Annotated in this window: 89 protein-coding genes; 45 read left to right on the forward strand and 44 right to left on the reverse strand. The window is 71.1% G+C overall.

Annotation, left to right across the window (positions count from 1 at the left end; all coding sequences use genetic code 11):
• Together HHX31_RS24275 and HHX31_RS24280 are read right to left on the reverse strand one after the other, a co-directional pair.
• A partial coding sequence (locus HHX31_RS24275) for an ATP-binding cassette domain-containing protein (protein ID WP_169950818.1) occupies positions 1-306 on the reverse strand: 306 nt, incomplete at its 3' end.
• A 385-nt stretch (positions 307-691) separates the two neighbouring features.
• Positions 692-1993 (reverse strand): ROK family transcriptional regulator, encoded by a 1302-nt coding sequence (locus tag HHX31_RS24280; RefSeq protein WP_311932211.1) that lies wholly within the window; start codon positions 1991-1993, stop codon positions 692-694.
• A 245-nt stretch (positions 1994-2238) separates the two neighbouring features.
• Between HHX31_RS24280 and HHX31_RS24285 the strand changes: the two genes are divergently transcribed.
• From HHX31_RS24285 to HHX31_RS24310, 6 genes are all read left to right on the forward strand, one after another.
• Positions 2239-3519 carry an ROK family transcriptional regulator gene (locus tag HHX31_RS24285; RefSeq protein ID WP_169950670.1) on the forward strand — a complete coding sequence of 427 codons (1281 nt, stop codon included), beginning with the start codon at positions 2239-2241 and terminating at the stop codon, positions 3517-3519.
• A gap of 211 nt (positions 3520-3730) precedes the next feature.
• A complete protein-coding gene (locus HHX31_RS24290; protein WP_211590268.1) occupies positions 3731-8947 on the forward strand; it encodes a ThuA domain-containing protein in 5217 nt (1738 codons plus the stop codon).
• 114 nt (positions 8948-9061) lie between these two features.
• Positions 9062-9691 carry a hypothetical protein gene (locus HHX31_RS24295; protein ID WP_169950672.1) on the forward strand — a complete coding sequence of 210 codons (630 nt, stop codon included), beginning with the start codon at positions 9062-9064 and terminating at the stop codon, positions 9689-9691.
• 102 nt (positions 9692-9793) lie between these two features.
• A complete protein-coding gene (locus HHX31_RS24300) occupies positions 9794-10819 on the forward strand; it encodes a WxL protein peptidoglycan domain-containing protein (protein WP_169950673.1) in 1026 nt (341 codons plus the stop codon).
• 92 nt (positions 10820-10911) lie between these two features.
• Complete coding sequence (locus HHX31_RS24305) at positions 10912-11583, forward strand: hypothetical protein (protein ID WP_169950674.1); 672 nt, start codon at positions 10912-10914, stop codon at positions 11581-11583.
• The gene (locus tag HHX31_RS24310; RefSeq protein ID WP_169950675.1) at positions 11580-12158 is read left to right on the forward strand and encodes a hypothetical protein; all 579 of its coding nucleotides are present in this window, start codon (positions 11580-11582) and stop codon (positions 12156-12158) included. The genes HHX31_RS24305 and HHX31_RS24310 overlap by 4 nt, the downstream gene beginning before the upstream one ends.
• 363 nt (positions 12159-12521) lie before the next feature.
• On the opposite strand, the gene HHX31_RS24315 is transcribed toward HHX31_RS24310, so the two are convergent.
• The 3 genes from HHX31_RS24315 to HHX31_RS24325 form a co-directional block, all read right to left on the reverse strand.
• Positions 12522-13235, reverse strand: coding sequence for a YafY family protein (locus HHX31_RS24315; protein ID WP_311932212.1), 714 nt, complete (start codon positions 13233-13235; stop codon positions 12522-12524).
• 142 nt (positions 13236-13377) lie between these two features.
• The gene (locus HHX31_RS24320; RefSeq protein ID WP_169950677.1) at positions 13378-13836 is read right to left on the reverse strand and encodes a YafY family protein; all 459 of its coding nucleotides are present in this window, start codon (positions 13834-13836) and stop codon (positions 13378-13380) included.
• A 69-nt stretch (positions 13837-13905) separates the two neighbouring features.
• The gene (locus HHX31_RS24325) at positions 13906-14922 is read right to left on the reverse strand and encodes a PHP domain-containing protein (protein ID WP_169950678.1); all 1017 of its coding nucleotides are present in this window, start codon (positions 14920-14922) and stop codon (positions 13906-13908) included.
• Positions 14923-15057: 135 nt separating this feature from the next.
• Between HHX31_RS24325 and HHX31_RS24330 the strand changes: the two genes are divergently transcribed.
• The 10 genes from HHX31_RS24330 (at position 15058) to HHX31_RS24375 (ending at position 25595) form a co-directional block, all read left to right on the forward strand.
• Positions 15058-15543, forward strand: coding sequence for a hypothetical protein (locus HHX31_RS24330; protein WP_249346475.1), 486 nt, complete (start codon positions 15058-15060; stop codon positions 15541-15543).
• 13 nt (positions 15544-15556) lie between these two features.
• Positions 15557-16720, forward strand: coding sequence for a glutathionylspermidine synthase family protein (locus HHX31_RS24335; RefSeq protein ID WP_169950679.1), 1164 nt, complete (start codon positions 15557-15559; stop codon positions 16718-16720).
• Between the two features lie 15 nt (positions 16721-16735).
• Entirely contained in the window at positions 16736-17179 is a 444-nt protein-coding gene (locus tag HHX31_RS24340) for a DUF350 domain-containing protein (RefSeq protein ID WP_169950680.1), read from the forward strand.
• A 146-nt stretch (positions 17180-17325) separates the two neighbouring features.
• Complete coding sequence (locus HHX31_RS24345; RefSeq protein WP_311932213.1) at positions 17326-18963, forward strand: DUF2079 domain-containing protein; 1638 nt, start codon at positions 17326-17328, stop codon at positions 18961-18963.
• A 165-nt stretch (positions 18964-19128) separates the two neighbouring features.
• A complete protein-coding gene (locus HHX31_RS24350) occupies positions 19129-20277 on the forward strand; it encodes a CdaR family transcriptional regulator (protein WP_249346499.1) in 1149 nt (382 codons plus the stop codon).
• A 117-nt stretch (positions 20278-20394) separates the two neighbouring features.
• The gene (locus HHX31_RS24355) at positions 20395-21291 is read left to right on the forward strand and encodes an ACP S-malonyltransferase (RefSeq protein ID WP_169950681.1); all 897 of its coding nucleotides are present in this window, start codon (positions 20395-20397) and stop codon (positions 21289-21291) included.
• A complete protein-coding gene (locus HHX31_RS24360) occupies positions 21288-22244 on the forward strand; it encodes a beta-ketoacyl-ACP synthase III (protein WP_169950682.1) in 957 nt (318 codons plus the stop codon). The genes HHX31_RS24355 and HHX31_RS24360 overlap by 4 nt, the downstream gene beginning before the upstream one ends.
• 79 nt (positions 22245-22323) lie before the next feature.
• Entirely contained in the window at positions 22324-22563 is a 240-nt protein-coding gene (locus HHX31_RS24365) for an acyl carrier protein (RefSeq protein ID WP_169950683.1), read from the forward strand.
• 363 nt (positions 22564-22926) lie between these two features.
• Positions 22927-24159 carry a beta-ketoacyl-ACP synthase II gene (gene fabF, locus HHX31_RS24370; RefSeq protein ID WP_169950684.1) on the forward strand — a complete coding sequence of 411 codons (1233 nt, stop codon included), beginning with the start codon at positions 22927-22929 and terminating at the stop codon, positions 24157-24159.
• Between the two features lie 14 nt (positions 24160-24173).
• The gene (locus HHX31_RS24375; RefSeq protein WP_169950685.1) at positions 24174-25595 is read left to right on the forward strand and encodes an acyl-CoA carboxylase subunit beta; all 1422 of its coding nucleotides are present in this window, start codon (positions 24174-24176) and stop codon (positions 25593-25595) included.
• Positions 25596-25737: 142 nt separating this feature from the next.
• Here the strand turns inward: HHX31_RS24375 and HHX31_RS24380 are convergent, their stop codons facing one another.
• The gene (locus HHX31_RS24380; RefSeq protein WP_036404524.1) at positions 25738-26235 is read right to left on the reverse strand and encodes a DUF3145 domain-containing protein; all 498 of its coding nucleotides are present in this window, start codon (positions 26233-26235) and stop codon (positions 25738-25740) included.
• Between the two features lie 191 nt (positions 26236-26426).
• On the opposite strand from HHX31_RS24380, the gene HHX31_RS24385 reads away from it, so the two are divergent.
• The 4 genes from HHX31_RS24385 to HHX31_RS24400 are packed head-to-tail and all read left to right on the forward strand — an operon-like array spanning position 26427 to position 31005.
• A complete protein-coding gene (locus HHX31_RS24385; protein WP_169950687.1) occupies positions 26427-27446 on the forward strand; it encodes a S8/S53 family peptidase in 1020 nt (339 codons plus the stop codon).
• A gap of 45 nt (positions 27447-27491) precedes the next feature.
• Positions 27492-28016: an RNA polymerase sigma factor gene (locus HHX31_RS24390; RefSeq protein ID WP_169950688.1), complete on the forward strand. Its 525-nt coding sequence runs from the start codon at positions 27492-27494 to the stop codon at positions 28014-28016.
• Positions 28013-28489 (forward strand): hypothetical protein, encoded by a 477-nt coding sequence (locus tag HHX31_RS24395; RefSeq protein WP_169950689.1) that lies wholly within the window; start codon positions 28013-28015, stop codon positions 28487-28489. The genes HHX31_RS24390 and HHX31_RS24395 overlap by 4 nt, the downstream gene beginning before the upstream one ends.
• A gap of 11 nt (positions 28490-28500) precedes the next feature.
• Positions 28501-31005, forward strand: coding sequence for a CHAT domain-containing protein (locus HHX31_RS24400; protein ID WP_169950690.1), 2505 nt, complete (start codon positions 28501-28503; stop codon positions 31003-31005).
• Positions 31006-31034: 29 nt separating this feature from the next.
• Here HHX31_RS24400 and HHX31_RS24405 read toward each other — a convergent pair whose 3' ends face one another.
• The 4 genes from HHX31_RS24405 to HHX31_RS24420 form a co-directional block, all read right to left on the reverse strand.
• Positions 31035-31850: a sulfurtransferase gene (locus HHX31_RS24405; protein ID WP_169950691.1), complete on the reverse strand. Its 816-nt coding sequence runs from the start codon at positions 31848-31850 to the stop codon at positions 31035-31037.
• 117 nt (positions 31851-31967) lie between these two features.
• On the reverse strand, positions 31968-33104 hold the full coding sequence (locus HHX31_RS24410) for an alkaline phosphatase family protein (RefSeq protein WP_311932214.1): 1137 nt from the start codon (positions 33102-33104) through the stop codon (positions 31968-31970).
• 143 nt (positions 33105-33247) lie between these two features.
• Complete coding sequence (locus HHX31_RS24415) at positions 33248-33838, reverse strand: DUF5998 family protein (protein WP_169950692.1); 591 nt, start codon at positions 33836-33838, stop codon at positions 33248-33250.
• 82 nt (positions 33839-33920) lie between these two features.
• The gene (locus HHX31_RS24420; RefSeq protein WP_169950693.1) at positions 33921-36587 is read right to left on the reverse strand and encodes a bifunctional GNAT family N-acetyltransferase/acetate--CoA ligase family protein; all 2667 of its coding nucleotides are present in this window, start codon (positions 36585-36587) and stop codon (positions 33921-33923) included.
• 276 nt (positions 36588-36863) lie between these two features.
• Between HHX31_RS24420 and HHX31_RS24425 the strand changes: the two genes are divergently transcribed.
• Positions 36864-37757 carry a carbohydrate kinase family protein gene (locus HHX31_RS24425; protein ID WP_169950694.1) on the forward strand — a complete coding sequence of 298 codons (894 nt, stop codon included), beginning with the start codon at positions 36864-36866 and terminating at the stop codon, positions 37755-37757.
• Between the two features lie 182 nt (positions 37758-37939).
• Here HHX31_RS24425 and HHX31_RS24430 read toward each other — a convergent pair whose 3' ends face one another.
• Entirely contained in the window at positions 37940-38476 is a 537-nt protein-coding gene (locus tag HHX31_RS24430) for an RNA polymerase sigma factor (protein WP_169950695.1), read from the reverse strand.
• Positions 38477-38743: 267 nt separating this feature from the next.
• Here HHX31_RS24430 and HHX31_RS33780 point away from each other — a divergent pair, with 267 nt between their 5' ends.
• The 3 genes from HHX31_RS33780 (at position 38744) to HHX31_RS24445 (ending at position 41149) form a co-directional block, all read left to right on the forward strand.
• Positions 38744-39436: a hypothetical protein gene (locus HHX31_RS33780; protein ID WP_211590269.1), complete on the forward strand. Its 693-nt coding sequence runs from the start codon at positions 38744-38746 to the stop codon at positions 39434-39436.
• Between the two features lie 101 nt (positions 39437-39537).
• Complete coding sequence (locus HHX31_RS24440; protein ID WP_169950696.1) at positions 39538-40044, forward strand: hypothetical protein; 507 nt, start codon at positions 39538-39540, stop codon at positions 40042-40044.
• A gap of 337 nt (positions 40045-40381) precedes the next feature.
• Positions 40382-41149, forward strand: a complete 768-nt coding sequence (locus tag HHX31_RS24445; protein ID WP_169950697.1) for a nucleotide exchange factor GrpE — start codon at positions 40382-40384, stop codon at positions 41147-41149.
• A gap of 112 nt (positions 41150-41261) precedes the next feature.
• On the opposite strand, the gene HHX31_RS24450 is transcribed toward HHX31_RS24445, so the two are convergent.
• Together HHX31_RS24450 and HHX31_RS24455 are read right to left on the reverse strand one after the other, a co-directional pair.
• The gene (locus HHX31_RS24450) at positions 41262-43565 is read right to left on the reverse strand and encodes an Hsp70 family protein (protein WP_169950698.1); all 2304 of its coding nucleotides are present in this window, start codon (positions 43563-43565) and stop codon (positions 41262-41264) included.
• A 224-nt stretch (positions 43566-43789) separates the two neighbouring features.
• A complete protein-coding gene (locus HHX31_RS24455; protein ID WP_169950699.1) occupies positions 43790-44419 on the reverse strand; it encodes a hypothetical protein in 630 nt (209 codons plus the stop codon).
• A gap of 1005 nt (positions 44420-45424) precedes the next feature.
• Between HHX31_RS24455 and HHX31_RS24460 the strand changes: the two genes are divergently transcribed.
• The 4 genes from HHX31_RS24460 to HHX31_RS24475 all read left to right on the forward strand — a co-directional run bounded on the left by HHX31_RS24460 (position 45425) and on the right by HHX31_RS24475 (position 50769).
• Positions 45425-46420 carry a hypothetical protein gene (locus HHX31_RS24460; RefSeq protein ID WP_169950700.1) on the forward strand — a complete coding sequence of 332 codons (996 nt, stop codon included), beginning with the start codon at positions 45425-45427 and terminating at the stop codon, positions 46418-46420.
• Between the two features lie 272 nt (positions 46421-46692).
• The gene (locus HHX31_RS24465; RefSeq protein ID WP_169950701.1) at positions 46693-47028 is read left to right on the forward strand and encodes a hypothetical protein; all 336 of its coding nucleotides are present in this window, start codon (positions 46693-46695) and stop codon (positions 47026-47028) included.
• Positions 47025-48893 carry a dynamin family protein gene (locus HHX31_RS24470; RefSeq protein ID WP_169950702.1) on the forward strand — a complete coding sequence of 623 codons (1869 nt, stop codon included), beginning with the start codon at positions 47025-47027 and terminating at the stop codon, positions 48891-48893. Before HHX31_RS24465 ends, HHX31_RS24470 begins: the two co-directional genes overlap by 4 nt.
• Positions 48877-50769 (forward strand): dynamin family protein, encoded by a 1893-nt coding sequence (locus HHX31_RS24475; protein WP_169950703.1) that lies wholly within the window; start codon positions 48877-48879, stop codon positions 50767-50769. The genes HHX31_RS24470 and HHX31_RS24475 overlap by 17 nt, the downstream gene beginning before the upstream one ends.
• Positions 50770-50797: 28 nt before the next feature.
• On the opposite strand, the gene HHX31_RS24480 is transcribed toward HHX31_RS24475, so the two are convergent.
• The gene (locus HHX31_RS24480; RefSeq protein ID WP_169950704.1) at positions 50798-52909 is read right to left on the reverse strand and encodes an ATP-dependent DNA helicase RecQ; all 2112 of its coding nucleotides are present in this window, start codon (positions 52907-52909) and stop codon (positions 50798-50800) included.
• Positions 52910-52984: 75 nt separating this feature from the next.
• Positions 52985-53434, reverse strand: a complete 450-nt coding sequence (locus tag HHX31_RS24485; RefSeq protein WP_169950705.1) for an ester cyclase — start codon at positions 53432-53434, stop codon at positions 52985-52987.
• 171 nt (positions 53435-53605) lie between these two features.
• Between HHX31_RS24485 and HHX31_RS24490 the strand changes: the two genes are divergently transcribed.
• Both HHX31_RS24490 and HHX31_RS24495 read left to right on the forward strand, forming a co-directional pair.
• Positions 53606-54181 (forward strand): GNAT family N-acetyltransferase, encoded by a 576-nt coding sequence (locus HHX31_RS24490; protein ID WP_169950706.1) that lies wholly within the window; start codon positions 53606-53608, stop codon positions 54179-54181.
• A gap of 186 nt (positions 54182-54367) precedes the next feature.
• Positions 54368-56896 (forward strand): DNA topoisomerase (ATP-hydrolyzing) subunit A, encoded by a 2529-nt coding sequence (locus HHX31_RS24495; RefSeq protein ID WP_169950707.1) that lies wholly within the window; start codon positions 54368-54370, stop codon positions 56894-56896.
• 173 nt (positions 56897-57069) lie between these two features.
• On the opposite strand, the gene HHX31_RS24500 is transcribed toward HHX31_RS24495, so the two are convergent.
• A complete protein-coding gene (locus HHX31_RS24500; protein WP_169950708.1) occupies positions 57070-57444 on the reverse strand; it encodes a VOC family protein in 375 nt (124 codons plus the stop codon).
• Positions 57445-57581: 137 nt separating this feature from the next.
• Here HHX31_RS24500 and HHX31_RS24505 point away from each other — a divergent pair, with 137 nt between their 5' ends.
• From HHX31_RS24505 to HHX31_RS24515, 3 genes are all read left to right on the forward strand, one after another.
• Positions 57582-58082: a carbonic anhydrase gene (locus HHX31_RS24505; protein WP_169950709.1), complete on the forward strand. Its 501-nt coding sequence runs from the start codon at positions 57582-57584 to the stop codon at positions 58080-58082.
• A 194-nt stretch (positions 58083-58276) separates the two neighbouring features.
• On the forward strand, positions 58277-59284 hold the full coding sequence (locus HHX31_RS24510) for an SPFH domain-containing protein (RefSeq protein WP_169950710.1): 1008 nt from the start codon (positions 58277-58279) through the stop codon (positions 59282-59284).
• A 15-nt stretch (positions 59285-59299) separates the two neighbouring features.
• Entirely contained in the window at positions 59300-59623 is a 324-nt protein-coding gene (locus tag HHX31_RS24515) for a hypothetical protein (protein WP_169950711.1), read from the forward strand.
• Positions 59624-59689: 66 nt separating this feature from the next.
• Here HHX31_RS24515 and HHX31_RS24520 read toward each other — a convergent pair whose 3' ends face one another.
• The gene (locus tag HHX31_RS24520) at positions 59690-61762 is read right to left on the reverse strand and encodes a type IIA DNA topoisomerase subunit B (protein WP_169950712.1); all 2073 of its coding nucleotides are present in this window, start codon (positions 61760-61762) and stop codon (positions 59690-59692) included.
• A 245-nt stretch (positions 61763-62007) separates the two neighbouring features.
• On the opposite strand from HHX31_RS24520, the gene HHX31_RS24525 reads away from it, so the two are divergent.
• Positions 62008-62238 (forward strand): hypothetical protein, encoded by a 231-nt coding sequence (locus tag HHX31_RS24525; RefSeq protein ID WP_169950713.1) that lies wholly within the window; start codon positions 62008-62010, stop codon positions 62236-62238.
• 239 nt (positions 62239-62477) lie between these two features.
• Here the strand turns inward: HHX31_RS24525 and HHX31_RS24530 are convergent, their stop codons facing one another.
• Both HHX31_RS24530 and HHX31_RS24535 read right to left on the reverse strand, forming a co-directional pair.
• Complete coding sequence (locus HHX31_RS24530) at positions 62478-63209, reverse strand: N-acetyltransferase (RefSeq protein WP_169950714.1); 732 nt, start codon at positions 63207-63209, stop codon at positions 62478-62480.
• 80 nt (positions 63210-63289) lie between these two features.
• Positions 63290-63961, reverse strand: coding sequence for a GntR family transcriptional regulator (locus HHX31_RS24535; protein WP_396711586.1), 672 nt, complete (start codon positions 63959-63961; stop codon positions 63290-63292).
• A gap of 19 nt (positions 63962-63980) precedes the next feature.
• On the opposite strand from HHX31_RS24535, the gene aceE reads away from it, so the two are divergent.
• Complete coding sequence (gene aceE, locus HHX31_RS24540; protein ID WP_169950715.1) at positions 63981-66437, forward strand: pyruvate dehydrogenase (acetyl-transferring), homodimeric type; 2457 nt, start codon at positions 63981-63983, stop codon at positions 66435-66437.
• A 74-nt stretch (positions 66438-66511) separates the two neighbouring features.
• Complete coding sequence (locus tag HHX31_RS24545; RefSeq protein WP_169950716.1) at positions 66512-67261, forward strand: YaaA family protein; 750 nt, start codon at positions 66512-66514, stop codon at positions 67259-67261.
• 1 nt (position 67262) lies between these two features.
• Here HHX31_RS24545 and HHX31_RS24550 read toward each other — a convergent pair whose 3' ends face one another.
• The 4 genes from HHX31_RS24550 to HHX31_RS24565 form a co-directional block, all read right to left on the reverse strand.
• Positions 67263-68183: a hypothetical protein gene (locus HHX31_RS24550; protein WP_311932216.1), complete on the reverse strand. Its 921-nt coding sequence runs from the start codon at positions 68181-68183 to the stop codon at positions 67263-67265.
• 160 nt (positions 68184-68343) lie between these two features.
• Entirely contained in the window at positions 68344-70032 is a 1689-nt protein-coding gene (locus HHX31_RS24555) for an RNA polymerase sigma factor (RefSeq protein ID WP_311932217.1), read from the reverse strand.
• A 219-nt stretch (positions 70033-70251) separates the two neighbouring features.
• Complete coding sequence (locus HHX31_RS24560; protein ID WP_169950719.1) at positions 70252-72333, reverse strand: SpoIIE family protein phosphatase; 2082 nt, start codon at positions 72331-72333, stop codon at positions 70252-70254.
• Positions 72334-72509: 176 nt separating this feature from the next.
• The gene (locus HHX31_RS24565; protein ID WP_169950720.1) at positions 72510-73076 is read right to left on the reverse strand and encodes an HhH-GPD-type base excision DNA repair protein; all 567 of its coding nucleotides are present in this window, start codon (positions 73074-73076) and stop codon (positions 72510-72512) included.
• 173 nt (positions 73077-73249) lie between these two features.
• On the opposite strand from HHX31_RS24565, the gene HHX31_RS24570 reads away from it, so the two are divergent.
• Positions 73250-73432, forward strand: a complete 183-nt coding sequence (locus HHX31_RS24570; protein WP_396711589.1) for a hypothetical protein — start codon at positions 73250-73252, stop codon at positions 73430-73432.
• Between the two features lie 221 nt (positions 73433-73653).
• Entirely contained in the window at positions 73654-75156 is a 1503-nt protein-coding gene (locus tag HHX31_RS24575; protein WP_169950825.1) for a hypothetical protein, read from the forward strand.
• A gap of 30 nt (positions 75157-75186) precedes the next feature.
• On the opposite strand, the gene HHX31_RS24580 is transcribed toward HHX31_RS24575, so the two are convergent.
• Both HHX31_RS24580 and HHX31_RS24585 read right to left on the reverse strand, forming a co-directional pair.
• Positions 75187-76890: an ABC transporter family substrate-binding protein gene (locus tag HHX31_RS24580; protein ID WP_169950722.1), complete on the reverse strand. Its 1704-nt coding sequence runs from the start codon at positions 76888-76890 to the stop codon at positions 75187-75189.
• Between the two features lie 102 nt (positions 76891-76992).
• On the reverse strand, positions 76993-79341 hold the full coding sequence (locus tag HHX31_RS24585) for an AAA family ATPase (RefSeq protein WP_169950723.1): 2349 nt from the start codon (positions 79339-79341) through the stop codon (positions 76993-76995).
• A gap of 236 nt (positions 79342-79577) precedes the next feature.
• Between HHX31_RS24585 and HHX31_RS24590 the strand changes: the two genes are divergently transcribed.
• Positions 79578-81182: an MFS transporter gene (locus tag HHX31_RS24590; protein ID WP_169950724.1), complete on the forward strand. Its 1605-nt coding sequence runs from the start codon at positions 79578-79580 to the stop codon at positions 81180-81182.
• A gap of 60 nt (positions 81183-81242) precedes the next feature.
• Positions 81243-82061, forward strand: a complete 819-nt coding sequence (locus HHX31_RS24595) for a DoxX family protein (RefSeq protein ID WP_169950725.1) — start codon at positions 81243-81245, stop codon at positions 82059-82061.
• A gap of 28 nt (positions 82062-82089) precedes the next feature.
• Here the strand turns inward: HHX31_RS24595 and HHX31_RS24600 are convergent, their stop codons facing one another.
• Both HHX31_RS24600 and HHX31_RS24605 read right to left on the reverse strand, forming a co-directional pair.
• Positions 82090-83082 carry a DMT family transporter gene (locus HHX31_RS24600; protein WP_169950726.1) on the reverse strand — a complete coding sequence of 331 codons (993 nt, stop codon included), beginning with the start codon at positions 83080-83082 and terminating at the stop codon, positions 82090-82092.
• 86 nt (positions 83083-83168) lie between these two features.
• Positions 83169-84560 (reverse strand): ATP-binding protein, encoded by a 1392-nt coding sequence (locus tag HHX31_RS24605; RefSeq protein WP_311932218.1) that lies wholly within the window; start codon positions 84558-84560, stop codon positions 83169-83171.
• 196 nt (positions 84561-84756) lie between these two features.
• Here HHX31_RS24605 and HHX31_RS24610 point away from each other — a divergent pair, with 196 nt between their 5' ends.
• The gene (locus HHX31_RS24610; protein ID WP_169950727.1) at positions 84757-85758 is read left to right on the forward strand and encodes an isopenicillin N synthase family oxygenase; all 1002 of its coding nucleotides are present in this window, start codon (positions 84757-84759) and stop codon (positions 85756-85758) included.
• A gap of 51 nt (positions 85759-85809) precedes the next feature.
• Here HHX31_RS24610 and HHX31_RS24615 read toward each other — a convergent pair whose 3' ends face one another.
• From HHX31_RS24615 to HHX31_RS24640, 6 genes are all read right to left on the reverse strand, one after another.
• Positions 85810-87093, reverse strand: coding sequence for a GH1 family beta-glucosidase (locus tag HHX31_RS24615; RefSeq protein ID WP_169950728.1), 1284 nt, complete (start codon positions 87091-87093; stop codon positions 85810-85812).
• Positions 87090-88091, reverse strand: coding sequence for a LacI family DNA-binding transcriptional regulator (locus HHX31_RS24620; RefSeq protein WP_169950729.1), 1002 nt, complete (start codon positions 88089-88091; stop codon positions 87090-87092). The genes HHX31_RS24615 and HHX31_RS24620 overlap by 4 nt, the downstream gene beginning before the upstream one ends.
• The gene (locus HHX31_RS24625; RefSeq protein WP_169950730.1) at positions 88088-90946 is read right to left on the reverse strand and encodes a glycoside hydrolase family 3 protein; all 2859 of its coding nucleotides are present in this window, start codon (positions 90944-90946) and stop codon (positions 88088-88090) included. The genes HHX31_RS24620 and HHX31_RS24625 overlap by 4 nt, the downstream gene beginning before the upstream one ends.
• 246 nt (positions 90947-91192) lie before the next feature.
• Positions 91193-94348: an NACHT domain-containing NTPase gene (locus HHX31_RS24630; protein WP_169950731.1), complete on the reverse strand. Its 3156-nt coding sequence runs from the start codon at positions 94346-94348 to the stop codon at positions 91193-91195.
• Between the two features lie 207 nt (positions 94349-94555).
• Positions 94556-95518, reverse strand: a complete 963-nt coding sequence (locus HHX31_RS24635; RefSeq protein ID WP_169950732.1) for a PD40 domain-containing protein — start codon at positions 95516-95518, stop codon at positions 94556-94558.
• Between the two features lie 104 nt (positions 95519-95622).
• Complete coding sequence (locus HHX31_RS24640; protein WP_169950733.1) at positions 95623-96834, reverse strand: ROK family transcriptional regulator; 1212 nt, start codon at positions 96832-96834, stop codon at positions 95623-95625.
• 358 nt (positions 96835-97192) lie between these two features.
• Here HHX31_RS24640 and HHX31_RS24645 point away from each other — a divergent pair, with 358 nt between their 5' ends.
• A complete protein-coding gene (locus HHX31_RS24645; RefSeq protein WP_169950734.1) occupies positions 97193-97540 on the forward strand; it encodes a hypothetical protein in 348 nt (115 codons plus the stop codon).
• Between the two features lie 22 nt (positions 97541-97562).
• On the opposite strand, the gene HHX31_RS24650 is transcribed toward HHX31_RS24645, so the two are convergent.
• The 9 genes from HHX31_RS24650 to HHX31_RS24685 all read right to left on the reverse strand — a co-directional run bounded on the left by HHX31_RS24650 (position 97563) and on the right by HHX31_RS24685 (position 111382).
• Entirely contained in the window at positions 97563-97817 is a 255-nt protein-coding gene (locus tag HHX31_RS24650; protein WP_169950735.1) for a hypothetical protein, read from the reverse strand.
• A 64-nt stretch (positions 97818-97881) separates the two neighbouring features.
• Positions 97882-99933 (reverse strand): hypothetical protein, encoded by a 2052-nt coding sequence (locus HHX31_RS24655; RefSeq protein WP_169950736.1) that lies wholly within the window; start codon positions 99931-99933, stop codon positions 97882-97884.
• A gap of 22 nt (positions 99934-99955) precedes the next feature.
• Positions 99956-101356 carry a serine/threonine-protein kinase gene (locus HHX31_RS33785; protein WP_211590271.1) on the reverse strand — a complete coding sequence of 467 codons (1401 nt, stop codon included), beginning with the start codon at positions 101354-101356 and terminating at the stop codon, positions 99956-99958.
• Positions 101357-101358: 2 nt separating this feature from the next.
• Positions 101359-102870 carry a serine/threonine-protein kinase gene (locus HHX31_RS33790; protein ID WP_211590272.1) on the reverse strand — a complete coding sequence of 504 codons (1512 nt, stop codon included), beginning with the start codon at positions 102868-102870 and terminating at the stop codon, positions 101359-101361.
• A gap of 109 nt (positions 102871-102979) precedes the next feature.
• The gene (locus tag HHX31_RS24665; protein WP_169950737.1) at positions 102980-105910 is read right to left on the reverse strand and encodes a glycoside hydrolase family 3 protein; all 2931 of its coding nucleotides are present in this window, start codon (positions 105908-105910) and stop codon (positions 102980-102982) included.
• Positions 105911-105951: 41 nt separating this feature from the next.
• The gene (locus HHX31_RS24670; RefSeq protein ID WP_311932219.1) at positions 105952-106791 is read right to left on the reverse strand and encodes a carbohydrate ABC transporter permease; all 840 of its coding nucleotides are present in this window, start codon (positions 106789-106791) and stop codon (positions 105952-105954) included.
• Positions 106788-107690, reverse strand: a complete 903-nt coding sequence (locus HHX31_RS24675; RefSeq protein WP_169950738.1) for a carbohydrate ABC transporter permease — start codon at positions 107688-107690, stop codon at positions 106788-106790. The genes HHX31_RS24670 and HHX31_RS24675 overlap by 4 nt, the downstream gene beginning before the upstream one ends.
• A gap of 72 nt (positions 107691-107762) precedes the next feature.
• Entirely contained in the window at positions 107763-109076 is a 1314-nt protein-coding gene (locus tag HHX31_RS24680; protein WP_169950739.1) for an ABC transporter substrate-binding protein, read from the reverse strand.
• A 23-nt stretch (positions 109077-109099) separates the two neighbouring features.
• Entirely contained in the window at positions 109100-111382 is a 2283-nt protein-coding gene (locus HHX31_RS24685) for a TIM-barrel domain-containing protein (protein ID WP_169950740.1), read from the reverse strand.
• Positions 111383-111540: 158 nt separating this feature from the next.
• Here HHX31_RS24685 and HHX31_RS24690 point away from each other — a divergent pair, with 158 nt between their 5' ends.
• From HHX31_RS24690 to HHX31_RS24700, 3 genes are all read left to right on the forward strand, one after another.
• Positions 111541-111777, forward strand: a complete 237-nt coding sequence (locus HHX31_RS24690) for a hypothetical protein (protein WP_169950668.1) — start codon at positions 111541-111543, stop codon at positions 111775-111777.
• A gap of 91 nt (positions 111778-111868) precedes the next feature.
• Positions 111869-112744: a hypothetical protein gene (locus tag HHX31_RS24695; RefSeq protein ID WP_169950741.1), complete on the forward strand. Its 876-nt coding sequence runs from the start codon at positions 111869-111871 to the stop codon at positions 112742-112744.
• Positions 112745-112798: 54 nt separating this feature from the next.
• On the forward strand, positions 112799-113059 hold the full coding sequence (locus tag HHX31_RS24700) for a hypothetical protein (protein ID WP_311932221.1): 261 nt from the start codon (positions 112799-112801) through the stop codon (positions 113057-113059).
• 495 nt (positions 113060-113554) lie between these two features.
• On the opposite strand, the gene HHX31_RS24705 is transcribed toward HHX31_RS24700, so the two are convergent.
• Positions 113555-113869, reverse strand: a complete 315-nt coding sequence (locus tag HHX31_RS24705; RefSeq protein WP_169950669.1) for a hypothetical protein — start codon at positions 113867-113869, stop codon at positions 113555-113557.
• A gap of 276 nt (positions 113870-114145) precedes the next feature.
• The gene (locus tag HHX31_RS24710; RefSeq protein ID WP_169950742.1) at positions 114146-115237 is read right to left on the reverse strand and encodes a glycosyl hydrolase 53 family protein; all 1092 of its coding nucleotides are present in this window, start codon (positions 115235-115237) and stop codon (positions 114146-114148) included.
• Positions 115238-115343 lie beyond the last annotated feature (106 nt).

Here is a 115343-nt window from a genome sequence, read left to right on the forward strand (position 1 = left end):
CGACGACGGCTCATGACCCAAGAAGATGTTCTCCGCCACGCTCAACCCGTCCACCAGGTCAAGCTCCTGATAGATCGTCGCGATCCCCAAACCCATCGCCGCCGTCGGCGGCGCCAGCCGCACCGGCGCCCCGTCCAGCAACACCTCACCCTCATCCGGCGCATGCGCACCCGACAAGATCTTGATCAGCGTCGACTTCCCGGCACCGTTCTGGCCGAGCAGACAATGCACTTCCCCGGCCCTGACCTCAAGGTCCACACCATCCAGCGCACGCACGCCGGGGAACTGCTTGACGATTCCTCGCATCACGAGCAGGGACGCCGAGTCTGATGATGACTTCGGCACAGGAGCCTCCTAATAGGGGGTGATGACACGGCCTTGGCCCCGCCCGCCTGACGGCGCCGGGATTGGCACCACCGCTACGACACCGAGGTCGGCGTCAACGGTGCCGCTGCGGTTTCGGACAACCGGTCAGGCGGGCGGGACGTTCTTTGGGAAGGGAAGTCAGGTGGTGTTCCCGTCCGCCTGATCGCATGCGCCATCACCGCGGCACGCGGGATGGGCGGGAGTGCCGGCGGATCGGGCGGGAACGGTCAGGCGGACGGGAAGTCTGCGGTTACGTGGTGGTCGTGGGGAGCGGAGCGGTGGGCACGCCGGCCCACCTCGGGTGGGGCGATGAGTCTTGGAGTGCTCACGCCCCTCGATGGCTGGGATGTCGGATCGCGATGGCGGTCGGATCCGACAACGCGCGTTCGACGACGACGCCTGCCGCGCCCCGCGAGGCGGCGCCGAAGCCGAGGTCCGACGCGACGAACCGGCAGCGGTCGGTGGCGCCGGCGATGCTCAGGCGGACCAGTTCCTCCTGGGCCGCGGGAATGAGCCGGTCGGCGAGCCTGGCGAAGTAGCCGCCCAGCACGATCACCCGTGGGTTGAACAGGTTGACCAGCATGGCGGCGCCGAGCCCGAGCCACCGGCCCACCTCGGCCAGGGCCGCGTCGACGCGAGGGTCTCCCTCGGCCTGCCGCTGCTCCACTTCGGCCAGCCGCTCCTCCGGGTCCCGGACGACCTGCCGGCCTGTGCCGTACGCGCGGTCGGGCGTGGCCATGCGCACCAGCGCGGCCAGTCCGACCTTGGTCTCCCAGCAGCCGGTCCGGCCGCAGCGGCACGGCTCTCCGGACGGGTCGACCATGACATGGCCGACCTCACCCGCGAACCCGTCCGCTCCGCTCAGCAACCGGCCGCCGGAGATGACGCCGCCGCCGACCCCCACCTCGCCGGTGAGGTAGACCAGGTCGGGCGTGCCCGCCGCGATCCCCGAGGTGAACTCGGCCAGCGCGGCGAGGTTGGCGTCGTTGTCCACGGCGATGGGGATGTCCGCCCTGATCTCGGCCTGTGACAGCCTCTGGGCCACCGCCACCCCGCGCCAGCCGAGGTTCGGGGCGACCATCACGGTCCCGGTGGTCGTGTCGATCAGGCCGGGAACCGCCACGACGACCCCGGCCGGCACGACCCCGATCCGTTCGAGGTCGGTGACGGTCCTCTCGATGACCCGGGCCAGCTCGTCCAGTGAGCGTTCCGGGCCTGAGCCCATGGCGTCGAAGCCGATGCGCCGGTCGGCGAGCACCCTGCCGGCCAGGTCGGTGGCGAAGGCGGCGATGTAGTCGACGTTGACCTCCACGCCGAGCGCGCCGACACCCGAACCGTCCAGGACGAGCGCGACGCTCGGGCGGCCGACGGAGCCGGCGTGCTGCGGCCCGGTCTCCTTGACCAGCCCTCGTGCCTGCAACTCGTTCACCAGACTGGTGACGGTCGTCTTGTTCAGGCCGGTCGCGACCGCGACCGCCGACCTGGAGCACGGGCCGTTCACGCTCACGTGCCGCAGCACGAGAGCGAGATTGGAACGGCGCACGGTGGCCTGGTCCGCGGGAACGCCCGCGGACCCGCCCCGACTCGGCGAGTCGGTCGTACGGCCGTCGGCCCTGGTGTGGTCCACCGCACTCCTTAATTAGTTCGCATGGCTCGCCGAATTAAAGGCAGCGATCTCCGCACCGCACAAGGGGAAACCGGTTGCAGTTTCCGTAACGTTCCGATAACCAGGTCACGAATCGACGCTGACCTGCGGTGAAACGGAGCGATGCCAACTCGTTACGCGACACGGGGGTGCATGTCCGGACATCTGCGTGTTACAACCCTGATTAATTGATCTCAGAGACAAACAAAGGGACAGGTGAGGCACAGGTGTCGTACGAACCGCACCTCACCCGTCCCCTGGGCGGCTCTCCCCCGGCGGGTCCCGCCGCGCTGCGCCGCGCGAACCTCTCGATGGTGCTGCGCGAACTGCGCGACCACGCCTCCCTGTCCCGTGCCGACATCGCCGACGCGACGGGACTGCACCGGGCCACCGTCTCCAGCCTCATGTCCGAGCTCCTCGAACGGCGGCTGGTGCGGGAGCTCGGGGTGGAGCACGTGGGCGCCGTAGGGCGTCCCAGGCGGGCGGTCGCGCTGCACGGCGCGCACGTCGGCGCGCTGGGCATGGAGATCAACGTGGACTACATCGCGGTCCACGGCACCGACCTCAGCGGCCGGGTCCTGGTCGAGCGCCGCGTGGTCTTCGACACGATGGGCAGCCGACCTGACAGCGCGGTGCGACGGCTCGGGCTGGTGGCCAAGGAGTCCGTGGAGGCGATGGCGCGGGCCGGCGCCGTCCCCGCGGGCATCGTGGTCGCCGTTCCCGGCCTCGTGGACGTGGCGCGCGGCGTCGTGACGCTCGCGCCGAATCTCTACTGGCAGGACCTGCCGTTGGCGGAGCAACTGTCGGCGATGCTCGGCACGCTGCGCGTGCCGGTGCGCGTGGACAACGACGCCAACCTCGCCGCGGTCGCCGAGTTCACCTCGGGGATCGCGGCGGGCACGCCCGACCTGGTCTACCTCACCGGCGAGGTGGGGGTCGGCGGCGGCATCATCTCCGGCGGCAAGCTCCTGCGCGGCGCGGACGGCTTCTCCGGCGAGGTCGGGCACCTGCGGGTCGACCCGAACGGCGACCAGTGCGGCTGCGGCCGCATCGGCTGCTGGGAGACCAAGGTCGGGCTGGCCGCGCTCGTCCGCTCCGCCATGCCCGAGCAGGCGTACGGTCTGCCCGGCATGCCGGTCCCCGACCCGGGTGAGCGAGTGGCCGACATCGCCAGGGGCCTGGCCTCGGGCGACCGGCGCATGACGCAGGCGGTGGCACAGGTCGGTCAGTGGCTCGGGCTCGGCGGCTCGATCCTGGCCAACCTGTTCAACCCCCGCGTGATCGTCATCGGGGGCTACTTCGCCTCACTGGCCGAGTGGCTGCTGCCGCACGCGCAGGACCAGTTGCAGCGGCTCGTGATGGCCGCCCCTGCCGCGCAGTGCCGGTTCGTCGCCTCGACTCTGGGTTTCGGCGCCGCGTCCCGCGGCGCCGCGAGCATGGTGGTGAACCAGATCATCGACGACCCGACAACGATCATGGATTCATTACCCAGGCCGGCGGTTCGCTGACGGCCTCCACAGACCTGGAGACGGCACCCTCCAGTAACCGAAATATCCGCTACGACCAAGTGGCAACAAGCGCGGCGGCGCGCGCCTTGCCTGACGTCCCCCCGGTCAGGAAGGGTTTTCCATGACACCACGTTCTCGAACGTGGGCCTGGCCGCTTAACGCGGCTCAGCCAAACAGCGGACGGCGTCCGAGACGTCTGACCGCTGCGGCGATGGCACTCGCCATCGCCGCCCCCGCCCTCACGCTCCTGTCGGCGCCGGTGAGCGCCGAGGCCGCCACCGCGGCCGCGGAGCCCGACTTCAAGGTTCTGGTCTTCTCGAAGACCACCGGCTTCCGGCACGACTCGATCCCCGAGGGCATCGCGGCCGTCCAGCAGCTCGGTCAGCAGAACAACTTCGCGGTCGACACGACCGAGGACAGCACCCAGTTCACCGACGAGAACCTGGCTCAGTACCAGGCCGTGGTCTTCATGTCCACGACCGGTGACCCGCTGAACACGCAGGACCAGAAGGACGCGTTCCAGCGTTACATCCAGAAGGGCGGCGGCTACGTGGGTGTCCACGCCGCCGCCGACAGCGGATACAACTGGGCCTGGTACGGCAAGCTCGTCGGTGCGTACTTCAAGCAGCACCCGGCGATCCAGCAGGCCACGGTGAAGGTCGAGGACCCGGCGCACCCGTCGACCAAGGGCCTGCCGACGACCTGGAGCCGTACCGACGAGTGGTACGACTACCAGACCAACCCGCGGGGCACGGTCCACGTCCTGACGTCGCTGGACGAGAAGTCCTACACCGGCGGCACGATGGGCGCCGACCACCCGAACACGTGGTGTCAGGACTACGACGGCGGTCGTTCCTGGTACACGGGCCTCGGCCACCAGAAGGCCAACTACAGCGAGGCCAACTTCCTGAAGCTGCTGCTGGGCGGTATCAAGACCGCCGCCGGCGCGGAGAAGGCCGACTGCTCGGCCTCGCAGAGCAGCAGTTTCGAGAAGGTCACCCTCGACGACAACACGTCGAACCCGATGATGATGGACATCGCCAACGACGGCCGCGTCTTCTACGTGGACCGTCTGGGCGAGGTCAAGGTCATCAAGCCCGCCGGTGGCACGGTCACGGCCGCGAAGCTGAACGTCTTCACGGCCAACGAGAGCGGTCTGCTCGGGATCACCCTCGACCGCGACTTCGACACCAACAAGTGGGTGTACCTCTACTACTCGCCCGCCGGGGAGAACGTCGACCGGCTGAGCCGGTTCACGGTCACCGGTGACACGCTGGACATGGCGTCCGAGAAGAAGATTCTCGACGTCCCGGTGCAGCGGGCCGAGTGCTGCCACCACGGCGGCGGCATGCTCATGGACCACAAGACCGGCGACCTGTGGCTGGCGACGGGTGACAACACCAACCCGTTCGCGTCCGACAGCTACACGCCGATCGACGAGCAGTCTGGCCGGTCCTCCTGGGACGCGCAGCGTTCCTCGGCCAACACCAACAGCCTGAGCGGCAAGCTGCTGCGGATCCACCCCGAGACCGACGGCACCTACAGCATCCCGTCCGGGAACCTGTTCGCGCCCGGCACCGCGAAGACCAAGCCGGAGATCTACGGCATGGGCTTCCGTAACCCGTTCCGGATGGGCATCGACCCCGAGACCGGCAACATCATGCTCGGCGAGTACGGCCCCGACGCCAACTCCGCGAACGCCAACCGGGGTCCGCAGAACACGGTCGAGTGGAACCTGATCACCAAGCCGGGCAACTACGGCTGGCCGTACTGCATCGGCAACAACACGCCGTACATCGACTACAACTTCAGCACCAGGCAGTCGGGACAGGCCTTCAACTGCGCGGCGCCGGTCAACGAGTCGCCGAACAACGACGGTCTGACCAACCTGCCCCCGGTGATTCCGGCGACGGTGTGGTACCACTACCAGGCCAACTCGACCTTCCCCGAGCTCAGCGGCGGCGCGCCGATGGGCGGCCCGGTCTACCGCTACAACGCCGACCTCAAGTCGAACGTCAAGTGGCCGGCCTACTGGGACGGCAAGGCCGTCTTCGGTGAGTGGAACAACAACCAGGTGTGGTCGTTCCAGCTCGACGAGACCGGCACCAAGCTCGTCGAGATGAACCGGATCCTCTCGTCCCTCAGCTTCAAGAAGCCGATGGACATGAAGTTCGGCCCCGACGGCGCGCTCTACATGATCGAATGGGGCTCCGGCTTCGGCGGCGACAACGCCGACTCGGGCATCTACCGCATCAACTACATCAAGGGCAACCCGCTGCCGGTCGCCCACGCCACGTCGGACAAGACCGACGGCCCGCTCCCGCTGACCGTCCAGTTCTCCAGCGAGGGCAGCCGCGACCCCGACGACCAGACGCTCACCTACGCCTGGGACCTCGACGGTGACGGCGAGACCGACTCCACCGAGGCCAACCCCAGCTTCACCTACGAGGAGGCGGGTGAGTACAGCGCGGTCCTGACCATCAAGAACGAGGAAGGCGAGACCGCGACGGCCACCGTCGTCATCGTCGCCGGCAACAACCGGCCGACCGTCAAGGTGAACGTCCCGCCGAACGGCGCGTTCTTCGAGTTCGGCGACCAGGTGAAGTTCACCGTCACGGTCACCGACCCCGAGGACGGCGAGGTCGACTGTGACGATGTCAAGATCCAGGCCATCCTGGGCCACGACAGCCACGGCCACCCGCTCGACCAGCTCACGGGCTGCGAAGGCACCCTGCAGACCCAGCAGGCGGGCCACGGCGAGACCGACAACCTGTTCTACGTCATCGAGGCCAGCTACGCCGACAAGGGCAACGACGGCGCTCCGTCGCTGACCGGGCGTGGCGAGGTGCTCCTGCAGCCCAAGCGCAAGCAGGCCGAGCACTTCAGCCAGACCGGCCGGGTGACCGGCGGGGTGGGCACGGACGCCGCTGGTGTCCAGACCGAGAGCACCTCCGACACCGCGGGCGGCGCCCAGCACATCGGCTTCATCCAGGACGGCGACTGGTGGTCGTTCGACCCGGTCAACCTGGCGAACCTCTCCTCCATCCGGTTGCGTGCGTCCTCCGGCGGCGCCGGCGGCACCGTGCAGATCCGGGCGGGCAACCCCGAGAACGGCACGCTGATCGGTGAGGCCACCGTGGCTCCCACCGGCGACTGGCAGACGTTCACCGACGTCTCGGTCGACCTGACCAGTGTGCCGAGCGAGAGCGGTCCGCTGTACTTCGTCGCGCGCAAGCCGGCGAGCGCGGCGAACGACGCCTACCTGCTCAACGTCAACTGGGTCGACTTCGTCGGCAAGGGCGCGACGGAGAACGAGCGTCCGATCGTCACCGCGACGGCGAACCCGGTCACGGGCATCGCTCCGCTGAAGGTCGACTTCACGGCGACGGCCACCGACGCCGAGGGCGACCCGATCACCTACAAGTGGGACTTCGGCGTCAACGGCTCGCCGCAGCCCACCACCGCCGCGGCGAGCTACACCTACACCGCGCCGGGCACCTTCACCGCCGTGGTGACCGCGTCCGACGACAAGGGTGCCTCGTCCACCGCCAAGGTGCAGATCAAGGTGAACGCGCCGGACACGGTGTGCTTCTCCGGACGCTCCGACGACTTCCTGGGCAACCAGCTCGACCGGGACCGCTGGTCGGTCATCCGGGAGAACCAGGACCTCAGGGTCTCGGACGGGAGTCTCATCATCCCGACGTCGGCCACCGACATCTACACGTCGACCAATGACACGCCGAACATCGTCGTGCAGCCGGCTCCCTCGGGCGCCTGGACGGCCACGGCCAAGCTGACGCTGGACGCGCGTGACGCGTACCAGCAGGCGGGCCTGGTCATCTACGGCGACGACGACAACTACGCCAAGATGGTGCTCCAGGCACGGTCGACCTCCGGGTCGAACCACGCCAGCCGTATCTTCCAGTTCATCCGGGAGGAGAACGGCCAGCCGAACGAGGTGAACGAGAGCAACACCGCGAACCTCGGGGACAGCTACCCCGACACGGTGTACGTGCGTTTCATCAGCGACGGCACCAACATCACCGCTCACTACTCGTCGGACGGCAGCAACTTCACGGCCATGCCGCAGACGAAGTCGCTCGCCGGGATCACGAACCCGAAGATCGGCCTGCTCTCGCTGGCCGGGGCCAACCACCCGGTCGTGGACGCGGCCTTCGACTGGTTCCACATCACGCCGGACGACAAGGCGACCGGGCCGAACCCGAACGACGAGTTCGACGGCACCTCGCTCGACAACTGCCGCTGGGACTCGATCGTCCGTCCCGAGCCCACGGCGATGCGCGTGAGCAACGGCGTCCTCGAGCTCGACACCACCACGGGTGACATCTACGGGACCACCAACAGCGGCCCGAAGAACTTCATCCTGCAGAAGGCTCCGAGCGGCGACTGGACGCTCGAGACCAAGCTCGACGGTTCGGCTCTGAGCGAGCAGTACCAGCAGGGCGGTCTGATCGTCTACGGCGACGACGACAACTACGTGAAGTTCGACTTCCTCACCACCAACACCGCAGGGTCGACGGTGGCGCGGACGATCGAGCTGCGCAGCGAGGTCGGCGGCACCGTGCAGAACCCGCAGCCGCAGGTCAACAACCGCACCACCGGTGTGTGGTGGCTGCGCCTGAAGAAGGTGGGCGACAGCTTCACCGGCGCCTACTCCTCCGACGGCACCACCTGGACCGACCTGGCCACCAACGGCACGACCACCGCGGTGAAGAACAGCGCCGTGGCGAACGCGTCGAAGGTCGGCGTCTACACCATCGGCACCAACCAGGGCGCGTCCAAGACGGTCAAGTTCGACTACTTCAAGCTGACCAAGGCTGGAAGTGAGGACAAGACCGCTCCGGTGACGACGGCGACGACCGACCCGGCGCAGCCGGAGGGCGGCTCGTTCACCGGCCCGGTCACGGTCACCCTGCAGGCGGCCGACGAGGCCGGCGGCAGCGGGGTCGCCAAGACCGAGTACTCGCTGGACGGCGGCGACTGGGCGGCCTACACCGCTCCGGTGACCGTCTCCGGTGACGGCGAGCACCAGCTGCGCTACCGCTCGACCGACAAGGCCGGGAACACCGAGGAGATCAAGACGCTCACGCTGACGATCTCCGCGGCTCCCGAGCAGGAGGTCGAGCTGACCGTGACGGCCTCCTCCCGGTGCATCGGCACCTCGGCGTACCTCGCCGTGACCGCCGTGAACGCCGGCGAGGTTCCCGCGACGGTCACCCTCACCACCCCGTACGGCTCCAAGACCGTGGCCGACGTGGCCCCGGGCAAGCAGGCGTACCAGTCCTTCAACACCCGGGCCGGGCAGATCGAGGCGGGCACGGTGACCGTCACCGGCACCGCGACGATCGACGGCAAGCAGGTCACCTCGTCCTACGAGGCGGCCTACGCCGCGGCCAGCTGCCGCTGACCGCACCGGCGGTGACCCCGGTCCCCACGACGAGGACACCGCCCTAGCACAACCGGGGCCGGCCGGCCGAACAGCCGGCCGGCCCCGCCCCTCATAAATGGAGCGAATGATCACATGAGAATCAACAGGACCACGCAGGTGGTCGCCGCGTCGGTGCTCGGCCTCGCGCTCGCCGGCGCCGGCCTGGCCGGCCCCGCGATGGCCGACGACGACCCCGGTATCAACGTGTCGGTGAACATCGAGCCCACCACCACTCCCGGTCAGCTGTCGATGACCGTGGCCGACAACAACGGGGTGTCCCTGCAGGAGAACGGCTCCGACGCCGCCGCCCGCCAGTTCACCGGGACCCTGCCGACGGTCACGGTGACCGACACCCGCAGCCCCGAGGAGATCCCCGACGGCGAGTACTGGGCGGTCGTGGGCCAGGCGAGCCAGTTCGTCGCGACCGACGACCCGGCCAAGACCATCGGCCCGGAGTTCCTGGGCTGGAAGCCGCGTCTGCTGAGCGACTCCTCCACCGGCGCGGTGTCGGCCGGTGAGCCGGTCTCCAGTGTCATCTCCGACGGCACCGGAGCCCCCGAGGTGGGTCTGGAGGGCCAGGAGCTGCTGGTCTCGACCGCCAACTCCGCCGACGAGATCGGCACCTCGCAGGTGAACGCCGACCTCGCCCTGCGCACCCCGGTGGACGTCGCCGCCGGCGAGTACCACTCCACCCTGACCCTTTCCCTGTTCAACCAGTCCTGAGCCGGAGGCTGAACGCCCCCACCCGATGTGGGCGTCCGGGCCGCTCAACCATCCCCCCGGAACACGGCCCGGACGCCCACGACGAGACAGGAGAGACCTTCGTTGACCAAGAGCCGTACGCGAGGCGCCCTCGTCCTCCTCGCCGTGCTTCACGCCGTCGGCGCGACCGTCATGGTCGCCTTGGTCGCGCTCGCCCCGCCCTCCAGCGCCGACGTCACCTGGTCCGTCGTACCGGCCGACGCCAACGGTCCCGACGGCCGCCGCGCCATCGACATCGAACTCGCCGGTGGGCAGCAGGTGACCGAGCACATCGCCGTCATCAACCGCTCCACCCAGCAGGTCGACTTCGCGATCGACGCCAACGACGGCTATCTGACGGCCAAGGGCCTCTTCGACATGCGCCCGTCGGACGCCAAGCCGACCGATGGCGGCGCCTGGGTCGAAGTCCCCGACAAGGTGACCATCCCCGCCGGAGCCACCTCCGTCGTGCCCGTGAAGGTCTCGATACCGCAGAACGCGACCCCCGGGGATCACCCCGCGGGCGTGACCGCCTCGGTGGACACGGTCTCCGGTCAGGTGCGGGTGCAGAACCGGGTGGGCGTCCGGCTGAACATCCGCGTGAGCGGCAGCTATGTGGCGAAGGTCGCCGTCAGCGACGTGAAGGCCGAATACACCTGGTCGTGGAACCCCTTCTCCGCGGGATCCGTCGAGGTGACCTACACCGTCGCCAACGTCGGCAACGTGCGGCTGGCCCCGGACTCCCGCGTCCTCGCGTCCTCGCTCCTGGGCGACAGCGGCTGGGACGACACCTCCGACGCCAAGTCCAGGGAGATCATGCCGGGGGGCAGCAGGACGTTCACCGCACGGGTGACCGGTGCCTGGCCGATGGGCGTGATCGACACGAAGGTGATGGCGATCCCCTCGCCCGCGGGTCAGCCGCTCCCCGGCGTCACCGCCGAGCGCGTGTCGATCGACACCTCGGTGTGGGCGTTGCCGTGGCCGCAGCTCGCCCTCCTCGCCCTTCTGGTCCTGCTCGCCTTCGCCCTCCGGATAAGCAGCACCCGGCGCCGCAGGCGCATGGAGAGGCTGATCCTCCTCAACAGCCCAGGCAGACCTCTCGGGGCGTGAGCGACATGAGCGCCAGCAGGCGGGCGGCCCCGGCGACACGCGTCCCGGGGCCCACCCGGCCCATCCGGAAAGCGACATCCGCCCCCAAGGAGGTGGCGATCATCAACCGAGCACCCCGGCAGCCCGCTCCGGTCCGGAGCCGGGTGCCCGGCCTCGTGGCCGCGTTCCTCATCGGCGCGCTCGTCGCCGGCGGCCTGGTGTTCTGGACGACCCGGCCGAGCTCGATCGAGCAGGTGGCCGACCAGATCCGCGCCGAGTCCGCCCTCCGCGACAAGACCCAGATCACGACCCTTACCGAGCTGGCCCGCACCACGCGCGACCGGCTCGTCCCCGTGACCGAGGGCCTGAGCCGCGCCATGCCGGTCGACGGCACGGCCGGCCCTGCCGTCGTGAGCGACGCCGACGTCGAGAGCTGGCGGAAGGCCGCCACCGCCGCCGTCGACGGCTTCGCCGACCCGCCGTCCGGCGAGACCGCCACCAACGTGGCGCGGTCCACTCTCGCCTCCGCCGTACGGCAGCTCGCCACGACCGTCGACACCTACGCGTCCGCGCGGGCACTCGAAGGAACGGCCCGCACGACCGCTCTGGACCTGGCCGTACGGCAGCGCACCAACGCGCTCTTCGCCTGGTCGGTCGCAGCCACCGCCCTCGACGCCCTGAACGTCGACGCGGGCAACGGACACCAGCACGTGTTCCTGCCGACATCACCCGGTGAGGGAGAGCTCACCCCCGACACAGAACCCGAGGGGAGTCACGAATCGTGACCAAGGCACTGAAATACGTCCTCACCGCCCTGTTGGCCGGCATCGCGCTGACGCTCGGCGCACCGGCGGCCTCCGCCCACGGCGGGGCGATCAAGCTGGAGGTGACCGGGGACGGCGACCACAACGTCAACGTCGTCGCGACGTGGAAGAAGGACGGTCATCCCGTCACCGAGACCGTCATCGCGACGCTGACGGCGACCTCCGCCGACGGCCGCACCTTCGGTCCCGTGCCGCTGATGTCGGCGCCCGAGGGCCAGAGCCTCTACCACTCCGCGGAGCCGCTGCCGAGCGGCGAGTGGAAGGTCACGGTCAAGGCGACCGAGCCCGCCAAGGCGTCCAAGACGGTGACGGTGAAGGCCGGTGTGGTCGACACCCCGCCCGAGGCGGCGGCGACCACGCTCGCGCCGGAGAAGGCCGCGGCGACCGGTCCCCTGGCCACCCGCGCGAACGCGCAGGACGCCGACGACTCGGCGGGCATGCCGCTCAAGATCGGGATTATCGTCCTCGTGGTGGCGGCCGCCGGAGCCGCCCTGGTCTTCGTCGCCCGCCGCAGGAACCTGTACGCCCGGCGCTGACCCGTACGCCCGGTCTCCACATCCGCGGGACAGACGCCGAACGCCCTCGGGAGGGCCGGTCACGCCGACCGGCCCTCCCGAGGCGTTTCCGGCCGATGGGAAGGGCCGCCCGAACGCCCTGACGGCCCGGAGGGGAAGGGCCCGGGGGAAAGGCGCCGCAGGGGAAGCACGGGAGAGGGGATCCCGGCGGGCGCTCGGACGGCTCGGCAGGCCCCGGACGGCCGGAGACCGGCCGGAGCGGGGAAGCGCCGGTCAGGAAGATCTGATTTCCGGGGCTCCCGATGAGATAGAGCCTCCCGCCCTCCGGCGACACCGCCCTGTCGGTGTTTCCGGAATCTCACGAACATTTTTTCGAATCCCTGGTTAGTCGAGCACCGGCGTCCGGGCGATCATGTGCGGCATGTCCGCGTCGAACGCCTCCAGGGGCCGGGCGGGCACCGGCTCGTCGGTGAGGACCGCCTCGGCGATCCTGTCGAGCCGGAACACGCGGACGGCGTCGCGCAGCCGGCACCAGGCCACCAGATACCACCACCCGCTCCGGCCGCCGACGAACGCTCCCGGCTCCACCTCCCTGGTCGTGAGCACGCCCTGGGCGTCGCCGTACCGGATGCGCAGGACGAGGCTCCGGAGCAGGGCCTCCTCGATGACCCGGCCGATGGAGCCGATGTATCGGGACTCCGGCTCGTCCTCGGTGAGGATCTGCACGCGGGCGGCCAGTTGGCGGGCCCGCTCCCCCTGCGGGCCCGGCATGGCGGCGACGAGCTTGCGCAGCGCGTTGCGCGCCTCGTCCGCGAACGGCTGCTGCTCCGTGCGGCTGAGCGCGATCGCCACCGCCACGGCCTCCGCCGGGGTGAAGTTGAGCGGGGGCAGGGACATGCTCTTGTCCAGCGCATAGCCTCCCCTCCGCCCGGCCTCCGCGTAGATGGGCACGCCGGCCTGCTGCAGCGCGGAGATGTCCCGCTCGATGGTCCGCGAACTGACCTCGAAGCGCAGGGCGAGCTCACGCGCGGACCGGCAGCGCGGGGAGATCGCCCGCAGGTCCTCGACGATCGCGTAGAGCCGGTCGGTACGGTTCACCCGGCAGACAGTAGGCCATGCCGCCGACATTTCTCGCTGACCCGTTCGAGTGCCCCGCGTTCGCCCAGGCCACGGCTTGGGACCGGCGGAATCCGGGCCGCCATGCCGCTGGTGCCGCCCATCAGCCGCCATCAGCCGCCCGTCAGCCGCCCGCGGCCTCGGCGAGTTCGGCCAGGCGGTCGCGGCCCGGCTCGGGGAACCGCTCGTCCAGTGCCTCGGCCCAGGAGATCCGGTCGAGCCGGAAGACGCGCACGTCGTCGCGCAGCCGGCACCAGGCCACCAGATACCAGTGCCCGCCCCGGCCGCCGAGGCAGATGCTCGGCTCGACGTCCCTGACGGTTGGCGTGCCCTTGCTGTTGACGTACTCCAGGCGCAGCACGCGCCGCCCGCGCAGCGCCCCGTCGATGGCGCGCTTGACCGAGTCGGGGCCCGCGAGCGCGTACCCGCCTTGGTCGAGCCGGATCGGGACGCCGGCCTCTCTGAGCCTCGCCACGTCGCGCACCACGGTGCTCCTGCTGACCCCGAGGCGCGAGGCTAGTTCGCGCGCCGACAGGCACCGGCCGGATTCCAGCTCCTTCACCAGCGCGTCGCGGCGTTCCATGATTCGACGCTACGTCGATCAGTCGGGCTGAACCCGCCCAACACACCTAACTCGGACGCCACAGCACTATCACCCCAAGTGCGCAGGAGTCCCCCAGGGGCGGGTGTTGCGGATGCGCTCCGGCGGTATCCCGCACAGGGCCGCGCGCTCGCACCCGAACCGCTGCCAGTCGAGCTGGCCGGGCGCGTGGGCGTCGGAGTCGACGGCGAACTCGCAGCCCATCTCGTACGCCAGCCTCATCAGGCGCTTGGGCGGGTCGAGCCGGTCGGGCCGCGAGTTGATCTCCACCGCGACCCCGAACCTCCGGCACGCCTCGAACACGATCTCGGCGTCGAACCGGGACTCCGGCCGCCCTCGTCCGCGCACCACCCGGCCGGTGCAGTGCCCGAGGACGTCCACGTTGGGGTCGGCCACCGCCGCGACCATCCGCCTGGTCATCTCCGCGGCGTCCATCCGCAGCAGCGAGTGGACGCTCGCCACCACGACGTCCAGCCGTTCGAGCAGCTCGGGCTCCTGGTCGAGCGAGCCGTCGGCGTTGATGTCCACCTCGATGCCGGTCAGGATCCGGAACGGCGGGCCGCCGTCCCCGGCGTACCGCTCGTTGAGCCCGGCGACCACGTCGAGCTGCCGCCGCAGCCGGTCGGCGGACAGGCCGTGCGCGACGGTCAGCCGGGGCGAGTGGTCGGTCAGCGCGAGGTACTCGTGCCCGAGCGCGCGGGCGGCGTCGGCCATCTCCTCGATCGGCGAGCCGCCGTCCGACCAGTCGGAGTGGCTGTGGAAGTCGCCGCGCAGCGCCGACCGCAGGGCCCGCGCCGCCTCGTCCAGGTCGACGTCCTTGGTGTCCTCCAGGCGGCGCAGGTAGGTCGGCACCGCGCCGTCCAGCGCCTCGGTGACGGCCAGGGCCGTCACCTTGCCGACGCCCTTCAGGCCGGTCAGTCCGCCGGTGCGCGCGAGCCGTACGAGCTCCTCCGCGGGCAGGGCCTCGATCGCGGCGGCGGCGCCGCGGAAGGCCCGCACCCGGTACGTCGGCTCGCCGGCCCGCTCCAGCAGGAAGGCGATGCGCTTGAGTGCCTCGACGGGGTCCACATCCGGCACGCTACCCCGGCGTACGGACCACCGGCGGGATGGGACATAACAGACTGATCAGGAACCTCACGTCGGCCTGTCCCGTTCGTCCAGCCAGACGATAATGTGTGCCGATCTCGATGAGCAGGAGCCCGATTGGCAGAGCGCGGGGAGAACCCCCTACCCAAGAACACCCCGCCCGGCATCCCCTCCTTGCCCGTCCATCCGATGTCCATGGGCGGCGCGCCGCGACCTCCCGCGCCCGCGCGCTCGGGCGGCGCCAAGTCCTCGACCCTGATCAAGCTCGGCACCCTTGGCCTCCTGTCCGTCCTCGTCGTCGGCTTCTGCGCGGCCCAGGACGACGACTACGAGGAGGTCGCCGCGGACTGCGTGGACACCTCGACGAAGAACCTGGACGGGTCGTACCTCGTCGTCGACGACGACTACTGCGACGACGACAGCGGCAGCAGGTCTTACTACGGCTCGCACGGCGCGTACCACTGGTACTACGGCGGCGTCCGCAACGGCGGCCGGGTCTACCAGGGCACGACGATCCGCCCGGCCGACGCGCAGATCACGACGCGGGCGGGGCGGGTCGTGCAGCGCGGCGGCTTCGGTTTCCACTCCGGCGGCGGCAGCTGAGCGGGGCCGGCACGTGCGCAGACTGACCTCGGCGCCCAGGGACGGCTGGGCCGCCATCATCGAGTCGCAGGGGCTCGCCTTCCACCGCTCCGCCCATCCCGGCGGGCTCACCCGGCCGTACTGGGACGAGAGCGCCCACTACGTCTTCACCATGGACGAGGTCCTGTCCCTGGAGGAGCAGGTCGAGGAGCTGCACCGGATGTGCCTGGCCGCGGCCGACCACATCGTGGCCTCCGGCCGGCTCGCCGACCTCGGCATCCCGCCGCACTGCCACGCGGCCGTCGCGGAGTCGTGGCGCCGCCGCGACCCGCACGTCTTCGGCCGGTTCGACCTGCGCCACGACGGCACGGGACCGGCCAAGCTGCTCGAGTACAACGCCGACACCCCGACCAGCCTCGTCGAGAGCTCCGTCGTGCAGTGGTTCTGGCTCAAGGACGTGTATCCGGACGACGACCAGTGGAACTCGATCCACGAGCGCCTGGTCGACCGATGGAAGACGCTCACGCTCCCCACGGGCCCGGCCCACTTCGCGTGGACCAGCGCCGACGAGACGGGCGAGGAGGCGATGACCATCGGCTACCTCCAGGAGACCGCGCAGCAGGCCGGGCTCGTCACGGCGGCCATCGCCATGGAGGACATCGGCTGGGACCCGCTCAACCACCGGTTCCTCGACATGGAGCACCGGGTCATCCGCACGCTGTGCAAGCTGTACCCCTGGGAGTGGATCGTCGGCGAACCGTTCGCGCCGCAGGCGCTCGCGCAGCAGGTCTCGATGACGTGGATCGAGCCGCTGTGGAAGATGCTGCTGTCCAACAAGGCCCTGCTCGCGATCCTCTGGGAGCTGTACCCGGGCCACCCCAACCTGCTGCCCGCCTACCTCGACGGTCCCCGCGAGCTGGCCGCGGGCCCCGGCTACGTGCGCAAGCCGCTGCTCGGCCGCGAGGGCGCCTCGATGCGGATCGCCGCTCCCGGGGTCGAGATGGAGACCGCGGGCGCGTACGGCGCCGAGGGCTTCGTCTACCAGGAGTTCGCGCCGTTGCCCGAGTTCGACGGCTGGCGCCCCGTGCTCGGCGCCTGGATGGTCGACGACGAGTCGGCCGGGCTCGGCATCCGGGAGACCTCCGGCCTCGTCACCGACGACACGTCCTCTTTCGTCCCCCACCGCATTCACGGCTGAAAGCGAAGGCCCCCCGTGGACACCAAGACCCCCATCGCCGACGCGCTCGCGCACGGCTCCCTGGCGATCCTCTCGTACGCCATCCTCGGCGTGCTGCTGCTCGTCGCCGGGTTCTACGTCGTGGACCTGGCGACGCCCGGCAGGCTCAGCAAGATCATTCGCCACGACCGCAACCCCAACGCCACGGTGCTGGCCGCCTCCAGCGTCGCCGGCGTCGGGCTCATCGTGGCGGCGTCCATCTGGTCGTCGGGCGGCGCCCTGCAGGAGGGGCTGCTCGCGACGCTCGTGTTCGGCCTCGTGGGCATCGCCGTGCAGACCCTCGGCATGGTCGCCTTCGACAAGGTCGCCGGCATCTCGGTGCGCGAACTCGTCCGCGAGACCGCACTGCAGCCCGCCGCCGTCCTCCTCGGGGTGACGCACTTCTTCATCGGCCTCATCACGGCCGTCGCCGTCATCTGACCGTACGGACGCGGTCCCGCCCGTCGTGAAACGTTCATCGGCCGGCGGGAGGACGCCCAGGTGGGACCGGCGGACGTCCCGAGCGGAGATTCGCGCGGGTACGCCCGTATAGACCGTTCCCGCCCGCAGGGCCTACTCTCCTCCTCGTGTTCAGGGGGACCGCGACGCCCGGGCGACCGGCCGAGGAACCGCCCCGGAAAGCCAGCGACCCCGACGACATCATGGAGGCAGCCGCCGTGGACGGAACGGCCGTCGCGGAACCGGAGGACACGGCAGGGCCCGCCGCGAACGGCGCGACCGAAGCCGCCGCCGAACCGGAGCAGCAGCGGGACGGCGAGGCCGGTGAGTCCGCGCAGGAGAGCGCCCCAGCGGGATGGTTCTCCAGAGTCAACCGGCACCTGGTCGCGCTGGCCGCGCTGTGCGGGCTCTCCGCGGCGCTCAACTGCACCCTGTCGCTGTTCAGGTTCGCCCACTTCCAGGTGGCCACCTACGACCTCGTCATCTTCGACCAGGCGGTGCGGGGATACTCGCGCTTCTCCGCGCCCACGGTGCCGCTGCGCGGGGTCACGGGCGGCTTCGGCATGGACTACGTCCAACTCGCCGACCACTTCTCGCCGATCCTTGCCCTGCTCGCGCCTTTCTACTGGCTCCACGACGGGCCCCAGACGCTCCTCGTGGCGCAGGCCGTGCTGTTCGCGCTGGCCATCCCGTTCATCTGGAAGTTCACCCGCCGCGTGCTCGGCACCCCCCACGCCTACCTCGTCGCCGTCGCGTACGCGATCTCCTGGCCGATCGCGCAGGCGACGGCGGTGGAGTTCCACGAGGTCGCCTTCGTGCCGCTGCTGAGCGCCATCGCCATCGAGCGGCTGCACGCCGGGCGGTGGCTGCCCGGACTGCTCGCGGTGGCCGGCCTGCTGCTCACCAAGGAGGACATGGGCCTCCTGGTGGCGGGTATCGGCGTGTGGCTGTTCGTCACCGGGCAGCGCAGGCTCGGCACCGGGCTGGTCTTCGCCGGAGTGGCCGCCTTCGAGGTGGTGCGCAAGTTCCTGATCCCGCTGGCGGGCGGCAACCCGGCCTACTACACGCGCTACTCCAAGCTCGGCGAGGACCTGCCGCAGATGCTGTGGAGCGCCGTCACCCGGCCGCACGAGTTCGTGGCCATGCTCTTCGACGCCCACCCGAAGTGGGACACCTGGGGCCTGCTGCTGTGGCCGTCGCTGTTCCTGTGCCTGCTGTCCCCGCTGGTCCTGGCGGCGCTGCCGCTGATCCTGGAGCGGCTGCTGGCCGACTCGGACAACTGGTGGTCGACCGGCTGGCACTACGACGCGTTCGTGATCGTGATCCTGCTGATGGCCGGGGTGGACGGCGCCGCCCGGCTGATCCGGTGGCTGGAGCGGCGCGGGGTGCCGCGCCCCGGGCACGGCCTGCGCCTGGCCTACGCCGCCGCGGTCCTCGCGGTCGCGGTCACCACGGTCCCCTACCGGCCGTTCGACAACCTGATGAACCCCGACTTCTACCGGCCGGACCCGCGTACGCCCGCCAGGGAGGAGGCCATGAGCCTGGTCCCCGACGGCGTCGTGGTGGAGGCGACCGACGACTTCGGCGCGCGGCTGTCCGGCCGGACGACCGTGCTGTGGTGGGACTACCAGAAGCGGGGCACGCCCTGGATCGTGGCCTCGATCAACGACGATCTGCGCGGTCTGGTCGACAGCTACCTGGCCGAGGGCTACGAAATGCGCCTCGACCGCGACAACATCGTCGTCCTGCACCGCATCGGCGCCTGACGCCGTCGCGACGTGCGGCGACGCCGTCCACACCCCCGTGCAACACGAACGCCCCGATGACCTGGCACGCTAGAGGGCGTGAGCGAGCGGGGTGCGGGTAGCGGCGGACAGGTGCGTACGAACGGGTGGAGCGACGTCCTCCGGGTGACCGGGGACGGCGTTCCGATGAGCGACAAGATCCGGGAGGACACCGCGCGGCGGCTCGACCGGGCCATGGGCAGCCTGGGAACGGCCGCGATGGCCCGGATGGAGGAGCGGCTGTCCTGGTACCGCGCGCTGTCGGCGGAGGACAGGTCGTGGGTCGGCCTGGTGGCCCAGGCGGGCATCGCGGCGTTCGTGGAGTGGTTCGGCCACGCGGGCGAGGGACGGCCGACGCCGAGCATCGAGTTCTTCGGCACCGCGCCGCGCGAGCTCAAGCGCAGCGTGTCGCTCCAGCAGACGGTCGACCTCGTCCGCATCGTCGTCGAGGTCGTCGAGGCCCAGGTCGAGGAGCTGGCCGCGCCCGGCGGCGCGGAACTGCTGCGGCACGCGATGCTGCGCTACACGCGCGACGTCGCCTTCGCCGCCGCCCAGGTGTACGCCAGGGAGGCCGAGGCGCGCGGCTCGTGGGACGCGCGGCTTGAGGCGCTGATCGTGGACGCGCTGGTGCGCGGCCAGGTCGACGACGGGCTGCACTCGTGGGCCGCCGCGCTCGGCTGGACCTCCGTGCCGGTCGTGGTCTTCGCCGGGTACGCCCCGGACGAGGACCCGCAGAGCGTGATCGACGGGCTGCGCGACAAGGGCCGCCGTCTCGGCCACGAACTGCTCGCCGGGGTGCAGGGCGACCGGCTCATCGTCATCGTGGGCGGCGCGGACGGCGTCAAGGACGCGGCGCGCGGCGTCGTGGCGCGCTTCGGTCCCGGGCCCATCGTCATCGGGCCCGAGGTGCCCGACCTGCACGCGGCGGCCAGGTCGGCCCGCGCCGCCATCGCGGGCCTGCGCGCCGCGGCGGGCTGGCCCGACGCCCCGCGCCCGGTGCTCGCCGAGGACCTGCTGGCCGAGCGGGCGCTGGACGGCGACGAGGACGCCCGGGCTCAACTGGTCGAGAACGTCTACAAACCGCTCGCCGGGACCCCCCTGCTCGACACGCTCGCCACGTACCTGGAGCAGGGGACCTCGCTGGAGGCGACCGCCCGGCTGCTGTTCGTCCATCCCAACACCGTGCGGTACCGTCTACGTAAGATCACGGAACTGACCGGGTACCAGCCCACCGAGGGACGGTCCGCATTCACCCTCCAGGTAGGGCTCATACTCGGGCGCCTGTCCGTAACCTGAGCCGGGTGCCTTAATCTTTCCGACACCGAAACTGTAGGTACCCCACAAGGCGGCGGCCACAAAGTTCGTTCGGATCTCCATCAGTGTGGTGAACCTCTACAGGGCAGGGTTGAGTACGTGCTCGTCATCGTCGCTCCGGGCCAAGGCGCCCAAACCCCAGGATTCCTCAGTCCGTGGCTCGAGATCCCCGAGTTCCGCGAGCGGATCTCCGCGTGGTCGGAGATCGTGCGGCTCGATCTCGTGTCGTACGGGACGACCGCCGGCGCCGACGAAATCCGCGACACCGCCGTGGCCCAGCCCCTGCTGGTGGCGGCCGCCCTGGCGTCGTACGAGATCCTCGGTGTCCGGCCGGACATGGTCGCCGGCCACAGCGTGGGCGAGCTCGCCGCCGCCGCGATCGCCGGGGTGCTGACCGCCGAGCAGGCCCTCGCCCTGGTGCGCGAGCGCGGCCAGGCCATGGCCAAGGCCGCGGCCATCACCGAGACCGGCATGAGCGCGGTGCTCGGGGGCGCGGAGGAGGACGTGCTCACCATGATCTCCAAGCACGGGCTGACCCCCGCCAACATGAACGGCGCGGGACAGATCGTCGCGGGCGGCACGCTGGCGCAGCTTGAGGCCTTCGCGGCCGAGCCGCCGGAGAAGGCGCGGGTGCGCCCCCTGGCGGTCGCCGGAGCCTTCCACACCGTCCACATGGCTCCCGCGGTCGACCACCTGCGTGCCGAGGCCGCGGGCCTCACCCCCATGGAGCCGTCGGTCACGCTGCTGTCCAACGCGGACGGCGCGGCCGTCTCCCGAGGCGGCGATTTCCTGGAGCGGCTGGTGAACCAGGTGGCCAACCCGGTCCGGTGGGACGCCTGCATGGCGACGATGGCCGGGCACGGCGTCACCGCCATGATCGAACTGCTGCCCGGCGGCACGCTGACGGGCTTGGCCAGGCGGGCTCTGCCCGGCGTGAAGACCGTGGCGCTCAAGACCCCCGCCGACCTCGACTCCGCCAGGGAGGTGCTGAAGTGAAGCTCCGCGAAGGCGCTCCCGCGGCGAGGGTGCTCGCCTTCGGCGGCTACCAGCCCGCCCAGGTCGTCACCAACGACGACCTCGCCGCCCGGCTCGACACCAACGACGAGTGGATCCAGAGCCGCGTCGGCATCAGGGAACGCCGCGTGGCGGGCCCAGAGGAGTCGGAGATCGACCTCGCCGTGCAGGCGGGCGGCAAGGCCCTGGCGGCCAGCGGCCTGTCCAGCGACGACATCGACCTGGTGATCGTGGCGACCTGCACGGTCGAGACGCCCATTCCCAACGCCGCGGGCCGCGTCGCCCACCGGCTCGGCATCACGGCCCCCGGCGCCTTCGACGTCAACGCCGCATGCGCGGGCTTCTGCTACGCGCTGGCCGCCGCCTCCGACGCCGTGCGGACGGGCTCGGCGACCAACGTGCTGGTCGTCGGCAGCGAGAAGCTCACCCAGTGGGTCGACAGCGACGACCGGTCCACCGCGGTCATCTTCGCCGACGGCGCGGGCGCCGCGGTCGTGGGCCCTTCCGACCGGCCGGGCATCGGCCCGGTGGCCTGGGGCAGCGCGGGCGACAAGGCCGAGGCGATCGCCATCAAGGACCGCCGGTCCTACCTCCATCAGGAAGGCCAGACGGTGTTCCGCTGGGCCACCACCGCGCTTCACCCGGTGGCCAAGCTCGCCTGCGAGCGTGCGGGGGTGGACCCCGCCGACCTGGACGCGTTCGTCCCCCACCAGGCGAACCTGCGGATCGTCGAGGCCATCGCGCGCAAGCTGGGCGCCGACAAGGCCGTCGTCGCCAAGGACATCGTGCTCGCCGGCAACACCTCCGCCGCGTCGATCCCGCTCGCGCTCTCCCGCATGATCGAGCGTGGCGAGGTCCGGTCGGGAGATCTGGCCCTGCTGCTGGGCTTCGGCGCCGGCCTCACCTACGCCTCCCAGGTGATCGAGATCCCCTGAGGAACTTGTACGGCCTGCCGTACACAGCTGGGGCGACCCAGGAAACCGGAAGACAGAAAATCCAAGGAGTAGTCGCGACATGGCACTGACCGAGCAGGAGATCCTCGCGGGCCTCGGCAAGATCATCAACGAGATCACCGGCATCCCGGCCGACGAGGTCACCCCGGAGAAGAACTTCGTGGACGACCTCGACATCGACTCGCTGTCCATGGTCGAAATCGCCGTCGCGGCCCAGGACGAGTTCGGCGTCGAGATCCCCGACGACCAGCTCAAGCACCTCAAGACCGTCAAGGACGTCATCAGCTTCATCCAGGCCTAAAGGTCGTGTCTGGCGAATCGTGGCCCGCCTCTCGAGCGGGAAGCATTTGTCAGACACCCTCAAGCCTCGTCCGGCGAACCGAGCCCCGCGGCGTTGTCACCGGCCCCCGCGAGCATCCCTCGCGGGCCCGGGATTTCCGCGGGGAACCGGGAGAGGCGGCCGAAGCCCCGCTTCGGCCTCTTCCCACCGCCACGCGAAGCGCCGCCGTGACCCACGCTCACGGCGGGCGGCGTTCGCCGGACTCCCCGGGCCGCAATCCCAGTTTCACCGTACGAGGGCCGCACGGACCAGCCCGCTCCGCCCACGGCGAGCCGACAGCGCACGTCCGGCCACATCAACGCCACGCAAGAGGAGTGCAGACAAGTGAGTAAGGACCGGGTACGTGTCGTAGTCACCGGGCTCGGCGCGACGACGCCCCTCGGTGGAGACGTCGCATCGACCTGGTCGGCGCTCCTCGAGGGGCGGTCGGGCATCCGCACGCTCACCGAGGACTGGGTCGACACCGTGCCGGTGAAGTTCGCCGGTGTGGCGGCCGTAGACCCCGGCGAGGTGCTTCCCCGGCCCGAGGCCAGGAGGCTCGACCGCGCCGAGCAGTTCGCCCTGATCGCCGCCAGGCAGGCCTGGCAGGACGCGGGCGCCCCCGACGTGGACGGGGAGCGGCTCGGCGTGGTGGTCGGCAGCGGCATCGGCGGCATCGGAACGATCCTTTCCGCCTACGACCTCTACCGTGAGAAGGGCTGGAACCGGCTGTCGCCGTTCACCGTGCCCATGCTCATGCCCAACGGGTCGGCCGGTTGGATCAGCATCGAACTGGGCGCGAAGGCCGGCGCGCACGCCACGGTCAGCGCCTGCGCCACCGGCGCCGAGTCCATCGGCTACGGCATCGACATGATCCGCTCCGGCCGGGCCGACATGGTGGTCGCCGGCGGCACGGAGGCGGCGATCCACGGTCTGAACGTGGCGTCGTTCGCCGCGGCGCGGGCCATGTCGACCCGCAACGACGAGCCCGAGCGCGCCTCCCGCCCGTTCGACAAGGGCCGCGACGGCTTCGTGCTCGGCGAGGGCGCGGGCATCGTGGTGCTGGAGTCGGAGGAGCACGCCCTGGCTCGCGGCGCCCGCATCTACGCCGTGGCCGCCGGCGCCGGTTACACCAGCGACGCCTACCACATCACCGGGCTCGACCCGGACGGCAAGGGCGGCCAGGAGGCCATGCTCCGGGCCCTCAGGAACGCCGACCTCGCCCCGTCGGACGTCGTCCACGTCAACGCCCACGCCACGTCGACCCCGCTCGGCGACGAGATCGAGGCCCGTGCGATCAAGGAGGCCGTCGGCGGCCACGCGATCGTCACCGCCACCAAGTCGATGACCGGCCACCTCCTCGGCGGCGCGGGCGGCATCGAGTCGATCTTCACCATTCTCGCCCTGCACGAGCGGATCGTGCCGGCCATCGCGAACCTGGAAGACCCGGCCGACGGCATCGAGGTCGACCTCGTACGCGGCGAACCGCGCAAGCTCGAGGGCGACCAGCTCGCCGCGATCAACAACTCCTTCGGGTTCGGCGGACACAACGTCGCCGTGGCCTTTACGACGGTTTGACTAGGGAGCCTCGAATGACAGTGCTCGACAGCAGGACGGTGGCCGACGCCGCCGAAGCGGCCGCCGTCGATCCTCGCGACCCCCTGGTGCGCCTCGGCCACCTGCTGGACGAGGGGTCCATCCGGGCGATCACCCCGGAGGACGGGAGCGGCGTGCTGGCGGTGGCCGGTCGCGTCGAGGGCGTGCCGGTCGTGGCGTTCTGCAGCGACGCCCGGGTCCAGGGCGGCGCCATGGGCGCGCAGGGCTGCGAGCACATCGTCCATGCCTACGACGTCGCGGTGCGCGAGCGGGTGCCGATCATCGGCCTCTGGCACTCCGGCGGCGCCCGGCTCGCCGAGGGCGTCGAGTCGCTGCACGCGGTCGGCCGGGTGTTCGCCGCCATGACCAAGGCGTCGGGCGTGGTCCCCCAGATCTCCGTCGTGGTCGGCCCGGTGGCAGGCGGCGGCGCCTACGGCCCCGCCCTGACCGACATCGTGATCCTCGCCGACAACGGCCGCATCTTCGTCACCGGGCCCGACGTCGTGCGCAGCGTGACCGGCGAGGACACCGACATGGCCTCGCTCGGCGGGCCTGAGCCGCACAGCAAGCGCAGCGGTGTGGTCCACGTCGTCACCAAGGACGAGCCCGAGGCGATGCTGCGGGCCCGTCAGCTCGCCAGCCTGCTCGGCCACCAGGGCCGGGTGCGCGGCGAGGTGGACGAGGTCGAGTTCGGCAGCCTGCTCCCCGAAAACCCCCGCCGCGCCTACGACGTGCACCCGCTGGTCAACGGGCTGCTCGACGAGCCCGGCGTGGAACTGCACCCCAAGTGGGCGCCCAACATCGTCACCAGCCTGGGCCGCCTCGGCGGCCGCACGGTCGGTGTCATCGCCAACAACCCCATGCGGCTCGGCGGCTGCCTCGACTCCACCTCCGCCGAGAAGGCCGCCCGGTTCGTCCGGATGTGCGATGCCTTCGGGGTGCCGCTGGTGGTGCTCGTGGACGTGCCCGGCTACCTGCCCGGTGTCGGCCAGGAGCACGACGGGATCGTACGGCGCGGCGCGAAGCTGCTGCACGCGTTCGCCGAGGCGTCCGTGCCCCGCGTCACCCTGATCACCCGCAAGGCGTACGGCGGGGCGTACATCGCGATGAACTCCCGCTCGCTCGGCGCGACCCGGGTGCTCGCCTGGCCGTCCATCGAGGTGGCGGTCATGGGCGCGGTCGCCGCGGTGCGCATCCTCAAGCGGCGCGAGCTCGCGGCGGCCCCCGAGGAGGAGCGCTCCGCCCTCGAGGCACGACTCGCCGACGAGCACGAGAAGGCGGCGGGCGGCCTCCAGCGGGCCCTCGACCTCGGCGTGATCGACGAGGTGATCGAGCCGGCCAAGACGCGCGGCGTGATCGCCCGGGTGCTCGCCCAGGCCACCCCGGCCAGGGGCGCCCACGGCAACATCCCGCTCTGACGACGACTCGTCCCGGAAGCGCCGGTCCCCGCACCCCGGGGGCCGGCGCTTCCGCCGTTCACCGGACGGCCCGGGACAAGGAGACGACGCGCCGGGTGGCGTGGGTCGTCGGCACGACCGGCCGTGCGAAAAGAGGACAGGATCAGACGGCGGCGTGCAGCCAGCGCACGGGCGCACCCTCGCCCGCGTACCGGAACGACTCCAGCTCCTCGTCCCACTGCTTGCCGAGCAGACGGTCGAGCTCGTCCTCAAGGACGACCCGGCCCTGGGCGGCCATCAGCATCACGTTGCGTAGCCGGTCCTCGGGCACCAGGATGTCGCCGTTCGCCCCGACGACCGCCGTGAAGGCGCCCAGCGTCGGCGTGTAGGCGTGCCGCGAGCCGTCGACACCCGGCGAGGCGTCCTCGGTTATCTCGAAGCGGATCCGCTGCCAGCCCATGAGTGAGGACGTGATCGCCGCGGCCGTGCCGGGGCGCCCCTCCCACTCCGCCTGGGCCCGCAAGGTCCCGGGCGCGGCGGGCTGGGCGGTCCACGTCAGGTCGACGGGCACGCCAAGAACGCCTGCGACGGCCCACTCGATATGCGGGCACAGCGCAGGCTGAGCCGAGTGGACGTACAGGACGCCACGAGCAGCAGCCACCGGACCTCCCAATCGCATGAGGTGCGCCTTCCCCAACGGCCTCATACTTGGAATGATCACGGTTAGATGACTGTAGGAGAGACTACCGTCCGTCGCAGTCCGGCACCAGAGGGGGGTCATACCGATTGGTGCTTGGTGACCAACAGAATCGGGAAGGACGCGTTCCGTAGTCATCACGGAAGGCCACCCCCATGCGCAGCCGGCTCGTCGAACCCCTCCAAGGACGGCCCGCCCTCATCCGGCCCGACGAACTCCTGACCTCCTCCCCCGGCGCCGTCGCCCGGTGGGCGCTGGCCGCCGAGCCCCTCCCCGGCACCGGTCGCGTCCACCGCGTACGGCTCCCGCCGGGCGCCGACGTGGTCGACCTGACCGCCACGCTGCGCGACCGCGGGCACCCGGCCTCCCCCAACCACCTGCTGACGGGCCAGCCGCTGTTCTTCGGCGGGCCCGGCGGGCCGCCCGTGCCCGCGGCGGCTCCGCCGTACGCGCCGGGCGAGCAGTGCGACGTCACCGTGGCCGTTCTCGACACCGGGCTCGCGCCGCACCCGTGGCTCACCCCCTGGTACCGCGACGACATCGCCGAGACGCCCGACGCGGACGGGGACGGCGTGCGCGACCGGCAGGCCGGGCACGGGACGTTCGTGGCCGGGCTGATCCTGCGGCACGCGCCCGGCGTACGGCTTCGCGTCCTGCGCTTCCTGGACAGCGAGGGCGTGAGCGACGAGGCGGCGCTGCTGCGGGCGCTCGCCACGCTGCGCGGCGCCCGCGCCGACATCGTCAACCTCTCCTTCGGCGGGCACACCTTCGACGACGCGCCACCCCTCGGCCTGGCCGAGGCGCTCGCGGGCTTCCCCGCCGTCGTCGCGTGCGCGGGCAACACGGCGTCGCCGCGCCCCTTCTGGCCGGCGGCCCTGCCCGGCGTGGTCGCCGTCGGCGCGCTCGACGGGGACGCCAGGGCCGGCTTCTCCGCGTACGGCCCGTGGGTGGACGCCTGGGCGCCTGGCGTCGACCTGACCAGCAGCTTCCTCGACTACGGCGACTTTCGCGGCTACGCCGCCTGGAGCGGCACGTCGTTCGCCGCCGCCGTCGTCACCGGCGCGCTCGCCCGCCTGTGCCGGGAGGTCCCTCCGGACGTGGCCGTGGCCCGCCTGCTCGGCGGCGCTCGGCGCGTCGCGGACCTCGGGGTGGTCGTGGCGGGCGGGGATCGATAAGGTGCCTGTCACGACATGCATCCCCCCGAACGCATAGAGTGACGAATGCCGACAGACAACTCGTTCGCCATCATCGACCAGGCCGCCTGGGAGGACCTCGTCGCCCGGTACGACGGCAGGATGTGGGCCGTGGCCCGCGCGTTCGGGCTGAGCGCCGCCGACGCGGCCGACGCCGTGCAGGGCGCCTGGCTCCGGCTCGTGGAGAACGCGGACGCCATCCGCGATCCGGAACGGATCGGCGCATGGCTCGTCACCACGACACGGCACGAGGCGGTCCGGCTCGGCCGCAGTGCCCGCGGAGAGATCGTCTCCGACCTGGACGTGCCGGACACGGCGCTTCCCGATCCGACGGCGGCGGTGGTCGACGCCGACTTCGGCAGGCAGGTGTGGCGCAGGCTCGACCTGCTCGGCGAGCCGTGCCGCTCGCTCATCCGCCTCTACGTGCTCCACCCCGAGGCGAGGTACGCCCAGATAGCGGTCCGGCTCGACCTGCCGGTCGGCAGCATCGGCCCCACCCGGGCCCGCTGCATGGCCCGCCTGCGCGCCCTCGTGGAGGAGGAGGCCCGATGAGGGAGGAATACCTGCTGGCGGCCCTGCGCATGGGAGCGGGCACCGACCCGGTCCCCGCGGGCGTGTCCGCCGATGCCCGCTCGGCCTTCGGCCTGCTGCTGCCCGGTGGCGTGCCGGCCGGGCCCGTCGACGTCGCGGTGCCGCCCGGCGCCCGCTCCGCTGACGGGACGGCTCACGGAACGGCGGACGGGACGGCGGACGCCGGCGTCCGCAGGTTCAGCGCGGGCGGCCTGGTCATCGACGTCGAGACGTCCGTCAGCGGCGGGCGGATGGAGGTGGCGGGCCAGGTGTCCCCCGCCCCCGGCCCTGACGCCAGGGTCGAGGTGCGCACCCCGCACGTCGGCAAGGTCCGCGTGCCCTCGGGCGACGGCCACTTCGCGGTGGCCGGCCTGCCGCCCGGGTGGGTCAGCGTGGTCTGCCACCGGCCCGGTCATCCGCCCGTCTTCACCCGCTGGTTCCACGTACGCCCATGACACGTGCGCCCATGAGCTCCCCCGCGGACCTGCTGGGCAGAGCCGAGACCGCCGTACGGCTGTCGGGGACCGACCCCGGGCTCGCCCTCGCGGAGGCGAGAGCCGTACTGGCCCTGACCGGGCGGCCGGGACCCGCGGGCGCGTACGGCGAGGCGGTCTCGGTGGCGCTGCGCGCGGCGGCGCTGGCCGCACGCGAACTGGGCGACCTGGAGCTCGCCGGAGAGCGGCTCGCGGAGGCGGTCGCGGCGGGGCGGGGCTTCCCGCGCCGCGTGGCGCAGGCCCGGATGTCGCTCGTCACGGTCCGCGCCCAGCTCGGCGACCCGGAGGGCGGGCTGCGGCTCGCCGACCTCGCCGAGCGGGATCTCGCGGGCACGGACCTCGCCAGGCTCGGCGTGCAGCGGTCGGTCGCCCTGATCCTGCTGGGACGGCACGAGGAGGCGGTGCGGCACTGCGACCGGGCGATCGGCCTGCTCGGCGACGATCCCCGCTTCCACGCGGGCGGTCTGCTGAACCGCGGCCTCGCCCACACCTACCTCGAACGGTACGGCGAGTCGGAGGCCGACCTGGCGGCGTGCGCCCGGGTCGCGAGGTCGGCGGGCCTGGACCACGTCGCGATGCTGGCCGAGGGCAACCTGCCGTTCGTGGCCGCGCGGCGCGGCGACGTCGCGACCTCCTTCGCGCGGTACCGGGCGGCGGAGGCCGCCATGTTCGGATTTCCCGAACGGCTCGCGACGATGCGCACCGACTTCGCCGAGGCGCTGGTCGCGGCGCGGCTGCCCGGCGAGGCGCGCACGCTGCTCGAACAGGCCGTCCCCGAACTGGTGGCGGCCGGGGCGCAGGCGGCGGTTCCCGGAGCGCGGCTGCTGCTCGCCCAGGCCGCCCTCCTCGCCGGGGACACGGCGCTGGCCGAGACGACGGCGGGCACGGCCCTCGCCGAGCTGGACGCGCAGGGCAGGACGGCCTGGCTGCCCCTCGCCCGCGAGGTCGTCCTGCGAGCCCGCCTCGCGCGCGTCACGGCCGCCGGCTCCGGCACGCACGACGACCTCTCCGCCCTGGTCACCGAGCTGATCGCCTGCGCCGACGATCTCGCGGGAAGCGGCTGGCCCGGAGCGGCGGCGGCCCTGCGGCTCACCGCCGCCGCTGCCGCCGTACGGCTTGGCGTGGTCACGCGTGCCCGCGCCCAGCTCGACCTCGTCGCGACGGGCGCGACGCGTCCCCTCGTACGCTGGCACGCGGCGGCGATGCGGCACCACCTGGACGGGGACCTCGACCGGGCGCTGGCGGCCGCGGCCCGGGGCATCGACACCCTGCGCGAGACCCCGCACGGCACCGTGCCCGGCTCCCCACCCGACGCGGAGTCGCGGGTGCACGCGGCCAGGACGGCCGAGGACCTCGCCGAGTTCGGCCGGGAGATCGCCCTCGAACGGGCGGCGCGCACGGGAGACGCCCGGACGGTGCTCGAATGGGCCGAGCGGTGCCGGGCGGTCGTGCGCGGCGCGGCACCCGCGTTCCGGGCACCCGCCGCCCCGCCCGCCGGGGCGGGGATCCTGGTGGAGCTGGTGCGGCACGGCGACGACCTGTTCGCCGTCACGGCAGGCCAGGACGGCTGCGCGCTGCGCGCGCTCGGCTCCTACCAGGCCGCGGTGGAGGCGACCGTGCGCATCAGGTACGGCCTGCGCCGCCGCGCTCTTCGCGACACCACGGCCGACGCGGGCGCCCGTCCGGCGGGGGCCGGCGAGGCGGTCGCCCAGGAACTGTCCGCGCTCGACCACGTTCTGCTGTCCGGCCCCGGCACACTGGCCTGCGCGGGCGGCCCGCCCGGCGCGCCGGTGACTATCGTGCCCACCGGAGCGCTGTGCACGCTGCCCTGGCCGCTGCTCCCCTCGCTGCGCGGGCGGCCCGTGTCGGTGGCGGCCGACGCCGCCGCGTGGCTCGCCCCGCGCCAGGAGCCGGCCGCCGCCCCCGTGGTGCTGTCGGTCGCGGGCCCCGGCCTCGACCACGCCGCGGCCGAGGCCGACATGGTCGCCGCCGCGCACGCGGGGGCCCGTCGCGTCGGCGCCACCAGGGCGGAGGTGCTCCACGCGCTGGAGCGGGCCGACGTGCTGCACGTCGCCGCCCACGGGATGTTCGCCCCGCGCGGGCCGATGCTGTCGCGGATCACGCTGGACGACGGGCCGCTCATGGCCTACGACCTGCTGACCGTGCGGCGGATCCCCCGCCTCGTCGTGCTGTCGGCCTGCGACGCGGGGATGGCGCACGCCCCGGTCGACGGCGCGGCGCTGGGCCTCGCCGGGGCCTTCCTCGACCGCGCCGCGCGCAGCGGAGTGGCGGGGTGCGTGGTGGCCGGGGTGGTGCCGGTGCGCGACGACGAGGCGCCGGCGCTCATGACGCTGTTCCACACGCTGCTGGCCGAGGGCCGCTCCCCCGCCGAGGCGCTGGCCAGGGCGTCGGAGAAGACGGCGGTGCCGGGTTTCGTGTGCTTCGGCGCCGGCGACGTGCCCTTCCGCGCCGGCTGACCGCCCGCGTGCGCTGCCGGCGGGCGCCGTCAGCCGGTCGCGACCGGCCTGCCGGGGTCGGCGACCCAGTTGGACCACGAGCCGGCGTACAGGGCCGCGGGCAGCCCGGCGATCTCCAGTGCGAGCACCTCGTGCGCGGCCGTGACCCCCGACCCGCAGTACGCGCCGACGGGCACGCCCTCGACCGCCCCGAGGGTGTTGAAGCGCTCGCGGAGGAACTCCCTGGCGTGGAACCGCCCTCCCGGCTCGACGTTCTCCCCGGTCGGCGCGCTGACCGCGCCGGGGATGTGCCCGGCGATCGGGTCGACCGGCTCCACCTCGCCCCGGTAGCGCTCGGCGGCCCTGGCGTCGAGCAGCACGCCGTCGGCCGCCAGCGCGGCGGCCCCGTCCGCGTCGACCACCGGCATCCCTCCCGGCCGCGCCGTGAAGTCGCCGGGCGGCACGGGCCCCCCCTCCTCCTTGGTCACGGGCAACCCGGCCCGTGACCAGGCCCGCAGCCCGCCGTCGAGGACGCGCACGTCGTCGTGGCCGAAGTAACGCAGCGTCCACCAGGCCCTGGCCGCCGCCGTCGAGTCGGCGTCGTCGTAGACGACCACCGGCCTCGCCTGCGACACCCCGAGGCGGCGCATCGCCCGCTGGAACGCCTCCCGCTCGGGCAGCGGATGCCGTCCCCCCGGTCCCGGCGGGGCGGCGAGGTCGGCGTCGAGGTCGCAGAAGACCGCGCCGGGGACATGGCCCTCGCGGTACGCCTCGATGCCGGGCGGTCCGCCCAGCCGCCACCGGACGTCGAGGATCGCGACGTCGCCGATCGCGGCGAGCTCCTCAGGAGTGATCAGCGGGCTCATGCCATCTCCTCGCCTTCGGTGCGGTGCCGGACGGCGCCGCTGCCATTGTGCCGCGCGGCGGGCCCGGCCAGGCGCGACCCCTCCGCGCGCGCTTTCCCGCGGGTCTCCCACGGACCGTCAGCGGCGGACCTCCACCAGCGGCACGTTCTGCTCCGCGGCGGTCAGCGAGCCGTGGTAGCCGATCATCGACGCCTCCACCGGCGCTCGGGCCGAGGCGACGATCACGCACTCGCCGTACGGCACGGCCACCACGTCGCCGATGCGGCCGAGCCACTCGCGGCGGACGCGGCGGCCGAACCAGCCCGCGGCGACGGCCTCCTCACGGGTGACCACCCAGGCGCGCCCGCGCAGGGCCTTCCGCCAGGTCTCCAGGACCGCCGACGCCGCTCCCGGCGAGGTGTGGACGTGCCGAACGCGGGCCTCGCCGCCCAGCATGTGCACGCCTTCCCGCAGGTCGGGCCGGAGGTCCACGTCGACCTTGTCCGTGGCGTTGACCATGCCGTGGTCGGCCGTGACGTACAGGACCGCGCCAGGGGGCAGGCTCGCGGCGAGGCGCTCGGCCATGCGGTCGGCCACGGCGAGCTTCTCCAGCCACTCCTCGCCGCCCCACCCCCGGGAATGCCCCGCCCGGTCGACGTCTCCGTAGTAGACGATGACGAACCTGCTCTCCCGCAGCGCCTGCCGCGCCGCCTCGACGCGCTCGCCTGGGCTCTCGGCCGCCCGGTGGCGCACGCCCCGGTAGACCGCGTGGGTCAGGCCGGTGCCGGCGAGCGCGGCGGGCGCCACGTAGACGGGCTCGACCCCCGCCGCCGCCATCCGTTCGTAGACGGTCGGCGCGGGCTGCCACGCCCACGGGTCGATCGGCGGGCCCGGGGCCGTCCAGTGCAGGCAGTCGAACAGCCTCCCCTCTCCCGGGACGGCCATCTGGATGCCGAGCATGCCGTGCTCCCCGGGAGCGACGCCGGTGCCCAGGCTGGCCAGGCTGGTCGGGGTCGAGGAGGGGAAGCCGGCGGTGAGCGTCCCGCGCAGGTGGGCCGACAGGAACGGCGCGGCGCCCGCGTGCGCGGCCAGGAGTTCGGCGCCGAGGCCGTCCACCAGGAACACGCACACCCGCGCGGCCGGCTCCAGCGGGGGATCCAGCGCCGGACCGGCGGCGGCCGGCAGCCCGAGGGAGCCGAGCAGCGCTCCCGGCAGCTCGGCCAGCGAGGCCGTGCCGTACGCGGGCACGTACGGCACGGCCGGCACTGTCGGCACTGACTGCACCGGCGGCGGCGCCGGGGGAGACGCCGTGGACGACGCCCCCGGGGGCGAGACGGAAGACGTCGCTGGGGGCTGGGGGTCGAACACGTCGCCTCCCGGCGGATCGAGGAGGATGGTCGGGAAGAGCGTCAGGGCACCTACGTCGCCGCTTTGGCGGTGGCCTCCGAGAGCGCCTTCGCGAACGCCAGCACGTGGGTGACCGCCTCGGGGCCGTCGGCGGCCTCGCTGACCCGGAGGGACAGGTCGTCGGCCGTGACCGCGCCGGTGTAGCCGTGGTCGGCCTCGCAGTTCTCGTCGCCGCAGGTCGCCGGTTCGAGATCGACGTGGGAGATCGCGCCCCAGCCGATCGTCAGCGTGACCTCCGTCGGGGGGACGCCGGGCACGTACGACGCCGGGTCGGGCACGACCCTGGTCACGGCGACCGACTGGATGCGGCTGAGCCGCACCGCCTCGGTGGTGGTGGAGGCGTGCGACGCGGGCATGCCCTCGGCGGGCGGATGCTCGTCGGTGTGGCAGACCAGCAGCCGGGTGGGCGAGAGGACCAGGACCGTGACGTGCCTGCGCACCTCCATCGCCGGGTCGAACGTCGCCTCGTGATGCACGACGAACGCCGTGACCTGCTCGTTGCCGAGCGCGGAGTCGACGGCGTCGGCCACCAGGTCCGGGTAGTAGCCGCTTCGATCAATGGCCTCGCGCAACCCCGCTGCGGAGACTCGGGTTTCCCTCATGGGTCCATCCTGCCCTGTAAGGGACACCTGTTTCACACCCCGGCGCTACGGGTTTTCCGCCCAGGTGTCCGCGCCCGGCCGATCAGCTGAGCCGCCGGGGGCCGACGTCGGGGCGCAGCGCGGTGACCGGGCGCAGTACGGCCCGCGCCCCGAGGACGGTCACCCCCGACGCGCCCGCGAGTACCGGGTCGAGGTCCATCCTGGCGACCTCGGGCAGCGCGTCGGCCAGCAGCCCCACCCGCACCAGCAGTTCCTCCAGCGCCTCCACGGCCACGGCCTGGTAGCCGTACTCGCCGAAGAGCAGCGGCGCGGCGCGCACCGACCGCACCAGCCCGGCCGCGTCCTCCGCGGTGACCGGCGCCAGGCGGTACGCCTGGTCGCCGAGCAGCCGGGCGGTGACCTCGCCGAGGCCGAACGTGACGACCCCGCCGAAGTAGCGGTCCTGGGTCACGCCGACGACGGTCGGCACCGAGGGCTGCGGCGCCATGCGCTGCACCGCGAGCGGAGTGTCCCGGCCGAGCAGGGCGGCGAGGTCCGCGTACGCCTGCCGGACCCCGGCGGGGTCGGTGAGGCCGATGCGCACGGTGCCGGCGCGGCGGGCGTCCTCCGGGTCGGCCGGCTTGACCACGACGGGCCCGCCGAGCCGCTCGGCGATGGCGACGGCCTCCTCGGCGTCTGCGGCGACGTGCGCGGGCCACACCTCGATGCCGTAGCAGGCCAGCAACGGCGACGCGTCGATCTCCCGCTCCTCGCCGGCCATCCCCTCGCCGGCCATCCCCTCGCCGGCGGCCTCGTCACCGCTCAGCGCGGCGGCGACGATCCGCCGCGCCTCCGCGGTGTCGACGTCCTCGACGTGCGGGACCATGCCCGGGGGCCGCCCGCGCCATTGGGCGTACCGCACCGCGTGGGCCAGCGCGCGGACCGCCTCCTCAGGGGCGGGGAAGGACGGGATCGACCCCCGCTGGGGGGACTCGTCGCCGGGACCGCCGGGCACCCGCAGGTCCGGCGGCATGCCCATCTGCCCCTGGAAGGTGGCCAGCACCGGTTTTCCGGACTCCCGCGCGGCCTCCAGCAGCGCCTCGGCCACCTCGCGGGACTCGCCGGGGATCGGCGGCATGTAGATCGCGACGGCGGCGTCCACCTCGGCCAGGACGCGCCGCAGCGCCTCGGCGAACTCGGCCGCGCCGGCCTGGGCGCCGAGGTTGACCGGCGGGCGCGGCTCCAGGCCCGCGCCCGCGCAGGCCTCCTCCGCGAGGAGCGTGAGCGCGTCGGAGTTGCCGACCACCCCCACCCGGGGGCCTTCCGGCAGCGGCTGGTGCGCCAGGAGTTGCGCGACGTCGAAGAGTTGCACCAGGTCGTCCACCCTGATGACGCCCGCCTGCGCGAACAGCGAACTGAGCGCGGTGTCGGGCAGCGCGAGCACCGGCGCGCGGTGCCCGCCGGGGACGCCGCGCGACTTGACCACCACGATCGGCTTGGACCTGGAGATCCGCCTGGCCAGCCGGGTGAACTTGCGCGGGTTCCCGATCGACTCCAGGTAGAGCAGGATCACGTCCGTCGACGGGTCCTCCTCCCAATACTGGAGAAGGTCGTTGCCGGACACGTCGGCCCGGTTGCCGGCCGAGACGAAGGTCGAGATGCCCATGCCGCGCTGCGCCACCCGCTGGAGCAGGGCGGTGCCGAGCGCGCCCGACTGGCTGAAGAACCCGACCCTCCCCCGCCCGGGCAGGGTCGCCGCGAGCGTCGCGTTGAGCCGTACGGCGGGGTCGGTGTTGGCGATGCCGAGGCAGTTGGGCCCCACCACCCGCATGCCGTACCCCCGGGCGATGTGGACCAGTTCCTCCTGGCGCGCCCGGCCCTCGGGTCCGGTCTCGCCGAACCCGGAGGACAGCACCACCAGGCCCTTCACGCCCTTCTGCGCGCACTCCTCCACGAGTTCGAGCACGCCCTCGGCGGGAACCGCCAGCACGGCGAGGTCCACCTCGCCGTCGATCGCGGACACGTTGCGGTAGGCCCGTACGCCGGCCACGGCCCGCACCTGCCGGTGGACGGGGTAGACGGGGCCGGTGAAGTCGGCCGCGAGCAGGTTGCGCAGGACGGCCTGGCCGATTCCGCCCGGTTCGCGGCTCGCGCCGATGACCGCGACCGACTCGGGGTTCAGCAGGCGGGCGATCGAGCGGGCCTCGGCCCGGTGCTCGCGGGCGAGCCTGACCTCCTGGGCGGTCTCGGTGCTGGACAGGTCGAGCGTCATGCGCACGACCCCGTCCTCGAACTGGCTCTGCGCCGTGTAGCCGGCCTGGCGGAACAGGCCCATCATGCGGTGGTTGCCCGGCAGCACGTCCGCGATGAACGTCTTGATCCCGCGCTCGCGCGCGGCGGCCCGCAGGTGCTCCATGAGCACCGAGGCCACGCCCCTGCCCTGGTGGGCGTCCTCGACGAGGAAGGCCACCTCGGCGTGGTCGCGCGGACTTATCCGGTCGTATCGCACTACCGCCACCATCTCGGTGCCGATCGTGGCAATGAGGGCGACCCGGTTGTCGTAGTCGACGTTGGTGAACCAGACCACGTCCTTGTCGGTCAGCCGCGGCCGGGGCCCGAAGTAGCGGAAATAGATCGACTCCGCCGACAGGCGCGAGTAGAACGAGCGCAGCATGGCGGCGTCGTCCGGCCTGATGGGGCGGACGTGGGCGGTGCCGCCGTCCGACAGCACGACGTCCGCCTCCCAGTGGGCGGGGTACCGAGGGTGCACGCATTCGAGGCTAGCGGCGCCCGGCCTGACCCGGGCTGAGAGATTTCTTACGGCTGCCCGGTCGATCCAGCGAGATCGCTTGTAAGGGAGCTACCTGGACCGACGCGACGAAATGGGCAACGCTTGTGCATCGACTGTGCCCGTCTGTCCGCTCTCCACCCCACGACGCCCCTGGAAGCTGTTAGGTTTCTGGACGTCAGCCTCACAGCACGGAGAGGACGCCGCCCCTCCCAGGGCATGGCTCGCCTCCACTAGCAGTTGCAAGGTGGTGACATCATGACGCGGGTCGTCGTGGTGGGCGATCTCATGACAGACGCGGTCGCCCGCGCGAAGTTCCCTCTCGCCAGGGCCAGCGACACCCCTGCCGTCGTGACCATGCACGGTGGCGGTTCCGGCGCCAACATCGCCTCCTGGCTCGCCGTGGAGGGCTCGGAGGTGGCCTTCATCGGCCGCCGCGGCGCCGACATCACCGGCCGCAACCGCGACATGGAGCTCATGGGCTACGGCGTGGACGCCCGGCTCGTCATGGACCCCGAGCGGCCGACCGGCACCTGCGTCGTGCTCGTCACGCACAAGGGCGAGCGGACCATGCTGTCCGACCCCGGCGCCAACGCCGCGCTGTCGCCCGAGGACCTGCCGCGCGATCTGTTCGCCGTCGGCGGTCACCTGCACATGTCGGGATACACCCTGATCAACGACGGGTCGCGCGACGCCGGCCTCGCCGCGCTCGACATGGCCCGCCGAGCCGGCATGTCGATCTCCGTGGACTGTTCCTCGGCCGCCCCGCTGGAGCGGACCGGCGCCGAGCCCTTCCTGGAGTGGACCGACGGCGCGAAGCTGCTGTTCGCCAACGGCGACCAGGCCAAGGTGCTCACCGGCAGGGACGACCCGGCCGCGGCGGCCAAGGTGCTGACCGCGTGGTTCCCGCAGGTCGTGATCAAGCTCAACGCCGAGGGCTCGCTCTGGTACTCCAACAACCGCCCCGAACCGGTCCGGGCGTCCGCCGAGGTCGTCGACCGCGTCGTGGACGGCACCGGCGCCGGTGACGCCTTCACCGCCGGTTTCCTGCCCGTCTGGCTGGACGGCAAGCCGGCCGCCGAGGCGCTGGCGGCTGGCAACGCCCTCGCCGCCAGGTGCATCTCCAACCTCGGCGCCCGCCCCCGGCTCTGACCGCGGCCCGTCCACACGCCCGGGATGCCGAACTCCCGCGCAGCAGCCGCACGAACGGGACCAGGAGCAGCAGCGCCCCCACTGGGAATAGCCCTTCGATGGTCCGGGCCGAGCCCGGCCCTGCCAGGCTCGGCTCTGCCCGTCGAGGACGGGACGAACATCGACGCGTCCGGCCACGTCGTCTACCCCAGCAGTTCGCGCAGCCGCCCGCGCGCACGGAAGATCCAGACTTTGACCGTATTGAGCGGGACCTGAAGGACGGCCGCCGTCTGCTCGTACGTCAGCCCTCCTGCCCACAGCAGCAGCGCATCCCGGTGGGCAGGAGGGAGTGCGGCCAGCGCCTGACGCAGATCGAGCATCTCCGCCACTGTCTCATCGAAACCCCTTTCGGCCGCCACGGGCTCGGCGGCCTCGGAGAACAGCGGCTCCTCGCGGTTGGAGCGGTGGCGCAGCACTGATAGGGCGGCGTTGCGCGCGACTACAAGGACCCATGCCGCGAAGGGTGCCCTGCCTTCGAATGCGGGAAGTCCCTTCCATACTGCGATCTGCGCATTCTGCAGGGCGTCAAGGGCATCCGCCCGGTTGCCGGTCAAATGAAAACACAGACCGAACGCTCGTCGCTCGACGGTAGCCCATAGGGCGCGGAATGCCTCGGCATCACCCACGCGTGCGGCCGCGACGAGCACGGCCTCGTCATCCCCCATAACAGGCGAAGACATGCCGCGGTCCTTTCAGCATATGAAGATTCGCCGCAATAACACCATGTCGTTCGCTACCGGGACATGAGATGAGACGACGTGATATTGGACCGTAACAACCGAGCTACAACCGGGCTCGACACTGCCGATGTCATCGCTGCCCACGGCGTCGAGGCCATGCACTCCGTGGAAAGCCCGAGCGGAAATTCCCGGATCCCGGTGAAACAATCTCGGCGCCCCCGGCATCCCTGTCAGTGACGCACCCATCCACGTCAACGGGAGAGCGACATGGACGCCTTCTACGCCGGCAACGCCAACGTTGGCTGGACGGACCTCAGCGGAGACGGGATCATCGAGACCCAGCTCATCGACCACGCGGGGGACGGCACCGCTGACGAGCGACTGACCGACCTCAACGGCGACGGCATCGCCGACACAGTGGGCTATGACACCAACAACGACGGCGTCGAAGACGTCCAGCACGTCGACACGAACTACGACGGCGTAATCGACACCCAGCTGTTCGACACGAACTACGACGCCGTAATCGACACCCGGACCACCGCCGGCCCGGCCGCCTCCTCCGCCGCCGGGCCGTTCCCCACCGGGCCGTTGCCCACCGGGGAGGGCCACACCGGTGTGCCGCCGATCAGCGACGCCAACCAGGGCTTCGTCGATTACCTCAACACGGTGGTGCAGGACGGTCACACCCTGACTCAGGCGGCCCTCAATCCCGACTCCGTCTCACCGGAAGAGGTGGAGGCCGCCAGACAGCGCAGTGACAACAGTGCGGCCAACACCCTCTACCTCGAGGGCCTGAACCACGAGGCCCAGGTTCGCAACGACATCACCAGAAGCGACTACGAGCGCCAGTGGAACGAGACGGCGAGGGCGGACGCGGCAGCCGCCGAGAGGGAGGCCGAAAGAGCACAGAGCGAAGCCGACTGGGCCGTGTGGCGGTCCCAGAACGACCTCGCCTAATACGCGCGCCGCAGACCGCCGCCCGGACCCTCCCACCAGAGAATTCGCCACCCGTCCTCCTGACGACCCTCGCCGGCTGAGATCTCACGAAAAGAGCCTCGATGACGTCCCCGCAAGAGAACCTCCCCCCCTACGACTCCGGATGGAAAGTCGAGACCCCCGGCGCCGGCCGGAGTGCCGCGTGGCGGTTCACTCCCCTCTCCTTCGCCTGCGCCGCCTACGCGCTGTTCTCCTCCGCGCTGCTGCCGGTGTGGACCTATGGCACCTCGGCCCGCGGGTTCGCGTCGATGTTCCTGGTGGCCCTCGTCATCGTCGTCGTGGTCGCCCCTTTCATCGCCGACCGTCGCCGTCAGGAGCCTCAGCCGGGCATGACGGCCGTCATCGCGTTTCTGATCGCCGTACCGCAGTTTTTCTTCGTGCTCAACCCGGGCATCGTGGAAACTCCCCTTCTGCGACTGAGCATTCAGCTACTCCTCGGGCTCGCCGGAACGCTGCTCGGCATCGTCGGCTTCCGCAAGGGGGACCACCTGGGCGTGGTGGCCGCACTCGCCTCCGCCGCGGTATCCGTCAACCTGATCCTGCTCTACATAATGATCATTCACTTCTAATGACGAACCGGCCCTCGGGAGCGGCCAGGCAGACCAGTCCGTCGTACGAGCTCGTGCCGGCGCCGCGGAAACAGGAGAACCGCAAGAATCCCACGCATGTAGCAGGGCCAGGCCGAATCGGCCTGTCGTACTGAGGAATAAAATGGTGAAACGCTTATATCCTCTCGTCGCGGGGGCAGCCCTGCTCGCCTTCGCCCTAATGGGCTGCGCCTCCGATACCGCGGACCCGCGCGCGGCCACTCACCCAGAGGCCTCAGCACCTCCCCTCTCTGCGCCGGTAGCGGCCGCTCCGGTCACGCCGGCGGAGCCCTTCGATGCATTTCGCGAGATGCCGCCGATGACCCCCGAGGAGCACCGGCTCACCCCGTCGCGGAAGCCGCCGAAGGACAAACCGGTGCGCAAACGCTCTCAGCGCGCTCAGGAGACCGCGGCCACCCCCTCTCCTACCGGCGGAACACCCGCTGCGACTCCGACGCCGGATCCGCCGCCGAGTCCGACGCCACAGCCCGGCGGGATCTCCGGCATCGCCCTGATCACCGGCATGGTCCTCCTGCTGGGCGTGGCCGCGGTCGGCGCGGTGGCCGTCCTCCGGACCCAGTCGCGGACCCCCACACAGCCTGACCCGTTTCACCCCCGTTGGGATTCCGGACCGCCCCGCCCGGATACCCCACCGCAGGCGCATCGTGCGCCGCCGTCACCCGCTTCGAATGTCGATCGCACGCCACTCCTCGAAGCACTGCTGAATGTCCGGGCGGCGGGCGTCAGTGACGCGATCGGCCAGCAGATCGAGCGGCTACTGGCCTACAGCGAGCCCAGCCGGGACGATCTCGTCCAGGCGTGCGTCCGCTACCGCGATCAGCTTCACACACGATATCCGCAGCTCGCAGGCCATCTGCTGAACGCGCTGCGCGCTTCGGGCGTACGGGAGGTGCTGGCCGACGGGCAGCCCTTCGACGGACGGCTACACGAGGCGGTAGACGTGGTGCCCACGGACGAGCCGTGGCTCGAGAACACGGTCGCGAGCACCGAGCGCTGTGGTTACGTAGACGGTGACCACGTCGTCCGGGTTCCGAGGGTGATCGTCTACCGGCTCCGGCAGGCGTGACCGCGCCGGCGACGCGGCGAGCGGGGAACCGGCGGCTGCCTCGGCAGTCGCCAGAAGCCCTTCCGCATGGCCACCGGCACCCCCGACCATGCCCCTTCTCCGTCCTGTCCCGTCAGACGGCGATTCGTACCAGATCGCCGGGGAGCCGCTGCTCAGTGCCGGGCGAGGCATCCGCGCGGTGCAGGCACAGCAGGTCGTCGGCGACTCTCGCGACCGGCTCGATCCAGCCCTGCGCTCGGTGCACCTCCCTCACGCCCTTCGGCGTGACATGAAGGATCCGCGACGTGTTCTTCTCCTCCCCGGAGACCGCCAGCCACAGGGACTCGCCGTCGGCGATGACCCGGGGGCGTTCAGCATGGAGCCTGGAGGCCAGATGCCCGAGCAGGCGGGTGCGGGGCTCCGACGCCAGCGTACGGAGCGTCTCCGCCGCGGCGTCATAGTGGCGAATCGACCACCCCTTCGCGGGGACGACCGTGTCCATGCCGATGGCGTACATCTCCCCGCCCGCTGGAAACCAGCGCAGCGCCGCCCCCCTCTTACGCGGAGCCAGGGCCACGGGAGGCTGTGGCGCGGCGTCGATCTCGAGTCCCGCGCTCGTGGAGACGAACCACTTGTCGTCGTGCACCACCACCTGCTGCAGCCAGTTGGGGCTGCGGCGCTCGACGCGTCTGATCTTCCCACCGGGCTGGACCATGCAGAGGACCTGCCAAGCGGTGAAGTTCTGATGGACACCGCCGAAGAAGCTCTTCCTCGAGCTGAACTGACCGAGCACCACCACGCACCCGGATGCTCCGCCGGTGAGAGCGGGTGCGCCGCCCGTCGGGCTGTCCTGGTCGAACAGCCGCCGCTGCTGGTTGTCCTCGTTCACAAACCAACGGGCCGAGTCGCCAAGGAGCATCGAGGGCGTCTCCTGGACGAAGAACTCGCCGAGATCGATCTCGATCATGGACATGTCCGCCGTCTCCCCCCACGGCAGGCCGACGGAACTGCTCACCGCGGTCGGTGGCCTGGATTGGAAGAACGCCCAGCCGGTACGCCCCTCGGCCAAGACCTGTACCTTCCCCATGGCGGGCAGCCGCCGCCCCGACCGGATGATGAGTTCCGGCGTCAACGTGCGAACCCACGTGCCGTCGGGGAGCCGCTCGGCCACCACCACGCCCTCGTCCGAAACCGCCCAGTCGGCGATTGAACCGAACCTCAGTTCGCGATCCACTTCCATCGACACGTCCAGATGGCGGAGGAAAACGTTTCCTCCCTCCTCCAGGCAGACCGCGTAGATGCCCCCGGCGGCGGAACGGACCTCCAGCACGTTACGCAGCACCGGACCGGATTGATCACTTTTGCTGAAGGTCGATCCCAGGCGTGCGGCGCCAAGTGCGACGACGGTCTTGGGGTCGTCGGACGTGCGCACGAGATCCCCGTGCCTCTCGCTGAGGATCTGGTGGACCAGTGGCATGCGACTGGCCCCTCCGGTCAGGAAGATTCCGGCCAGATCACCACGCGTCGTCTTGGCGCGCTTCAAGGTGTCGTCGAGAATTTCGGCGGTGCGAGCGAGGTCGGCCTTGACCATTCCGTCCAGGTCGCCCCTTGTGATCCTGACGTCCGCGTCGGCTTCCGAGATGTACTGGCTCGCCACTTCGAATGCCGAAAGCGTCTCCTTCGCGATACGGGCCTCGTCCAGAATGGCGGCCGCGGTGGCCAGGTACTTCCGGTCGGGGTTACTGTTAAGTTCGGCGACGAACTCCGGCCTGCTCTGCTCCAATTGCCGGCTGAAGAATTCGTACACGCGCTCGTCGAAGACCTCGCCCCCGATGGCGTCGTCGCCCCCCGGCACGCCGACGGCCTTGAAATCCGCTCCGTCCGCCTCCAGGACGGCGGTGTCGAACGTGCCGCCGCCGAGGTCATAGACCGCCACCCGCTTGCCCCCGCTCACGCGGTGGGCCGACGCGTAATGAAGCGCGGCGGCCACCGGTTCGTCGATGACCACGACGCGCGCCTGCGGCACCGCGGCCCGCCCTGCCGCCTTGAGGACGTCCCTCCGTTCGGCCGTCCACGCGACCGGGCAGGTCAGCACCAGACAGGAGGGATCGGCGCCGTCGAACCGCCGCCGCCCTTCGTCGACGAAGAGAGCGAGGATCGCCTGCAGTGCGTCGGAGACCTCGACCGCGACGCCGCCGAGAAGCAGGCTGCCTTTGCCGACGTACCGCTTGGGGTTGCGCTCCGCCCGCTCCGGGTAACGGGCGATCGACCGCTGTGCCACCCGTCCGGCGATGAGGACGCCCTGCTCGCTCAGCAGAACCGTCGACGGGATGCGTTTCTCCCCGCCGATCTCGATGATCTCCGGCTCTCCGCCCGTACTTATCGCCGCGGCAGAGAAACTGGTTCCGAGATCGACACCGAGGCACCACACCGCCATCCCAGCCCCCTTGGCACGTTACAACGATCAATTCGCCGCGATGGTCGCCTAGTTCTCGGCCTCTCGCAACAATTGTTGCCGAAGTGATGCATCCGACGCGATATGTCAGGCCGCGGCCGCACGGCCGTCAGAACAATCTGCTCGGATATCGGAGCACGACGAGACATGACCGGCGCGGCCACAGCCGGAGGAGGAAATAAACGACTGGGACGGCACGGACAAGGTCAGACCTCCTCGCTGGAGCGTTCCGTCAGGCCGTAAGTCGCGGCGACGGGATTCCAGAATTCGAGGAAGGCGGTCTTCTCGCTGACGGCCGTCTCCGAGTATTGATGACCGCTCTGGGTTTCGTCACGGTCAGCGAGCTCACCGTAGCAGTCCATCCCGTACGACCGGCCCGCCTCGTAGTAGGCCTCGTCCGCGGATTTGGACGCTTCCAGGAAGGCGATCAGGTGCTCCTGCAGCGTGGCCCCGTCCTCCAGGGCGTCGACCTCCAGACCGCGTGCGGTATCCAACTGCGCTCCACGCTCCTCGGCCTGATCGTTCATGGTCTCCAGCGCGTCCTCCATGCCGTCGTCACAGCGCTCAAGGGCGGTGTATGCCGAAATCACTTCGGACCGGGATAAAGCGCTCTCAGACAGGAGCTCGTCGATCGCCTGAGCCTGAGCCCGAGCCCGTTCATCGGTATCGGTTTCGGTCTCGGTTGGTTCAGGATCGGTTGGTTCAGTCTCGGTTGGTTCTGTATGGGTTGGTGCGGGATTGGTATTGCTCGCACTGGACGTATGGGGGAACGAGGAGGATCCCGAGCCGGAGGACGAGCCTGCGTTCACCACCACCGCCACAAGCAGGGCGACCACGATTACTCCTACAGGGATGACGACGGCGATGGGAAACCGCCCCCTCTCCGGCCGTGGAGAAGGACCCGGGACAGATCTCTCCAGGAACTCCGATACCGAAGGAAGCCGCGCCGGTGAAGCCGGCGAAGATGGAGCCGGCGCCGAGACGTGGGCCGCCCCCAACCCGGAGTACGGAGGCAGTTGCGCACCGGCCTCGCGAAGATGCCGTCGCGCGAGGACCGCCGCGCCTCGAGCCGCGGCGTCCAGAGGCGGAACGAGTGCCGCGCTGTAGCTCGAACCCTCCGTGTCGGCCGCCGTGGCCGTCTCCACACTTTCCACGCGTAGTCGCGACTGGTCGAATCCGGCGCGTGACGCGGCTTCCATCACGTGGCGACGGCCCTCGGCTTCCCACGAGGCCGGTACGGCGATCACCACCATCCCGGGTTCCCCCGATAACCGGTTTTCCGCCCGCGATCGGAGGGAGCCGAGCACAGCCGCCGCGTCTTCGCCCTCCGTCGACTCGGGATCGCCTACGGGCACCACCGAACCGTCCGCTTTTCCTATCACAAGAGCCAAATGCGTAGTTCCGAACGCAATGCCGTAGACGAGACCATCCACGCCCGTATTCCTCTCTGGATGCAGATTATTCTTACACCGATACGCCAGGTATGTCTGGAGTGCTGGCGCGCGAGAGGGAATCTGATGCTAAATCTAAATTTCGGAAGAAACACCCTCGGCCGCTGGTCGTGCAGCGCACCGGCTGGAGCGAATGGGCGGTCTACCGCATCGCGACCGCGCTGCTGCGGGAACTGGGCGAGCGCCGAGGTCGGGCTTCGCCAGGCCCGCCCTCGGCTTCATCGTTCACATGGGCGCCCCCCACCTCTCCAGCCGCGTACCACCAGCAGGTGAGCCGGCCGGTCGTGGGCGATGACGTGCCGGATATTCACCGGATCGCAGGTGAAACAATCCACCCTCCGTAGGCATCCCCCCTATGACGCATTCATCCACGGCCCCACGGAGAACGACATGGGCTCCTTCGACGCCAACGTGCAGTGGACAGACCTCGACGGCGACAACGTGGCAGACGCCATGCTCGTGGACACGAACCACGACGACATCGCAGATGTGGCAATGATCGACACAAGTCACGACGGCAACGCGGACACGGCATTGTTCGACACCAACCACGACGGCGTCGCGGACGTCGCGATGTTCGACACAGACACAGACACAGACACAGACACCGACACCGACACAGACACCGACACAGACACAGACGCCGACACAGACACCGACACCGACACCGACACCGACACCGACGCCGACACCGACACCGACACCGACACAGACACAGACGCCGACACCGACACCGACGCGGCATTGTTCGACACAGACACAGACACAGACACAGACGCCGACGCCGACACCGACGCGGCATTGTTCGACACCGACACCGACACCGACACCGACGCCGACACCGACACCGACACCGACACCGACACCGACGCCGACACCGACGTTCCGCCTCCCACGGACTCCTCGCCAGACCTCTCTGACGCGGCGAGGTTGACGCCCGTACCGAGTGCCGGCGACCGCGACACCGAGGTCAGCCCGGTCCCGGGTGCCACGCCCTCCACAGACCCCTCGGCGATCTCCCCTGACGGGTCGGCCTTCATCCCCGTGCCCGGCGTCAGCGACAGCAACAACGCGTTCCTGGCTGCCCTGCACGGCAAGATGGCGGACGCCGGCACCATCTACCAGTCGGCCATCGACCCCGACTCGGTCTCGGAGGACGAGGTGGCGGGGGCCATGGAGCGCAGCTTCAACTCCGCGCGGAACGCCCGTGTGGCGGAGGGCATCGCCTACCAGAACCAGGTCCAGAACGACGTGATCCAGCACGACCGCGCGACTCAGTGGGCGAACCAGGCGAGCGAGGAGGCCACCTCTACCTGGATCGAGGCCGACAAGGCGGAGAGCCGGGCGGAGTGGGCGGAGTGGGACTCGAAGAACGCCGGCTCCTGATCCGCCTGAAAGGAAACGCTCGACGAATGCGAAACGCGTTATTCCGATCTAGTCGTCCTCGCGATCGCGCCAGCCGCCGTCGTTTTCGCGGTCCTCAGGCGCCAACGAGAAGGACGGCAGCGAACGCCCGTTCCGCAGGGCTCCGCAGGGGGTCCCGGATCGCCGAACGCATCACAACTGCCCCCCTAGTTCGTCTCCTCCTCTGCACACTTCGACGCTCTCGCCGATACTCTCGGCCCACACCTCTGAACCTGTTCGGGGAATGAACGGCCATGACATTCGACCATGATCTCGGGCTCTATGAGCTCGGACCCGAGGAGCGGGAGGCGCTGCGGTGTCTCCTCTACGAAGTGGTTCCGCCGCCGACCGAGGAGGAGGGCGCCGCGATGTTCCATGCGACGACCCAGGCGGGAGAGGCCGATCACGATGCCTCACTCGACGGCGACGGAGCCGCGCTCGACCGCTTTGCCGATCAGCCCGGCTGGTGGGACCCCAGCCCGGAGTTCTCACACGAGGACGCGATCACGGACGACCGGCACCGCCCCGGCGACGGCTACGACATCTACGACGGCCACCACGACGACTACGACTACGGCGCGGGCGGATGACGACCTCCCCATCCGACCGGCTCAAGGAGCTGTGCGCCGCCACCTCGGCGAAACTGGCCGACCAGACGCTGCGGGACCGGCTCGCCCAGGTGACCGCCCGCCTCGACGCGCCCTTGAAGGTGGCGGTGGCAGGCGCCGTGAGCAGCGGCAAGTCGACGCTGGTCAACGCGTTACTCGGGTATCCCGTGGCGCTGGTCGCCCCCGGCGAGTGCACCCCATTCGTCACTCAGTACGAGTACGGCGCCGACCACGGCCGCGTCGATGTCGAATACCGGGACGGCGGTGCCTCTGTGCATCGACTCGAGCCCGGCGACCGGCTGCCCGCGGATCTCGGCGCGCCAGCGAACAGGATCGCCCGGGTTCGGGTACAGCTGTCGGCGCCGGCGCTGCGGACGATCACGGTGGTCGACACCCCGGGCATGAATACCATCACCGCCCGGAACGAACGCGCCGCTCGTCAGCTGCTGTTCGGAACCACCGAGGACGACAACCGGGCACAGGCTCTGATCTACGTCCTGCGCTACCTCCAGCGTTTTGACGACGAGATCCTCACCGAGTTCCGGGGTCTGACCGACGCCTGCGGGATGACGTGTGTCAACACGCTCGCCGTGCTGAGCCAGGTCGACCGGCGCGGCGACGAGGAGGATCCGTGGCCCACGGCCCGGCGACTCGCCGCCAAGGCGTACGAGCAGCTGAGCACCGCGGTGTTCGACGTGGTCCCGCTGATCGGTCTGCTCGCGGAGTCCGCGCGGACCTCCACACTGGGGCCGGAAGAGCTGGCGGGCCTGCGGGCGCTGGCCGCACTTGACGACCGGGAGCTTGACTACCTGCTGCTCGACCTCGGGTACTTCGCCGAGTCCCCCACGCCGCCCGTGCCCGCGGATGTCAGGCGGCACCTGCTACGGCGTCTTCACAGGTACGGCATACGCGCCGCGGTTTCGGCCATCAGAAGCGGGCAGGTGACGAGCCTGGAGACGCTCCGCCGTACGCTGCTGGAGCACTCGGGCTTCGACGCGACTACGTCGTCCGGCACCGGGACCGTAGCAGCCGGGACTGTGGCCGCCGGGCTCGCCCATTTCGCCCGCAGGGCGGACCATCTCAAGTCCATGGACGCCATCGGCCAGCTGAAGCGGCTGGCACAGGCGCCCGCGCTCGGCTTAGACCGCACCGTGCTCGACGCGCTGGCGGCCGAGCTCGATGAGGCCCGGCCGATCGCGGCCGACCTCGGCGAACTACGGATCTTCGCTGCGATGGAGGCCGTGGGACGCGGCAAGCTCGTGTTGAGCGGCGAGATGCAGGCGGAGCTGCTCCAGCTGGCCCGGTCCGACGATCCCACCGAGCAGCTTGGCCTCCCGTCCGGCGCGTCCCGCGCGGAGGTGTCGGCGGCGGCCGTGTCCGCGGCGGCCCGGTGGCGCGGGCTCGCCATGATGGCCAACGGTCGCGCTGCCCGGGAACGGGCCCACGAGGTCATGCAGGTTCTGGAGAACCTGGCATCGTCTCCGGGCGGCCGGGCCGAAGCGGCGCCGACGGTCCACCCGCGCGTGCCGGCCCTGCCGGTCGACGCCGAGGCGGTACGGCGCCTGCTCGCCTCCCCGCTGCTGCCCGCCGAGGACAGGGGGGCGCTGGACCGCCTGACGTCCGGCGCCGATGCCGCCGCCCAGGTGGGAGCACCAGCCGGTGCGACGCCGTTCGATGTCGCGGCGCTCGCGGCGGCGCTCAGTGCGCGCTTCCGGATGCTCAAGCAACGTCCTCTCCCGCTGACCGTGCGACGCGCGGCGGAGACGATCTGCGACGTCTACGCCGCGATCTCATTCGTTTTTCGAGAGGGCGAGCAAGGAGCCACGACGCATGCCGACGACCGCTGAACCTGTGATGAGCGTCCTGCGGCTGGCGAACGAGGTGAACGCCCTCGCCAGGAGGTACGGCCGCGACGACCTTTCGGAGATTCTCACCAGGGTGGCGGCCCGCTGGAAGGAGGACGTGACGACCGTCGTCGTCGCGGGCGCGCAGAAACGCGGCAAGAGCCGGCTGGTCAACGCGTTGGTCGGCAGGCCGGGCCTGCTTCCCGTCGACGCCGACGTGGCCACCAACTGCTGCCTCAGCCTTCGGCACGGACCCGCCCTCAGCGCAGTGGTGACCGACCAGATCGCCGGTAGCTTCTCCATCGATCCCGAGCAGCTCGCCGACTACGCGTCGGTGATCGGCGATCCCGGCAAGCGCCGGGACGTGGTGAGCGTGGACATCACCCTGAACCACCCTCTCCTGGAGGGGGTGCGGCTGGTGGACACCCCCGGCGTGGACAGCCTCACCCTGGGCCATCGCCAGGTGACCGTCGCGATGCTCCAGCGGGCCGACGCGTTGCTGTTCACCCTCAGCGCCCAGGACCAGCCTGTTCTCCGCCACGAACTGGAGTTTCTGGCCCAGGCCGCCCAGCGGGTCCAGGCCATCGTCCTCGTCCTGACCAAGGTGGAGGACAGCGAGAACTGGCAGAGCCTGCTCGCGGAGAACCGCCGCCGCCTGGCCGCCTTCATCGCCGAATCGGGCGGATCGTCGCTACGGCCGCTGGCCGACGCGCCCTGGATGCCGGTCAGCGCCAGGCTGTACGAAGCCGCCACGGCCTACCGCGCCATGGGCGACGAGCAGCGGGCCGACGAGCTGCGAGCCCGTAGCGGCATGATCGCGCTGGAGGCCTATGTGCGGCGCTGTGCGGGCGGGCGGGAGCTGGCGAGAAGCGCCACCGTGCTCTCGGCCGCCGTCTCGGTGCTGTCCGCGATGGCCACGGTGGCGGAGGACGACATCGCGGTCGGCTCCGATGGCGGCAAGGACGCGGCCGCCCGTCTCGCCGACGTCGAGAAGGCGTTGGAAGACCTCGCGGCGAAGACCCGTGATCGGAAACTGCGGAGCGTGGTCAACCAGTTTCTCGGCCAGGAGGTCGCCGCGCTGGTCCGGGCACGCCTCACGGACATTCGCCTGCCGTACGAACAGGCCATCGGTGAGCTAAAGACCTCCGCCAAAATCGACGCCTACCTCGCCCAGCTCTCCGACAGCCTGGAGCGCTCTTTGCAAGCCGCGTGGGAGGAGATCCTGGACGAGGTGCACGTGCTGATCTCCACGGCGCTCAACGAGTTCCTCGGCTCACTAGGTCTCGACGAGTCCGAGATCGACCTCGCCCGGGTCGCCATGCCGAAGCTGCGGCCACGGGAGCTGCGCATCGACCCTGCCGCCACCGGAGGCTTCGACGTGGTACGCGAGGGGATTCCCGCCGTGTCGATGGCGGCCTCCCTGGGCCTGCTGGTGGCGGTGCATCTGAACCCCGCCGGATTCGTGGTCGGACCCGTGCTGGCCGCCGCGGTGCTTGTCAGACGAAGGCAGTGGGAAAAGGTGCAGCGCAGCCAGACCGAGCTGCGGCGGCTGTTGATCGAGCAGTTCGCCCAGGCCACCACCGACCTCACGGTCGCCCTTCAGCGGGAGGTGGCGAACTGGCGAACGAAGATCGAGCAGGTCGCCGATGACGCGCTGGCTAAGCAGCGCCGCGAGCTGGAGACGCGCCGTGCCGAGCTGAGAGCGGCCGCGAATGGGAACGCAGCAGGCCGGGGCCAGGGCCGGGCGTCGGCCGCCGAGCGGCTGGCGGCGGTCACCACGCTCACTCGGCGCGCCGAGGCCCTGCGCGCCGAGGTCGCCGGCGCCGTCAACTTGATGGCAGATCGCGATGATGGAACAGAAACACGACCTGGCCGATGAGCGCGACCGGCCGTACCCCATCAGGCGGTCAGTTGGTGACGGCAAGGGCCAGTGGCAGCACGGCGGGCGCCCCCGCGTGCCGGACCTGGGCGGCGGCCAGCGCCATCGTCCACCCGGTGTCGACGCGGTCGTCCACCAGCAGCACCGGCCCGCCCGCCGCCGCGATCCTCGCGGCGACCTCACGCGGCATCGCGAGCGTCCCCCGGATCGCCGACACCCGCTGGGCGCTGTTGTGCCTGGCCGCGGGCGACCCGTCGCGGTAGCCGAGTGTCCCGAGGTGCTCCAGCCGGCCCACCTGGGCCAGCCGCTCGGCGAGCGATCCGACCAGGACCGGCCGCGTACCCGACGGCACGGCGACCACCGCGACCGGGCGCTGTTCCCACTCCCAGGTCCTCAGCACCTCGATCACGGCCGCGAACACGTCGTCGGGGACCGGGCCGTCCCCGGCCGCGAACAGCTCGCGCAGCCGGGTGCCCCAGCCGATGTCGGTCAGGCGGCCGAGCGCGCGGCCCGGCTCCGCGCCCAACTCCGGCTTGATGCGCCCCTTCAGGTCCGGCAGCCCGGTGGGCCACTGGCGGCGCGGCTCGATCTCGACGCCCGGGCGCGCGAGGCGCTCGTGCGCGGCCCGTACGGCCTCCTCCGGCACCTCGGCCGAACGGTGGCCGCCGGTGCAGTTGTCGCACCTGCCGCACGGCGTGGCCGACTCGTCGTCGAGGTGACGGCGCAGGTACCGCTCGCGGCACTCGGTGGTCGCGATGTATCCGAGCATCGCCTCCTGCTCGGCCCGGCGCTCGGCGCTCACCCGGGCGTAGCGCTCGGCGTCGTAGCTCCACGGCTCGCCGGTGGCCTCCCAGCCGCCCTTGACCCGGCGTACGGCGCCGTCCACGTCGAGCACCTTGAGCATCATCTCCAGCCGGCTCCGGCTGAGGTCGACCCTCGTCTCCAGCGCGGCGGTGGACAGCACGCCCCCCTCGGACAGCGCTTCCAGTGTGGCCCTGACCACCCCCTCGGGCGGGAAGGCGAGCGAGGCGAAGTAGGCCCAGATCTCCCGGTCCTCCGGGCCGGGCAGCAGGATGACCTCGGCCCGCTCGACGCCGCGGCCGGCCCTGCCCACCTGCTGGTAGTACGCCACAGGCGAGGCGGGTGCGCCCACGTGGACGACGAAGCCCAGGTCGGGCTTGTCGAAGCCCATCCCGAGGGCCGAGGTCGCCACCAGCGCCTTGACCCGGTTGGCGAGCAGGTCCTCCTCCGCCGCCAGCCGGTCCGCCGGCTCGGTCTGGCCGGTGTAGGCCGCGACCGGATGCCCCTGCTCGCGCAGGTACGCCGCGATCTCCTGGGCCGCCGCGACGGTCAGCGTGTAGACGATGCCGGAGCCCGGCAGCTCGTGCAGGGTCCTGGCCAGCCAGGCGAGCCGCTGGTCCGCGCCGCCCAGCCGCACGACGCTCAGATGAAGGCTCTCGCGCTCCAGCGGACCGCGCAGGACGAACACCTCGCCACCGGACGGTTCGTCCCACTCCTGGACGACGGCGAGCTGCTCGGCGACGTCGCGGGTGACCCTGGCGTTCGCCGTGGCCGTCGTGGCGAGCACGGGGATGCCCGGCGGCAGCTCGGCCAGCAGCGTGCGGAGCCTGCGGTAGTCGGGCCGGAAGTCGTGGCCCCAGTCGGAGATGCAGTGGGCCTCGTCGATCACGAGCAGCCCCGCGCCGCCGGCCAGCTCGGGCAGCACGTTGTCGCGGAAATCGGGGTTGTTCAGCCGCTCGGGGCTGACCAGCAGCACGTCCACCGCGCCCTCGGCGACCCGGCCGTAGACCTTCTCCCACTCCTCGGGGTTGGCGGAGTTGATCGTCTCGGCGTGGATGCCGGCGCGCTCGGCCGCGGCGATCTGGTTGCGCATGAGCGCCAGGAGCGGCGAGACGATGACCGTGGGCCCCTCGCCGAGCTCACGCAGCAGCGCGGTCGCGATGAAGTAGACGGCCGACTTGCCCCAGCCGGTGCGCTGCACCACCAGGGCGCGCCTGCGGTCCATGACCAGCGCCTTGATCGCGGCCCACTGGTCGTCGCGCAACCGCGCGTGATCACCGGCGAGCGCCCGCAGCCGGGCCTCCGCCTCTTCCCGCAGCGTCAGCTCTTCTTCGCTCACCCGCCCATTGGTACCAGGTCCCGCCGACCGTTTCCGCCGCGACGGGGAGAGGAGAGGCGGGAAACCGGCCGCGGTCTACGGGCGCGCCGCTTCCGTGCCCTCGTCTCCGAAGCGGAGGGGGAACCGCAGGCCGAGCTGCGAGTAGATCTGAAGCTGGTCGTAGTAGAAGCGGTGGCTGTGGATGAGGTGGTCCTCGAGGTGCCAGAACCAGGAGGCGCGCACGCTGGTGCTGTGGCCGGTCGGGGCCAGGACGTCCCCTCCCGCGACCAGGTAGGGCCCGGTGTGCGTGCCCGCGGCCGTCAGTTCCAGCGCCACCGCGTCGCCGGCGAGGATCGTGTCCCAGAGCGTGAAGCGCAGGTCGGGGAAGCCCTCCCATACCTGCAGGAAGAAGGAGCCGATCTCCTCGCGGCCTTCCGCCTCCATCTCCGGTCCGACGACCACCGCGTCCGGCCCGTAGCACCGCAGGACCGCGGGCAGGTCACGCGCGTTCATCGCCTCGATCATCCGGTCCACGACCTCGTACACCGCGGAGCACCTCCCCTGAGGGGAGAGTACCGAAAACCAGGCTATAAACGGATAAATAGGATGCACACGCATATTTCGCCTCGGTGCGGTGGCATCCGGAGGCCTTCGCGTGACCGTGCGGGCGGCCTCGGCCACGGACAGTGCGGACGTCATGGTTTGATGTGTCCCGATATGGACGTGACCACCTGGTATCTCGAACAGACCAGCCCCACCGACCTGCGGCCCGGCCGCCCGCCCGCGATCCCCGCGCAGGTCGTCCGCGCCGAGGTCCCCAGCCCCGAGTTCAGCCGCTTCCTCTACACGGCCGTGGGCGGCGACTGGCAGTGGACCAACAGGCTGCCGTGGACCTACAAGCAGTGGAAGGACTGGCTCGACCGGCCGTGCCTCGAGACCTGGGTGGCCTGGGTGCGCGGCACCCCCGCCGGGTACGCGGAACTGGTGGCCCAGGACGACGCCACGGTCGAGATCGCCTGCTTCGGCCTGCTGCCGTACGCGATCGGGCAGGGCATCGGCGGGTGGCTGCTCGGCGAGGTGACGGCCCGCGCGTGGGACATCGCCGAGCGCATGCCCGGCACGGAGCCCACGCGGCGGGTCTGGGTGCACACCTGCTCGCTCGACGGCCCCGCGGCGCTGGCGAACTACAAGGCGCGCGGCTTCCGGATCTACGACGAGAAGCTCAACGCGCCGGGCGACGAGGACAAGGGCGAGACGCCCGGCCCATGGCCCGGCGCGGGCCCCCGCGACTGAGCGTCCCCTGACCGCAACGGCTGTCCCGTCGGGGAAGCCGGGGCGGTGGGCGCGGGCCCGGCGATATGGTGTGAGTCGCGAACAGGGTGAACTCTCGGCAGAATGTTCGAGACAGACCACCGACGTTGACCTTCCCCGGCTCCGACGGGCCGGGGCCCGGCTCCTCGACACGCAGGAAACCACGACATGGCCCGACGCACGACGACACCCCCGCCGGACGAGGACTTCGAGGAGCGGATCGTCGACATCGACGTCTCCGCGGAGATGCGGACCAGCTTCCTTGAGTACGCCTACTCGGTGATCTACCAGCGCGCGCTGCCCGACGCGCGCGACGGCCTCAAGCCCGTCCAGCGCCGCATCCTCTACTCCATGAGCGAGATGGGCCTGCGTCCCGACCGCGGGCACGTCAAGTCCTCCCGGGTCGTCGGGGAGGTGATGGGCAAGCTCCACCCGCACGGCGACTCGGCCATCTACGACGCGCTCGTACGGCTCGCGCAGCCGTTCTCGATGCGACTGCCGCTGGTGGACGGGCACGGCAACTTCGGGTCGACCGACGACCTGCCCGCCGCGATGCGGTACACCGAGGCCCGCCTCGCCCCGGCCGCCATGCTCATGGTGCAGTCGATCGACGAGGACACGGTCGACTTCAAGCCCAACTACGACGGCCAGGAGACCGAGCCGTCGGTCATGCCGTCGGCGTTCCCCAACCTGCTGGTCAACGGCGCATCGGGCATCGCGGTCGGGATGGCCACCAACATGGCCCCGCACAACCTGGGCGAGGTCATCGCGGCGGCCCGCTACCTGATCAGGAAGCCGGACGCCGCGCTGGACGAGCTCATGCGCTTCGTCCCCGGCCCCGACCTGCCGACCGGCGGCCTGATCATCGGCCTGGGCGGCGTCAGGGACGCGTACGAGTCCGGCCGCGGCACCTTCAAGATGCGGGCCAAGACCACGATCGAGCAGGTCACCCCGCGCCGCAAGGGCATCGTCGTCACCGAACTGCCGTTCAACGTCGGCCCGGAACGGGTGGTCACCAAGATCAAGGAGCTGGTGAACGCCAAGAGGCTCACCGGCATCGCCGACCTCAAGGACCTGACCGACCGGCACAAGGGCCTGCGCCTGGTCGTCGAGGTCAAGAACGGCTTCAACCCCGAGGCCGTGCTGGAGGAGCTCTACCGGCTGACGCCGATGGAGGAGACCTTCGGCATCAACAACGTCGCCCTCGTCGACGGCCAGCCGCGCACGCTCGGCCTGCGCGAACTGCTGTCGGTCTACGTGGACCACCGGCTCGAAGTCGTGCGCAGGCGCTCGGCGTACCGGCTGCGCAAGCGCGAGGAACGGCTCCATCTCGTCGACGGCCTCATCATCGCGCTGCTCAACATCGACCAGGTCATCCAGGTGATCCGGACCTCCGACGACACGGCGCAGGCCCGCGGCCGGCTCATGGAGACCTTCGAGCTGAGCGAGATCCAGGCCAACTACATCCTCGACACCCCGCTGCGCCGCCTGACCCGCTACGACAAGCTGGAGCTCGACCGGGAGAAGGAGCAGCTCCAGGCCGACATCGCCGAGCTGAGCGAGATCCTCGGCTCGGAGGACCGGCTGCGCAAGGTCGTGTCGTCGGAGCTGGCCGAGGTGGCCAAGACGTACGGCACGCCGCGCCGCACGGTCCTGCTCGAGTCGGCGGAGGCCGCCGGTAGCGCCGTCGTGCCGCTGGAGGTGGCCGACGACCCCTGCCTGGTGCTGCTGTCGTCCACCGGCCTGCTCGCCCGTACGACCGACGCCTCGCCGATCTCCGGCGAGGGCGACCGCGCGGCGCACGACGTGCTCGTGTCGGCGGTCCGCTCGACCGTACGCGGCGAGGTGGGCGTCGTGACCACCAAGGGCCGGTTGATCCGGGTCTCGGTGCTCGACCTGCCCGCCCTGCCGCCCTCGGCCAACCCGCCCTCGCTGGCCGGCGGGCACCCGGTGTCCGAGTACGTCTCGCTCGACCCCGACGAGAAGGTCGTCGGCCTGGGCTCGCTCGACCCCGACGGCCCGGGTCTCGCGCTCGGCACCAGTCAGGGCGTGGTCAAGCGGGTCGTGCCCGAGTATCCCGTCAACCGCGACGAGTTCGAGGTGATCGGCCTGCGCGACGGCGACGTGGTCGTCGGCGCCGCCGAGCTGACCTCCGCCGACCACGACCTGGTCTTCATCACCAGCGACGCGCAGTTGCTGCGCTTCCCCGCCTCGGTCGTACGGCCGCAGGGACGCCCGGCCGGAGGCATGGCCGGGGTGCGCCTCGACGGCGACGCCAAGGTGGTCTTCTTCGGCGTGGTGGACCCGGCCCGTGAGGCGCGCGTGGTGACGGTCGCGGGCTCCTCCACCGCCCTTCCCGGCACCCAGATGGGCGCGGGGAAGGTCTCCGACTACGCCGACTTCCCGCCGAAGGGCCGGGCTACGGGCGGTGTGCGCGCCCAGCGCTTCCTGAAGGGCGAGGACGTCCTGCTGCTCGCCTACGCGGGCCCGGCCCCGGTGAAGGCCGTCTCCTCGACGGGAAGGCCGGTGCCGCTGCCGGACGAGCTGGGCCGCCGCGACGGCTCGGGCGTGCGCCTCGTGCACGCCATCTCGGCCATCGGCGGCGCGCTCGGCGCGGACGGCGGAGACGAGTCCGGAGCTTCCGAGGGCGGCCTGGCCACCGCGGGCGACACCGGCGGCGAAGAGCCGGTCTCCTGAACGGTACGCGGTCCGCCCGCCGGCGGCGGGCGGACCGCGGTCCGGGCGGCGGCCCTGCCGCGCCCGTTCACAGGGCCGCCTTCGGTTCCCCGCGGCTCTCCGGGGCTCTCCGGGGCTCTCCGGGGATTTCCGGGGGATTTCCGGGCCTCTCCGGGGCTTTTCGGGGCGAGCTGTCAGGCCGACGAGGCGCACAGACAGAACGGATGACCCGCGGGGTCGAGGTAGACGGTCCACCCGTGCCCCTCGCCCGGCTGGTGCTCGTGCCTGACCGCGCCGAGGGCCAGCGCCTCCCTCTCCGCCCGCTCCGGGTCGTCCACGACCAGGTCCAGGTGGAACTGCTGCGAGTGCCCGGCGTCCGGCCACGCGGGCGGTCTGTGGCCCGACGCCCGCTGGAAGGACAGACGGCTCTGGCCGTTCCCGGTGAGGGTCACCCAGTCCTCCTCCTCGTTCGTGACCTTCCAGCCCAGCAGTCCGGCGTAGAAAGCGGCCAGCGCCTTGGGCTCGGGGCAGTCGAGCACCACCGAGTGCATGCGTGCGACACCGCTCATGACCAACCTCTCCTTCGACGGCTAACAACACCGGTAAAAACCTTATACCGGTGTCACTCTGTGGAGCCAGTCACTATGACGGCGAATTCGCCACCCCAGCGGAGAACAGAGAAGTGACATCGGGCAACATCTGAGACATGACCGGTGCCTTCGACGATCTGCTTGCCGCCAACGAGAAATACTCGAGCACGTTCACCCACTCCGGGCTCAGCGGCCGCGCCGCGCGCGGGCTCGCCGTGGTGACGTGCATGGACTCTCGTATCGACCCCCTCGGCCTGCTCGGCCTGACCGCCGGTGACGCGAAGATCCTGCGCAACGCCGGCGCCCGGGTGACCGACGACGTCCTGCGCACTCTCGTCCTCGCCGTCTATCTGCTCGGCGTCGACCGCGTGCTGGTGATGCCGCACACCGACTGCCGGATGTCCAAGTCGACCGACGAAGACGTGCACAACCTCATCTCCACCGAGTACGGCGTCGACACCCGAAGCCTGGAGTTCCAGACAGTCCCCGACCAGCAGGCCGCGCTCCTGCACGACATCACCCGCGTCAAGTCCAGCCCCTACCTGCCGGAGGGCCTCGTCGTCGGCGGCGCGCTCTACGACGTGCACACGGGGCTGCTCCAGCCCGTCCAGCTCTGATCCACGGTTCCCCACGGCAGACCCCGCCCGGCCCGCACGGGCCGGGCGGGGGCGTCTTCGGGACCGGCGGCGCGCTTCGGGCGGCGAGACGGAACCCGGCCGGGAGGCTGCTACGTTCCTCTGCTGAATCGCGAAAACTCGCGCCTCTCTCCCCCGGTCACATCACCGGTTCCGAGCCCCCCACAGGAGCCCGCATGCCCCGCACCCCCTCCTCCACCTCCGGCGGCACGTCGCACCGGTCCTACCGCGGCATCGCCATCCTGGTGGTCCTCGCGCTCCTCGCCGCCGCCGTGCCGGCCCTGTTCGGCGCGTTCAGCGGCTTCGAGCGCACCGGCGGCGGAGAGGTGGCGGTCGTCCGCGACGGCGGCCCACTCGACGACAACAAGGTCCGCCAGGTCATCGACCCCGGTTCCGGGGTCACCTGGATCGGCTGGTGGTCGCAGGTGCACCGCTACCCGGCCCAGCAGCGCTTCTACACGATCACCTCCAACGCCGGCCACGGCGAGCGGTCCGGTGTCGACGTGGTCAACGTCCCGAGCAGCGACGGCGTCAACATCGGCATCGAAGGCACTCTGTACTTCGGGCTCAACCTCGACCACGCGACGCTCAAGTCGTTCGACGACAAGTTCGGCACGCGTAAGTTCCGCGGCGCCGACGGCCGGACCTACTACCCCTGGGACGGCGACGAGGGCTGGTCGGCCTTCCTCGACCAGATCATCCGGCCCGTCATCGACAACGACCTGCGCACCCAGGTCAACAACTTCCGCTGCGCCGAACTGGTCTCCTCCTGCGCGCTCGTGCAGAACAACAGCGCCGGCCAGCAGGCGGGCGTGCCGCAGCAGGGCAACAACGCGAACATCGCCAAGATCCAGAACGCGGTGAACACGAGCCTGGCCGAGGACCTCAAGTCGACCCTCGGCGCCGACTTCCTCACCGACATCCACTTCAACCTCTCGCGGGTGACCCTGCCCACCGAGGTGCAGGAGGCGGTCAACCAGGCGCAGGCCGCGTTCGCGAAGGTCACGGAGGCGCAGGCCAAGGTCGCCCAGGCCCGCGCCGAGGCGGAGGCCAACAAGGCCCGGCAGGACGGCTACGACAAGTGCCCCACATGTGCGGAGATCGAGAAGCTGAAGGCTCTGCCCCAGGGCATCACGGTGTACGCGCCAGGCAATACTGGAGGTGTCGCTCTGCCCACCAAGTAGGGAGCCGGGACCCCGATGCGCCTGCTCGCCCTTCCCATGACGCTTATCCTCATCGCGGTGCTCGTGTATCTGCTCGTGGTGTTCACCCGAGGCGGGGGACGGGCGGCGCGGCGGGAGGCGGGCGGCGCGGCGCGCTGGGAGACCGACACCGTCATGGAGAACGGGTGGACCCTGATCGTCGTACGCAAGGTCGCCCTCGGGCCCGCCGGGCCGGTCGAGCTGGCCAGGCAGACGGTCAAGGCGATCCGGGACGACGACCCTGACTGGGACGAGCTCTACCGTGACGGCATGGTGGAGGCCCGCAACCGGGTCAGCACTCTGGAGATCGAGTCGAGCTGAGCCGCCGCCGGCGCGTACGCCCGGCGCGCCGGCCGATTCACGGCCTCGCGCCGCGGCGGGTGCGGGTCAGGCGTCGATGTGGTCGCGGTCGACCTCGGCGGCGCTGCCGATGATGAACTCGCGGCGCGGGCCGACGTCGCTGCCCATGAGAAGGCTGAAGATGTGCTCCGCCTCCTCCACGTCCTCGATCTTGACCCGGCGCAGGACGCGGTGGCGGGGGTCCATGGTCGTCTCGGCGAGCTGGTCGGCGTCCATCTCGCCGAGGCCCTTGTAACGCTGCACCGGGTCCTTCCAGCGCTTGCCGCGCCGCTCCAGGTCGCGCAGGACCTTGTGCAACTCGGCGTCGCTGTAGGTGTAGATGTACTTGTCCTGGCCACGCCCGGGGTTGGTGACCTCGATGCGGTGCAGCGGCGGCACCGCGGCGAACACCCGCCCCGCCTCGACCATCGGCTTCATGTAGCGGTGGAAGAGGGTGAGCAGCAGGCAGCGGATGTGCGCGCCGTCCACGTCCGCGTCGGCCATTAAGATGATCTTGCCGTAGCGGGCCGACTCGATGTCGAACGAACGGCCGGACCCCGCGCCCACCACCTGGATGATCGCCGCGCACTCGGCGTTCTTGAGCATGTCGGCGACCGACGCCTTCTGCACGTTCAGGATCTTGCCCCGGATCGGCAGCAGCGCCTGGAACTCTGAGTCGCGGGCGAGCTTGGCCGTGCCGAGCGCGGAGTCGCCCTCGACGATGAACAGCTCGCTGCGGTCGATGGCGTCGCTGCGGCAGTCGACCAGCTTCGCCGGCAGCGCCGAGTTCTCCAGGGCGGACTTGCGCCGCTGGTTGTCGCGGTGCTCGCGGGCGGCGATCCGCGCCTTGGCGGCGGCGGCGATCTTCTCCAGCACCGCGCGCAACTGCTGCTTCTGCCCTCGCTTGGGGTTCGCGAACAGCGCCTTGAGCTCGCGGGTCACCACGTGGGCGACGATGCGGCTGGCCGCGGAGGTGCCGAGCACCTCCTTGGTCTGGCCCTCGAACTGCGGTTCAGGCACCCGCACGGTGACGACCGCGGTCAGTCCTTCGAGGATGTCCTCCTTGGTGACCGGCTCGTCGCCGTTCTTCAGCAGCCGGGTCTCCCTGAGCTGCTCGTTGATCGTGCGGACCAGCGCCCGCTCGAAGCCGGCGACGTGGGTGCCGCCCTTCGGCGTGGCGATCACGTTCACGAAGGAGCGTACGGTCGTCTCGTAGCCCTTCCCCCAGCGGATCGCGACGTCGACGGTGAGCTCCCGCTCGATCTCCGTCGGCGTCATGTGGCCCTGCTCGTCGAGCACGGGGACCGTCTCGTGGAAGTGGCCCTCTCCCCGCAGCCGCAGCACGTCGCACACGGCCTCGTCGCGGGACAGGAACTCGGTGAACTCGCCGATGCCGCCGTCGAAGCGGAACGACTCCTCGACCGGCTCCTCGCCGCGGGCGTCGCGCACCACGAGCGTGAGCCCCGGCACCAGGAAGGCCGTCTGGCGCAGCCGCACGTGGATCTCGTCGAGCGAGACCTCGGCCTCGGGCAGGAAGATCTGCCGGTCGGCCCAGAAACGCACCCGCGTGCCGGTGACGTCGCGCGGGGCCGGGCCGCCGTCGCGCAGGCCGGACTTCTTGCGGAACTTGGCGGCCGGGCCTTCTCCGTCGAACACGCCGGGCACGCCCCGGCGGAAGCTGATCTGGTGGACCCTGCCGTCGCGGTCGACCTCCACGTCCACCCGGGAGGACAGCGCGTTGACCACCGAGGCGCCGACGCCGTGCAGGCCGCCCGACGCGCCGTAGGAGCCGCCGCCGAACTTGCCGCCCGCGTGGAGCTTGGTGTAGACGAGCTCGACGCCGGCCAGGCCGGTCTTGGGCTCGACGTCGACGGGGATGCCGCGCCCGTTGTCGCGGACCTCGACCGAGCCGTCCGGGTGCAGTTCGACCTCGATGTGGGTGCAGAAGCCGCCCAGCGCCTCGTCGACCGCGTTGTCCACGATCTCCCAGAGACAGTGCATGAGGCCGCGCGTGTCCGTGGAGCCGATGTACATCCCCGGGCGCTTGCGGACGGCCTCCAGGCCTTCCAGCACAGAGAGATGACGGGCGGTGTATCCCGTCTCCGCGCGAACCGCAGTCACACCCAACTCCCGCCTATCTATCGAACACGCGTACGCAGCTTAACGTCACTCATGTTTCTACGCGTACAGCTTGCCAGGCGCAGCACGTTGACCGGCACTTTCGATGTGATCCCCGTCACTTTCCGGATCATTCTGCTCTCGGCGTAGTCGCAGCATGATTGGGAAGCCTCTCATCCGGTTAGATGTTGTCCCAAGTGACTGACGCCAACGTCCCCACATACGTGGGGCGACCCGAAAGGCGATACGTGACTGGAGCTCTCGCCCCCATCAAGCCGCTGACAGCCCTGGACCGGTGCGACCGGTGCGGTGCTCAGGCCTACATCCGCGCGACCCTGCCCGTGGGTGGGGAGTTGCTGTTCTGCGCCCACCACGGGCGTCAGCACGTGACTGTGCTGCGCGACAAAGGTGCTGAGATCCAGGACGAGTCGGCCAGACTCAGTGAATCCCCCGCGACCGCCTCTGACGGCGAGCGCTGACCCATAGACGGCGTGCCGGAGCGTCACGACGACGTCCGCTCCGCACGCCGTCGCCATATCGATCACCGGCCCGGGCCGGACATCCGCCGTTCCCCGCTTCCCCCGGGGCCCCGGCGGATGCCGTCCCGGGAGTGATCGGCGGCCCCCGGCGCACCGGCGGTCGCCGTACGGGTGCTGCGCGGGCGCCGGGACCGGTCAGGTCCGGTGCACGGCCTCCCCTTTCCTGCGGCGGCGCCCTGTCAGGGCCGCACCCGGTAGTGATAGCGGCCCTCGACCGTGAAGCCCTCCCGCTCGTAGAGCGCGCGGGCGGCGGCGTTGGCCTCCGTCACCACCAGGTACGCGCTGTCCGCGCCGCGCCGCCCGCCCCAGTCGAGCAGGGTGCGCAGCACGGCCGCGCCCAGCCCGCGCCGCCTTACGCGCGGCTCGACGGCCATGCAGTAGATGCCGACCCACCGGCCCTGCGGCACGGCCCTGCCCACCGCGCCCTCGTCGAGGAGGACGTATCCCGCGGGCACTCCGGTGAGGATGCGCTCGCCCCACGTCCGCGCGGGGACATCCCCGGTGTCGCGGTGCCGCCCGCCGTCCACGCCCCACCACGTGCGCAGCCACCGCTCCGACGGCGCGTCCTCCACCACCGCTCCGGCGGCCAGACCGGCGGAGGCCGGCGTCCTGGTCATCACCAGGGTGGGGTCCACGATCCGGTAGCCCCGCCTGCCGAGTTCCTCGTCGAGCCCCGGCGTCGCGCCCATGCCGACGGAGAACACGCACGGCTGCCCGAGATCCGCGTAGAACCGCTCGGCCCGGTCGACCGCCCGCGGCAGGTCCGCGCACTCTCCCAGCGCGAGCACCGAGTTGGCCCGCTTCGTCACGCCCTCGGCGTGCCGGTAGACCCAGCCCGCCGCCTCGACCCGCCCCGGCGCCGGCCACGCCTCGTCGACCAGCAGGTCGAACCGTGCGCTCTCCTCGTCCACCCGCCGCAGCCTAGCTGGCCCGCGCCGCCGGACACCTCCTCGCCGTTTTCGCGCAGGGAGTCACACGACCGGACGGAGGGCTAGGCCCTCTCCTCAGGCTCGACCGGGGCGTAGCCGAGCACGTGCTCGCGGAGCAGGACGCCCAGCCCGGGGTCGTCCCGCTCGAACGCCTCCATCAGAGGTTCGTGGTCGGCGACGTTCTCGTGCGGATGCGTGCGGAACAGGCGGATCGACAGGTGTGACCACACCTCGACGCAGAGCGACTCCCACACCGACACCAGCACCTCGTTGCCCGAGGCTTCCACGATCTCCCGGTGGAAGGCCACGCCGTGCCGCACCTGATCGCGCGGGGAACCTCGGGCCGCGGCGTCGCGCAGGCGGCCGAGGTGCGTGCGCAACGCCTCCACGCTGGGCCTGCCCAGCCGTACGGCCGTCTCCTCCAGGCCCGCCCGCACCTCGTACACCTCGCGGAGGTCGCTGCGGGTGAGCCCGCGGACCCGTGCGCCCTTGTTGGGCGCCGACTCGATGAGCCTGAGCGCCTCCAGTTCGCGCAGCGCCTCTCGCACCGGGGCCTGGCTGACGCCCAGTTCGGCCGCCATGCGCCGCTCGACGATGCGGTCGCCGGGCTTCCATCGGCCGTCGACCAGGCCGTCGAGCACCGCTTGCCTGATCTGGTCGCGAAGCGGCGATCGCAGGACGGGTTCCACGAGACCGATGATAGGGCCGCGTGGATACATCCTATGATCGATCATAGGGTGATTAAATGGATTCATGGACGAAGACCTGGACCCGCAGGAGACCGCCGAGTGGCTCGAATCCCTCGAGGCGGTCCGCCGTGCGGCCGGCCCCGAACGGGCCGGCTACCTGCTGAAGCGGCTGGCGACGACCACCCGCTACATCAACACCGTCCCCACCTCCGAGGAGCCCCGGTACCCCGGTGACCTGGAGCTGGAGGAACGTATCGCCGCGTACGACCGGTGGAACGCGGCAGCGATGATCACGAGGGGCAGCCGGCTGGGGCTCGGCGGGCACCTGGCGACCTACGCCTCGGCCGCCTGGCTGTACGAGGTGGGCTTCAACCACTTCTTCCACGCCGGCCACGACCAGGTCTACTTCCAGGGTCACGCCTCCCCCGGCATCTACGCCCGGGCCTTCCTCGAGGGCAGGCTGAGCGAAGCCCAGCTCGACCTGTTCAGGCGCGAGCCCGAGGGCGGGCTGCCGTCGTACCCGCATCCGCGGTCCCTGCCGGACTTCTGGCAGTTCCCCACCGTCTCCATGGGCCTCGGGCCGCTCAACGCGGTCTACCAGGCCAGGTTCAACCGCTATCTGCACAATCGCGGCATCAAGGACACCTCGCGCAGCCACGTATGGGCCTTCCTCGGCGACGGCGAGATGGACGAGCCGGAGTCCACGGCCGCCCTCACCCTGGCCGCCCGCGAAGGGCTCGACAACCTCACGTTCGTGATCAACTGCAACCTGCAGCGGCTCGACGGGCCGGTGCGGGGCAACACCCGTATCGTCCAGGAACTCGAGAGCGTCTTCATGGGCGCGGGCTGGCACGTCGTCAAGGCGCTGTGGGGCCACGAGTGGGACGGGCTGCTCGGCTCCGACGAGCTGGTGGCCCGGCTGGGCGAGGTGCCGGACGGGCAGTTCCAGACGTTCGCCGCGTCGACGGGCGCCTACATCAGGGAGCGGCTGTTCCACGGCCTGGACGTGCCGCACTCGGACGAAGACCTGCGGCGCATCGTCGGCGGGTCCCGGGCAGGCCACGAGCCGCGGAAGGTGTACGCGGCCTACCGCAAGGCCCTGGACAACCGCGGCGCGCCCACCGTGATCCTCGTGCAGACGGTGAAGGGCTGGACCCTCGGTGCGGGGATCGAGGCGCGCAACGCCAACCACCAGATGAAGAAGCTCACCCAGGACGAGTTCCGCGCGCTGCGCGACCGGCTCGGCCTGCCGGTGCCGGACGAGGCGCTCGACGGCGACCTGCCTCCCTACCTGCATCCCGGGCCGGACTCCCCGGAGGCGCGGTACGCCGCCGAGCGGCGCCGTGAACTGGGCGGGCCCCTCCCCCGCCGCACCGTGTCCCACGTCCCGCTGCCGGCCCCGGGCGAGGCGCCGTTCCGGGCCCTGGAGAAGGGCTCGAAGCAGCCCGTGGCCACGACGATGGCCTTCGTCCGCCTGGTGAAGGACCTGATGAAGGAGCCGGAGACGGGACGCCGCTGGGTGCCGATCGTGCCCGACGAGGCCAGGACGTTCGGCATGGAGTCGCTGTTCCCCACCGCCAAGATCTACTCGCCGCTGGGCCAGCGCTACGAGTCCGTCGACAGGGACCTGCTCCTGGCGTACAAGGAGGCGGCCGACGGGCAGATCCTGCTGGAGGGCATCACCGAGGCCGGGTCGATGGCGTCGTTCACGGCCGCGGCCTCCAGCTACGCCACCCACGGCGAGCCCATGATCCCCTTCTATATCTTCTACTCGATGTTCGGCTGGCAGCGCACCGGCGACCAGATGTGGGCGCTGGCCGACCAGCTCGGCCGCGGGTTCCTCGTCGGCGCCACCGCGGGCCGGACCACGATGACCGGGGAGGGCCTGCAGCACGCGGACGGCCACTCGCAGCTCCTCGCCTCGGCCAACCCGGCGTGCCTCGCCTACGATCCCGCCTTCGCCTACGAGGTGGGGACGATCGTGCGCGAGGGCCTGCGGCGCATGTACGGCCCCGACGGCGAGGACGTGTTCTACTACCTGACCGTCTACAACGAGCCGATGCCCCAGCCTTCGATGCCCGAGGGCGTCGAGGAGGGCATCCTCCGGGGGATCTACCGGTACGCCGCCGGTGGCGGCCAGGCCCACCTGCTGGCCAGCGGCACCGCGATCCACTGGGCGCTGGAGGCGCAGCGGCTGCTCCAGGAGGAGTACGGCCTGGGCGTGGACGTGTGGTCGGTCACCTCCTGGAGCGAGTTGCGCCGCGACGCCATGACCACCACGGGCGTGCCGTACATCCGGCAGGCCCTGGCCGGGGCCGCGGGGCCGGTGATCGCGGTCAGCGACTGGATGCGCGCGGTGCCGGACCAGATCAGCCCGTGGGTCGACCGGCCGTGGACCTCGCTCGGCACCGACGGGTTCGGGCTGTCGGGCACCCGCGAGGCGGTCCGCAGGCACTTCGGCGTGGACCCGCGCTCGATCGCGGAGGCCGTGCTCAAGGCGGTGGAGGCCGGACGGGACTGAGCACGGCCATCGCCTCCTGGCGGCCCCCCGACCGGGGAGAACCCCCCGGTCGGGGGCCAGTAGGCTGCGGAATCGTGCTCATCCTGCTGCCACCGTCGGAAGGGAAGGCCGAGCGGGGGACCTCCACCGTCCGCCGGCTCAGCTTCCCCGACCTCGCGTCCCCGCGTGAGAAGGTCCTCGACGCCCTCGTCACGCTCTGCCGCTCCTCCGACGCGCAGGCCGTGCTCGGCCTTTCGGACGGGCAGACCGGCGAGATCGAGCGCAACCTGGCGCTGCCCACGGCGCGCACGCTGCCCGTCTCCGCCCTCTACACGGGCGTGCTGTACGACAACCTCGGCCTGGCCACCCTCTCCCCCGAGGCGCGGCGGCGGGCGGACCGCAGGATCGTCGTGTTCTCGGCGCTGTGGGGCCTGCTGCGCCCCTCCGACCGCGTGCCGCCGTACCGGCTGTCCATGGGCGTACGGCTGCCGCCGATGGGCGGCCTTGCCGCGTTCTGGCGGCCGTCGATCAGCGCCGTGCTCGACGCGACGAAGGGTCTCGTGGTGGACATGCGGTCCGCGACGTACGCAGCCGCCTGGCAGCCCGGCGAACGCGGCGTGGCCGTACGGGTGCTGAGAGAGGCGGCAGGAAGACGGACCGTCGTCAGCCACATGGCGAAGGCCACCAGGGGCGCGGTCGCCCGCTCGCTCGTCGAGACCCCCGACCGGCCCCGCACGGCCGGCGACCTCGCCGACCTGCTCACCAGCCTGGGGCACCGGGTGGAGCCCGGCGTGTCCGCCGGCCGGGGACGGCCGCGGACCCTCGACGTGATCGTGGACGAGTGAGTCAGACGTTGAGCCGGGAGCAGGCCCGGCGGTAGTGCTGTCCCGGGTCGCCGAGGTGCGACCAGGGCAGTCTGCTGAAGCGGCCGTCGGTCCTGGCCAGGTGGCCGCGCGCCGGACGCCGCAGGTCCGACAGATAGAACGCGGCGCCGAAGACGTTGTGCGCCTCGATCGCCCGTGGGTGCGCCCCGCCGAGGCGGCGCTCCGACCAGTGGGCGGAGGCGGAGACGATCTCGCGTTGCACCTCGAAGGAGAACCAGCCGCCCCGCGACATGGGCGTGCGCCCCGCGGCGACGATCTCGAAGTGGGCCAGCGGCACGAGCGCGGGCAGCGGGCTGCCCTCGGGGGCGTGCCTGGCGGCCGAGCGGGCGAAGGCGAGCATCTCCTGGGCGGTGCCGCCCCAGCCCGGCGACAGTGTGATCAGACGGGCCACCGCCCCCGAGTACAGCGTCGGCCAGCGGCGGGAGCACTCGTACCAGACCGCGTCCTTGTCGCCGCGTGGCCGGTCCAGCCCGACGGCCAGCCACATCAGGCACTCCCACGGCACGGGGTCGCCGGGCGCGAACGCCGCGGCCCGCAGCAGCGGCTCCCTGGCCTGCTCCATCGCCGACTGGTAGGCGCGCAGCCGGTCCGCCTGCACCGCTCTGGCCCGTACGTCGGGCCGCAGTTCCCAGGCCTCCTCCAGGCGGGCCCTGCCGAGCCACAGCCAGAGGTCGGGATTGCCCTGGTCGTAGGCGAGCAGCGTCTCGATCGACCGGCTCGCCCCCATGACGGCCCGCGACAGCGCCTCCACCCGGAGCGACCGCTTCTCCGGATCGCCCCTGCTGTCCGCGAGGACGGCCGCGGCCGGTCCGAGGTCGCCCCGGCAGACGGCCTCGACCGCCCTGTCGAGCATGATGTCCGCCCACGGGCGGTCCGGGATCACGCGTGGCCCCCGAGCACGTGCCCGATCCACTTCGATCACTCCCATGAGGCGGGAGCCTAGGAGCGCCGACCTTCCTGTGGCGCTACCGCGAGGTTACGGCGGTGTAAACGTAATCGTCCCCCCGGCCGAATGCGGCCGGGGGGACGATCGACGTCGTGCGTCAGTCCAGGTAGTCGCGCAGCACCTGGGAACGCGAGGGGTGGCGCAGCTTCGACATCGTCTTGGACTCGATCTGGCGGATCCGCTCCCGGGTCACGCCGTAGACCTTCCCGATCTCGTCGAGGGTCTTCGGCTGACCGTCGGTGAGACCGAACCGCATGGACACCACGCCCGCCTCCCGCTCCGACAGCGTGTCGAGAACGGAGTGCAACTGCTCCTGCAGCAACGTGAAGCTGACGGCGTCGGCCGGGACGATGGCCTCGGAGTCCTCGATGAGGTCGCCGAACTCGCTGTCGCCCTCCTCACCCAGCGGAGTGTGCAGGGAGATCGGCTCGCGGCCGTACTTCTGCACCTCTATGACCTTCTCGGGCGTCATGTCCAGCTCGCGGGCCAGCTCCTCCGGAGTGGGCTCGCGGCCGAGGTCCTGCAGCATCTGCCGCTGGACGCGGGCCAGCTTGTTGATCACTTCGACCATGTGGACCGGGATGCGGATGGTCCGCGCCTGGTCGGCCATGGCCCGGGTGATCGCCTGCCGGATCCACCACGTGGCGTACGTCGAGAACTTGTAGCCCTTGGTGTAGTCGAACTTCTCGACGGCGCGGATCAGACCGAGGTTGCCCTCCTGGATCAGGTCCAGGAACAGCATGCCGCGGCCGGTGTACCGCTTGGCCAGCGAGACCACGAGGCGGAGGTTGGCCTCCAGCAGGTGGTTCTTCGCGCGGTGGCCGTCCTCGGCGATCCACTCCAGCTCGGCGCGGACGTCGACGGGCAGGTTGTCGGCCTCCTGGCCGAGCTGCTCCTCGGCGAACAGGCCGGCCTCGATCCGCTTGGCGAGCTCGACCTCCTGCTCGGCGTTGAGGAGCGGCACCTTGCCGATCTGCTTGAGGTAGTCCTTCACCGGGTCGGCGGTGGCGCCTGCCGCCGCGACCTGGGCGACGGGCGCGTCGTCGTCGTCGTCGGTGAGGATCAGCACCTCGTCCTCGGACTGGACGAGCACCTCGGCCTTGGGCTCCTCGCCCTCGGCCTCCGCCTCGGGTTCCGTCTCGGTCTCCTCGGTCTCCGCCTCGGCCTCGATCTCGACGTCCTCGACCTCGATGTCGAAGTCCTCGATGTCGACGTCGGCCTCGAGGTCGATGTCCTCGTCGTCCTCGGCGATGTCAGCCGACTTCGGCTTGGTGTCGGCCTTGGGCGCCTTGGCCTCGGGCCCCGAGGAGGGGGCCTCCGGCTTGGCGGGCGCGGCCTTCTTCGGCGGAGCCGGCTTGGCAGGAGCCTTGGCCGCGGCCGGCTTGGCGGCGGACGCGGGCTTGGCCGGGGCAGGCCTCTTCGCCTGCGGCTTGGCGGCCGGCGCGGAGTCGGTGACCACGGCGGTCACCGTCTCCGGCTGCGACTCCTTGGCCGCCGCGGACTTGGTGGTCTTCTTGACGGGCGCGGTGGTGCGGCGCTTGGCTTGACCTCGAGAACGCTTGGGAGCCGCGGAGTCGGCGGCCGTCACCACGACGGTCACACCCTCCTTGCTGAGGCTGCGCAGGAATCCAGCGGCTTGCGACATCGGGATGTCCGCTTCCTCGAAGGCCTTGCGGACATCCTCGGACTCGAGGAAACCCTGCGAGCGCCCACGCTCGAGGAGCTGCTGAATCACTGGCTCGTTCAGCTCCGACGGCTTCGAGCGAGTCGAACTTGCAGGCGACACGAACACCTCTCGAACGAACGCATGGCGGGAATGGACCCAGGTGCTTCTTCTTTTCCGGCGGTGAGGTCGCGCAGACCGCGACATGCCATTGTGGCACGCCACGACACGTGATACGGCCGCGTCCCGCCGGGTTGCCCCTCCACCCTAGGCCGACCTAGACACTAGTGCGTACGGAAGGAGGTCACTGATACCCGAAAGCAACCGTTATGACTGTTTCATTCAGTCACTCTTCGTGGCCGGTGGGACGTGGACCGCGAGGACCGTTACATCATCGTCCTGTTCATACCCGGACAGCATGTGGTCCACCAGGAAATCGAGCAGCATATTCGGACTGTTCAGCACCTCCTCGGGTGCCTCGGCCACAACGGACGAAAGCTCCCTGAGTCCGGCGTCCAGCCCGCGCTTGCGGTTCTCCACCAGGCCATCCGAGTACAGGACGGCGGTGTGACCCGGCGGCACGCGGAACCTGCCCTGCTTGCGGCTCGTGGCCCAGCCGAGCGGGGTGCCCGGCTCGCTCTCGTGCAGCAGGCCGACGCCCTGCGGCGAGACCAGCAGCGGTGGCGGGTGACCGGCCAGGGCCAGCGTGCCCTCCCCGGTCCCCGGCTCGACGACCATGTACGCGAGGGTCGTGACCTGCTCCTCCTCCTCGGTCGCCTCGAAGACGCGGTCGAGTCCGGTCAGCACCGCCGCCGGCGGCGGGTTCGTCAGCGCGAGCGCCCGCATGGCGTTGCGGATCCTGCCCATGCCCGCGGCGGCCTTGACGCCCTTGCCCATGACGTCGCCCACCACCGCCGCCACCCGGCCGTCCTGCAGGACGAACGCGTCGTACCAGTCGCCGCCGACCTGCACGTGGCGTGAGCCGGAGCGGAAACGGTAGGCCAGCATGAGGCCGCGCACCACCGGCAGACGCTCGGGCAGCAGGCTGCGCTGCAGCGTCTCGGCCGTCTTGTGCTCCCGCTCGAACAGCGTGGCCCGCTCGACCGCGAGGGCGCACTGTCCCGCCAGCGCCTCCAGGAAGACGCCGTCCTCCTGCGAGATCTTCTGGGTCCGGGTGAACGAGAACCGCAGCGCGCCGAGCGCCCGCCCGGCCGCGAGCAGCGGCAGGCCCACCCAGGCCCGCTCGTCCGTCTTCGCCAGGAAGCCGGAGATCCGCGCCTCTTCCGCGCCGGCCTCGACGAGCTGGGCGCGCAGGCTGTCGGGCGACTCGGCGAAGAGCGGGCGGCGGCTGTTGACCGCCATCGTCATCACGTTGGGCTGCGCGAGGTCGATGTCCTCACCCGGGGCGTCCGGGGTGCCGCCGCTGTTGATCACCTTCAGCGTGCCCCGGTCAGGGTCGAGCAGGGCGACGGACGAGTGGTCGGCGGCGAGCGCCGTACGGCCGACGTCGATGATGACCTGCACCACCTGCTCGACCGTGAGCGCCTCGGCGAGCTGCGCGGTCGCGCCCTGGAGGCGGGCGGTGCGCAGCGCGGCGGCGCCGAGCTGGTCGGTGAGGCGGCCGCGCATCTCCTCGGCCTCGCGCTGCGGCGTGACGTCGGTGTTGGCCCCGACCCACTCCACCACGCGGCCGTGCCTGACGATCGGCACGGCCCTGACCTCGAAGTGCCGGTAGCCGCTGGCCCGGGTGCGCACCCGGTAGCTCCACTCGAACATCGTCCGGCCGCGCAGCGCCTCGCGCCACGCCTCCTCGGTGCCTGGCCGGTCGTCGGGATGCACCGCGTCCAGCCAGCCGTGCGCGAGGTACTCCTCCAGGCCCTGGCCCGTGATGGCCCGCCACTGGGGCGCGTCCTCGACGACGGAGCCGCTGGGCGAGCTGATCCACACCAGCTGCTGCTGCGACTCCACGAGCGAGCGGTAGCGCTCCTCGCTGCGCTCCAGCACCTCTTCGTTCTGCTGCCGCTCGGTCACGTCGACCCCGAAGAGCGCGGTCCCGATCACGCCGTCGTCGCCGTGCATGGGGAAGAACGACACCGTCCAGTGGCGGCTGTCGCCGTTCTCCGCGCGGGTCCTGATCCGCTGGTCGGTGATCGGCAGCGCCTCGCCGGCGATCCGGCCCAGCGCCGCCTCGATCAGGGTGGTCAGGTCGGCCGGCAGCAGCTCGGCCGGGCGGCGGTCAAGATGCAGCTCGACAGGGTGGCCGGTCAGCTCGGTAAAGGTGGAGTTGACCCGGACGAAACACCCATCCGGATCGAAAAACGCGAAGGCGAACGGCGCCTCCGACATCAGGCCTCTGAAGAGGTCGGAGTCTGATATGTCCAAACCGGGCTCCCGGGGCCGGGGCACGGAGGTTTCGGCGCTCATGGTCGGCACCTCCGTCGCGTGCCAGCGTCTCCCACGAGGCACATCTCCATAACTGTGATTGGTAGCGCAGATCTGCCCTACATCATGGGCGATCGGCATACGCGGACGGAAGCCCCGCCCGCCATGCGGTCAACGCATCCTGTCAAAGACCGGTGCCTCGCGGAGGAACATCCGGCCTACTTCTTGGCCGCCCGCTTCGCTTCCTGCTTGGTCGCGCGGACCAGCCGCAGGGTCTCGGCGTCCACGACGTCGGCCACCGACCGGTGCACCCCCTCCTCGCCGTACGGCCCGGCCGCCTCACGCCAGCCGTCCGGGCGCACGCCGCACTGTTTGCCCAGCAGGGCCAGGAAGATCTGGGCCTTCTGCCGGCCGAATCCGGGGAGAGCCAGCAGCCGGCGCAGCAGCTCGGCCGAGTCGCGCACATCCTCCCATACCTTCTCGGCCGTGCCGTCGTAGTGCTCAACGAGATACGCCGCGAGCGCCTGGACGCGGGCAGCCATCGCCTTCGGATACCGGTGAACGGCGGGCGCCGCCGCGAACAGTGCCGCGAACTGGTCAGGATCATAGGAGGCGATCTCACGCGCGTCCAGGTCATGGCCGAGCCGGGAGACGATCACGCGCGGTCCCGCGAAGGCCCGCTCAAGCGGCACCTGCTGGTCGAGCAGCATGCCGACGAGCAGCGCGAGAGGGCTGCGGCCGAGCAGCTCGTCGGCCTCGGGATCCTGAGCGAGCCGGATACGCATGGGTCAAGCTTCCCACGCGGTGGCCCGCCAAGGGTTGACACCGCCGGGGAAAGAGGTGGAATAAAGGGCGGCAGGTCCCCATTCAGCGAGGAATGCAGTCCATGCCCGTACTCGCAGCACGAATCAGTGGCGGCCCATCACCGGAGCCGGGTCTCCGTGAACCGGCGGATCTGGTGTCCGAACGTCTGGCCGCGGAATTCCTGACCGTCCCCCTGTCCACCGTGTCCCGTTGCGTCGCCGACGCCTGGGCGTGCGGCGAGCACCTGGGCCTCGACGTCACACCGGAGATCGCCGAGCGGGTCGCCAGGGAACGCCTCCTGGGTCTCGTCAACTCGGCGCCGCCTTCCCGGAGGTGAGGCGGCGCACGACGTCCCGCACGGCCGTCGCCCCGTGCCGCCCCGGCCCGCAAGGCTGGAGCGGCAGATAACGGGGAAGTCACCGCACCGTGTTCCTGATGCCGTTCACGGCGGGAATGCGAGAGGGTGGTGACCGTGAGCGAGCGGAGCGAGATCTCGTGAGTCGCCGGCGCCGACGTGATCCCCGGGAGACCCAGCCGCCGGACGACGTGTTCGCGGAGATGCTGCTGGCTGCGAGGGAGCTGCTCGCCGTGCGCAGTCCGCTCGACGCGGAGCTCATGGTCTCCGACATGCTCGGCGCCTGGTGGGGCAGGCGGCTGCGCGGCGGCGACGTGGAGCAGATCCTCGGCGAGGGCCTGGTGGACTACGCCGCCAAGGCGGGCACGCCGGCCGCCCTCACCCTGCTCGTCTCCGTCGCCTACCTCGGCACCGCCCGTCAGGCGGCCAAGGCGGAGGGCGCGGCGCTCGCGCTGATGGAGTCCGACGTCGCGAGGCCCGGCTGGGCCGACCGCGTCGGCGCCGTGAAACCCACCGGCTGCTACGTCTCCAGGGACGTGTACGGCGACCAGGACACCGTGGTGTGCACCTTCGCCTACAACGGCGAGGACCGGCACGCGCTGGTCGTGGTCGTCGACTACAACATGGGCGGCATGGCCCGCGACGCGTGGGTGTCGTCCCACGTCGACAAGCTGCTGGAGCAGGCCAGGCTGGAGGCGGCGGGCAACGCGCTGCTGCGCTTCGAGGAACTGGAGCCGCAGCAGGCGCGGGCGCTGCTGGAGTTCGCCATGAAGGCCACGGGGACCGCCGCGCACGGCCGCACCGGCCCGAAGCCGGTGAGCGACAGCTACAGCGCCTACCACGCCTTCGCGCGGGCGCGCATCAAGGCACTGCCGCCCGGCCGGATGCGGCCCGCTCCCGCCCACACGGAGGCGCCCTACAGCCGCGACCGCCGCGCGATGCTGGCGGCCGAGTTCCTCGCCTCGGACGCGGCGGAGAACCTCTCCGACCCCTCGGCCGCCTCCCGGTGCGCCGACCACATCATCGACTACGGCTGCGACCAGGACTTCGGCCGGCCGATGCGGGTGAGCCCGACCAAGTGCGAGACGTTCCTGCTCGACTGGCTGCCGCGCAAGGTCCTGCTCACCCCGGCGGAGCAGGACGCGATGCCGCACGTGCTGTCCGCGTGGGTACGTTTCGCCGGCCCCCGGATCGGGCTGCCCGAGGAGGGCGTGCGGGCCACGCTGGACGCGGTCTGGGAGGCGACCGCCCGGTTCACCGAGGCCTACCGGGACCCGGCCACGTTCGGGCTCGACCGCTCTCTCGTGGAACGGCTGCTGCCGGACGGCGACCTGTCCGCGCTGGCCAGGCGCGCGTTCGCGTTCCCCTTACTGCAGGGCATGCGCGGGTCGACCAACCTCGACCTGCTGAACCCGGCGGACGAGGCCGACCGGCGCATCCTGCTGGAGATCGACCACGCCGGCGAGCTGGGCCGTACGGACCTGGAGGAGCACCTCGCCTGGCACGAGGAGATCGCCGGGCGGCTGTGGGCGGGCGACCCGCCGCAGCTGTGGGACGCCGCCCAGCGCCTGATCGACCTGGGGCACGACCGGCACGACGTGCTGCACGTCCTCATCGAGATCGCCGAGCGGATCGGCGACCACCCGGGCGAACTGGCCGCCGCCCTGGACGACATCGCCGACATCCCCGACGAACCCCCCACCTGACGTTCCTCCCGCGCCGGGCGGCCCCGCCGTTCAGGAGGCGTAGCCGATGTCCTCGTACCTGAGGTCGTGGAACCCGTTGGCGCCGACGTTGGCGAGCGCGGACCGCACGGCCACGCCCTGCGGGCACTGGTAGAGCGGCAGCACGTTGGCCTTCTTCCAGACCAGCCGGTCGGCCTCGTTGAGCAGGCCGGGCACCTTCGCGGTGTCGAGCGTGCTGCCCGCGCGGTACATCGCCTCGTCGATCTGCTTGCTGCCGCTGCGCGCGATGTTGGCGTACCACTCGGTGTCGTCGCCCCGGCCGCCGCTCTCGCCGTCGGCGTAGATGTCGAAGGCGCTCGAGATGGGGTACGGCGTGCTCGGGTATGCGAACGCGGTGATGTCGAAGTCGCCGGGGATGAGGTGCTTGCCGAAGAAGTCGTCGAAGGACACCTTGCGCACGTCGACCCGGATGCCGACGCGCTGCAGCATCTGCCGGGCGGCGTCGGCCTCGACGCCGCTCATGACGATCCCGTCGGGGACGACGAAGCGCAGCGTGAGCGGCTTGCCGTTCTTCACGCGCGTCTTGCCCGACATCGTCCAGCCCGCCTGGTCGAGCAGCCGCCCGGCCCGGCCCGGGTCGTACGCTCCGATCTCCGCGGCGTTGGCCCGGTAGCCCTGCTGGGTGTTCATCAGGAAGTGGTTGTCCAGCGTGACGGCCGGCCAGCCGAGGCCCTTCAGGTCCGCCTGCATGAGCCCGCGGCGGTCGAGCGCCGCCGCGACGGCCTCGCGCACCCGCGCGTCGGCCAGGACCGGGCTCTCCCCGTTGAGGGTGATCTGGCGGTACTGGGTGCCCGCGGCCTGCCGTACGACGGCGTCCCACGCCTCCCTGACCCGCGCGTAGTCGGTGGGGGCCGGCCCCACCTCGAAGACGTCCACGTCCCCCTTGGTGAACGCGTGGACCATCTGGTCGGGCCGCACGGCCCGGAACACGATGCCGTCCAGCTTCGCCCGGTTGCCCCACCAGGCGGGGTTGCGGGTGAGCGTGACCGTCCTGCCCTTGACGTCGAGGCGATCCACCTTGAACGGCCCCGCGGTCACCGGGATGCGGTTGATCCAGTCGGAGTCGAACGCCGCGGCGGTGGCGTTGGTGGTGCTGGGATACAGCGGCGTGAACAGCGCCTGCCACTCGTTGAACGGCTGCGCGAGGGTGACCACCACCTCACGGTCGCTAGCCCCCCGTGCCACGCTCTGGATGTTCTCGTACGCGATGGCCGAGTCGACCCGGTAGTCGCGGTCGCGGCCGCTCATGGCCTTCCACTGCGCGGCGAAGTCCGTCCAGGTGATCGGCCTGCCGTCCGACCACTTCGCCTTGGGGTTGATCGAGTAGGTGATGACCTGTCGAGGGGAGGTGGCGGTGATCCTGGCGTTGGTCACGTAGTCGGTGTCGATGGTCAGCCGTCCCCGCGCGTCGGAACGGAACGTGCGCGGCATCAGCGCGTCCGTCACGACCTTGACGGCGGTGGTGTCGCCGTCGACGTGGTTGCGGTTCCACTGGGACGGGAAGTCGGTGAGGCCCCACCGGAGCGTGCCGCCGTCCTTGACCTTCTCCCGCGCCAGCGGGTTGATGTCGTAGGCCTTGACCGGGGAGGGGGCGAGCCCCGTGTCCGGTTCACCCGGCCCCAGCTGCGCGGCGCAGGCGCCGACGGACCACAGAGCGGCCAGGGCGGCCAGGGCAACCGGCCATCGTGCTCTCACGTGTCTCTCCGATCCTCCCGGCTACCCTACGCTGTCGATTAGTAGCAGGAAGTGACGGCAGTCGGCCATCGGGACACGCGCCCTGGGGATTCCCCTACGGGATCAGGACAACTCGTCCACCGCGCTGCGCACGTCGTCGCTGGTGATCGTCGTCAGCTCGGCGGCGTTCGCCGACCCCTGCGCGGCGAGGCGGACGTCGCGCCGCAGCGCGGCCCGCTCGTACAGGGACCGGGCGAAGCGGCCGTTGCCCAGCCCGTCGATGAGCCCCTCGCGGCAGACCCAGCCGAAGACGTCCGCGAGGTCGCGCGCGGCGGAGGCGTCGAACCTGTCGCCGCTCCGCGCGGCGAGCATCTCCGCGATCTCGGTCAGCTCGGACGGCGAGTAGGAGGGGAACGACACGCGCTGGTTGAACCGGGAGGCAAGGCCGGGGTTGGTCGCCAGGAACGCGTCCATCTCGCGCTCGTAGCCCGCCAGGATGACGACCAGACGGTCGCGGTCGTCCTCCGCGCGCTTCAGCAGCGTCTGCACCGCCTCCGCCCCGAAGGCGTCGCCGCCCGAGTAGCCGGTGTTGACCAGGCTGTACGCCTCGTCGATGAACAGTACGCCGCCGAGCGCGCGGTCGACCAGCTCGTTGGTCTTGATCGCGGTCGCGCCCAGGTGCTGGCCGACCAGGTCGGCCCGCGACGCCTCGACCACGTCGGGCCTGGCCAGCAGGCCGAGCGCGGAGAAGATCCGGCCGAGGATCCGCGCGACGGTCGTCTTGCCGGTGCCCGGCGGGCCGACGAACACGATGTGCCGCATCTGCGACTGGACCGGCAGGCCCTGCTCCTGCCGCATCCTGGCCACCTTGAGCTGGGCGGTGATCGCGTGGACCTGCCGCTTGACCGGTTCGAGGCCGGCCATCCTGTCGAGGTCCGCGAGCGCCTCGTCCAGGGTCGGGGTGACCTGGTAACCGCGGTATCGCGCGGTGATCTCGTTGAACGCCTTGGTCACGTCGTCGGCGGTGACGGTGACCAGGTCCTCGCCGCGCGGCGCTCCGCCCGCGCTCACCACGCGCACGTCGCGGGCCTGCGCGGCGGCCTCGGCGAGGCTGCGGGCGAAGCGCGCGTTGCCGAGGTCGTCGACGAGCACCCGGCGGTGCACGTCCTCGAACAGCCGGCGCAGCACGGGACGCGCCTCGGGATCGAGCCGGTCTCCCCGGCGCTCCTGCAGCGCCTCGGTGATCTCCAGCAGCTCCGCCGGGCTGTAGCTGGGGAAGCGCACCCGGGTGGCGAAGCGGCTCGACAGCCCGGGGTTGGACGCGAGGAAGTCGTTCATCTCCCGCTCGTAGCCGGCCAGGATGACGATGAGCCTGTCACGGTCGTCCTCGGCCCGCTTGAGCAGCGTCTGCACGGCCTCCGCGCCGAACCGGTCGGGCTGGCCGTCGCCGGAGTTGACGAGGCCGTACGCCTCGTCCACGAAGAGCACCCCGCCGAGCGCGCGGTCGATGAGCTCGTTGGTCTTGATGGCCGTGGCCCCCAGGTACTCCCCCACGAGGTCGGCCCGCTGCGCCTCCACCACGAACGGCGTCTCCAGCAGCCCGAACGCGTAGAAGATCTTGGCGAGCGACCGGGCGACGCTGGTCTTGCCGGTGCCGGGAGGGCCGACGAACACGAAGTGGCGCATCGGCCGCTCGTTGGTGTAGCCCGCCTCCCTGCGCAGCCGGGCCGCCTCAATCGACGCGGCGATGGCGCGCACCTGCTCCTTGACCGGCTCAAGGCCGATCATGGACTCCAGTTCCGCGAGCGCCTGCTCGACCGTGATCGGCGGCGGGGCGCCGGTCTCCGCCGCCGCGGGCTGGTGGCCGCCCGCCCTGGCGCGCACCCGCACCTGGCTCTCCGCGCCCGCCGCCTCCCGCTCGGCCTCCGCCCGCACCTTGCGGGCCAGCACCAGGCGGTAGAGGAGCACCGCGGCGGCCACGCCGTACGCGCCCCACAGGGCGGCGGTCGGCGACAGCGTCGACACCGACAGCGCGACGACCCCGGCGGGCGCGAGGGCCATCAGCGTCGTCAGCCACGGCGGCACCCACCGGATCAGGTGGGCGGCGCCACCGGTCAGCGCGCCGAGCAGCATCAGCAGGCCGGGCGCGAGCGACTGCCCGCCGAAGACGGCCATGAACAGCGGCAGCAGCAGGCCCCACCCGGCGAGCACGAGCACGGTCGCGGCGGCACGCGGATAGCTGAGGGCCAGCCCGAGGAAGCACAGCGCCAGGAACGTGTAGATGAACGTGGGCATCAGCGACCAGTTCAGCGCCGCGGCCGCTCCCATGGTGGCGATCAGCAGCACCACGAACAGCGCGCGTCGCGTGAACGGCGAAAGCCGGAAATAGCGGAAGCGCACCTGTTCGAACAGATCACGGGCCGCAGTCCGGTTTAAGAGGCTCGCCGCCCGTGCCTTGTCGGAGTCCCGCATCGACGCCTCCCCGCTTCGACCCCGGTTATACCGCACGTGCGCGCGGATTGGGTGGACCCTTGCGGCACGTCGGACGACCCACGTCGCCGCACCCCGCCTGATCACCTGGAGCGATGCGGATCCGGCGATATGTTCCCCACATCCCCGGAAGGCCTGAGAGATCCGCTTCCCATGGCCTAAGCTGCCACGCATGTTCCAGCGGGCCGGAATTTTCGGGCAGGAGCACTGAGCGGTACATGATCATGGTTTCTGTCGGGCCCGCCACCGCCCCCGCCGCGGACACCCGGCGCGGGCAAGGGGCGAGCCGGTGGTCGGTGCTCGTGCTCCTGTGCTTCAGCCTGCTCCTGATCGCGGTCGACGCGACCGTGCTGCACATCGCCGTCCCCGCGCTCACCGCGGCGCTGGAGCCGTCGTCCGTGCAGCTGTTGTGGATCATCGACGTCTACTCGCTGGTCGTCGCGCCGCTGCTGGTCACGTTCGGCACCCTGGGCGACCGGTACGGCAGGCGGCCGTTCGTGCTCGGCGGCTACGTGGTGTTCGGCCTGGCCTCGCTGTCGGCGGCGTTCGCCGCCACCCCGCTGTCGCTCATCGTCTCGCGGGCGTTCCTCGGCATCGGGGGCGCGATGATCATGCCGGCCACGCTCTCGATCATCCGGCAGGTGTTCACCGACCGGCGTGAGCGGGCGATCGCCCTCGGCGTGTGGAGCGCCGTCGCCGCCGCGGGCGCGGCCGTCGGGCCGCTGATCGGCGGCGTCCTCGTCGAGCATCTGTGGTGGGGCGCGGTCTTCCTCGTCAACGTGCCGCTGCTGCTGGTCGCGCTGCCACTCGCCGTACGGATCCTGCCGGCCTCGCCACGGCGGGCCGAGCATCCCTGGGACGCGCTGAGCGCGGCGCTGTCCACCGCGGGCATCCTGGCCGTCGCGTTCGGGCTGAAGGAGGCGGGATCGGGGCACCTGCTGGGGCGCGGGCCCGCGCTCGCCGTCCTCCTGGCCGGCGCCGCGCTGCTCGTCTGGTTCGTACGGCGGCAGCGGAGGCTCCGCTCCCCCCTGCTCGACGTCGGGCTGTTCGCCCAGCGCGGCTTCGCGATCGGCGTTGGCTGCGTGCTGCTGGCGATCTTCGCGCTGGTCGGGCTGGAACTGATGCTGGCGCAGTATCTCCAGCTCGTGCTGGGGCTGTCGCCCCTGCAGGCCGCCGTGCGGATGCTGCCGCTCATGGTCGCGGCCATCGCGGGCGGCCTGACCGCCGCGCACGTGCTGGGCCGGATCGGGCTGCGTGCGACGGTCGGCGGCGGTCTCGCCCTCACCGCGCTGTCCCTCACCCCGGTGCTGAGCTGGGGCACCGAGCAGCATCCTGTGATGCTGACCATCTGTTTCGTCGGCATCGGATTCGGCGTCGAGGTCGCCCTTTTGGCGGCGTCCGACACGATCATGGCGTCGGCGCCCGAGGCCCGGGCGGGCGGCGCCGCCGCGATCGAGGAGACGGCCTACGAGCTCGGAGCGGGCCTCGGCATCGCCGTCCTCGGGACGATCACCACGATCGTGTACGCCCCCTCGCTCGGGGCCGTCCCCGGGATCCCGGCCGGGCTCATGGCCCAGGCCAGGGAGTCGCTCGCCTCGGCCGCGCACGTGGCGGGAGAGGCCGGCGCGGCCGGAGCCGCGCTGCTGGACTCCGCCCGCGTGGCCTTCGTCACCGCCCTGCACTCCACCGTCGTCGTCAGCGTGGCGCTGCTCGCGCTCACCTCGCTGGCGGTCGCCCTGCTGCTGCCCCGGCACACTCCCACCCATTGCGGCGCCGACGAGGAGGAGCCCGGCGGTGTCCGGGACCGGACCGGCCTGGCATGACGGCGGCGCACGCGGGAAGAGTCCGGGCAAGTCATCCCCCACCCCCCAGGATGAGAGTCCGTGAAGAGAACCCTGCACGACCTCGCCTCGCTGGCCGCCCGCATGGGCGTCGGCGGGATCTTCTTCGCCAACGGCTGGCAGAAGCTCGAAGCCGGCCTCAACGCCACGGCCGACCAGTTCACCGCGCTGCAGGCCCCGCTGCCCCACGTGTGGGCGCCGGTGACCATGCTGACCGAACTGGTGGGCGGCACGCTGCTGATCGCGGGCCTCGCCGTGCCGGTCGTAGGACTGCTGCTGTTCGCCGAGGCCCTCGCGGTGTTCGTGCTCACGGCCGGCGACACCGGCCTGCCGCTCACCGGGGGCGACATCGAGCTGATCGTGGCGCTCGGGGCCGCGTCCGTGCTGCTGGCCGTCAACGGCGCGGGCCGCGTCTCGGCCGACCACATGGTGGTGATCAAACGACGTGAGGCGGAGGCGGCCGGCGAGTTCGCCGCCGACGCCGAGGCCGACGCCGTCATCGCGGCGCTGCGCCCGCCCCGTCCAGGCGGGCCCGGTGAGCCCGGTGATCCCGGCCCGGACGGGTCCCACCAGGGACGGCCCCCCGCCGTCCCGCAGGGAGCCGATCACTCCTCCGGGGATCGGCCGTCCTCGCCCGGGGCGCCGGAGCCGCCCAGGTCCGCCGTCGCCGACACCGCCTCCACCACTCCCGGTGCCCCTGCCACCCGCGCCAACCGCGCCACGCCCGGGACGGCCGCGGACGCGCCCGGCGATGAGACCACGGCCGCGACGGTACGCAGGGCCGCGCCGAAGCAGCGGCGTACGCGCCGGGACGACGACACCACCACGGAGAGCCGGGCCGAGGCTCCCCCGGCCCGCTGAGAAGCCCAGGGGCGCCCCTCGGCGCGGATCAGGCCGCGCCGTCGGTCTCCGCGCGCGCCGCAGAGACCGTGGGCGCTGTGGTCGCTGTGGTCGCTGTGGGCGCTACGGGCACTGCGGCCGGCCGCGCGGCGGCGCGCAGGCCGGCTCGCCGGGGGACGGCGCCCTGGATCACCGCGATGCCCAGCAGCACCACCAGCGCCCCGGCGGGCTGGTTCCAGGTCAGGTGCTCGCCGAGGAAGACCACGCCGGAGACGACGGCGAACACCGGGATCAGATAGGTGACGGCCGAGGTGGTCGTCACCCCCACCTTCCGCTGGATGTCGTACAGCAGCAGGTAGGCGATGCCGGTGCCGAACGCGCCCAGCGCGAGGAGACTGCCCCAGACCGTGAGAGGGACGTCGATCCTGATCAGGCTCACCCCGGCGAGCGGCGTGATCACGGCGAGCTCGGCCGTCCCTGCGACCAACTGCGCGGCCGCCAGCACCACCGGCTCCTCCCCCCGTGGGGTGATGAACCTGCCCATGTACGCCCCGCCCACGCCGTAGCAGGCGGCGGCGCCGAAGCAGGCCAGGCTGCCGATGGCCGTGCCCCCGGAGATCGGCTGCCACACGCCGAGCACCACCATCACGCCGGCGAAGCCGAGGCCGAGCCCGGTCACCCTGGCGGCCGTGACCTTCTCGCTGCGCAGGAGCAGCGCGAACAGCAGCGTGCACAGCGGCGTAGTGGCGTTCCAGATCGCCGCCACGACGGAGGAGACGTACTGCTCCCCGTACCCGAAGAGCGTGAACGGCACCGTGGTCAGCACGACGGAGGCGACCGCGAAGTGGCCCCACAGCCGCGGGTCGCGGGGCAGCCGGCGGCCGGTCGCGAGCACCGCGACGAGCAGGGTCAGCGCTCCGACGGCCAACCGGAGGAAGGAGATCTGGAGGGGATGGAGGCTCCCGAGCGCCACCTTGATGAAGAAGAAGCTGTTGCCCCAGATGAGCGCCAACAGGATGAAGGACGGAAGCCACCGTCGCATATGCGTAATTCCCTCCGCAGATGTGCCGGTAAGGAGCGTAGTGCGGCATGGCACATTAACGGGAGCGGTTTTCCGCCCTGACGGGATCAGCGCTCAGGCGAGAGCGGCAGGCACAGGAGGAAACGCGCGCCACGCGGGCTGTCCATGATCGTCAGGCTGCCCCCGTGACTCTCGGCGATCTGCCTGGCGATGGGCAGACCGAGGCCAGGACCCCCGGCGTTCCTGCTGCGGGCCGTGTCGAGCCTGGCGAAGCGCTGGAAGACGAACTCGCGCTGGTCCCGCGCGATGCCGGTGCCGTCGTCGATCACCTCAAGGACCGCCATGCCGGAGCGGAAGCGGGGGTCGCCGTTGGGCGCGTCCTCCCGCCGGACCCGCAGCCGTACGGTGGACGCGGCGTACCGCTCGGCGTTGTCGAGCAGGTGGGCGACCAGGCGGCCCAGCCGGATGCGGTCCCCTCTGACGATCACCCCGGGGTCGAGATCGGGGAGGACCTTCCTGACCGGGCGGCGTGCGTCCAGCTCGGCGGCGACGAGCCCGCTCAGGTCCAGCGGCTCGCGCTCGCAGGGCGCGCCCGCGTCCAGACGGGCGAGCGTCAGCAGGTCGGTGGCGATCGCCTGCAGCCGGTCGAGGCTCTTCAGCACGGCCTGCCCGATCTCCTTCAGGTCGGACTCCTGCGGCGCGAGGAGCGCGCCCTCCACCTGCGCGCGGATCGCGGTGAGCGGGCTGCGCAGCTCGTGGGACGCGTCGGAGGTGAAGCGCCGTTGCTGTTCGAGCGTCTCCTCCAGCCGGTCCAGCGTGCAGTTGACGCTCTGCGCGAGGTCGCGGATCTCCCCTTTGGCCCTCGGGACCGGCACCCGCCGCCCGAGGTCCGAGGCGTTGATCTCGTCGAGCTCGGCCCGGATCGCGCGCACCGGTACGAGCGCCCGCTCGACGCTGCGATGGACGCCGTACGCGAGGGCGGCCGTGACGAGCACCGACGCCACGGCCAGGCCGGCCACCAGGCCCGGCATCACCTCGAAGGCCTGGGCCGGCGCGGCGCTGTAGACGGTCCAGTCCCCGTCCTCGCGGTAGACCTGCTGCGCCACCACGAGGTGGCATCGGCCCGGGGCGAACACACCACCGCAGACCTTCCGCGAGGCCTTGCGGAGCGGCGGCTCGGGGCGGAAGGTCGCCATGGCGGGCTTTCCCGCGATGTCCGGCGTCGCGGCCCGCACCCCGCCCCGCGGGTCCACCACCTGGATCGGCCGGTCGCGCGCGGAGGGTTGATCGTACGGCAGGACGCTCTCGAGCTGCCCGCGGTCCACGAGGTAGGCGACCCGCGCGCCGGCCGCCGTCACGTCCTTCGCGAGGTTGTCGCCGGCCGTCGTGTACAGCGCCCACATCAGGGCGATCGAGAACCCGACGCACAGCAGGGCCACGACCGTGCCGGTGAACAGCACGACCTGGCGCTTGACCGGCCATCGCTCCCCGAGACCCACGTGATCGCCCACCTATGACGCCGCCCCGATTGACCCCGTGCCAAAGAAATCTACCCTTCGGGGCGTTATAGGTCGGTAACGGGACAAACCGCACGAGTTGCTCCTGCGTGCTCGAAATTCCGGCATGCGCAACACGATCGGCAAGCAGGTAAAGGAGCCTTCCGGACAACGATCCCGGATGATGAGATATGGAGGTATGAGCACCGCTGGACCACTGCCGGTGATCGACGTGTCCGCTCTCACCGGCTCGGGGACCCGCCGGGAGCGCGCCGAGGTCGCGCGCCGCATCGAGGCCGCCTGCCTGGACAGCGGCTTCTTCTACATCAGCGGCCACGGCGTGCCCGGCGACCTGGTCGCCCGGCTCAGGGAGGCCGCGACCCGGTTCTTCCGGCTGCCGCAGGAGCACAAGTGCCGGATCTCCATGGACCGCGGCGGACGGGCCTGGCGCGGCTACTTCCCCGTGGGCGGCGAGCTCACCTCCGGCCGGCCCGACCTCAAGGAAGGCGTCTACTTCGGCGCCGAGGACGACCACGACGATCCCCGGCCGCTGCACGGGCGCAACCTCTTCCCCGCCGAGGTGCCCGACTTGCGCCCGGCCGTGCTCGCGTACCTGGACGCCCTCACCCACGTCGGCCAGTCGGTCATGCGCGGCGTGGCGCTGAGCCTGGGACTCGACGAGGACTACTTCGCCGGTGGGTACACGGCCGCGCCCACGATCCTCTTCCGGATCTTCCACTACCCGCCCCCGCCGCAGGCCGGTCCCGACGAGTGGGGGGTAGGCGAGCACACCGACTACGGCCTGCTGACGCTGCTGCTCCAGGACGACAACCCCGGGCTCCAGGTGCACACCGCGCGCGGCTGGATCGAGGCGCCGCCCATCCCCGGCACCCTGGTCTGCAACATCGGCGACATGCTCGACAAGCTGACCGGCGGCCTCTACCGGTCGACGCCGCATCGAGTGCGCAACGCCACGGGCCGCGGCAGGCTGTCCTTCCCCTTCTTCTTCGACCCGGGCTGGGACTGCGAGGTGCCGCCGCTGCCCGCCCTGCCCGGCCGCGAGGGGGGCAGGGCCCGCTGGGACGGCATGGACCTGCGGGCCTTCACCGGCACGTACGGCGACTACCTGACGGCGAAGGTCGCCAAGGTCTTCCCCCTGCTCGGCGAGCGCGTGCTGCCGGCCACGCCGGGCGAGAGCTGAAAGGCCGGCGGGGGCCGGGGTGGCCCCCGCCGGGACGCGGGTGGAGCGGTCTCAGCCGGCGAGGCCGTTCCGGGCGATCACCTCGCGGTACCACCGGGCGCTGTCGCGGGGCGTGCGCTCCAGCGTCTCGTAGTCCACGCGGACGAGCCCGAACCGCTTGTGATAGCCCCGGGCCCACTCGAAGTTGTCCAGCAGCGACCACACGAAGTAGCCGCGCAGGTCGGCGCCCCGCTCCATGGCCGACCGGGCGGCGCGGAAGTGGGCGTCGAGATAGGAGATCCGGCCGGGGTCTGCCACCCCGTCGGGCATGGCGGCCCCGTTCTCCGTGATCATCAAGGGTGTGCCGGGGTAGTCCCGCGACAGCCGTACGAGCAGGTCCTCCAGCCCGGCCGGGTTGATCTCCCAGTCCATCTCGGTGACCGGGCCGCGCGGGTCCTCCCAGGCGATGCCCTCGCTGCCGGGATACTCCGGATTCCCCCCGGACGAGGGGTCGGCGACCACCCGGTTGACCGTGTAGTAGTTGACGCCGAGCACGTCGATCGGCTGCGCGATCGTCGGCAGGTCGTCGAGGTCGACCTCGGTGAAACGTTCCACATGGGCGAGGACGTCGGCGGGGTACTCGCCACGCAGCACGGGGTCGAGGAAGATCCGGTTCGCCAGCCCGTCGATCAGGCGGGCCGGCTCGTCGTCGCCGAGTATCGGCGTCAGGTTCAGCGTCAGCGAGACCGATTCCGCCCCTCCCGCCCGCAGCGCCCGCACACCGAGGCCGTGCGCGAGCATCAGGTGGTGGGCGGCGGTGAACGCGGCGGCCGGGTCGGTCACACCGGGAGCGTGCCGGCCGGAGGCGTGGCCCACGAACGCCGAGACCCAGGGCTCGTTGAGCGTCGTCCAGGTGGTGACGCGGTCGCCGAGCCGCTTGTGCGCGGCGGCGGCGTAGTCGGCGAACCGGTACGCGGTGTCGCGGTTGGCCCAGCCGCCCGCGTCCTGCAGCGCCTGCGGCAGGTCCCAGTGGTAGAGCGTCGCGACGGGCGCGATTCCCCGGTCGAGCAGCGCGTCGACGAGCCTGTCGTAGAAGCTCAGGTCGGCGAGGCGCGGCCAGGCGATCGAGAACCGGTACGCCTTGAGCCCCAGCTCCGCCATGATCTCGACGTCCTCGAGATAGCGGTTGTAGTGGTCGCAGGCCACGTCGCCGGTGTGCCCGTCCGCGACCATGCCGGGGGTGTGGGAGAAGGTGTCCCAGATCGACGGAACGCGCCCGTCGGCGTGGACCGCTCCCTCGATCTGGTACGACGCTGTCGCGGCGCCCCAGAGGAAGCCGCGGGGAAATGAGATCATCGTGAACTTTCGCGAATCGTCAGCCGAGGTTCGAGAAGCGTCGACTCCGGTACGGCCTGGCCCTCCAGCTTGGCCATGAGCAGCCGGACCGCCTGTCTGCCGACGTCCTCGGCGGGAATGAGCACGGAGGTCAGCGCGGGGCTGGCCCGCTCGGCGATGTCGTCCGGGCAGATCGCCACCACCGAGACGTCCTCGGGCACCCGCCTGCCGAGGATCCGCAACGCCCCCAGCACATGACCGGCGGCCGCCTCGTTGTGCACCACGAGCCCCGACAGCCGCGGCCGCTCGTCGAGCAGCAGCTTCACGGTGGCGTGGACCTCGTCGAACGACTCCTCACAGGGCCGCGCGTCGGCCTCAAGGCCGTGCCGCAGTGCCCCTTCGACGAAACCCGCCAGCGTCCGCTCGGCGAAGCCGGTGCCGCGCTCGTAGACCACGCGCGGCGCGCCGAGCAGCGCGATCTCGCGATGGCCGAGCCCGGCCAGGTGGTCGGCGCACAGCGTCCCCGCCCGGGCGAAGTCGAGGTCGACGCAGGTCAGCCCGTGGGGGTCGGCGGGGAAACCGATCAGGACACTCGGCTGGGCGAGCTTGCGCAGCAGCGGCACGCGGGGGTCGTGGATCTCCACGTCCATCAGCAGCAGCCCGTCGACCAGCGCGCTGGCCGCCACCCGGTGCAGCCCGTCGGGCCCTTCGTCGGCCGTCATGAGGAGCACGTCGTGGTCGTACTGGCGGGCCGTCGTGACGACGGAGGTCGCGAAGCGCATGAGGACGGGCAGGTTCATGCCGGCCCGCAGCGGCAGCACCAGCGCGATGACCTTCGCGCGCTTGCTCGCGAGCGCGCGGGCTCCGGCGTTGGGGTGGTAGCCGAGTGCGCGCACGCTGTCCAGGACCCGCTGCCGCGTGGTCGCCGAGATCGCCCGCTTGCCGCTCAGCACGTACGACACCGTGGAGACGGCGACCCCCGCGTGCTTGGCGACGTCGGCGATCGTCACGGTCCTCACGGGCGGGATCCCGTGAGAAAACCCAGCGCCCTCACCGTGACCCCCTCGCTCTCGTACACCACATAAAGATCGCGCACTCCGGCCGCTCCCGCCAGAGGGGTGGTCACCTCGACGAAGTCGCGCCCGGTGACCGTGGGCGGGACACTGACCGCGCCGGCGACCTCGCCGGTCAGGGGATCGTCGAGCCGCAGCGTGACCACCCCGCCCTCGTCGCTCGACACCGTCAGCACGCAGGCCGCCGGCCGCCCGTCGGCGGGGTCGTCCCCGAAATCCCCTCCGCCGAAATCCCCTCCGCCGAAATCACAGTCGCGGAAGACGATCCAGGACCCCGGCGACGTGGAGCGCAGCGCGTCCCCCGCGTCGAGCGCGGCGTCGCACAGCACCACACCGTCGTACTCGTCGTGGCGGACCGCGTCCAGTAGCCCGGCGGTCAGGTCCCGCGGCGGGATGCGCTCGCCCCGCACCCGGAAGGGCGCGCACAGGCGGATGTCCCCCGACGACGCGCCGACCTGCACCTTGTGCTCGGCCTCCTCGACCACGAACCTGTCCCGCGTCACGTCCCAGAAGGCCAGGCCGGCGACCGGGACGTCCACCGACACCGTACGGCTCTCGCCCGGCGCGAGCCGCACCTTGGCGAAGCCGCGCAACTGGCGCAGCGGCTGCTTCACCCGCGAGCGCCGCTGGCGGGTGTAGAACTGCACGACCTCCTCCCCCGTGCGCTCCCCGACGTTGGTCACCGTCACGCTCACAGTCAAGGTGTCGCCCTCTGCGACCTCGGCCGACGACAGCTCCAGCCCGGAGTACGCGAAGCGGGCGTAGCTCAGGCCGTGCCCGAACGGGTACAACGGCCGGCCACGGTAGTAGAGGTAGGTGGCGTCGGAGGCGATGACGTCGTAGTCGAGCAGGTCGGGCAGGTCGGCGGCCGAGCGGTACCACGTCTGGGTGAGGCGGCCGCCCGGGTCGTCGTCCCCGAGCAGCACGCCGGCGAGCGCGTGGCCGTACTCCTGACCGCCGTGCGACGACCAGACGATCGCGGGCAGGTGCTCCTGCGCCCAGGTGACCGCGAAGGGGTAGCCACTGGAGAGCACCAGGATGGTCGCCGGGTTGGCCGCGTGGACCGCCTTCAGCAGGGCCTCCTGCCGCTCGGGCAGCGCGAGCGTCGCGCGGTCCTCCGTCTCGCGGCCGTTCACCAGCGGGTGGTCGCCGAGCACGACGACCGCGACGTCGGCGCGGGCCGCCGCCTCCGCCGCGCGGGCCGCGCCGCTCTCGACGAGTTCGACGGACAGCACAGCCGCGGCGCCGGGGTCGCCGGTGGTGCGGAGGACGCCGTCCGCCACGGTGACGTAGCGGCCCGAGGAGATGTTGCGCAGCACGATCCCCCTCGGCCGCTCCTCGATCAGGAAGGTCTGCCGCACCTCCCAGCCGTTCGGGCCCGGCTGGTCGTTGACCAGCACGCCGTCCTCCCCCGCCGACACGTGCCGCCCGTTGGCGCAGGACCGGAACGCGAGAGCGCCGCCGCCCCAGTCGAACACGTCGAAGCAGGACCGCTCGCTCCCCACCCGCAGCGGCCCGCCCTCAGGGTCGGCGGACGCGCCGACGTACCCGCCCTCGGTGCGCAGCGCGACCCGGTCGACGCCCTCGTGGTAGACGGTGGCGCATCGCCCGGCGAGCCCGTCGAGGGCGGTGACCTGGTACGGCAGGGTGCCGCTGTACCAGTCCTCGAACAACGCGCCGGCCAGCGGGCCGATCACCGCGACCACGCGCGGGGCGGCCAGGGGAAGCAGGCCGTCGTTCTTCAGCAGCGTGATCGACTGGCGCGCGGCCTCCCGCGCCAGCCGCCGGTGCCCGGGGCTGTTGACCACGTCGTGGGTGATGTCGTCGTACGGCGTGGCGGGGTCGAACTCGCCCAGCCGCACCCGGATCGACAGCGTGTGCCGGGCGGCGGCGTCGACGTCGGCCTCGGTCAGCAGGCCGCGGTCGAGCGCCGTCCTGATGTGGCCGAGGGTGGCGGCGCCGTCGGCGTCGTCCTGGGTGAAGCTGTCCAGTCCTGCCTTGATCGCGTGCGCGTACGCCTCGGGCAGGTCCTTGTGGTAGCCCTGCGCCCCGGCGAGGTTGCCCGGCGCGTACGCGTCGCTGACCACGAGGATCTCGTCCGGCGCCCAGGCCCGCAGGTGACTGCCGATCAGCGGCGACAGGTGGGCGGGTCGGCCGTTGACGAGGTTGTACGACGGCATCACGGCGACCGCCGCCCCGGATTCGAGCGCCGGGCGGAACGCCTTGAGCTCGTACTCGTGCAGCACCCGCGGCGGCAGGCCGCTGGAGGTCACGCACCGGTCGGTCTCGTTGTTGTAGCCGAGGAAGTGCTTCAGCGTGGGCGCCGTCTTCAGCACGTCGTGGCAGCCGCGCAGGCCGTTCGCGTAGGCCGTGCCCATGACGCCGGTGAGCCAGGGGTCCTCCGAGTAGCCCTCCTCGTTGCGGCCCCAGCGCGGGTCGCGCAGCGGGTTGACCACCGGCGCCCAGACGTTGCGGCCCACGCTCTGCGGATCCTTGTGGTGGAAGGCGACGACCTCGTCGCCCGTCGCCTCCCCCACCCGGCGGACCAGGTCCGGGTTCCACGTGCTCGCCAGCCCGAGGGCCTGGGGGAACACGGTGGCGGGGCCGTGCCAGGCCAGTCCGTGCAGTGCCTCGGTGCCGGTGCGGAAGGGGCGCAGGCCGAGCCGTTCCACGGGCGCCTGGTACTGGTGCAGCAGACCGATCTTCTCGTCGAGTGTGAGCCTGCCGAGCAGGTCGTCCACCCGGTCGGCGGGAGACAGCGCGGGGTTACGGAAGGCCGGGTCCTGAGCCGGTTCGTTCATCTGCAGAGCTACCCTTCGCGTCGAAGCGCTTCGATGACCTGCCGAAATCCGCGCCCGCGGGGCGCCGCGAGGATCCGCTGTCCGGGTGGGGAAGCGCCTGCTGTCGAAGCGCTTCGAAGGGGTTACCGTGGATTTCCGGTGTGTAAATCCGGGCTTATCCGGAAGATTGCCCCCAACCTCGGCTCAGGTCAAGACCTCCCGCCTCACACTTTGCGACGGACGGTTATGGCCGCCTCCGAGCGCATGTCAGGCGCGTTCCTCTCCTCCCGCATGGGGCGACCAGCCGATGCCGGCAAAGGCTTGCGCGGCCCAGTGCCGCACTAAGGGCAGATCAGACAGGTGCGGTTCGCTTAGGATGGCCGGTTTCAGCACCTCCAACACCTGCGCCAGGAATTCGGGCGCAAGTCGTTCGTGATCGGCCGCGAGCTGTCGCAGGACGCGGGCCAGGAACGCCTCGTAGCTCACCCTGTTCTCTGCCGGGCGGCTTCGTTCGATGACCGCCAGGCAGTTCTCGTACGCCTCCCTCAGGTCGTCGCCTCCCCCGGGACGGCTTGAAGCAAGCCACAGCCGGAGGAGCGCATTCGTTGTGGAGATTGCCTCGTCCGAGGAGAGGGTGGCGAACGCGGCCGTGGCTCCCACCTCACCAGGGCCGAACTCGTCCTCGTTGTCGAACTCTCGGACGATCGGCGTCAGGGCGTGCCAGGCGATGTCCTCGGCTAGATCACAGGTGAAATAGCTCTCCTTGAGGAGGTCCAACGTCTGGACCACGCGCCAGCCATACCAGTTCCGTCCGGCGTCGCCGGGCGCAAACCGGAAGATCCAGAAGGCGTCCAGGTCCGGAGCGGCCCAGGAACCGTCGGGAGCCAGGTCGACGAGGACATCACGCTCGTCGCCATGCCATGTCCGTTGCAGGGACAGCAGGGCGACCAGGTTCCGCCAGGCTTCCGCAGTGAACTGCGATCTCCAGAGCAGCGCGTGACGCCTCCACTCCGCCGCAGGGAAGGGGGACCGAGGGAACAGCTCGCGGCCGGCGACCGGGCCGCCGATTACGGAAATGAGAACGAGCAGATTCGCGGAATAAGCGGCATGCCTTGAGGGGACGCCGGAGGAAGTGGGCCGGTAGGAGTCGTGAGCGGCGTCCCTGTGCGGTTCGAGGGCGCCCCAGAAGGCGGGGAGCAGCAGTTCTCGAAACAGTCGGCGTCGATCGTCGGGGATTCGGTGCGCGAGCGCAATCAGGAAATAGATGACTTGTCCGCGTATGGTCAGGGGTGCGAAGGACAGCAGCGCCCGGATGAAACCATCGTCGGTGATGTGCCTGCTGCGGGTAGCTGCGACGGCGGTCAGTTCGGCGAGCTCGCGCAGGATCAGCCGAGCGACGAGAAACTCGCCGAAGGTCGCGTGTAGGAACTCGCAGGTCGCGAGGTCGCCGTCGTGGCGCATTGCCCTGGCCCTGTGGATGAAGAAGAACCGGCCGATGACGTGCTGGGCAGGTGTGGGCGGGGCGTGGAAGCCCGACGTTCGTCGCGGGAGGTCCGGCGGGCCGAGCAGCGCTTTGAGGTCCGCTGACAACTCGTCCTCGGTAGACCATTGGCGGCCGCGGTTGAACATCGCAAATGCCGCGATCGACAGCCGCAGCATCTCCTCCTCTACCGATACCTCCAGCGAGCCGCCGGACAGCTCCGGGCGGGACTTGCGGACCTCGCGTTCGGCGAAGCGGCGCAGAATCCGCTCGTAGAGATCGGCTTCGTCGAGGCCCTTGCCATGCTGCTGCAGGGCGTTGTCCACCGCGTCGTACAGGGCCAGCATCAACAGGAGCAGTGGTTGCGTGGCCAATGCCGGTTGGCGCAACACCACCGCGGATAGCAGCGGGCGCAATCCTCGCACTGCGAGGGGATCGGCGTTGCGCTCGTTCCATACGGTCAGCCACCGCTCGACCTGCTCGTCCGTGAACGGCTCTAGCTTGACGACGACGGCCCCGCCGGGCGGGATCCGGGCCCGGTCCGCAACTGCGATGCGGCTCGTGACGACGACCATGACCGGTCGCCCCTGGTCGGCTTCGCGTTCCTGGAAACGCTCGATCTGTTCGAGATAGTCCGTCTGGCCGATGCCGGTGGCCTGAAGCAACTCATCGAATCCGTCGAGCAGGACGACTGACAGCGCACCGTCGGCCGTTCTGGCTAGCGTGGGCCAAGTCACGCTGTCGCCGGTCGCGTCCCTTATGGCGTACTCGATCTGGGATTGCACATCTGTGTCGGCAGGGACATCGCGTAACGACACGCGAACAGTGAGGAAGTCACGGGCTGGCAGGCGCGCGGCAAGCACCTGGGTGAGCACCGACTTGCCCGAGCCCGGATGGCCGAGAACGATCAGAGGACTCCGGGTAGCGGCGAGCGAGGTCAGATAGCCGACGAGGAACTCCTGGAGGTCGTCCCGGACCGGCTGATCCTCCCACCAGTCCTCCTGATCGATCCGCGCGCTGCGCGCGACAGCGGCGATGCGGAACCGGGGATTGATGTATGCCTCCGCCAGTGACGGGATCGTCAGGCCGTCCGGTACGTCTCCGGTGGCCGCGATGGGCCTGTCCAGGCTCCGCCGGTACCGCCTGGCCAGCGCCTGCCGCCGGTCGTCGGCGAGGTCGGCGCCGGAAGCGATCTCGTCGAGGATTCGTCCCAACCCTTCTAGTCCGGCTTGTAACCGCACAAGCCGCTCGTGCGTGGCGAAGTGGGCGAGACGGTTCGACCAGAATCCCACCTCGGGGAACTCACCGGCGAGCCGACGTAAGTGCTCTTCGTAGCGGCGCACGGCGGAGTCGGGAACCGCATCGCTCAGGAGCCGCTGAACCTCTTCCGCGCGGTCGAATTCCTCCCACCCCGCGGCCTCACGAAGACATGCGACGAGCCGCGCGGCCAGCGAGGCGTAGAACTCCCGCAGCGCCTTGGGCGCGGCGATGCCGCTGAGGAGTGCGGGTTCACCAGGAATGTCACTGTCGTTGAGCACAGCCGCGAGCTCGCGGAGCCGGCTGGACTGGGCGCGCTCACCGGTGACCAAGGCGACTTGAGCCGGCTTTCCGAGCAGGAGGTTCCTAGCTCCCTCGGGAAGGGTTACGGCGCTCATGGACTCAAAGAAGGCAGTGAGGACAATCACCTTGTGAGCGGCTGTGAGCCGTTCGGTGCGGTCGAAACGGCCTAGGCCGCGAAGCCTGTCTCCCAGCCCGCTGATCAGTGCTCCACTAAGCCGGGCCATCTCGCCCTTGGCATCGAAGAGGCTGAGCGCGAACTCACCGCCACCGCCGGTGGCCGCCAGCAGGGCCCCGCCAGTCAGCTTGTCCAGCGCGGTCACGAGCGCGGAGCCGGAGCCGCCAAGCAACTTCACCGCGTCGGCATAGGAGAGCTTGTTCGCCATCCGGTCTCCCTCGCGCCCGCCCTTCCCCCATGCTGGCGGACGCGGCCAACGGCGTACAGCCTCGTTCCTGAACAGCCCGCGCAGTACCCTTCCTGTTCCTCGTCACGAGCGCCGGACGGCACACGCCGACGGAGGCCGGTGGGCGCCGCCGGAGGCGGGGGCGGCCGGCCGGTCGCGCCCACCCCGGGATGTGCCTGGAGCCGTCGGTCAGCGGACGACCTGCAGCAGCGCCTGCCGCCTGGCCGCGGCCGGCTCGCTCAGCCGCTGCACCTGCCTGCCGTTCTTGTCGAGCACGACCAGGGTGTTGGCGGTGCGGCCGGCGACCCGCACGGCCAGGCGGCCGTCCCGCAGGAAGAACGCCCCGATGAGCGAGCCCTTCACCGGAATGGCGGTCTTCCTGCCGGTGGCGACGTCGACCACGGCAGGACGGAAGCCGCCGGGCCAGGAGCCGTCGCCCCCGGGCGCGTTCCGCGACAGCGGGGCCACGACCACCTTCGCGCCGTCGGGCGACAGGCCCTGCACGTGGTTGGCGAGGCCGACGCCCTTCACCTTGACCGACTTGCCGGTCCTCAGGTCGAGGCGGTAGACGCCCTCGGTCGTCCCCGCGTACCCGGCGAGGTAACGGCCGCCGGCCGACCATGCCAGGTGGCAGACCCCGAGGGTGGCGCCCGCCTTCCTGCCGCCCCTGCCGTCCGCCCCGACGATGGAGATCTGCCCGGCGTCGGAAACGCCCTTCCTCACGTACGCGACCTGGCGCGAGTCGGGCGACCAGACCGGGGTGGCGCACGGGAACCCGGCCGCGGCGCCCTTGGCAACGGTCTTCGCCGTGCGGCCGTCGCCGACCCGCACGAGACCGCGGTCCGTGATCCAGGCGACCTTCCTGCCGTCAGGGGACGCGGAGAACTGGCCCGTCATCGGCATGGCGCCGACCTTCGAGAAGCCCCTGCCGGGCTCGTACCGGCTGATCGGGAAGCCCTTGCCGTACGAGAGGTAGACGGCGACCCCGGCGAGGGGCGTGGGCGCGGCGGAGGCTCCGGCCAATGCGGCGGCAGCCGCGGAGGTGGCCGGTGCGGCGGCCGCGGGGGCGGCCGGCGCGCCCAGCAGCGTGGCCGAGAGCGTGGCCGAGAACGCGGCGGAGAGCGTGGCGGAGCAGAGCAGGCGAGTGTTCATCGTGTCCCGATTCGTCGAGGGTGCCTTGTTCGACGCGCCGGGCCCCGATCAGGTTCGCCGGCATCCCCCACCGGCGTCGGCGCCGGCTCTGGCTCTGGCGGCGGTCAGCTCTGCGCGGGCAGGCGGCCGGAGTCGACCGAGTCGAGCACCCGCGCGGCCGCCCCGAGCGCCGCCGCGCCGTACCCGAGCGTCGACACCTCCAGCCGGCAGCCTCCGCCGCCGGGGGCGAGCACCCTGCCGTACATCTCCTCCTCAGCGCACGCGACGAGCCAGGGCGCCAGCGGCACGTAGTAGCCGCCGAGGATCACGACCTCGGGGTTGAGCATGTTGGCCACGGCGGCCATCCCCCTGCCGAGATGGCGCCCCACGTCCTCCAGCAGCGCGAGGATCTCCCGCTCGCCGTTGCCGGCGCGCCGCACGACCTCGTCGATCTCGAGTTCCAGCTCGGACGGCGAGGCGTCGGGCGCGGTGTGGGCGAGGATCGCGCCGATCCCCGCGACGGCCTCCAGGCAGCCGCGCCTGCCGCACCGGCAGGTGGGGCCCGCGGGGTCGAGCTCGATGTGGCCGATCTCGCCGCTGTAGCCCTGCCCGCCCCGCCTGAGCCTGCCGTCCATGACGATGCCCGCGCCCACGCCCACCTCGCCGGTCACGTAGACGAGGTTGGCGGCGTTGCGGTGCGGCCCGAACCGGTGCTCGGCGAGCGCGGCGAGGTTGGCGTCGTTGTCGGCCAGCACGGGGAAGCCGGGGTCGCGCAGCGCCTTGGTGAGGTCCCCGGCCAGGTCCGCGTCGCGCCAGCCCAGGTTGGGCGCGACCCGCACGACGCCGTTCACGTCCACCAGCCCGGGGACGGCCACGGTCAGGCCGAGCACCTGACGGGACTCCTTGCTCATCTTGCTGACGACCCGCCGGGCGAGCGCGGCCATCGCGACGACCGCCTGACCGGCGCTGGAGGTGCCGCCGGGGAAGGACCGCCGCCAGTTCAGCAGTTCCTCGCCCTTGAGGTCCACCGCGACCGCCGAGATGTAGTCGACGTTGACCTCGATGCCGATCGCGGCGTACGGCGAGCCGTCCAGGACGAGCATGGTGGCGGGCCGGCCGACGCGGTGCTCGGTCAGGCCGGTCTCGCGCAGCAGCCGCCGTTCGATGAGGTCGGCGACCAGGCTGGACACGGTGGCCTTGTTGAGGCCCGTCGAGGCGGCGATGTCGGCACGCGAGCAGGGCGCGTTCTCCCGGACGAACCGCAGCACGACGGCGAGGTTGGTCGCCCGTACGTCGGTGAAGTCGGCAGGCTTCGGCCCGTTGTGCGATGTGATCAATGTCCGCCCCGTTCCCGCTTGGCCTCATCATGCCGCAATTGCGAGCAATTCGACACGACAACGGCGGCCATGGCGGCGCGGACGGACGCGTGAGCCGCGCCGTGTCCGGCCCGGCCCCGGCCGCAGGCCCCAGCGGTTCCCGGGTACCCTGGTGGCACTCGCCCCTCCGGTATTTGTTTAGTCACTAGACTAACTAAAGCCTACCGTGCCGCGCCGGGTGAATCCAGCGGACCGCGCTTTGTCACCCCGGGGACGGCACGGGGCGCCGAGCGGGACTCCCGTGAGCGGAACGCGCGCCAGCACCAGGGGCAACTGGAGTGCAAGCCCGCATCAAACGGGACGCGGCAGCATTGACGCCATGGAGAAGGACGTATCGCACTATCTCGGCGAACTGCTCATCTGGGAGATCGAGGACTACCTGCGCGCCCGCACGGCACGCCCCGAGCGGGCGCGGGTGGCGCGCATCAGGGTGCCCAGCCGGTCGGCGGCGGAGGCGGTCGCCGCGGACCTGGAGGCGGGCGGCAGCTTCTACGCCGCGGCGAGACGCGCCCTCGCCCGCGGTGTGGCCGTGCCGGACGTCCTGTTCTGCGTGGTGACCCGGCACGAGCACCCGGACGTGTTCGAGGCCGTGCCGGGCACCACACTGCCGCCCAGGCCCGAAGGCGAGCACTTCGTCATCATGCGCCTCGTCGCCTTCGAGTCCTGACCGGCGCGGACCAGGTCACGTGTCACCGCATACCGGCGGTCGTGACCTCCCTGTCGGCGATCCTGGTCGCGCCCTCCTCGCGCGCGCAGTGCGCGCAGCAGAACCAGCGGCCGTCGTACTCGGCGCCGTGGCCCACGATCCGGCACCCGCAGTGCTCGCATACGGGTGCCATCCGGGTGATGGCGCACTCGAAGCTGTCGAAGACGTGCACCGCGCCCTGGCTGTGCACTTCGAAGGCCATGTCGTAGTCGTTGCCGCACACTTCACAGGTAGCCATGGTTTCCCCCGTCGACTCACGGTCGAGTGGGGAAGTACCCGCCTGAATCTGGACGAACACCGCCTCACAGAGCGTCGAGCAGGGCTTTCGCCACCGACTTGGCCCCCTCCTCGGCCTCCTTCGGGTCCATGAGCACGGAATCGGACGAGTTGATCGGCGTGTTCTCCGGGCGGTCGCTGCCGGACAGCAGCACCCAGATGACGTTCTTGCCGTCCTGCGCCCAGATCTCGTACCGGTTGCCCTGGGCCGTCTGGGTACGTTGCCGGATCGCCTGGCCGAACGCCTCCTGCCCGAAGCCGGTCAGCTTCTGGACCTTGCCCCACCGGATGCCGCCGATCTCGCTGCTCGCCGTGAACTTGGTCTTCGAGCGCTCGTCGATGAGGTGATACCGGGCGGATTCCTCGTCCCAGAAGCTGTGGATCGCGACACGGAGGTTCCGCCAGCGGACCTTGCCGCCGCCGAGCGGCAGTTTCTCGTTCCACCACTGGCACTGGGTGACGGTCGAGTTGCCCTCCTTGCTCCGCACCGCCGCGCCCTCGGTCCCCGGCACCAGCGTCGCGGTCAGCGGCTTGAGCCGCACGCAGGCGCTCGGCAGCGGGATCCGGGTGGGCGAGGGCGACGGCGAAGGGCTCGGCTTCGGGCGCGCGTGGTACGGCAGCGGGCGCCCGTCCCGCCAGGCGGCCACCGACTTCGCGACCTGCGTGAGAAGGCCCTTCACCTCGCGCAGGGCGTTCTCCTCGGTGATCGACTGGGTGGTCTCGCTGGAGAAGATCTTGGCTTCCTTCTTCTGCTGGCTCGCCTCGTACTTCACCTGGAAGACCACGTCGCCGACCCGGCCGACCCCCTGGCCGTAGGAGTACCAGTGCTTGCCGGTCTCCCGCGTCCAGTGGTACTGCGCGGCCGCCTGGTCCCCGATCCCCTGATACTCCTGGGCCTCCGAGTAGTAGCGCTCCTCGTCAGAGTGGGTCGCCTGGTACTTGTACTGCCTGAGCTCGCCGTCGTACTGGATCCGTGCCGATTTCTCCGCCGTGGTCGTCCCGATCGCCTCGTACCTGGACACATTCACCGTGATCTCACGGCTGCGGGTGACGTCCTTGTAGGAGATGTCCCGGTTGACCCAGCCGCAGGTGTAGCGGACGTAGCTGACGAAGGTGCCGTCCCTGTTGTCGTTCGTCGAGGATTCGATCTTGGCCTTCGGCACGAGGCGCTCGGCGTCGTCCGGGTCGAGCATCGAGCACGCGTCGGCGCCTGCCGCCTGTGGCACCGCCGACGCCGACTTCCCGGCCGGCGACGGCTCGGCCGAACCCGCCGGGCGGGTCGGCGTCCCCGCCTGGCGCACCGACATGAACGCGAACGTGCCGCCGGCCACCGTCAGCACGGCGACGACCGCCACCACCGGTATGACCCAGCCGCGCCGCGCCGGGGCCGACGGCTCGGTCGGCATCTGCCACAGCTCGGGCGGTGGCGGCGTCGCGGGCTGCCAGCCCTGTCCCTGCCGCGCGTCCCCGCCGCTCTGGCCGGGGTACGGGCTCGAATAAGGGCTCGAGTAGGGGCTCGAGTAAGGGCTTGGATACGGGCCCGGGTGCTGGCCCCGCTGCCCGGGTGGCGGAGGGGACGGCGGGCCGGCCTGCCCGCCGGGCGGCGGATAGGGGTAGGGGTTCTGCTGCTGCCCGCCCTGCGGCTGCTGCTGCGGCCCGCCCTGGGGCCCCGCCTGCTGCGGCCAGGCCTGCCCGCCCGGATAACCGCCGGGCTGCTGACCGGGGTACTGCCCAGGCTGCTGAGCGGGGTAAGGGCCGGGCTGCTGACCGGGGTAGGGGCCGGGGTACTGCCCGGGCTGCGGCTGCGGACCGGGTTGCGCGCCCGGATACCCGCCGAAGCCAGGACCTTGCGCCGGCTGTCCACCCGGCGGGGCACCCGGATACGCGCCCGACTGAGATCGCGGATCCTGCGGCACAGGCGGCCCGTACGGCTGGTACGGATCCTGAGGACCATGCGGTCCCTGCGGCGCGCCCGGCGGCGGACCGTACGGGGGCGGGTACGGCGGCACGCCCTGCCGGGGGCGGTCCTGGGGAGGAGGTCCGCCGGTCTCGGGGGGTGTGTCGTCACCGCTGGTCATTTCGTCTCCTACGGTCGGGAGGTCACCCGAGCCCGATGCCGACGAGTTCGGCGGCACGCTCGGCGGTGCGCCGGTCGGCCGGGGTGACCGAGGGGTCACCGGCACGCCGATAGGCGACCTCGACGATGAGATTGCTGAGGCGGAACCAGACCGTGGCCCCGGTGGTCCCGCCGGCGGGTCCGGCGGAGTCGAAGGTGAAGGCCTCGTCGCCGATACCGGGCCGGTCGCGCGGCGCGGCACCCCGCTCGGCGCCCTCGGCCTGCGCGGCCCTGGCGGCCCGCTCCGCCGCGAGGTCGTGCGATGCCGCCGCGTCGTCCCCGCCGGCGGGCAGCCGGTAGGTCACGGTGATCGCCCCGTCGCGGCCTGTGGTGTGCTCGTCCCACTCGCATCGCCCCTCCGCGGCGGGTTCCGCGCGCGGCGCGGCGCCGAGGAGTTCGCGGATCTGGGCCTCGGTCAGGCTGCGGCAGGCGTCCGGGACGGCGGTGAAGCGTGCGGAGCCGTCCTGGTCCCCTGACACCAGCAGCCAGGCGCCCAGGCCCGCCGCCAGCCCGGCGACCACGATCAGGGCGGCCACGGCGGCCAGCCGCCATGCCCGCGCGGGGCGCGCGGTGGGCGTCGGCGGCGCGGCGGCGGCCCGCAACGCCTGCCGTACGACGTCGGGGGGCGGCCGCCGCGCCGGGTCCTTGTCCAGCAGCGCGAGCACGATCCACGCGAGGACCCGGGAGGCCCGCGTCATCGGCCGGGGCTCGTGCAGCAGGACGGCGGCGGCGAGCGCGGCGGCCGTACCCCGCTGGAAGGGCGGCTCCCCCTCCACGGCCGTGTAGAGCGTGGCGCCCAGCGACCACAGGTCGGAGGGCGGGCCGTCGGGCTCGTCCCTGAAGCGTTCGGGGGCCATGTAGGTCGGCGAGCCCGCCGAGCTCTGCCAGGAGCCGCCCGCGCCGCCCACAGGCGCGGCGATCCCGAAGTCGGTGAGCAGGGCCCTGCCGTCCGGTGCGATGAGGACGTTGGCCGGTTTCACGTCGCGGTGCAGGATGCCCCGGGAGTGGGCCGCCTCCAGCGCGTCGAGCACCGCCAGCCCGATCTCGGCCACCCGCTCGGAGGGAAGCGGCCCCTCCGCCTGGATGATCTTGTCGAGGGAGCGGCCGGGCACCAGGTCCATGACGATCCACGGCTGCCCGGCGTGCCCGACGACGTCGTGGATCGTCACGATGCCGGGATGGGTGAGCCGCCCTGCCGCCCTGGCCTCGTCGACGGCTCTGCCCAGGAAGCCCGCCCGCTGCCGGTCGTCAAGGCCGGGCGGGACGCGCACCTGCTTGATCGCCACCTCCCGGTTCAGCAGTTCGTCGTGGGCGCGCCAGACCGTGCCGCCGCCGCCCTCACCCAGCGGTTCTGCGAGCCGGTAGCGTCCGGCGAGCGGATCCACGGCTAGGCCAGCCCTCTCAGGCCCTCGGCCGCCGCCTCCGCCGCGGCGACCGCCCGGTCGCGCAGGTCCGCGGGCGACTTCGCGTCGAGGTCGGCGTACTGGAGCCTGGCCACGAGATCGCCGAGCCTGAAGTACACGACTGTGGCCTGGGCCCCGCCCTCCGGCGTGGTGAGGTCCACCGCGAACGCCTCGTCGGCCGCCTCCGGCACGTCCCTGGCGGCCGACTCGATGGCCGGGCTCCTGCGGTCGAGGCCGATCTCGTACCAGATCCAGTCGCGGTCGCGCGGGCCCGTCGCGTACTGCCTGCGCAGCCCCTCCAGGAGCGCGTGCGCGGAGGCCGTGTCGAGCGCCCACGGGTCGGGGGTGTCGGAGTCGGTCTCCGCGCTGAGCGCGATGCCGGAGCCCGTGACGGCCCACTGGCAGCTCTCCTTGCCAGGCCGCGCCTGCGCGGCGGCCCCCAGGATGCTCCGCACCCGGTCGGCCGGCAGCGACCGGCACAGGTCCACGGCACGTTCGAAGGACGGCGAGGCCAGGCGTACGGAGTCGTCCGGCGGCTCGTCCCCCGGCAGCCGCACGGCCAGGGCGACCGCGCCGGCCACCACGACGACGGTGGCGGCGCCGATCCACCACCACGTCCGCCGGCGGCGCGGCGGGGGTTCGATCCTGATGCCCGGAGCGTGGTCCACGGACGGCGTGCCCCCGGCGGCGACCTCGCGCAGCAGCGTGAGCGCGGTCGCCGCGTCGGGCCGGCGGGCGGGGTCTCGGGCCATCATCCACGCCAGCACCGGGCCGAGCGGCCCCGCGAGCGCCGGAGGACGGGGAGGCAGGGTGAGGGTCGCCTCGATGACCTCGGCGCGGGAGCCGCGGTACGGGGCGACGCCCTCGACGGCCGTGTAGAGGGTGGCGGCGAGCGACCACAGGTCGGCGGCGGGGCCGCCGGGCTCGCCCGCGAGGCGTTCCGGCGCCATGTAGCCCGGCGAGCCGACCAGCAGCCCGGTCTCCGTGATCGGCGCCTGGCCGGCCTGGCGGGCGATGCCGAAGTCGGTGAGCAGCACCCGGCCGTCGGCACAGAGGAAGACGTTGCCCGGTTTGACGTCGCGGTGCTGCACTCCCCCGGCGTGCGTGGCCGACAGCGCGTCGAGCAGGCGGGCCCCGAGGTCGGCCGCCTGACGGTACGGCAGCGGCCCGTACGCCGCGATCCACCGGGCGAGGTCGTGGCCGTGGAGCAACTCCATGACGATCCACGGCCTGCCGTCCTGGAGGAGCACGTCGTGGAGGGCGACGATCCCAGGGTGGCGGACGCGCGCGGTGGCCTCGGCCTCGCGCATGACCCTGGCCACGAGTTCGGCCCGCTCACGCTCGCCGAGGCCGTCGGGGACGCGCAGCTCCTTGATCGCCACTTCGCGGTCGAGCACGGAGTCCCTGGCCAGCCAGACCGTGCCCATGCCGCCGGAGCCCAGCGGGCGCAGGAGGTGGTATCGCGAGGCCGGCGTCCCCCTCAGCGATTCGACCATATGGGGGAGAATAGCGAAATCGTGATCGATCGCCGGACGAAACCGGGTCGACGGCCGGACGGGGGACGCCCCGCGCACGCGCGCGGGGCGTCCGCCGTTTCCGGACGGCTCAGCTCAGGGTGAGGTCCCTGATCCGGACGTCGCCGGTGAAGACGAGGTAGACGTCCTTCACTCCGTTCGCGCCGGACAGGGGTGCGCTCGCGGTGGCCCAGTCGTAGATCCCGCCGGTCGCGGCGACCGGGATCGTGGCCGCTCTGGCGCCGGTCGGCGAGCCGAGGCGCACCTCGATCGTCCCGCCGCCCGCCGAGGCGACCCCGGCCGTCACCTTCCTGGAGTGCCGGAGCTGGACGTCCTCGAACGCGATCCAGCCGCCGTCCGCGCCCGCCACGGCGTCGCCGCGCTCCTTGGTCTCGTCGACCAGGTGGATGCCCGCGTAGTCGTCGAAGTCGGCCGCCCGGGTGGTCTTCGACAGGTCGCGGTGCGGGATGTTCTCGCCCTGCACGTTGATCGTCGCCCGCTGCCGGATGTCGGCCGATGACGACCCCACGAGCACGTCGTGGGTGGCGTTCTCGACGGCCCACTTGTTCCGCGTGACGTCCCACAGCGCGAGGTCGCTCTTCTCGACGGTGAAGACGACCGTCCTGCTCTTACCCGGCGCGAGCGTCACCCGCTCGAACGCGCGGAGCTGCTTGACCGGCTGCTTCACCCGCGAGCGCTGCTGGTGGGTGTAGAGCTGCACGACCTCGTCGCCGGCCCTGGAGCCGGTGTTGGTCACCTTCACGGACACCTCGTACGCGTCGCCCTTCCGGGCCGCCTTGAGGCCCTGGTAGGCGAACGACGTGTACGACAGGCCGTGCCCGAACGGGTAGAGCGGCCTGCCCCGGTAGTACAGGTACGTCTGTTCCTTCTTGACGATGTCGTAGTCGAGGATGCTCGGCAGTTCGTCCGCCGACCGGTACCACGTCTGGGGGAGCCGGCCGGCCGGGTTGACGTCGCCGTACAGCACGTCGGCGAGCGCGTGCCCGGTCTCCGCGCCCGCGTGGGTGGTCCACACGATGGCGGGGATGTTGTCCTGCTCCCAGCCGATCGTGGTCGGGTAGCTGTTCTCCAGCACCACCACCGTGTTCGGGTTGGCCGCCTTCACGGCCTTGATCAGCGCCTCCTGGCCCTCGGCGAGGTTCATGTCGGTGCGGTCGTGGGCCTCGCGGCCGTTGATGAACGGCATGCTGCCGACCACGACGACCGCCACGTCCGCCGCCTTCGCCTTGGCGACCGCGTCGTCGGCGCCGCTGGAGACGACCTCCTTGGCGTAGCGCGTGGCCTGGGCGGCCGTGGTCAGGCCGAGCGCGCCGTCGGCCTCCGCCTTGACGTAAGTGTTCTCCCCGAACCAGCTCTCGGCCGTCTCGTAGCCGGCGTACCGCAGCAGGTAGGTGCCGTCGTCCTGCCGCTCCAGCTTGAACTGCTCCTGCACGAACCAGCCGGACGGCTGGTCGGCGGTGTTGGCCAGGGTCGCCCAGTTGGCCCGGCTGACGTACTTGCCGTTGGCGACGCTGCGCAGCGTCAGCACGCCCTGTCCCCAGTCGAACGCGTCGAACTGCTCGGTTGCGCCCGCCGAGGTCGCGCTCTCCCTCAGGTCGCCGCCGGCCGCGGGCGCGCCGATGTACCTGCCGGTGGCGACGTTCCGCAGCGCGATGCGATCGACGCCCTCTGAGGAGGTCACCGACGCCGCCCGCTCCGTGATCCCGTCGAGCGGGGTCACCTTGTACGGCAGGCCGCCCGAGTACCAGTCGGTGTAGAGCACATCGGCCAGGGGGCCGACCACGGCGACCTTCTTGCCGGGCTTCAGCGGCAGCGCGCCGCCGGAGTTCTTCAGCAGCACCATGGCCTTGGCGGCGGTCTCGCGGTTCAGCCTCCGGTTGGCCGGGCTGTCGACCACCTCCTTGGTGATCTTCGCGTACGGCCCGCCGTCGGGGTCGAACTCGCCGAGCCTGAAGCGGATGCTCAGCTGGTGCCGGACGGCGTCGTCCACGTCGGCCGGGGTGAGCAGGCCCTTCGCCAGCGCCTCCTTGACGGCCGCGACCGTCGGGCCGCCGTTCGTGTCGTCCACGGTGAAGCTGTCGAGGCCCGCCTTGATCAGCGCGGCGGCCGCCTCGGGCTGGGTGGCGAAGTACTTCTCGGTCTGCACCAGGTTGTTCGGCGCCCAGGCGTCGGAGACGTTGAACAGCGTGCGCTTCGTCCAGGAGCGGACCACGTCGTCCAGGTCGGGGTTGACCGTGTTCGGCCGTCCGTTGACGAGGTTGTACGACGCCATCACGCCGGTGGCCGCGTCGGCCGCGATGGCCGGTTTGAACGCCGCCTCGTCGTACTCGCGCTTCACCCGCGGGGGCAGTTCCGACGACGTGGTGTCCCTGTTGACCTCGTTGTTGTTGGCCAGGTAGTGCTTCAGCGTGGGCGCCGTCTTCAGGTGGTCGGGGTCGTCGCCCCGCAGGCCCAGGCCGTACGCGGTGGAGATGGCGCCGGTCAGCAGCGGGTCCTCGGAGTAGCCCTCCTCGTTGCGTCCCCAGCGGGGGTCGCGCAGCAGGTTGACCACGGGCGCCCAGAGGTTGAGCCCCCACACCGTGGGGTTCTCGGCGTGGAAGCCGCGAGCCTCGTCGCCGACGGCGGAGCCGACCCGCTTGATCAGGGCGGGGTCCCAGGTGCTGGCCAGGCCGACCGCCTGGGGGAAGACGGTGCCCTTGGCGGTGACCACGGCGCCGTTGTTCGTGTAGTCGGTGGACCAGGCGACGCCGTGCAGCGCCTCGGTGCCCGTCTTGAACATCTTGATGCCGAGACGGTCGATCGCGGGTGCGTACTGGTGCAGCATCGCGACCTTCTCGTCCAGCGTGAGCCGGCCGAGCAGGTCGTCGACGCGCTGGGCGAGCGGCAGCGACGGGTCTCGGAACGGATGGTCTCCGGCCGCGCTCGCGGGGCCGGCGCCCAGGCTCAGTGCCAGAGCCAGGGCGGCCGACGCGGACAGCATCGCCGAACGGCGATGGGACATTGCGCCTCCAGGTCAGGTAGTGACGCGTTCATTCGGGGGTGTTACTTGATCGCGCCGACCGTGATGCCACGGGTCAGCGTGCGCTGGAAGATCAGGAAGAAGGCCACGGCGGGGATGATGCCGAGCAGCGCGGACGCGCTGGACATGGTGGCGTCCATCATCTTCTCGCCCTGCAGGACGCCCAGGGCGACCGGCACGGTCTGGTTGTCGTTGGCGATGAGGAACACCATCGGCAGGAAGAACTCGTTCCACGTCCAGATGAAGAAGAAGATGAGCAGCACCGACAGGGTCGGGCGGCTGACGGGCACGACGATGCGCCACAGCGTCCGCCACTTGCTCGCCCCGTCGATCTCGGCCGCCTCCAGGATCCCCCGGGGGAACCGCCCGAGCACCGACGAGAGCAGGTAGGTCCCGAAGGCCGCCTGGATCACCGTGAAGATCAGGATGACGGCGAGCTTCGAGTCGTACAGCCCCGCCTCCTTCGACAGGTAGTAGAGCGGGTAGACCAGGGCCTCCTGCGGCAGCGTGTTGGCGAGCAGGAAGAGCACGAGGATCCACAACCGGCCCCGGACCCTGCCGATCCCCAGCGCGTACGCGTTGAGCACCGACAGCACCACGGCGGCGACAGCGACGACGCCGCTGATGAGGAGGCTGTTCCACAGCTTAAGGCCGAAGTCGACGCGGTCCCAGAAGGCGACGATCCCGTCCAGGTAGAGCCCGTGGGGCAGGCTCAGCGGACCGCCCGAGGAGTATTCGGCCGGGGACTTGAAGGCGTTGAGCGTGACGATGACGAAGGGGAAGAGCATCACGACCGCGAGCACGACCAGCGCCGCGAGCACGGCCCAGCGTCCCGGCTGGCGGACGACGCGATCGGGGGTCACGACTCACTCTCCTGGTCGCGCTCCTGCACCCGCAGGAAGAAGAAGGTCACCACGACGATGATCACGGCGAGCACGGTCGCGATCGCCGAGCCGTACCCGACGTTGGCCTTCTGGAAGAAGTTCAGATAGGAGAAGTACGACGGCACCATGGTCGCGGAGCCGGGCCCTCCCCTGGTCAGCACGAAGATCGGCCCGAAGACCTTCAGCGCCGCGATCGTGCAGGTCAGCAGCACGACGAAGATCTCCGGCCGGATCTGCGAGAGCGTGATGTGCCAGAACCTGCGCCACCACGAGGCGCCGTCGATCTCGGCCGCCTCGTACAGCGAGGGGTCGACCCGCTGGAGCCCGGCCATGAAGATGACGACCGGGTACCCGAGCTGGAACCACACCATGATCGCCATGACCGTCGCCAGCGCGATGCCGGGGTCGCCCAGCCAGTTGACCTCGATTCCGAAGATCTGGTTCACCGCGCCGTACGACGGGTGGAGCATCCAGCCCCACACCACCCCGGCCACCGCGACGGGCAGCACCTGCGGCAGGTAGAACGCCGCGCGCAGGGCCGAGGCCGTACGCGCGCCGAACCGCCTGGCGACGTAGTCGAACAGCGCGGCGGCGAGCACCAGTCCGAGGACCGTCGGCACCACGGCCATCGCGACGATCAGCGCGACGTTGTGCTGGAAGGAGGCCCAGAAGCGCTCGTCCCTGAACAGCTTGGTGTAGTTGCCGAGCCCGATCCATTTGGGGGTGCCGACGCCGGACCAGCGGGTGAAGCTCGTCGCGACGTTCATCAGGAACGGAACGACGATGATCGCGAGGAACAGCACCAGGCTCGGAACCAGGTAGAGCCAGTAGCCGCCCCTCCCGCGCGGGCGGGCGGTGCCCGCGCCGGGTGGTGCCATGTGCGGAGCCTTTCGAAAAGGGGGTCCCGGCGGCGGAGGCCGCTCAGACGGCCCCGCCGCCGGGGTCGGGGGTCATTCGGCGATGTCGGCCAGGTTGTCGTCGTACGGCTGGGCGATCTCGTCCAGGACTTCCTCGGGCTTCTTGCTGCCGTTGATCAGTTCCTGCACGCCGGCGACGAGCACGTCGTAGTAGCCGGGGGCCGGCCAGTCAGGGTAGAAGGCCAGACCGTCCTGCGTCGAGAGCCGGTTGAAGTTCTCGATCAGCTCCTTGTTCCGCTCGTCGGTGATCGCTGCGGGGTCGGCCGCGACCGGGACGCCGCCCGAGTTGCCGAGCAGGTTCTGGATCTCCTTCTTCATCGTGATGTCGATGAAGTCGTAGGCGAGGTCCTTGTTGCCGGACTTCTCCGGCACGACCCAGATGTTGCCGCTCGATCCAGGAGCGAACCGGCCCGGCCACAGGAACGAGCCCCACTCGAAGTCCTTGATCTCCTCCCGCAGGCGGCCGAACCACCAACTGCCCGACACCATGATCGGGTACTTGCCGCCGATGAACGCCACGCCCATGTCCTCGGCCTTCATGCCGGCCGAGTCCTTGCCGACGTACCCCTTCTTCACCCAGTCGGAGAAGGTCTGCGCCGCGTAGGTGAACTCGGGGCCGTGGAAGTCGACCTTGCCCTTGTAGAGCTCGAACGAGTCGATCCAGGCGCGCTCGGCCTTGTTCAGCGCGAGCAGGTAGAACAGCTGCTGGGCGGGGTACTCCGCGCCCGCCGTCGCGATCGGCGTGGTGCCCTTCTTCGCGAACGCGTCGAGCGCGGCGGTGAACTCGTCGAAGGTGGTGGGCACCTTGACGCCCGCCTTCTCGAACATGTCCTTGTTGTAGTAGACCATCACGTACTCGCCGTAATTCGGCACACCGAACCACTTGCCGGAGCCCATGATGCCCCGCTCGTCGTATCGGGCGGTGGTCTGCAGCGACGGGCTGAGCAGCTTGTCCCAGCCGCGCTTGACGGCCTCCTCCGACAGGTCGGTGAGCAGGCCCTGCTTGGACAGCTGACCGGCCGTCGCGTTGCCCTTGTTGTACTCCATGATGTCGGGCGCCTCGTCGGAGTTGAGGACCATGGACGCCGTCTTCTGGATCTGCTCGAAGCCCTTCTCCTCGAACTTCACCGTGACGCCTGGGTGGCTCGCCTCGAAATCCTTGATCGCCTGGGCCCAGGCGGTGCCCATGGCGCTGTTGCCGGTCTCGTAGTGCCAGAGGGTGAGGGTCCTGCCCTCCGCGGAGCCGCCGCCGTCGCCCGAACCGTCGGACGATCCACCGCACGCGCCGAGCGCCAGCGCGGCCGCGGCCAGTGCCGCCACCGCCGCGCTCCTGCCTGCTCTGAACATGGTCCTTCTCCAGGGGGTTCTGTCTAGTTGATGACGACCGGGGCGCCGGGGCCCACGAACTCGACGCCGTCGATCTGCTTGGGGCCCTCCACGGTGACGACCAGCCGCTCGCCGTCCCGCACCGCCGTGACCATCGTGTCCCCGTCCATGTCCCTGATCGTCGTACGGCTCTCGCGCTCCGGCACACCGAAGACGAGCAGCGAGACCCGGGGATCGTCGGCGACCGTGTCGCCCGCCTCGGTCACCGGGATCAGCGAGCCGTGCCGCGCGAACAGGGGGATGCGGTCGAGTGGCGGCGACACCGTGACGTATCGGCCGCCGTCGACCTCCTCACCGGTCCAGTAGTCGACCCACACCCCCGAGGGCAGGTAGACCTTCCTGGTGCCGTCGGCGGCGGTCATCGGGGCGACGAGCAGGTCGGTGCCGAGAAGATACTGCAGGTCCGCCTGCCAGGCCACCGGGTCGCCCGGGTGGTCGACGCACAGCGCGCGCAGCATCGGCGCGCCGGTCTCGGCCGCGGTGACGGCCGCCGAGTAGATGTACGGCATGAGCCGGTATCGCAGCCGCAGGGCCTCGACGGCGGCCCGCTCCGCGTGCGGGGGGAACTCCCACGGCTCCCGGGTGGTCGTGCCGTGGAACCGCACGAGCGGGGACAGCGCGGCGAACTGCGACCAGCGGATGTAGAGGTCAGGGCTGGGGGTGCCGGTGAAGCCGCCCGCGTCGTGGCTCCAGAACGGGATGCCGGACAGGCCGTGCGACAGCCCGCCCCTGATCGTGCTGCCCATCGCGGCGTAGGTGGTGTCGACGTCGCCGCTCCACTGGGCCGAGTGGCGCTGACCGCCGAGGTAGGACGAGCGGGCCCAGACCAGGCCGTGCCCGTTCACCTCGCGGGTCACGTCCGCGACGATGTCGTTGAACAGCAGCGTGTAGACGTTGTGCAACTCGGTGCCGGTCATGCCGTTGAAGGCCACGGCGTCCGCGGGGACGCCCTCGGCGAAGTCGGTCTTGAACGCCGCCACGCCCTCGCGCAGGCGGTCGCGCAGCAGTCCCTTGAACCACTCAACCGCCTCCGGGTTGGTGAAGTCGACGATGCCGCAGGCCGGGTATGAGCCGTGCCAGGTGTCGGCGACGTACGTCTCGCCGCTCCGCGTCCTGAGGAAGTACCCCCTTTCGGACGCCTCGGCGAAGGCCGGGCTGAGGTGCGAGATGTAGGAGTTCATCCACAGACAGACCCTGAAGCCCTGGTCCCTGAGGGCGGCGAGCATGCCGACCGGGTCGGGGAACGCCTCCGGGTCCCACTGGAGGTCGGACCAGTGCCCGTCCGCCTGCCAGTAGCAGTCGAGGTGGAGCACGTCGCAGGGGATGCCGCGCTCCCTGATCTTCCTGGCGCGTCCCAGCACGCGCTCCTGGCTGTCCCGGAAGAAGCCGGAGGAGATCCAGGTGCCGAACGCCCACTTCGGCGGCAGTTGCGGCCGGCAGGTCAGCCGGTCGAACCGGTCCAGGACGTCCGCCGGGGCCGGCCCCGCGATGACGTAGTAGTCGATGAGGTCGTCCGGCACGACGATCTGCACGGCGCTGTGCGTGGACTGGCACACGTCGAACTCGACCGGCGTCCCGCTGTCGACGCAGATGCCGTACCCCCTGCTGGACAGGTAGAAGGGCACGTTCTTGTACGCGCGCTGCGACTCCGCGCCGAAGGCGTCGAAGTTCCACATCAACGGCCGCTGGCCACGCTTGTCGAGCGGGGTGAACGACTCGCCGAAGCCGCAGAACGCCTCGTCTGCGGGGGCCGCGAACGTCTCGTGGTAGGCGACGGGAGCGCCGTCGACGGCGGAGCGGCCGAACGGCAGCGTGCGCAGCCGGCCGCTGATGTCGGGATGGCCCGGGTCCTGCTCAACCAGCGTCCGGCCGGCCCGGTCCGTGAAGCGCAAATTCCACGGGTTCAGCCGCACCTCGGCCCGCAGTGATCCCGCGTCGACCACCACGCGGCTGTGGCTCGCCTCCACCACGGCCTCGCCGTACACGCCGGGGGTGACCATGGAGATCGCGCGGGCGGACCGGGTGCGCGCCTCCGCGTCCTCCGACAGGCGTACCCGGATCACCCCCTCGCCCGCGGCCGTGATCCGTACGACGAGCGTCTCCTCGGCCGAGGTGGAGCCCTTGAGCGTCACCCCTCCGCCGTCGGAGGCCACCACCTCCGCGCTGGTCAGCGCCGACAGGCCCTCCTCGCCCGGCTCGCGCACGGGAAGCTCGGGAGGATCCGCCACGAAGAACTCGCGCGCGATCAGTGGGGGACGGTACGGCATCGCGGCACTCCATCGACTCGTCCGGCGATTGTGGAGTTAGTTTGCCGTCCATCCCAACAAAGGTCAATGGTCCGAGGTGGTTCCTGATTTGTCCAAATCATTCCTATTTGTGTCTGCTTGGGGTAACGTGACCGCAATCCCAGGTCAAGGTAGGTGACATGGACAGGTTCGTGCACGTGATGCCGCTCGACGACGTGATCGGCCACGAGGGCAGCCCCCGGTGCGTCTGCGGTCCGGGCGGCGAGCCCGTCACCACCGCCGACCTCGGCGAGCCGGTCGCACGCGCGGACGGCGACACCATCGCACCCGGCTGGTCCCGCCCCGTGGTCGGCGTCGTCTACCGGCACCACGCGCTCAGCCCCTGCCGCGAATGGGAAGCCGTCCCCGAGTCCTGAGTTACGCCGGCCGCGCGAATCAACCCCGCCAAACACCGCCAATTTCTCGACTTTACGTAATCGGTCAACCGCGCTGAGTAATCTCTGGGTCATGCCCGGTATTGATCACGAGATGCCACTCGAACTCATCCGCAACCGGCCGGAGACCGCGCTGGAGCTGCTGCGCTGCGTGAAGAGGATCGAGCTGCCGCCCTTCGCCGCCGCGCGCGTGGAGTCGGCCGACAGCACCCAGCCCGCACCGATCGAGTTCCGCGCCGACTCGGTGGTGGTCGTACGAGACGAGACCGGAACCGCGATGATGGCCGTGATCGTGGAGGTCCAGCAGGGCAGGGACGCCGGCAAGCGGTTCAGCTGGCCGGTCTACGTCACGACGTTGCGGTCTCAGCACAAGTGCGACATCGCGCTGCTGGTCATCTGCCCCGACCGGTCGACGGCCCGATGGTGCGAGAGGACGATCCACCTGGGCCCGAGCGGCGTCATCACGCCGCTGGCGATCGACCCCGGCCGGATACCTCTGATCACCGACCCTGACCAGGCCCGTGCCAGCCCGGAACTCGCGGTGCTCTCGGCCGTGGCGCATCCGGAGGAGGCCGACGACGAGCAGGTGCTGGAGGCGATGCTCGCGGGGCTGACGACCCTGGATCAGGATCGGGCCAGAGTATATTTGAACTACGTGATCAGCTCGCTACCCGCTGTGATGGTCAAGCGTCTGGAGGAGATGGTGACCACCATTCAGGACTTCGAATACCTCGGTGAGAAGTACTTCTCCCACTGGCTCGCCAAAGGGGAAGCAATAGGGGAAGCGAAGGGCGAGATCAAGGCGATCTTCTCGGTGCTGGACGCGCGAGGCCTGGAGATCTCCGACGATGCCCGCGAACGCATCCAGCGATGCAAGGACCCGAACCAACTGGACGCCTGGGTCCGCAAGGCCGCCATCGTCACCTCGGCCGACGAACTGTTCGCCTGATCAGGTCGGCACCGGGCCACGGCACATCTGGACCATGTGCACAGCTCACCAGAAGTGCCGATCAAGCGTCTGGAGGAGATGGTGACCACCATTCAGGACTTCGAATACCTCGGTGAGAAGTACTTCTCCCACTGGAAGGACCAGGGCCGCACGGAAGGCGAGATCAAGGCGATCTTTTTGGTGCTGGACGCGCGAGGCCTGGATATCTCCGACGATGCCCGCGAGCGCATCCAGCGATGCGAGGACCCGAACCAACTGGACGCCTGGGTCCGCAAGGCCGCCATCGTCACCTCGGCCGACGAACTGTTCGCCTGATCAGGGGGCGGCATCCAGCGGAGGTAAGGGAGCGGAGCGGAAGGGAGCGAGGACCGCAGCGAGGGCCCAGCGAAGCGGGCTTCGCGAGGACCGGAGCTTCCTTCCGGCGCAGTGACCGGCTCGGCCAACGCAGTGACCGACCCGGCCAGCCCGGTGACCGACCCTGCCAACGCGGTGACGGAGTGAGCGCGGTGGCTCGGGCGACACTCAGCCGACGCGGCATTGCCCGGACTCGTCATCGATCCTGTAGCGGGCCGCACTACCGGCCCGCTACGTCCTCGACGAGAGCCCGTGGAGATGCTGCCGGAGTGGCTGCTCCGCCACACCACGCTGTGACGGGCGGAGGAGCTGACTTGCGACTCGCCCGTGCCTGACGTCGTCCAAGACAGCGTCGGAAATGGCGTCGGAGGCACGGTGGATAAAGACCGCCTCTTCCACGCCACCGCCCGGGCGATGGTCACGCCGCAGCCCATCGCTCCCGGCGGCACCGGCGCGTCAGTAGTAGTGCTTGGTGACCTGCTTGCGGCGGACGAACAGCCGGAAGACCCACAGCGGGAGCCACACGAACAGTCCCCACAGCCCGCACGTGAAGATCGTTGCGAGCAGGTGGAACGTGTGCGATTTCGCGGACAACCCGCGGTGCTTGGTGACGCTCTTGCGCGGCATCGGCGGCTGCTGCGGCTGGTAGGGGGGCTGCCCCTGATAGGAGGGCTGCGGCTGATAAGGCTGCCCCTGGTAGGGGGGCTGCGGCTGGTAGGGCTGCTGAGGATGCCCGTACGGCTGATTGGGCGGGTAAGGGGGCTGGCCCATGGTCGGTTCTCCGTGCCTCAACTGATGATCTTCGGAGCGTAGCAACAGCGGCCCTGATATATCTGACATTTCGGTCTTTCCGGATCATGAGGCCCTGCGACGCCCAAACCCACCAGTAAATGCCGGGCTGCGTCCCCTTGTCGGCTCGCGGATGACGGTCGGTGCGTACCAGGTGACGTGAGCAACGGCCAGCGGGGTGGCGAGGTTCGGGGAGATCCGGCCGGAGCGGGCCGCCCCGGAGAAGTCACGCGAGGCGGCCCGCTCGATGTCAGGTGGTCATGGGGTCCACCTGACGTTCGGGTTGATGTGGCCGGTCCAGTTGAAGACGGCCATGTTGTCCCAGCCGTTGCCGGTGCCGTTGATGTTCGCCGGGTCCCATCCGTTGCCGGGCACGGCGTACCACGTCGGCTCCCAGTAGAAGACGCCGACGGCGCCCGCGTTGCGGGCCGTGCTCTGCACCGCCGCGAACTGGGCGCCCTGCCCCTGCCAGGTGAGGCCGTACCCCGGGCAGCCCGACGTGACCGTGTTGCCCTGCCAGTCCGCGTTGTCGGCGGTGAACGGGTAGGCCGTCTCGGCGATGACGACCGGCTTGCCGTAGCGGGACCGCATGTCCGAGATCACGGTGGACAGGTTGGACAGCGTGCCGTGCCACATGCAGTAGTACGACAGCCCGGTGATGTCCCAGGGGACGCCCTTGGCCCGGATGCCGTCGTAGAACCAGCGGGCGTGCTCGATGTTGTCGGCGTTCGCGGTGTGAATGATCACCTGAGTGCCGGAGTTGCACGCCTTGGTCGCGTTGTAGCCGGCCTTGAGCAGCAGGCTCAGGTCCGTGAAGTCGTTGTTGACGACCTTGCCGTCGTTCCACAGCATGCCGACGTTGATCTCGTTCCCGATCTGCACGCTGTCGGGTGTGGTGCCCTGCGCCTTGAGGCTGGAGCACACGTCGTAGGTGTAGTTGTAGACGTCGCTCTGCAGTTGGCCAATGCCGTGGCTCGCCCAGGCGGCCGGCTTGTACTGCTTGCCGGGGTCCGCCCAGGTGTCCGAGTAGTGGAAGTCGATCAGCAGCTTCAGGCCCTTGGCCTTCACCGTCCTGGCGTACTGCAGGACCTTCGCCTTGTTGTTGTAGCCGCTGGCCGGGTTGTTCCAGATCCGCAGGCGGACGTAGTTGACGCCGACGCCCTTGAGGATGTCCAGCGGGTCCCGCTGGGCGCCGCTCGCGTCGTAGTACCTCGCGCCCAGGTCGAGGGAGCGCTGCACCGAGGAGACGTCGGCTCCGAGCATGGTCAGGGTGTTGGCGGCGTGCGCCGGTTGGCCGGCGTTCACCACCGCGGCGGCGCACAGCACCAGCGCCGCCAGGATTCTCTTCATGGGTCCTCCGGTCAGGAGAGGAATGGACGGAAACCCCCGAACCCCCACTGTGACGAGGTCAGGCCGCCACGGCGAGGGGAGTCTCGATACTCGGCGGCGGCCGTAC

Origin of the sequence: Microbispora sp. H11081, from assembly GCF_012999535.1 — a bacterium.
Taxonomy (GTDB): Bacteria; Actinomycetota; Actinomycetes; order Streptosporangiales; family Streptosporangiaceae; genus Microbispora.

What these genes read in the sequence shown, in the direction of transcription:
- HHX31_RS24290 (WP_211590268.1), top strand. Translation starts at nt 3,731, where the DNA reads ATGGCACTCGCCATCGCCGCCCCCGCCCTCACGCTCCTGTCGGCGCCG.
- HHX31_RS24295 (WP_169950672.1), top strand. Translation starts at nt 9,062, where the DNA reads ATGAGAATCAACAGGACCACGCAGGTGGTCGCCGCGTCGGTGCTCGGC.
- HHX31_RS24320 (WP_169950677.1), bottom strand. Translation starts at nt 13,836, where the DNA reads ATGGAACGCCGCGACGCGCTGGTGAAGGAGCTGGAATCCGGCCGGTGC.
- HHX31_RS24350 (WP_249346499.1), top strand. Translation starts at nt 19,129, where the DNA reads ATGAGCGACAAGATCCGGGAGGACACCGCGCGGCGGCTCGACCGGGCC.
- HHX31_RS24365 (WP_169950683.1), top strand. Translation starts at nt 22,324, where the DNA reads ATGGCACTGACCGAGCAGGAGATCCTCGCGGGCCTCGGCAAGATCATC.
- HHX31_RS24375 (WP_169950685.1), top strand. Translation starts at nt 24,174, where the DNA reads ATGACAGTGCTCGACAGCAGGACGGTGGCCGACGCCGCCGAAGCGGCC.
- HHX31_RS24385 (WP_169950687.1), top strand. Translation starts at nt 26,427, where the DNA reads ATGCGCAGCCGGCTCGTCGAACCCCTCCAAGGACGGCCCGCCCTCATC.
- HHX31_RS24390 (WP_169950688.1), top strand. Translation starts at nt 27,492, where the DNA reads ATGCCGACAGACAACTCGTTCGCCATCATCGACCAGGCCGCCTGGGAG.
- HHX31_RS24395 (WP_169950689.1), top strand. Translation starts at nt 28,013, where the DNA reads ATGAGGGAGGAATACCTGCTGGCGGCCCTGCGCATGGGAGCGGGCACC.
- HHX31_RS24400 (WP_169950690.1), top strand. Translation starts at nt 28,501, where the DNA reads ATGAGCTCCCCCGCGGACCTGCTGGGCAGAGCCGAGACCGCCGTACGG.
- HHX31_RS24405 (WP_169950691.1), bottom strand. Translation starts at nt 31,850, where the DNA reads ATGAGCCCGCTGATCACTCCTGAGGAGCTCGCCGCGATCGGCGACGTC.
- HHX31_RS24415 (WP_169950692.1), bottom strand. Translation starts at nt 33,838, where the DNA reads ATGAGGGAAACCCGAGTCTCCGCAGCGGGGTTGCGCGAGGCCATTGAT.
- HHX31_RS24425 (WP_169950694.1), top strand. Translation starts at nt 36,864, where the DNA reads ATGACGCGGGTCGTCGTGGTGGGCGATCTCATGACAGACGCGGTCGCC.
- HHX31_RS24430 (WP_169950695.1), bottom strand. Translation starts at nt 38,476, where the DNA reads ATGTCTTCGCCTGTTATGGGGGATGACGAGGCCGTGCTCGTCGCGGCC.
- HHX31_RS33780 (WP_211590269.1), top strand. Translation starts at nt 38,744, where the DNA reads ATGGACGCCTTCTACGCCGGCAACGCCAACGTTGGCTGGACGGACCTC.
- HHX31_RS24440 (WP_169950696.1), top strand. Translation starts at nt 39,538, where the DNA reads ATGACGTCCCCGCAAGAGAACCTCCCCCCCTACGACTCCGGATGGAAA.
- HHX31_RS24445 (WP_169950697.1), top strand. Translation starts at nt 40,382, where the DNA reads ATGACCCCCGAGGAGCACCGGCTCACCCCGTCGCGGAAGCCGCCGAAG.
- HHX31_RS24450 (WP_169950698.1), bottom strand. Translation starts at nt 43,565, where the DNA reads ATGGCGGTGTGGTGCCTCGGTGTCGATCTCGGAACCAGTTTCTCTGCC.
- HHX31_RS24460 (WP_169950700.1), top strand. Translation starts at nt 45,425, where the DNA reads ATGGGCTCCTTCGACGCCAACGTGCAGTGGACAGACCTCGACGGCGAC.
- HHX31_RS24465 (WP_169950701.1), top strand. Translation starts at nt 46,693, where the DNA reads ATGACATTCGACCATGATCTCGGGCTCTATGAGCTCGGACCCGAGGAG.
- HHX31_RS24470 (WP_169950702.1), top strand. Translation starts at nt 47,025, where the DNA reads ATGACGACCTCCCCATCCGACCGGCTCAAGGAGCTGTGCGCCGCCACC.
- HHX31_RS24475 (WP_169950703.1), top strand. Translation starts at nt 48,877, where the DNA reads ATGCCGACGACCGCTGAACCTGTGATGAGCGTCCTGCGGCTGGCGAAC.
- HHX31_RS24490 (WP_169950706.1), top strand. Translation starts at nt 53,606, where the DNA reads ATGGACGTGACCACCTGGTATCTCGAACAGACCAGCCCCACCGACCTG.
- HHX31_RS24495 (WP_169950707.1), top strand. Translation starts at nt 54,368, where the DNA reads ATGGCCCGACGCACGACGACACCCCCGCCGGACGAGGACTTCGAGGAG.
- HHX31_RS24500 (WP_169950708.1), bottom strand. Translation starts at nt 57,444, where the DNA reads ATGAGCGGTGTCGCACGCATGCACTCGGTGGTGCTCGACTGCCCCGAG.
- HHX31_RS24505 (WP_169950709.1), top strand. Translation starts at nt 57,582, where the DNA reads ATGACCGGTGCCTTCGACGATCTGCTTGCCGCCAACGAGAAATACTCG.
- HHX31_RS24510 (WP_169950710.1), top strand. Translation starts at nt 58,277, where the DNA reads ATGCCCCGCACCCCCTCCTCCACCTCCGGCGGCACGTCGCACCGGTCC.
- HHX31_RS24515 (WP_169950711.1), top strand. Translation starts at nt 59,300, where the DNA reads ATGCGCCTGCTCGCCCTTCCCATGACGCTTATCCTCATCGCGGTGCTC.
- HHX31_RS24535 (WP_396711586.1), bottom strand. Translation starts at nt 63,961, where the DNA reads ATGATCGATCATAGGATGTATCCACGCGGCCCTATCATCGGTCTCGTG.
- aceE (WP_169950715.1), top strand. Translation starts at nt 63,981, where the DNA reads ATGGACGAAGACCTGGACCCGCAGGAGACCGCCGAGTGGCTCGAATCC.
- HHX31_RS24560 (WP_169950719.1), bottom strand. Translation starts at nt 72,333, where the DNA reads ATGAGCGCCGAAACCTCCGTGCCCCGGCCCCGGGAGCCCGGTTTGGAC.
- HHX31_RS24565 (WP_169950720.1), bottom strand. Translation starts at nt 73,076, where the DNA reads ATGCGTATCCGGCTCGCTCAGGATCCCGAGGCCGACGAGCTGCTCGGC.
- HHX31_RS24575 (WP_169950825.1), top strand. Translation starts at nt 73,654, where the DNA reads ATGCTGCTGGCTGCGAGGGAGCTGCTCGCCGTGCGCAGTCCGCTCGAC.
- HHX31_RS24585 (WP_169950723.1), bottom strand. Translation starts at nt 79,341, where the DNA reads ATGCGGGACTCCGACAAGGCACGGGCGGCGAGCCTCTTAAACCGGACT.
- HHX31_RS24590 (WP_169950724.1), top strand. Translation starts at nt 79,578, where the DNA reads ATGATCATGGTTTCTGTCGGGCCCGCCACCGCCCCCGCCGCGGACACC.
- HHX31_RS24600 (WP_169950726.1), bottom strand. Translation starts at nt 83,082, where the DNA reads ATGCGACGGTGGCTTCCGTCCTTCATCCTGTTGGCGCTCATCTGGGGC.
- HHX31_RS24610 (WP_169950727.1), top strand. Translation starts at nt 84,757, where the DNA reads ATGAGCACCGCTGGACCACTGCCGGTGATCGACGTGTCCGCTCTCACC.
- HHX31_RS24615 (WP_169950728.1), bottom strand. Translation starts at nt 87,093, where the DNA reads ATGATCTCATTTCCCCGCGGCTTCCTCTGGGGCGCCGCGACAGCGTCG.
- HHX31_RS24625 (WP_169950730.1), bottom strand. Translation starts at nt 90,946, where the DNA reads ATGAACGAACCGGCTCAGGACCCGGCCTTCCGTAACCCCGCGCTGTCT.
- HHX31_RS24630 (WP_169950731.1), bottom strand. Translation starts at nt 94,348, where the DNA reads ATGGCGAACAAGCTCTCCTATGCCGACGCGGTGAAGTTGCTTGGCGGC.
- HHX31_RS24635 (WP_169950732.1), bottom strand. Translation starts at nt 95,518, where the DNA reads ATGAACACTCGCCTGCTCTGCTCCGCCACGCTCTCCGCCGCGTTCTCG.
- HHX31_RS24645 (WP_169950734.1), top strand. Translation starts at nt 97,193, where the DNA reads ATGGAGAAGGACGTATCGCACTATCTCGGCGAACTGCTCATCTGGGAG.
- HHX31_RS24650 (WP_169950735.1), bottom strand. Translation starts at nt 97,817, where the DNA reads ATGGCTACCTGTGAAGTGTGCGGCAACGACTACGACATGGCCTTCGAA.
- HHX31_RS24655 (WP_169950736.1), bottom strand. Translation starts at nt 99,933, where the DNA reads ATGACCAGCGGTGACGACACACCCCCCGAGACCGGCGGACCTCCTCCC.
- HHX31_RS33790 (WP_211590272.1), bottom strand. Translation starts at nt 102,870, where the DNA reads ATGGTCGAATCGCTGAGGGGGACGCCGGCCTCGCGATACCACCTCCTG.
- HHX31_RS24665 (WP_169950737.1), bottom strand. Translation starts at nt 105,910, where the DNA reads ATGTCCCATCGCCGTTCGGCGATGCTGTCCGCGTCGGCCGCCCTGGCT.
- HHX31_RS24675 (WP_169950738.1), bottom strand. Translation starts at nt 107,690, where the DNA reads ATGGCACCACCCGGCGCGGGCACCGCCCGCCCGCGCGGGAGGGGCGGC.
- HHX31_RS24680 (WP_169950739.1), bottom strand. Translation starts at nt 109,076, where the DNA reads ATGTTCAGAGCAGGCAGGAGCGCGGCGGTGGCGGCACTGGCCGCGGCC.
- HHX31_RS24685 (WP_169950740.1), bottom strand. Translation starts at nt 111,382, where the DNA reads ATGCCGTACCGTCCCCCACTGATCGCGCGCGAGTTCTTCGTGGCGGAT.
- HHX31_RS24690 (WP_169950668.1), top strand. Translation starts at nt 111,541, where the DNA reads ATGGACAGGTTCGTGCACGTGATGCCGCTCGACGACGTGATCGGCCAC.
- HHX31_RS24695 (WP_169950741.1), top strand. Translation starts at nt 111,869, where the DNA reads ATGCCCGGTATTGATCACGAGATGCCACTCGAACTCATCCGCAACCGG.
- HHX31_RS24705 (WP_169950669.1), bottom strand. Translation starts at nt 113,869, where the DNA reads ATGGGCCAGCCCCCTTACCCGCCCAATCAGCCGTACGGGCATCCTCAG.
- HHX31_RS24710 (WP_169950742.1), bottom strand. Translation starts at nt 115,237, where the DNA reads ATGAAGAGAATCCTGGCGGCGCTGGTGCTGTGCGCCGCCGCGGTGGTG.